This window comes from Cellulosimicrobium sp. Marseille-Q8652 (assembly GCF_965112045.1).
In genome coordinates this window covers 170263-285605 of sequence record NZ_CBCOPS010000002.1, presented here as the reverse complement: position 1 = coordinate 285605, position 115343 = coordinate 170263, and the positions used below count along the sequence as shown (strand labels likewise).

Below are 115343 nucleotides of genomic sequence, written 5' to 3'. Positions count from 1 at the left end.
GGATCTGCCTCGTTCGGCGGGACGTGTCAGGAGAGCGCGCGGTCGAGGTCGGCGAGCAGGTCCTCGACGTCCTCGATGCCGACGGAGAGGCGCACGAGGTCGTCCGGCACCTCGAGCGCCGTGCCCGCGACCGACCCGTGGGTCATGCGCCCGGGGTGCTCGACGAGCGACTCGACGCCGCCCAGCGACTCCGCGAGCGTGAACACCTGCGTGCGCCCGCACACGTCGACCGCCTTCGCCTCGGTGCCCACGCGGAACGACACCATGCCGCCGAACCCGCTCATCTGGCGGGCCGCGACCTCGTGGCCGGGGTGCGACGCGAGCCCCGGGTAGATCACCTGGGTCACCGCGGGGTGCTGCTCGAGGAACGCCGCGACGGCGGCCGCGTTGGCCTGGTGCCGGTCCATGCGCACCGCGAGCGTCTTGAGCCCGCGCAGCGTGAGCCACGCGTCGAACGGTCCCGCGACGGCGCCCGACGCGTTCTGGTGGAAGCCCACCGCCCCCGCCACGTCCGTCCCGCCCGCCGGCGACGCGAGCCCGCCCGGCAGCCGGGCCTCCGCGGCGACGACGAGCGCGCCCCCGACGACGTCCGAGTGGCCGCCGACGTACTTCGTCGTCGAGTGGACGACGACGTCTGCGCCGAGCGCGAGCGGCTGCTGCAGGTACGGGGTCGCGAACGTGTTGTCCACGACGAGCAGGGCGCCCGCGTCGTGCGCGAGCCCGGCCAGCTCACGGACGTCCGAGATCCCGAGGAGCGGGTTCGTCGGCGTCTCGACCCAGACGACCTTCGTCGCCCCGGGCCGCACCGCGGCGCGCACGGCGTCCCGCACCGCCTCGACGTCCCCTGTCATGTCGACCGGCGTGTGCTCGATCCCCCACGGGCCGAACACCCGGTGGACGAGCCGGTACGTGCCGCCGTACGCGTCGCCGGGGAACACCACGTGGTCGCCCGGGCGCAGCACGGCGCGCAGCAGCGTGTCCTCCGCGGCGAGACCCGAGGCGAAGGCGAACCCCCGCGCGACGGGCGACCCGTCCGCCGTCGGGCGCAGGCCGCCGGACTCCGCGGCCGCGAGCGCCTCCTCGAGCGCGGTGCGCGTCGGGTTCGCCGAGCGCGAGTACTCGTACCCGCCGCGCAGGCCGCCGACCCCGTCCTGCTTGTACGTCGAGACCTGGTGGATGGGCGGGACGACGGCGCCCGTCGTCGCGTCGGGGTCCTGGCCCGCGTGGATGGCGCGGGTGGAGAAGCCGGTCGTGGTCCAGTCGGGGTGCTCGCTCGAGGTGCTCACCGTCCCAGCCTACGGTCGCCCGCCCCGACGGCTCGCGGGGGCGAGGTCCGCGCGTCCGCGGTGGCGGTCCCCGACGGCGCGCGGCACGGTGGGGGGCGAGGGCGCGGTCCGCGAGCCGGTCGTGCCCGCGACCCGGACGGAGGCACGGATGAGGATCGACCTCGACGGCAGGACGGCGCTCGTCACCGGCTCGGCGCAGGGCATCGGGCTGGCGATCGCCCGGACCCTCGCAGGGTGCGGCGCGAGCGTCGTGGTGAACGGGCGGTCGCCGGAGACGTCGGAGCGCGCCGCGGACGACGTGCGCGAGCACGTGCCGGGCGCGCACGTGCTCGGCGTCGCGGCGGACCTCGCGACCGACGAGGGCACCGCGGCGATGCTCGAGGCGGTGCCGCGCGTCGACGTGCTCGTCAACAACCTCGGCATCTTCGAGAGCGCGGACCCGCTGGAGATCGACGACGACACGTGGCGCCGCTTCCTCGAGGTGAACGTCCTGGCGGGCGTGCGCCTGACGCGCGCCTACCTGCCCGGGATGATCGACCAGGGCTGGGGTCGCGTGCAGTTCATCGGGAGCGACTCGGCGGTCGTGATCCCGGCGGAGATGATCCACTACGGCGTGACGAAGACGGCCCTGCTCGGCGTCTCGCGCGGCTTCGCGAAGGCCGCGGCGGGCACGGGCGTGACGGTGAACAGCGTCCTCGCCGGGCCGACGCGCACGGGTGGGGTCGAGACGTTCGCCCGGAGCCTCGTCGGCGACGACCTGCCGTGGGACGAGGCGCAGCGCGTGTTCATGCGCGAGCACCGGCCGCAGTCCCTGCTCCAGCGCCTCATCGAGCCCGAGGAGATCGCGCACATGGTCGCGTACCTCGCGTCGCCGCTCGCGTCCGCGACGACGGGCGCGGCCGTGCGCGTGGACGGCGGCTACATCGACGCGATCGTCCCGTGAGCCGCCCGCAGCCGGCCGGAACACTCTCCGGCCGCGCCGCGTTCTACCCCGTGCCAGGACGATGCGTCGTGGGCCAGCGCCCCGGTCGTCCCGGCTCTTCAGGAGGTAAGCGATGAACTCGATCTTCGACGCGATCTTCGGCTCGTCCGGCAAGACGACGATGGTCGCCCCGGAGGACACGCTCCCCGGGCGTCAGTCCCCCGTCCTGCAGGCCCCGCGCCCGCACACGGTGCTCGGCACGTCGATCACCGGCCCCTGGCCCGAGGGCACGCGCGTGCTCTACCTCGCGATGGGCTGCTTCTGGGGCGCCGAGGAGATCTACTGGCAGGTGCCGGGCGTGGTGAGCACCGCCGTCGGGTACATGGGCGGCACGACGCCGAACCCCACCTACGAGGAGGCGTGCAGCGCCCGCACGGGCCACACCGAGACGGCGCTCGTGGCGTACGACCCGGCGAAGGTCTCCGAGGAGGAGCTCCTCAAGATCTTCTGGGAGCGCCACGACCCGACGCAGGGTTACCGCCAGGGCAACGACGTCGGCACCCAGTACCGGTCCGCGGTGTACTGGACGACGCCCGAGCAGGAGGCGGCGGTCCGCGAGACGGCCGAGCGCTACGGGAAGGTCCTCGAGGCGAAGGGCTACGACCCGATCACCACCGAGAGGCGCCCCGCGTCCGAGGCGGGCCCGTTCTACTACGCCGAGGACTACCACCAGCAGTACCTCGACAAGAACCCGAACGGCTACCGCTGCCATGCGACGACGGGCGTCCCGTTCCCCGACGCCGCGTAGTCCCGGGCGGGCAGCCGCCCCCGGTCCGCACGGACCCGGGGGCGGCTTCCACCGGCGACGTGCCAGGCCCCTGGACCCGTGACTAGATGGGGACATGACCTCCCTCGCCCTGCGCACGGCCCACGACGGCACGACCCTCCCCTCGATCGGCTTCGGCACGTACTCGCTGCGAGGGAACGGTGGGTCGGAGACGATCCTGCAGGCCATCGAGGCGGGGTACCGGCTCATCGACTCGGCGTTCGGCTACGAGAACGAGGGCGCCGTGGGGGCCGCGGTGCGGCACTCGTCGGTGCCGCGCGAGGAGGTGCTCGTGACGTCGAAGCTGCCGGGGCGGTACCACGCCTACGACGACGCCGTCCGCACCGTCGAGGAGTCGCTGCTCCGCACCGGTCTCGACCACCTCGACCTCTACCTGGTCCACTGGCCGAACCCCGGCGTCGGACGCTACGTCGAGGCGTACGAGGCGCTCGTCGCATGCCGCGAGCGCGGGCTGGTCCGTCATGTCGGCGTCTCCAACTTCCTGCCCGACCACCTGGACACGGTCATCGCGGCGACGGGGGTGACGCCCGTCGTGAACCAGGTCGAGCTGCACCCCTACTTCCCGCAGCACGACCAGCGCCACGCCGACGCCGAGCGGGGTGTCGTCACGGAGGCGTGGAGCCCGATCGGGCGGGCGGGCGAGCTCCTCTCCGACCCTGTCGTCACCGCGGTCGCGGCGGCCCACGGGGTCTCCCCGGTGCAGGCCGTCCTGCGCTGGCACGTCCAGCTGGGCGTCGTGCCGATCCCCAAGGCGTCGTCGCCCGAGCGGCAGCGTGAGAACCTCGACGTCTTCTCGTTCGAGCTGTCGACGCACGAGATGAACGCCCTCACGGGCCTCGCGCGCGTCGACGGTCGGACGAACGACCAGGACCCCGCGGTCTACGAGGAGCTCTGACCCTGGCTCTCGGGGGCGGGCCCTCGTCCGGCCGGCCCGCGGCCGTCGCGCGGCCCGAAGACCCGCAGCGCCTCGGCGTCGCTCGCGGCCGACCGCACGAAGTACTCGGCCCACTCCCGCACGTCCGGGTAGTCGCTGCCCGCGACGACGGCGGCGACCGCCGCGTCGACGTCGACCTCCGTGTGCCGCAGCGACACCTGGCCGTCGCGGAGGAGGGCCCACGCGCCGCCGGGGCGCCCGTACGGCATCCCGACGCTGCCCGGGTTCACGACGAGCCGCCGGTCCACGAGCCGCACGAACGGCATGTGCGTGTGCCCGCAGAGCACCGTGCGGACCGCGGGGTCGAGGCCGCCGAGGACGTCGGCCCAGCGCTCGAGCGACGAGTCGACGAGCACGACCTCCTCGTCGTCGCGCGGCGTCCCGTGGCAGCACACGACGCGGCCGAACCCGCGCACCTCGATCTCGACGGGGTGCGGCAGGCCCGCGAGCAGCTCGACCTGGTCGGGCCGGAGCCGCGCCGCGGCCCAGGGCACGACCGGGTCGGGCACCTCGCCCGCGCCGTCGCGCGCCCAGGAGACGAGCTCGCGGTCCGCGTTGCCGCGCACGAGCAGCACGCGGTCGGCGAGCGACGTGAGGCGGTCGAGCACCTCGACAGGCTGCGGGCCCGCGGCGTGGTCCCCGGTGACGACCACGAGGTCGGCCGCGCGCACGTCGGGCTCCGCGAGCACGGCGTCGAGCACGGGGAGCACACCGTGGACGTCGGACAGGACGGCCACGACGCCGGCCTCGACGGGGGGAGCGGTCATCGCCCCACGGTCGCACGGGACGGTCCTCTGTCGCTCGCGGTCGCGCCACGACCCGGTCGTGGCGCGCTCCGGCCGCGCCGGCATGGCACCGTGTGCACGTGACGTCTCCCCCCGGCCCGTCCGTCGTCGTGCCCGACGCCGTCCTGCCGCCCTGGGCGGTCGGCTCACCGGCGCGCCTGCTCGCCGCCGCGCTCGTGTCCCTGTCCGCGGTGCTGCTCTTCGCCGTGCACGTGCGCCCGCTCGGCTACCTCCCGCTCGTGCTGGGCATCGCGCTCGGCTGGGCCGTGGACCGCGTCCTCGGCCGCGACCTCGCCCTGATCGGCGTGGGTCTGGGCATCATCTCGACGATCTCGCTCGAGGCCGACCTGTCGGACGCGGGCATGGCGCGGTTCACCGTCGCGCTGTCGCTCGCCGTGCTCGTGCCGTGGGCGCTGTCGCGGTTCGCGTTCCACGACCGGACGATCACGTTCCCCGTCGCGACGGGCCGCCGCTGGTCGCGCGGGCAGATCGTGTACCTCGCGGTGGTCGTCGTGGCCGGCTACCTGATCCTGCCGTTCTACTTCATCGGCTCGGGGGCCTACCGGAACTGGCCGGAGGTGACGGGCGGGGCCGAGATCGCGCGGTTGTTCGTCGGCGTGAACGCCGTCGGGATCTGGGACGAGCTGTTCTTCATCTGCGTCGTCTTCGCCCTCCTGCGCAAGCACTTCGGGCTGTGGACGGCGAACCTGCTCCAGGCGGCGGTGTTCGTCTCGTTCCTGTGGGAGCTCGGCTACCGCGAGTGGGGACCGCTCCTGACCATCCCCTTCGCGCTCGTGCAGGGCTGGATCTTCTCCTGGAGCAAGTCGTTCACGTACGTCGTCGCCGTGCACCTCCTGTTCGACCTCGTGGTGTTCGCCGTGCTCGTGCACGCCCACCACCCCGAGCTCTTCGACGTGTTCGTCACCGCGCCGCGCTGACGGCCGGCGGACGCCCCTCCGACGCCCTCCTCACGCCCTGCCCACGCCGACGTCCCGTCAGGACGGTCGCGCGAGCAGGACGCGCCGGACGGCGTCCGACCGGCACGCCGCGTGCACGCCGGTCGTCGCGGGACCTGCCAGCACGAGCGTCGTCGCGACCACGACGCCCACACCGAGGGCGGCGCCCGCGACCACGTCGTGCGGGTAGTGCGCGCCCTGGACGACCCGTGCACCGGCCACGACGACGGCGAGGACGACGGGCAGCACGACCCACAGCGCGACGTCGACCGGTCGCGCGACGACCGCGTGGCGCGGTGCCCGGCCGCCGAGGAGGCGCACCGCCGGCGCGCCCGCGACGACGACGGCCGTCGCGAGGGCGAAGGCGATCGTCGTGTGGTTGCTGGGGAACGACCAGTCCCCCGCGGGCGGGCAGTGCGCGACCTCGACGAACTCCCAGCACCCCCGCGGCTGGCGCACGACGGACTTCACGAGCTCGCTCGTCCCGTAGGCGAGGACGGACCCCACGCCGGCGGCGAGCGTGGTCGCCACGGCGACGTGACCGTCGTGCCGCGCGCGCAGCGCGACGACGGCGCAGAGCGCGAGGAGCACGAGCACGCCGCCCTCGGCGACGACCCCGGTCCACGACAGGTCTCCCGTGCGCGCGGTGACCGCGACGTACAGCAGCTCGCTCGGGCCGCGCAGCAGCAGCGCCACGACCACCACGAGCGCGGCACCGGTCAGCCACGCGACCGCCCGGGTCGCTCCCCGGACCCGGGGGGCGGCGCTGCCGTCGGACGGTGCGTCTCCCTCGTGGAGGACCCTGTCGAGCGGTCTCTCGTGGGGCTGGTCGAGGAGAGGTGCGGGACAGGACGAGTCGGACACGTTCACCGGTCGAGGGTAGGCAGGTGAACAGCGGGTGAACATCAGACCTCGGTCGGACGCCACCCGTGCCGCCGCACGACCCAGGTCGCACCCGGGCGCGAGGCCGTCCTCGGTGCCGCTCCTGAGGACGACCCCGCGGAGGCGTCTACTGCGCCGGGTCGAGCGGGGGGACGTAGAACGCGGTGGTCGCGGCGACGCGCGCCGCGACGGTCTCCTCGTCGAGGCCGTCCGAGGCGGCGAGCGCGGCACCCCACGCCTCGCTGCTCGCGGTGTTGAACGCCCGGACCGCAGGGTCCGTCGCGAGGGTCTCGGGGTCGATCTGCCCCTCGACCCCGGCGACGTGCAGCGAGAGCCCGAGGAGCGCACCGTCCCACCCCACACCGACGGCTCCGGGGCCGAACTGGTCCCACATCTCGGGCGGGGCCACGGCGGTGTGCTCGAGCGTAAGCCGCGTCCCGTCGTCGACCGGCTCGAGGCGGACGTCGACGATCGAGGAGTCCTCCTCCGTCGCCGGGCCGATGCCCCACGTGAGCTGCAGGTGGCGCGGCGCGTCGCACACGCGGATCTCCCCGCCCGCGTTGCCCTCCGTCTGGTACGTGCCCCCGGCGCGCAGGTCGCCGCTGACGGGCAGGAACCAGCGCGGGATGCGCTCGGGGTTGGTCACGGCGTCCCAGACGTCGTCGACGGGCGCGGGGTACGACCGCGAGAGGGTGACGACGCGCGCCTCCCCCGCGGGGAGCGTCCCGCGCCCGACGCTGCGCCGCACGGTCTCGAGCTCGGCGATGAGGTCTTTCATCCTGCCCTCCAGGTGGTGTCGGTGTCGTGCGTGTCGTGCGTGTCCTCCGCTGTCGACGGCTCCCGCGCCCCACGGGCCGTGGAGGCGTCCTGGCGCGGGGCGGCCGCGGGGTCGGTGGCGAGCCGCCGCTCCCGAGCACCCCGTGCGAGCTCGGTGCCGAGGGCGTCGAGCCGCTGCTCCCAGAACCGCCGGAGGCCGGCCGCCCAGTCCTCGACGTCCCCGAGCGGGGCGGGGTCGAGCGTGTAGAGGCGTCGCGTCCCTTCGGCCCGCACGGTCGCGAAACCGCTCGTGCGCAGCACCCGAAGGTGCTGGGAGACGGCCGGCTGGCTGATGGAGAACTCCTCCCCCACGAGCGCGACGACCTCGCCCGCGGACCGCTCACCCTCGGCGAGGTGCTCGAGGATGCGGCGGCGGACGGGGTCTCCCAGGACGTCGAACGCTTCCACCCCTCTACTATGGAAGCGATGGCTTATATAAGTCAAGCACTATCATCGAGACCCGGTCATGACGGTGACCGGCCGCGCTGCGGTCGCACGCGAGCATCCGGTGCTGCGTCCTCGCGCGAGCGATGCGCTCCCGGACGCATCGCTCGGACGCGGCCGCACCCTTCGCCGTCGTGACGGGGCTCAGCGGCCTCGGCCCCGAGCGCGCCCGCCCCGCGTGCCGGTGCCGCCCTTCCCCGAGCCACCCTTGCCCGAGCCGCCCTTGCCCGAGCCACCCTTGCCCGAGCCGGACCTCCCGGCGCCGCCCCGACCGGACGCACCCTTGCGGGGCGCGGCCTTGCCGGAACCGCTCTTCCCCGCACCGGCACGGCCGTCCCGGCGCGCGGGTGCCTCGCGCTCGCCCGACGCCGCGGCGTCGGGCGCCGAGGACCGGCCGCGCGAGCTGTTGACGGTCCGGCCGCGGACGATGCCCACCATCTCCTCGACGAGGTCGTCGTCGCGCTCGACGAGCCAGGCGAGCGCGACGGGCGCGGCCGGCCCGCCCTCGAGCCGCCGGTGCACGACGTCCTTGCGGTGGTGCAGCCGCGCCAGCGACTGCGGGACGACGAGGACGCCCACGCCGGCGGCGACGAGGACCACGGCGTCGGCCGTGGTCGCCGGGCGCTCGACCGGCGCGACGCCGGGTGCCTCGGGGGCTCCGTCCGCCGCCCCCGGCTCCCCCGCCCACGGGACGACGTCGTCCAGGGGACGCTGCAGGACGTCGTCGGCGAGGTCGTCGAGAGCGACGGCCTCGTCGGGGTCGAGCGCGGCGAGCAGGTGGTCGCGCGAGACGACGACCACGGGCGTCTCCTCGTAGAGCGGGATCGCCGCGAGCACGTCCTTGTCGACCGGCGGGCGCAGGAGCGCGGCGTCGGCCTCGCGGTCCCGCAGCACGCGCTCGGCGTCGGCGGCCTCGGCGGCGACCAGCTCGAGCGGCACGTCGGGGTGCCGCTCGCGCCAAGTGCGCACCCACCTCGCCGGGGTCGCCCCGGGGACGTACGCGAGCCGGAAGCGGGGTCCGCCCTGCTCGTCCGCGGTCTCGTCACCGGCGGTCGCGCCCTCGTCGCCGTCGGGGGCCACGTCGATGTCGTCCTCGGGGTTCGCGCCCGTGTCGTCGTCCACCCGACCACCCTAGGTCCGACGGCGCAGCGCGACCGGACCGCGCCCGTCCCCGGCCCGCGCGCCCGGCAGGACCGTCCGACCCGCCCGGAGGACATACCCTGGGCCCATGAGCCCGAAGCACTCCGCGCAGTCGATGAAGCCCGCCACGGCGGCCAAGAAGCTCGGGGTGTACCTGCCCGCGACGCCCGAGGAGTTCCGGGCGAAGGAGATCACGCGCGCCGAGCTCGAGGAGCTCGAGAAGAACCCGCCGGAGTGGCTCGCCGACCTGCGTCGCCACGGCCCGCACCCCCGGCCCGTCGTCGCCGGTCGTCTGGGCGTCTCGATCTCCGGCCTGACGCGCGGCGGGCTGACGGAGCCCTTGACCACGGAGCAGATCGACGAGCTGCGGCAGGACCCGCCCGCGTGGCTCGCCCAGGAGCGCGAGGTCCTCAAGAAGGTGCGCGCCGAGGAGGAGCGTCTCGCCGCGCAGCAGTCCCGCAAGGCCTGAGCCGGCTCGTCACCGAGCCCGGTGAGCCCGGTCCCCGGGGGCGGGCGCTACGACGTCACGCGCTCCCGGCGGCGCGGTCCGTGTGCCCGAGCGACAGGTCGGGGGCCACGGCGTCCCGGACGCGGCGCTTGAGGTCGGGCACCTCCGGGAACCCGCCGTCGACCTTCCGGTCCCACAGCAGCACCGGCCCGTCCCCGGCGTCGAGCGTGACGCGGAACACGCCGTCGGTCCCGGGCACGAGCGCGACCTCGCCGAGCCGGGTCCGGAACGTCTGCAGGAGCTCCTGCGCGACCCACGCGGCGCGGAGCAGCCACCGGCACTGCGTGCAGTACTCGACCGCGACGCGCGCCGTCCCGCGCTGCACGACGGTGGCCGGTGCGCCCTTCGCGTCCTCGGGGTCCCCGGTGGGCAGAGGCTGCGCGGCGTCGTCCGTCATGCGGCTCAGCCTAGGGTCGCCGTGCCGTCACGTGCCCCGCTCGGCCGGGACGCGACCGGACGCAGCGGCGGCCTCGAGCGCCGCGTAGTCCTGCTCGACGACGTCCGCGTAGGCGCGCGACCAGCGCGCGATGGCCTCGTCGTACGCCTCGGAACGGCCCAGGTACCCGAGGGCGACCCGCGCTCCCGGCGACTGGCTGTGCGCGCGGGCGAGGACGCGGCCGCACAGCTCGCCGTACCGCGTGAGCTGGTGCGGAGCGAGGCGGTCGAGCTCCACGGACCCCTTCATGTCGCGGAACTGACGCCAGAAGAAGTCCGTCCGCGGCCGCCCCGTGCGCTCGGGCGCCTCGACGGCGACCCAGCCGAGGAACGGGTCGGAGTGCGCCTGCAGGATCCGCTGGGCCGCCACGACGCGCCGGCCCTGGGAGGGTACGTCCCCGACCGGCGCGAGGTCCGCCGGCAGCGCGTCCGGCATGCCGCCGTACCGGGACAGGACCGACGTCATCGCCTCCTTGACCTGCAGCACCAGCGGCTCGCCCGAGGGGCCCTCGAGCAGGAGGATGTAGCAGCGGGTCCCGACGCTGCCCACGCCGACCACGCGCAGCACGAAGTCGACGAGGGTGAACTGGCCGAGCAGGAGCCGCACGTCGGCACGCAGCGGCTCGCGGTAGCTCTCGAACAGGCCGGTCAGCTCCTCGACGCTCGCGATGTCGACGTGCTGCGTCACGGGGGGCTGGTCGACGATCCGCTGACCGCCGTCCGCCGTGCGCGCCGTGATCTTCTGGACCACCTGCTCCGACGTGCGCCGGCGCGCCTTGCGCACCGTGCGGCGCATCTCCGCGCGCCCCTCCTTGAGCAGGAAGGGTTCGATCGTGTCCGTGTCGACCTGGAACGCGAAGCGCTCGAGGGCGCTGCGCGCGAAGAGCTCGGCCAGCGCCTCGCGGTAGCCGCGCACGGACTGCCGGGCCGCGTCGCCGCACTCCGCCTCGGACATGCCCTTGTCCCGCCCGCCCACGTACATGCTCGCGGCCAGCCGCTTGACGTCCCACTCCCACGGCGCGTCGCACGCCTCGTCGAAGTCGTTGAGGTCGAACACGACCCGTCGCTCGGGCGAGGCGAACAGCCCGAAGTTGGACACGTGCGCGTCGCCGCACGCCACGACGTGCACCCCGGTCCGGGGCGCGTCGCGCAGGTCGTGCGCCATCGTGGCGGCCGTGCCGCGGTAGAACGCGAACGGGGACTCGAGCATGCGCCCGATGCGGAGCGGCACGAGCTCCTGCAGCCGGTCGCGGTTCTGCTCCTCGATGACGGCGACGGGGTCGCGCTCCGGGAGGACCAGCTGTCCCTCGGACCGGCGGGGCACGCGGTCGCGCAGCGCACGACCGGCGGCTCGTGACTCGACGAGCGTCCTCGGCACGTCCATGGATCGCCTCCTCCTGAGGACCTGGACGCACGCTAGCGCGGGAAGCCCCGCGCCGCGCTGCGGGGCTCGGCCGTGCGCGAGACTGGTCGTCGTGACGACCTCCCCCGCGGACCCGGCAGACCTCGACGACCTGCTCGCCCGGCTGCGCACCGACGACCTGGGACCTCGGCGCGAGGACTCGCCCGTCGCGGTGGACGCCGCGGACCGCCTGCTGCTCGACGAGGCGGCCCCGTGGCTCGGAGCGGTGCGGGCGGGCGAGGTGGCGGTCGTCGACGACCGGTTCGGCGCGCTCACGCTGGGCGCCGCGACCCTGGTCGCGCGCCCGGCCGACGGCGCCGTGCGGGTGCACCAGGACGCGTGCACCGCCGAGGCCGCCCTCGCGAGGAACGCGGCGTCCACCGGGAGGGAGGGCGCCTACGAGCAGCACGCGCTGGGCCCGGGCCTGCTCGCCGGGGCGCGCGTCGTCCTCCTGCGCCTCCCGCGCGGGCTCGCCGCGCTGCGCGACGTCGCGGAGCACGTCGCGCGCGAGGCCGACCCCGGCGTCATCCTGCTCGCGGGGGCTCGCGTCAAGCACATGACGCCGGCGATGAACGCCGTGCTGGGCGAGTCGTTCGCCGACGTGCGCGCGAGCCTCGCGCGCGGCAAGTCCCGCGTCCTGGTCGCCCGCGAGCCCCGGGTGCCCGCGGCGGGGACCCCCTTCACGTTTCCCGTCACCGTCGACCTGCCCGACGTGGGGCTCGCGGTCGCGGCGTACGGCGCGGCGTTCGCCGGTCCGAGCCTCGACCTCGGCACCCGGTTCCTCATCGAGCAGCTCGACCGCGAGCTCTCGAGCGCCGTGGCGGACCCGGGCGGCGCGTCCGGAGGCAGCGCGAGCGGCACGGCCGACCCGCGCGACGTCGTCGACCTGGGCTGCGGGACGGGGATCCTGGCGGCCTGGGCCGCCCGGCGCTGGCCCGCGGCGCGCGTCGTCGCGGCGGACCGCTCGGACGCGGCGGTGCGGTCCGCCGCGCTCACGGCGCGCGCCAACGGCGTCGGCGACCGCGTGCGCGTCGTCCGGGACGACGCGGGCACGTCCCTCGCGGACGCGAGCGCCGACGTCGTGCTCCTCAACCCGCCGTTCCACGAGGGCGCCGCGCTGCGGACGGACGCCGCGCACCGGATGTTCGCGACAGCGGGCCGCGTGCTGCGGCCGGGCGGCGAGCTCTGGTGCGTGGGCAACTCGCACCTGCGCTACCGCCCGGCGCTCGAGCGCGCGGTCGGCCCGACCGTCCAGGTCGGGCGGGACCGACGCTTCACGGTCACCCGCAGCACGCGCCGCTGAGCGCCGGGGACGGTTCGACGGGGCCAGCCCCGCGGACGGCGCCCCCGCTCGGTCAGCTCCCGGTCAGCTCGTCGTCACTGCACGTCGACGACGTCGACCACGAAGACGAGCGTGTCGGTGCCCCCGATGCCCGCGTCCGGGACGCCACGCTGGCCGTAGCCGTGCTCCGGCGGGATCGAGAGGAGCACGCGCGAGCCGACGTTCTGCCCGACGAGGCCCTTGTCCCAGCCGCCGATGACCGCGCCGACGCCGATGGGGAACGCGATGGTGTCGCCGCGGTCGTAGGAGTTGTCGAACACCTGGCCGCCCCACGTCTGGCCGAGGTAGTGGACGACGATGTTGCGGCCGGGGGTCACGGCCGGGCCGTCCCCCTCGGACAGCACGACGACCTGGAGGCCGTCGGGCGCTCCGGACTCCGGGAACGTCAGGGTCGGCTTGTCGCCGAAGGAGCCGGAGGCGGAGGGCAGGACGTTCTGCTCGGCGGGCTGGTCGGTCACGAGGATGCCTCTCGTCGGTGAGCTGGGGATCGCGCGCGCATGCGGCCCGACCACCTTACGCGGGGCGCACCGACCAGGCCCGGAGAGCTCGTGCGGCGGACCCTTGCGGTATCTGGCTAATAGGATTAGCCTTTCCGCTATGACCATGCGCCAGAGCACTCCTCCCGTCCACCGCCTCGCGCGGCCCGCCGGGCGTCTCGCGTACACCGACGAGGGCGCGGGCCCGCTCGTCGTGGCGGCGCCCGGCATGGGCGACCTCCGCGCGACCTACGACGACGTCGTGCCCGGCCTCGTCGCCGCCGGGTACCGGGTCGCCGTCATGGACCTGCGCGGGCACGGCGACAGCGACACCACCTTCGCCACGCACGGCGACGAGGCCACCGCGTCGGACTACCTCGCGCTCGTCGAGCACCTCGACGCCGGACCGGCGGTGCTGCTCGGGAGCTCGATGGCCGCCTCTGCCGCCGTCGTCGCCGCCGCCGACCGCCCGGACCTCGTGCGGGGCCTGGTCCTCCTCGACGGGTTCCTGCGCGAGCCGGCCTCGCCCGCGAAGCGACGCATCCTGCGGCTCGTGTACCGCGTGCTCTTCGTGCGGCCGTGGGGCGCGGCGGCCTGGGCGGCCTTCTACGGGACGCTCGTCAAGGGCCGCCGGCCCGCGCGGCTCCCGGCCCACCAGGCGGCGATCCGCGCCAACCTCGCCGAGCCCGGGCGGCTCCGCTCGTTCCGGCACCTGACCCTGCAGCTCGACCACTCGGTGGTCGAGCCGCGCGTCGCCCGCGTGCAGGCGCCCGCGCTCGCGGTCTACGGCGCGCTCGACCCCGACTACGCCGACCCGGTCGCCGAGGCGACCTGGGCCGAGGAGTCGCTGGGTGCGACGACGCTCGTCCTGCCCGAGGTGGGCCACTACCCGCAGCTCCAGGCCCCCGCCGAGGTCCTGGAGGCGACCCTCGCGTTCCTCGCCGGTCTGCCGGGCGCCGCGACCCACCGCGCGACCGACGAGCAGGGTGCGGCCCGCGGCGGCGACCGTGGCTAGGGCCGGGCTGTCGCGCGACGCCGTGGTCCGGGTCGCGCTCGAGCTCGTCGACGGCGGCGGCCCGACCGGCTTCGCCGAGCTCTCGCTCGCGAAGGTCGCGGCCCGGGCCGGCGTGGCGACGCCCAGCCTCTACAAGCACGTCGCGTCGCTCGCGGAGCTGCGGCGCGACGTCTCGGTCGTCTGCGTCGAGGACCTCACGCGCGCCATGACCGACGCGACCGTCGGCCTCTCCGGCCCCGCCGCCGTCGTCGCGCTCGCGCACGCGATCCGCGACCTCGCGCGGTCCCGCCCGGGCCGCTACGCGGCGTCGCAGGTCGCCCCGGACCCGGACGACCCCGCCGCCGCACCGCTCGCCGAGGCGGCGGCCCGCAGCGTGCGGGTCGTCGCCGCCGTGCTGCGCGGCTTCGACCTGCCCGCCGACCGCACGATCGACGCGATCCGCTCTCTGCGGGCGAGCGTGCACGGCTTCGTGACGCTCGAGCTCGGCGGCGGCTACCGCCTCCCCGACGACCTCGACACGAGCTTCGCGACCCACGTCGCGATGATCCTCGCGGGCCTCGAGACGCTCCCGCAGCGCTGACGAACCCGCAGCGCCGGTGCGCCGCCGGATGCGGTGCCCGGTCGGGTCGCTGCGGCGGCGACGGCCCGGACGCCGAACGTCCCGGCGCCGAAGCAGAGCCCGGCGAGCGAGGCGCCGGCCCGGGGTCGAGCACGGGGTCGGCGCCCCCTCCCGGGGACGGCGCCCACCCCGTGCTCGCCCGTCAGGACGCGAGGAAGCCCAGGAGGTCGTGGCGCGTGAGCACGCCCGCGGGGTCGCCGTCCTCGACGACGAGCAGCGCGTCGGCGTCGTGCAGCGCCTCCCTGATCGCGTCGACGCCCTCGCCGGCGCCGATGAGCGGGAACCGTGCCTCCATGTGCTTGTCCACGCGGTCGGCGAGCGACGCCCGGCCCGAGAAGACGGCGTCGAGCAGCTCCCGCTCGCTGACCGACCCCGCGACCTCGCCGATCTTCACGGGCGGCTCCGCACCGACGACCGGCATCTGGGAGACGCCGTACTCGCGCAGGATCTCGATCGCGTCGCGCACGGTCTCGTTGGGGTGGGTGTGCACGAGGTCGGGCAGGCGCCCGCCCTTCGCGCGCAGCACGTCGCCCGCGGTGACGCCGTCCTCCGCCGGGAGGAAGCCGTACGAGCGCATCCAGGCGTCGTCGAAGATCTTCGACATGTAGCCCCGACCGCCGTCGGGCAGGAGCACCACGATCACGGCGCGGGCCGCGGCCTCGGGGTCCTCGTCCTCGAGCCGGCGCGCGAGCCGCAGCGTCGCCTCGACCGCCATGCCGCACGAGCCGCCCACGAGCAGCCCCTCCTCGCGCGCGAGACGCCGGGTCATGGCGAAGGAGTCGGCGTCGCTCACGGCGATCACCTCGTCGGGGACCGCCGGGTCGTACGCCGTCGGCCAGAAGTCCTCCCCGACGCCCTCGACGAGGTACGGGCGCCCGTCGCCGCCCGAGTACACCGAGCCGGCCGGGTCGGCGCCGACGACGCGGACCCGGCCGCCGTCCTCCGCGCTGCGGTCCGCCGAGGCCTCGTGGAGGAACCGTCCGGTCCCGGTGATGGTGCCGCCCGTGCCGACACCGGTCACGAAGTGCGTGACCCTGCCGTCGGTGTCCGACCAGATCTCCGGCCCGGTCGACTCGTAGTGCGACAGCGGCCCGTTCTGGTTGGCGTACTGGTTGGGCTTCCACGCGCCCGGGATCTCCTGCACCAGCCGGTCGGAGACGGAGTAGTAGGAGTCGGGGTGGTCCGGCGCGACGGCCGTGGGCGTCACGACGACGCGGGCGCCGTACGCGCGCAGGACGTCGCGCTTGTCCTGGCTCACCTTGTCGGGGCACACGAACACGCAGTCGTAGCCCTTGCGCTGCGCGACGAGCGCGAGCCCGACGCCGGTGTTGCCGGACGTCGGCTCGACGATCGTGCCGCCCGGCCGCAGCTCGCCCGACGCCTCGGCGGCCTCGACCATCTTGAGCGCGATGCGGTCCTTCACGGAACCGCCGGGGTTCACGTACTCGACCTTGGCGAGGATCGTCGCCGACAGTCCTTCCGTGACGCGGGTCAGCCTGACGAGCGGGGTGCCGCCGACGAGCTCGGAGATGTGCTCTGCGTATCTCATCCCCCGATCATCGCCGATCCCCGGGTGCCGCACCGAACGCGCGGACCTGAGCCGCGGTCCGACGCCGCGCGACACCGGTCGCCCGCGCGTCGGGAATTTCCGTACGGTGTAGAACGTTGGACGTCTCGGCCAGCCCACGACCGAGAGGTGCCCCGTGACCGCGACCAGCCCCACCGCCGCTCCTGCGACCGTTCCCGCGACCGCTCCCCTGCCCCCGCTCACCGACCAGGCGTACCGCCTCGTCGCGCTCGGCGTGCCCGCGCTCGCCGGGCTCGGCGAGCGGGCGCTCGTCGCCGCGGCGGCCGAGCTCGCGGCCACCGCGCCGGCCGGCTCGCTGCTCGTCGTCGACCCGCGGCTCGCGCCGCCGTCGAGCCTCGCCCCGCTGCTGCGGCTGCCCGTGCGCGGCGGCGAGAAGGAGGGCTTCGTCGTCGTGGACATGGACGACGTCGACCGCTTCACCCCGATCGACGGGCTCGACGTGCCCGAGGGCGCCGTCTACGCCGTCACCGACCTCGACCGCGGCGACGACCTGGCGAACTGGTCCCCCGACGAGGCGCTCCCGGAGATCACTGCGCGCGGCCGCACCCCGTTGCTGCTCGCCGAGGGCATCCACTGGGCGCTCCAGGTACCGGACGTCGTCGAGCGCAACCGGTGCTACATGACGATCGGCTCGCGCCTGCGCAAGCCCGGCGGGTCGCTCGACACCCGCACGCCCGCGATCTGGATCTCGAACGGCACGGGGCGCGACGGGAGCGAGCGCCGTGGCGCGCCCAAGGTCGGCTGGTGCTGGGCGGGCAACCGGCACACGTGGCTCGGCTTCGCCTCGGCCGCCTCCCGCGGGGGTCTGCCCACCTGACCACCACCCGCTGAGTGCATGAAATAGTCGCGGTCGGAGGCTCCGACCGCGACTATTTCATGCACTCAGGGGTCAGCCGAGGAAGCCCAGCAGCGCGACGAGGACCACGGCGACACCGAGCACGACGACGAGCAGCGGGCGGCCCGACGCCTCGCGCGCGGTGAGGCGGCCCAGCCCCGCGCCGACCGCCGCCGTGATCCCGACGACGAGCGCGGCCCCGGCGACGAGCGCCCCACCGCTGCTCGCCCCCGCGTCGGCGAGCTGGTTCGCGAGGCCGCCCGCGAGGAGCGATCCCCACAGGGCGCCCGCGACGAGCCCCAGGCCGGCGAAGACGAGCGCGGCACGCCCGTCGGACGCACCCTTCGTGACCCGGGTGCCCAGCCACGCGACGGCTGCGCCGGCGGTCGGGACGCTGAGCAGGACGAGGAGCGCGGCGAACGGCAGGTACGCGGGCGGCGCCCCGGACAGCACCATGTAGAGCACCTGGACGGCGAGCATCGCCGCCGCGGCGACGGCCAGGCCGGCGACAAAGACCGGCACCCGCGGCGGAGGGGTCTCCGCCGCGGGTGCCGGTCCGCGTGAGTCTCGCGCCACCGTCAGTCGCTGCTCTGCAGGATGGCGAAGAGGCGCAGGAACTCGAGGTAGAGCCAGATCAGCGTCACGAGCAGGCCGAACGCCGCCGACCACGCGAACTTGGCCGGCACGCCGCCCTCGACGCCGCGCTTGATCGAGTCGAAGTCGACGATGAGAGACGCCGCCGCGAGACCCACGGCGACGAGGCTGATGACGATGCCGAGCGTGCCGCCGCGCAGGCCCCACCCGTCGAGCGCGCCGAACATGAGCAGCACGACGTTGACGAGGGAGAAGGCGAGGTAGCCGACCATCGCGATGAGGAGCCAGCGCGTGAACTTCGGCGTGACCCGCACCTTGCCGGAGCGGAACAGCAGGAGCGCCGCGGCGAAGGTCGCGACCGTCGCGACGACGGCCGACGGCACGACGCCGTCGTAGAAGCTCTCGTAGTAGGCGCTGATGCCGCCGAGGAAGACACCCTGGGCGACCGTGTACAGCGTGATGAGGAGCGGGCTCGGGTTGCGCTTGAACGCGTTGACGAGACCGAGCACGAGGCCGGCGATCGCGCCGATCGGCCAGAGGCCCGGTGCGAGCAGCCACGTCGCGGCGCCCACGACGACGAGCAGCGCGAGCAGGCCGCCCGTCTTCATGATGACGTCGTCGTAGGTGAGGCGCTTGGTGTCCGCGGTCGTCGCCGCGGGCGCGTCGTACATCTGGTTCAGCGTGGCCGCGTCGGCGGCCTGCGCGCCGTGCTGGCCCCACTGGGCACCCTGGGGCGGCGTGCCGTACGCGGGGTTCTGGCCCTGCGCCGGCGGCGTGCCGTAGGCGGGTCCCGCCTGGGTGGCGGCCCCTCCGCGCTGGTTCTTCGGATCACCGAAGACCGCGCTGTTGTTGAAGACGGGGTTGCTCATGAGCTCCTCCTGGTCGCGGCGTCCACTCTCGCAGCGGGCCTCGTCATCGGCGTTCCTGCCTCGAGTCGGGTGTCGCTGGCCTGACGTTCATCCTACGGAACGTGCGAGTCCCGGTCACTGTTCCCGCGGGTGATCACGCGCCGCGGCCGGTGCGCCGCGGGGACCACGCACCCTGACCGACGTACCCCGCACGGGGTACGCCGCGCGACCCGCCGGGCGCCGAACATACGCCGGAAGGTGGCTGTCCGGCGTCGGGCACCGGACCTAGGCTCGACGACGACGCCACGACGCACCCAGCGGGCCCTCGGCCCGCGCAGCACCCTGGAAGGGGCAGCCATGATCGAAGCACGCGGCCTGACCAAGCGGTACGGGCCCAAGACGGCGGTGGACGGCATCTCGTTCACCGTCCAGCCCGGGACCGTCACCGGGTTCCTCGGCCCGAACGGCGCCGGCAAGTCCACGACCATGCGCATGATCATGGGCCTGGACCGCCCCACCGCCGGGACCGTCACGGTCAACGGACGCCCGTACGCGCAGCACCGCTCCCCTCTCACCGAGGTGGGCGCGCTGCTCGACGCGAAGGCGGTCCACACCGGGCGCTCCGCCTACAACCACCTCCGCGCGATGGCCGCGACGCACGGCATCCCGACCAAGCGCATCGACGAGGTCATCGAGATGACCGGCCTGCAGTCGGTCGCGAAGAAGCGCGTCGGCGGCTTCTCGCTCGGCATGGGGCAGCGCCTCGGCATCGCCTCCGCGCTGCTCGGCGACCCGAAGACGCTGATCCTCGACGAGCCGGTCAACGGCCTCGACCCCGAGGGCGTCCTGTGGGTCCGCAACCTCGCGAAGTACCTCGCGTCGGAGGGCCGCACGGTCTTCCTCTCGAGCCACCTCATGAGCGAGGTCGCCGTGACCGCGGACCACATCGTCGTCATCGGCAAGGGCCGCATCATCGCGGACGCCCCCGTGGGCGACATCGTCAACGGGACCCAGCAGCGCAGCGTCCGTGTCCGGACGCCGCACGCCACCCAGCTCGCCGAGCTCCTCACGCGCGACGGCTCGACCGTCACGAGCGACGAGCCCAGCCTGCTCGTCGTCTCGGGCGCCGACGCCGCCGGCATCGGCGAGCTCGCCGCCGCGCAGGGCTTCGTGCTCCACGAGCTCACGCCCGTCGCGTCCACGCTCGAGGACGCGTACATGGCCCTCACGGCCGACTCCGTCGAGTACCAGACCGAGTCCGCGCAGATCCACGTCGGGCACGGCGCCGCGGGCGCCTCCCCGGCCGGCGTCGCGCAGGACGCGCCCGTCCAGACCCCCGAAGGAGCGCAGCGATGACCGCCGCAGCAGTCTCCCCCAGCCCGACGGCGACCCGCGCCACCCCCTACCGGCTCGGCCTCGGCCACGTGCTCCGCTCCGAGTGGATCAAGTTCCGCTCGCTGCGCTCCACGTGGTGGACCATCGGCACGACGATCGTCGTCATGGTGCTGTTCAGCCTGTCGATGGCCGCGTCGCTCAACTTCGCGGCGGACACGCCCGAGATGGCTGCGGAGATGGGCAACATCTCGACGGTCCAGGCGATCGTCCTCGGCTACATCTTCGCCCAGCTGTCCGTGGCCGTCCTCGGCGCGCTGGTCATCACGGGCGAGTACTCGACGGGCATGATCCGCTCGACGCTCGCCGCCGTCCCGACCCGTCTGCCCGCGCTGTGGGCCAAGGCCGGGATCATCGGCGTCGTGACGTTCGTCGTCGGGCTCCTCGGTGTCGCGCTGTCCTACCTCGCGACCGCGCCGATGCTGTCGGGCAACGACCTCGTCCCCGACCTCGGCGACCCCGTCGTCCAGCGCGTGATCCTCGCGTGCGCGGGCTACCTCGCCCTCGTGGCCCTGCTCGCGGTCGGCGTCGGGACGATCATGCGCCACTCCGCCGGCAGCATCTTCACGCTCGTCGCGTTCCTCTTCGTCCTCCCGCTCGTCGCGAGCTTCCTGTCGCAGGACTGGGTCCGCGACGTCGAGAAGTTCCTCCCGATGAACCTGGCCACCGCCATGATGACCGTCAACGAGGCCGACGCCGGGATGGTGGAGGTCCTCTCACCGGGCGCCGCCACCGCGGCGATGGCCGGCTGGGCCGTCCTGTCGCTCGGCGTCGCGGCGTTCGTGCTCAAGCGCCGGGACGCGTGACCACGCCGGACACCACCCTGCCGACGCCGGACGAGCCCACCGCTCGTCCGGCGTCGGCCGCCGCGCGCTCCGACGCCGCTCAGCCCCCGCAGCCCGTACAGCCCTCGCCCCGGCCGGACGCGCCGCGCACGCTCGCGATGCGACCCGCGCCGCAGCCGTTCACGGAGCTCGACGCCCGTCGCCTCGGGCCGGTCCGCCGCTACTTCGCCCAGCACCCGCGCGTCATGGACTGGGTCGTCGTGGGGCTCTTCGTCGTGCCGGGCCTGTTCTACGCGCTCGCGATGCCCGAGGGCGCCGGCTCGGACCTCGCGGTGCTCGCGTTCTCGCTCGCCGGGGGCGCCGCGCTGCTGTGGCGGCGCCGCCGGCCGGTGACCGTCGCTCTCGCCGTCACTGCGCTGGGCTGCGCCGCCATCGGCGTGACGGGCGACACCGCGGGGTACGAGGTCGCCGCGATGTTCGCCGTCTACGCGGTCGCGGCGGCACGGTCCCCCCGGGTCGCGTGGCCGACGCTCGCGGCCGTGGTGCTGCCGATCTCGACGGCGACCCTCCTCTGGTACCACATGAGCACCACCCCGGACGGCGAGTTCGTGCGGACGAGCGCCGCACCCGGCGAGCCCACGGTCGACCGGGTCGTGAGCGTCCTCGTCACGACGATCCTGTGCCTGGTCGCCATGGCCGTCGGCTCCAACGTGCGGGCCCGGCGCCAGCACGTGGCCGATCTCGTCGAGCGCGCCAACTCGCTCGCGCGCGACCGCGACCAGCAGGCACAGCTCGCCGTCGCCGCGGAGCGCACGCGCATCGCGCGCGAGATGCACGACGTCGTCGCGCACTCCATCACCGTCATGGTCGCGCTGGCCGACGGCGCGAAGGCGTCCGGCGCCAAGCATCCCGAGCTCGCCGGGCACGCCCTCGACGAGCTCACCGAGACCGGACGCGCCGCGCTCGCCGACATGCGCCGCGTCCTCGGCGTCCTGCGCGAGCCCGGTGCCGGGACGACGACGGCGCCGCTCGCGCCGACGCACGAACCGACCGAGCTCGAGGACATCATCGAGCGGTACCGGACCGCCGGTCTGCCGGTGCGCCTCGTCCGCCGCGGCCCTCAGCCGACGCTCGAGCCCACCCTGCGCCAGGCCGTGCACCGCATCGTGCAGGAGGCGCTGACCAACGTGATCCGGTACGCGCCGCTGTCGCCGATCGTGCTCGTGGAGGTGGTCCGCTGGGACCGCACCGGGTCGCGCGAGGGCGACTGGCTCGAGCTGCGCGTGGTCAACAGGTCCGGGCGCCGGCCCGGCGAGGGGACGGACGCGGACGACCGGGCCCTCCCGCCCTCCGTCGCGGCGCACCACCCGGCCGACGTCCCCGTGGGGACCGGGCGCGGGATCATCGGGATGCGCGAGAGGGCGGCCGTGCACGGGGGTAGCGTGACGGCCGGTCCGGTCGGTGACGGCTGGGAGGTCGTGGCGCGCCTGCGGCTCGACGGGGACCATCGATGACGGGGACGGGAGAGCCAGTGGGCCACGACGACGGGACGGCAGCAGCGAGCACGATCCGCGTGCTGCTCGTCGACGACCAGGCGCTCCTGCGCATGGGCTTCCGCATGATCCTCGCGGCCGAGGACGACATCGAGGTCGTCGGCGAGGCCGGGGACGGCGCCACCGGGGTCGCGCAGGCGTCGGCGCTGCGCCCCGACGTCGTGCTCATGGACGTCCGCATGCCGGGCACGAACGGGATCGAGGCGACGGAACGGATCGTCGCCGAGACGCCGTCGTCGCGGGTCATCATCCTCACGACGTTCGACCTCGACGAGTACGCGTTCTCGGCGCTGCGCGCCGGGGCGAGCGGGTTCCTCCTCAAGGACGCGAAGCCGGGCGAGCTCGTCGGGGCGATCCGTGCCGTCGCGAGCGGCGACGCCGCCATGTCGCCGCGCATCACCCGCCGGATGCTCGAGATGTTCTCGGGCCAGCTCCCGCAGGACGGCGCGGCGCCCTCGACGGCCGCGACGGGCCGCGACGACCCCCGCCTGTCCCACCTCACGGCCCGGGAGCTCGAGGTGTTCGAGGCGCTCGGCGAGGGTCTGACGAACGCCGAGATCGCCGAGCGGTTCGTGCTCTCGGAGGCCACGGTCAAGACGCACGTCGGCCGCGTGCTGGGCAAGCTCGGCCTGCGCGACCGCGTCCAGGCCGTCGTGCTGGCGTACGAGACGGGCGTCGCCCGGCCGTCCTGAGTCCGTGGTCGCGTCGTGGTGTTCCGACCGGCCGTGCGGGGGTGGGACGACGGCCGAGCGGGCGGTGCGACGTCGGATGCGCAGGGCGTCGAGGCCGCGCTCCTGAAGCGGACCGCCGACCGCCGGAGGTGACGGTGCGGCCGGCCCGAGCACCGACGGCGCACCGCCCGCGGACCCGACCGGACCTAGGCCTGCGCCGCGACCACCGTCTCGGGCTCCGCCCGCACGGACTCCTGGGCCTTCGCCGCCCGTCGAGCCCGGCGCTTCTCGCCGCGGCGCTCGACGAGCAGGTACAGCACCGGCACCACCACGAGCGTGAGCAGCGTCGAGCTGATCAGCCCGCCGATGACGACGAGGGCGAGCGGCTGGGAGATGAACGCGCCGCCGCCGGTGATCCCGAGCGCCATGGGGGTGAGCGCGAAGATCGTCGCGAGAGCCGTCATGACGATCGGGCGCAGGCGCTTGCGCGACCCCTCGAGCACCGCGTCGTCGAGCGAGCGCCCGCGCTCGCGGTACTGGTTGATGAGGTCGATGAGCACGATCGCGTTGGACACGACGATGCCGATGAGCATGAGCATCCCGATGAGCGACGGCACGCCGAGCGGGGTCGACGTGGCCAGCAGCAGGAGCAGCGCACCGGTCGCCGCGAACGGCACGGAGACGAGCAGGATGAGCGGCTGCACGAGCGAGCGGAACGTCGCGACCATCACCACGTAGACGATGAGGATGGCGGCGAGCAGGGCGAGGCCGAGGTCGGCGAACGCGTCCTCCTGCTGGGCCGCGACGCCACCGATCTCCACCGACGCACCGGCGGGGAGGTCGAGCTCGTCGACCGTCGTGGTGAGCGCGGCGGTGAGGGAGCCGAGGTCCTGGCCCGCCGGCGTCACGGAGACGGTCGCGCTGCGCTCGCCGTCCAGGCGGGTGATCGACGTCGGGACGGCGACCTCCTCGATCGTGGCGACCGACGTCAGCGGCACGGGACCCGCGGCGCCCGGGATGACGAGCGCCTCGAGCTCGGCGACCGTCGCCGGACCCTCGCCCTGCGACACGACGACGTCCACCGGGCCGTCGCCGAGGTCGACGCTCCCGATCGGCATCGGCGACATGACCGAGGCGACGAGCACGGAGAGCTGGGTCTCGGTGAGTCCCGCCGCGGTCGCGGCGTCGCGGTCGACGCTCACCTGGACCGTCGACTGCTCGGCGGCGAGGTTGTTGGTGACGTCGACGGCGCCGTCCGTGCCCTCGGCCGCGTCCTGGACCTGCTGCGCCGCGTCGGCGAGCGTGTCGGGGTCCGTGGTCCGCACGACGAGGTCGACGGTCGAGGAGCCCATGAGCGCCTCGCCGCCCGCGACGGTGATCTCGGTGGTGGCGTCGGTGCCGAGGTCGGCGACGGCGTCGCGGATCGTGGCCTGCGCCGCGGTGCCGTCGGCGTCGTCGGCGAGCGTGACGGCGAAGGTCGCCTGCGGCGTGGACCCTCCGCCGAAGAAGGCGGCCGCCGCGGCGTCGCCCTGGCCGACGGTCGTCTGGACGGTCTCGACCTCGTCGAGGCCGAGCAGCGCGTCCTCGACGGTACGTGCCGCCTCGTCCTGCGCGACGAGCGTGGTGCCCGGCTCGAACGTCTCGGTCACCGTGAGCGTGTCCTGGCCGGAGTCACCGAGGAAGTTCGTCTCGAGGCGCGGCACGAGCGCGAGCGTCCCGACGAGGACGAGCACGGCGACGGCGAGGGTGACGACCGGGCGGCGCAGCGACGCGCGCAGCGTCGGCATGTAGGCGCGCTGCCAGATCCCGCGGCGCTCCTTCGCCTCGGCCTCGGCGCGCGTGCGCTCGGCGACCTCGGCGGCCCGGGCGACGGACTCGTCGGACCCGTCGTGCTCCACGACGCCCTTCGGGGCCTTGATGAACCAGTACGCGAGCACCGGGACGATGGTCAGCGCGACGAACAGCGACGCGAGCATCGCGATGGCGACGGTCACGGCGAAGGGCCGGAACAGCTCGCCGACCATGCCGCCGACGAGCGCGATGGGGGCGAACACCGCGACGGTGCAGATCGTCGAGGACGTGATGGCGCCGCCGACCTCGCGGACGGCGGTGAGGATCGCCTCGCGCTTCGGCTCGCCGTAGGACAGGTGCCGCTTGATGTTCTCGATGACGACGATGGAGTCGTCGACGACGCGGCCGATCGCGACGGTCATCGCGCCGAGGGTGAGGATGTTCAGGGTGTAGCCCGTCGCGTTCATCACGATGAAGGTCACGCACAGCGACAGCGGGATGGAGATCGCGGACACGAGGGTCGAGCGCAGCGACGCGAGGAACAGGAGGATGACGACGACGGCGAAGAGCAGGCCGAGGCCGCCCTCCGTCGCGAGGCCCTCGATCGACTCCTCGATGAACGGCGCCTGGTCGAACACGACGGCGACGCGCACGCCCTGGTCGGCGAGCGCCTCGTCGAGGTCCGTGAGCGCGTCCTGGACGGCGTGCGAGATCTCGACCGTGTTGCCCGCGGGGGTCTTGGTCACGGCGATCGCGAGCGACGGCTCGCCGTCGAGCCGGGAGTACGACGTCGCGTCGGCGTCGACCTCGGCGACCTCCGCGACGTCGCCCAGCGGCACGACGCCCGCCGCGCCCTGGAGCGGGAGCGCCGCGAGCTCGTCGACCGACGTGATCTGCGCGCCGATCTGGACGGTGAGCTCGGTGTCGCCCTCGACGACGGTGCCGCCGGGGATCTGGACGCCGTTGTCGTCGAGGAGCGTGGAGACGTCGGCGGACGAGACTCCCGCCGCGGCGAGCGCCTGCGGGTCGAGGTCGACGCGCACCTCGCGGTCCGCGATGCCGGTCACCGCGACGGAGCGCACCTCGTCGATCTCCTCGAGCCGCGGCACGAGCACGGACTCGACGACGGAGCCGAGCTCCGCGGCGTCCAGCGCGGCGTCGCCCTCGCTGCCCTCCGCGCCGGCGGCCGCGAGCTGGATGACCGGGAGGTCGTCGATCGAGCCCGTGACGACCTGCGGCTCGACGTCGGCCGGGAGCTGCGACTGGATGCGCGTGACCGCGGTCTGGAGCTGCTGGCTCGCGGCGTCCATGTCGGTGCCGTAGTCGAGCTCGACGCTCGTGACGGACAGGCTCGTCGAGGCGGTCGAGCTGATGCCGGCGATCCCGTCGACCCCTTGGACGGCGGCCTCGATCGGCTCGGTGACCTGGTCCTCGACGATCTCCGGCGCCGACCCGGGGTAGACGGCGACGACGGCGGCCGCGGGGATCTGCAGCGACGGGATGAGCTCCTGCTTGAGCGATCCGAGGCTGACCACGCCGAAGATCGCTGCCGCGACCGTGACGAGGGCGACGACGGCTCGGTTCGCGAGCGACGTCCGGGCAAGTCGGGACACGGTGCCTCCAGGCAGCGAGGAAGAATCGGAGGAGAAGGACGTCGACGCCGTCGTCGGTCGTTAGCCTAACGCTAAGCATCTGCGGTCGGTCCCGGGTACGGTCACGGCGTGGGAGAGCAGCACGACGACCGCCCGGGCGAGCGGCAGAGAGAGTGGCAGAGAGAGCGGCACGGCGAGCGGCAGGGCGACCGCCCCGCGGTGCGTCCCGACGAGCACGACGAGCAGGACGACGAGCGCCGTCGGCTCGTCGGCCGTGTCGAGGAGGCCGGGAACGTGCTCAGCGAGATCTTCCTCGCGCAGCGCCTCGAGCCCATCCTCACGACCCCGCTCACGGTGCAGCAGCTGCGCGCGCTCGCGGTCCTGCAGGTCGACGGCCCGTCCGGCGCCCATCGTCTCGCCGAGGTCCTGGGCGTCACGGCGGCGACGGTCTCGGGCATCGTCGACCGTCTCGTCGCGGCCGAGATGGCCGAGCGCCGTCCCGACCCGACCGACGGGCGCGTCCGCCTCGTCGCGGCGACGCGTCGCGGGGCGGACGCGGTCCGGCGCCTCGCGGCCCGGGAGGAGCCGACGCAGCACCTGCTGGAGCGACTCGACCTCGACGACCTGCGCGCGCTCGTGCGCGGGATCGTCGCGCTGGCCGACGCCGCGCGCGAGGAGGCACGCGCGCGCCCCGGCGACGCGGACCCCTCCGCCTGACCGCGACCGCGGCCCCGGCGCGCGGGCTCGTCAGACCTCGCCGAGCGCCTCCTCCGGCGTCCCCTCGACGGCACGCGCCTTCCGGTCCCAGCGCGACCACAGGACGCGTTCCCCGAGCTCACCGGCCATGCGGTGCGCCGTCGCGAGGAACACGACGACGCCGAGGACGAGCACGCCCGCGCCGACCCAGAACGGCGCCGTCGGCGAGACGGGGTGCAGCAGACCGGCGATGACGGGCGCGGGAGCGGCGAAGCCCCAGCGCACGAGGTTGAACGCGCCGGTCGTCACGCGCCGGTCGGGGTCCCCGAGCGCGAGGGACAGGTCGGTGAGGTTGGCGTTCGCGATACCCATGCACACGCCCGCGAGGACGAGCACCACGACCGACCCGGCGGTGCCGAGGTCGAGCGCGAGGAGCACGAGCGCCGCGAGCACCCCTACGACGGCGATCCCGAGCGTCTGCACGGCACCGACGCGGTGCGCGAGGCGGTGGCCGACGACGAGGATGCCGACCGCGAGGCCGACGCCCCACGCCGTGAACACGAGGCCGAGCGGGATCACGTCGAGGCCGAGGAACACGGGCGTGTAGCCGAGCACCACGAAGAAGCAGAAGTTGTACGCCGCGGTGACCGCGGACAGGGCGAGGAAGCCGGGTCTCCGGAAGAGCCGGAACACCTGGCCCACGCGGAGCGGTGCGGGGCGCTGCGCGGGGTCCTGGAGCCTCGTGACCGAGACGAGCAGCGCGACGACCATGAAGACGCCGCACACGAGGAACGGCACGCGCCACGAGATGCCGCCGAGCAGGCCGCCGAGCAGCGGCCCGACGGCGAACCCGAGCCCCACGCACGTCTCGAACAGCGCGACGACCCACTCGCGGTCGTTCGCGAGCGAGACGAGCAGGACCATCGCGGTCGCGAAGAACATCGCGTTGCCGAGTCCCCAGAGACCGCGCAGGGCGGCGAGCTGGCCGATCGTCGTGCTGAGCGCGGCGAGCACCGCCGCGACGGCGACGAGCGAGACGCCCGCGACGAGGATCTTCTTGTACCCGAAGCGTCCGGTCGCCAGGACGGCCGGGATCATCCCGAGCGCCATGACCGCGATGTACGCGGTGAAGAGCAGCTCGATCTGCCAGGTCGAGGCCCCGATCTCCGCGCCGATGACGGGCAGGATCGGGTCCACGACGGCGATCCCCGCGATGGCGAAGAACGCGGTCAGGGCGGTCGCGTAGATGGCGGTGCGGTTCGGCTCGTCGCGTGTCGAGGCCACGTGGTGCTCGCTCTCTTTTATCTGTATCTAGCAGGTACTTTCCTGTAGGATACACCTATGACTGTTTCCCGAGGAAACGACCCGGCGGGGGACGACGCCGCACGGGACGTCGTCGCCGCGATCGAGCTCGAGGTGGCCCAGCTGCTGCGCCGGGCCGAGCGCACCTCGGCGTCGGGGGCGCCCGGGACCGCTCGGGGGGGTGCGCGCACCGGCACGCTCGACCGGTCGGGCTACCTGCTCCTGCAGACCCTCGCCACGCACGGCCCGCAGAACGTCAACGCGCTCGCCGCCCGGCTCGGCCTCGACGCCTCGACGGTGACCCGCCAGGTCGTCTCGCTCGACCGTGCGGACCGCGTCCGGCGCGTGCGCGACCCGCACGACGGCCGGGCGGTGCTCGTCGAGCCGACCGCGCAGGGCCTCGAGGAGCTCGCGCGGCACCGGGACACCCGCGCGGCCCTGTACGCCGACGTGCTGGCGCGCTGGTCACGGCTCGACCGGTCGCTGCTCGCCGAGCTCCTCGCGCGCCTCAACGCCGACCTCGACGACTTCCGCCGACGCCGCGACGCCGGCTGAGCGCGACGCCGGCTGACCAGGACGTGCACGCCGGGATCGACCGGTGCGAGCGCAGGACTGCGCGAGGGCTCGACGTGCGCGGGGCTCGACGTGCGCGCGACGCTCAGGGTGTGGGGAGCGCCCACCGGATGGCCCGCGTGACGAGCGCGCCCGCCGGACCGGCGAGAGCCGGCGGCACGAGCCGCACGGGCGGAAGGTCCTCCCTCGCCCACGGCGGCAGCGACGCGCGGGCGGCTGCGGCGAGCCCCGCGTAGACCGGCCGCACCACGGCGGGCAGCGGCGGCTCCACGAGGAGGAAGCGCGCCGCGTCGAGCGCGGCCGGCGTCACGGCCAGCTCCGGCCGGTACGCGGCGATCGACGCCTCCAGCTCGACCCAGGAGAGCGGCACGTCCTCGACCCCGAGCCGGCGGCCGACGTCGCCCGCCCGGGCCACGTACTCGTCGCACCCCGCACGGTCGAGCGGGTCCGCACCGAACAGCTGGTGCGCGACCAGGAAGCTCTCGGTCTCGGCGACGTGCACCCACCGCAGCAGGTGCGGGTCGCCGGCCGCGTACCGGCGCCCGTCCGGGGTCGTCCCGCGGACGCGGTGGTGCACCGCGCGCACGGCGTCGACGGCGCCCTGCGCGTCGGTCGCGGTACCGAAGGTCGTCGTCGCGAGGAACGTCGAGGTGCGCTGGAGACGCCCCCACGGGTCCCCGCGGTACCCCGAGTGCGCGGCGACTCCCGCCATCGCGAGGGGGTGCAGGCTCTGCAGCAGCAGCGCGCGCAGGCCACCCACGAACATCGAGGCGTCGCCGTGGACGCGCCGGACCGGCGAGCCCTCCTCGAACCACCGCGGACCGGGCGTGTGGTGGATGCGCGCTCGGGTCGCCGCTGCGTCCGGGCCGGCGACCCGCGCGAGGATCGCCTCGCCCGCGGAGCGACGGACGGGTGAAAGGGCGTCCATCATGTCCCGATCGTCCCACCGTGGCACGGGCACGCACGCCCACGGCGCGCTCGCCGCCCTATCCTGTGCTCGCGGGCGCGCCCGTGGGTGCGCCTCCGGACCCGCCGGCAGGTGGGCCCGGACGTGCTCGGAGGACGTCGTGGGAATCAGGTCGCGTGTCGCGGCGAACCGTCGGACCGTCGCCTCGGCGACCGTCGTGGCCCTCTTCGCGACGACGCTCGTCACCGTCGCCGCGCTGTCCGAGGGCGAGGCCTCGGCCGAGGTCGACCTCAACGACTCGGGCGTGTGGGTGACGAAGACGTCCACGGGCCTCGTCGGCCGGTTCAACGCCGAGTCGCAGGCCCTCGACGGCTCGCTGCTCTCCGGGAGCACGTCGTTCGACGTCCAGCAGCAGGCGGGCCGGGTGCTGGTCGAGGACCTCGCGACGTCCGCCGCGAGCCCCGTGGACGTCGCCCACCTCGTGCTCGACGGCACCGTGCGCGCCCCCGCGGGGTCCCAGGTCCGGTCGGGCGGCGGCACCGTCGCCGTCCTCGACACCGACGAGGGCACGCTCTGGGTCATGCCGTTCGACGCCGCGACCGGCCTCGACCCGGAGAAGACCGAGCCGGTCGCCACCGTCGGGGACGGCGCCACGCTCGCCGTCTCCGCCGACGGCACGGTCTTCGTGGCAGACCCGTCCGAGGGCGCGCTGCACGAGGTCCGCAGCGGCACGGACGGTGCGCCCGGGGAGCCGACGTCGTCGGCCCTCGCGGTCGCCACCGGTGCCGACGTCGAGCTGACGACCGTCGGCGACCGGCCCGTCATCCTCGACCGGTCCGCCTCCACGCTCGTGCTGCCGTCGGGCAGCGTGGTGGACGTGCCCGACGGTTCCGAGGCGCGGCTCCAGCAGCCCTCCGCGCCGTCGGACGCGGTCGTCCTCGCGACGGCCACCGGGCTCGTCACCCAGCCTCTGCGCGGTGGCGACGCCGTGGTCCGGCGGGCGAGCGGCGTCCCGGCGCCGCCCGTCCAGCTCGACGGGTGCACCTACGGCGCGTGGTCCTCCTCCGGGGAGGTCGTGCGCGACTGCGACGGGACCGGGCGGGACCTGCAGCGCTCGCTCGAGGGCGTCGACGCGCGCGCGACGCTGCAGTACCGGGTGAACCGGCACGCGATCGTGCTCAACGACCTGGCGGCAGGCACGCTCTGGATGGCCGCTGACGAGTTCGAGGTCGTCGACGACTGGGACCAGGTGAAGCCGCAGGACGCCGAGGGCGAGGAGTCCGAGAGCGAGGAGAGCGCGCCGGAGCAGGTCGACCAGGTCCTCGCCGACCGGTCGAAGCCCAACCGGCCGCCGCTGCCGAACGACGACCTCCTCGGCGTGCGCCCGGGACGCACGACGATCCTGCCCGTGCTCGCGAACGACGTCGACCCCGACGGCGACGTCATGACGGCGGCGGTCGCCGGCGCCGGCCCGGACGGCGTCCTCGTGCAGCCGGTGCTGGGCGGCGCGGCGCTCCAGGCGACGGTCCCCGCGGACGCCGCGGGACGGTCGTCGTTCACGTACCGGGTGAGCGACGGCCGGGCGGGCGGGACCGCCGAGGCCGACGTGACGCTCGAGGTCTTCGGCTGGGACGTCAACGAGCCGCCGGCGCAGACCGGTGAACCCGTGCTGAAGGTCGTGCAGGGCGGTGCGGCGACGATCAAGGTCCTCCCCTACTTCCGCGACCCCGAGGGCGACGAGCTCTTCCTGTCCTCGGCGAGCACGTCGGGCGCCGGCGACGAGGTCCGCACCCTGCCCGACGGCACCGTCGAGTACCGCGACGCCGGCGCGTCACCGGGACGCAAGATCGTCGAGCTGCTCGTGTCCGACGGTCGCGTCACCGCCGAGGGCCGCCTGCTCGTCGACTCGGTCCCCGCAGACCAGCCCCCGACCGCCGTCAACGACCACGTGGTCGTCCCGGTCGGCGAGACCGTCACGGTCTCGCCGCTGCGCAACGACTCCGACCCGGACGGCGACGCCCTGCGCCTCGTCGGGGTCGCCGAGCAGGCGCCCGCGGAGATCACGCCGAGCTTCGAGGCCGGGACGTTCGACGTCCGCTCGACCGAGGCGCGGTCCTACGACCTGACGTACGACGTGAGCGACGGCCAGTCCGTCACGACGGGCCTCGTGCGCGTGGACGTCGTCGCCCCGGCCGACGACGACGCCCCGCCCGTCGTGGTGTCCGACCGCGCCCTGCTCCCCGCCGACGGCTCGACCCTCGTCGACGTGCTCGCGAACGACAGCGACCCCGCCGGCGGCGTGCTCGTCGTCCAGTCCGTCGAGGTGCCGGACGGCTCGGGGATCTCCGTCGCCGTCCTGGCGCACCAGGTGCTGCGCGTCACCGAGGTGCGCCGCCAGGCGGAGCCCGTGACGTTCCGCTACACGGCGTCCAACGGCACCCGGACGGCGGTGGGCGAGGTGAGCGTCGTGCCCGTCCCGCCGCCGGTCGAGCTGCGCCCGCCCACGGCGCTGCCCGACGAGGTGACGGTCCAGGCGGGGGACGTCGTCGACGTCCCGGTGCTCCGCAACGACGTGCACCCCGACCAGCTCGAGCTGACGCTCCAGACGGAGCTCGAGCAGGACGTCGACCCGGCCGTCGGGGAGGCGTTCGTCTCCGAGGACCTCGTCCGGTTCCGCGCCGGCACCGAGGCCGGCACGACGTACGCGATCTACCGCGTCCGCGACGTCAACGGCCAGGAGGACTCCGCCCAGGTGACGATCCGCGTGCGCGCCGACGAGGACAACGCCGCCCCGCGCCCGCCCGAGGTGGTCGCGCGCGTGCTCAGCGGGACGACCGTCCGGATCGCGGTCCCGCTCGGCGGCGTCGACCCCGACGGCGACTGGGTGACCCTCTCGGGCGTCGCGTCACCGCCGGGCAAGGGGTCCGCCGAGCTCGTCGACGGCTACCTCGAGTACACCGCGGCGGCGACGGCCGTCGGCACCGACACGTTCACCTACGCGGTGGTCGACGCACGCGGAGCGACGGCGACCGGCACCGTGCGCGTCGGGATCTCGGTCCCGGCCGCGACGAACCAGCCGCCGGTGGCCGTCGACGACGAGGTCACGGTCCGCCCCGGGCGCACCGTCGCCGTCGACGTGCTCGACAACGACAGCGACCCCGACGGCGACCGGCTGTCGCTCGTCGCGTCGGAGGTCGAGGGCGCGCTCGAGCTGCCCGCCGAGGTCGTGGGCGACCGTGTCGTCGTCACGACCCCGTCCGACGACGGGACCTCGACCTTCTACTACGCCGTCCAGGACACCTTCGGCGCGCGGGCCTCGGCGGCCGTGACGGTCGTCGTGCGCCAGGACGCTCCCCTGCTGCCGCCCGTCGCGCACGACGACGTCGTCCCGCTCGAGGCCGTGCTCGGGCGGGAGAGCGTCGACGTCGCCGTGCTCGAGAACGACGTGGACCCCGACGGCACCGCCCAGGCCCTCACCGTCGAGGTCGCGGACGAGGACGTCGCCGTCGACGAGGACGGTGTGCTCACCGTCCCGCTGACGACCCGCGCCCAGGTGGTCACGTACTCCGCGACCGACGTCGACGGGCTCAGCACGCGCGCGTTCGTGCGCGTGCCGGGTCTGGGTACGGCGGAGGAGCCGGTCCGACGTCCCGTCCTGCGCCCCGGCATCACCCCGCTCGAGGTCCTCAGCGGCGAGCCGCTCACGATCGACGTCGCCGACTACGTCGTCGTCGCCGAGGGCCGGACCCCGCGCCTCACGGAGGAGTCGGCGGTCACCGCGTTCGAGGGGACGCGCGAGGTGACGGACGCGACGACGATCGTCTACACGTCGCGCGCCGAGTACGCCGGGGCGGCCGGGGTCACCTTCGAGGTCACGGACGGCACCGGGCCGGACGACCCCGACGGCGCGACGGCCGTCCTGACCCTGCCGATCCGGGTGCTCCCGCCGGAGAACCTGCCGCCCGTGCTCGGCACGCCGACGGTCGACGTCGCGGCGGGCGAGGAGACGTCGATCGACCTCGCCCGGTTCGCGACCGACCCGGACGAGGACCCGCTCACGTTCGCGGTCACCGGGTCGGCCCCCGGCCTCACGACGACCGTCGAGGGGTCCACCGTCACCGTCCGCGCCTCCGCCGACGTCGAGCGCGGCACGACGCTCGCGGTGCCCGTCCAGGTCCGCGACGGCGAGAACCCCGGCGTCGACGGCGAGCTCGCCGTGACCGTCGTCGCGTCGACCCGTCCGCTCGCGACGCTCGTCGACGACGTCGTCGAGGACGCGCACCAGGGGGTGGAGATCTCGGTCCCCGTGCTGCGCAACGACAAGAACCCGTTCGAGGAGGCCGGGCCGCTCGAGCTCCTCGGCGCCGCGGTCGACACGGGCGACGGGGCGGCCCAGATCGCCGGTGACGAGGTCCTCGTGACACCGGACGAGTCCTTCGTCGGCGTCCTCGTCGTGCGCTACCGCGTCCAGGACGCGACCCAGGACCCCGAGCGGCAGGTCGAGGGCAGCGTCACGGTCACCGTCCTCGGCAGGCCCGAGGCGCCGACCGCGCCGCAGGTCGAGGAGGTCCGCTCCGAGACCGTGGTGCTGTCGTGGGACCCGCCGAGCAACAACGGTGCGGAGATCACGGGGTACGCCGTGACGTCGCAGAACGGGTACGAGAAGGAGTGCGCGACGACGACCTGCACCCTCGACGGGCTGACGAACGACGTCGAGTACACGTTCACGGTCGTCGCGGAGAACGCCGTCGGCCCCTCGCCGGCGTCGCCCCCGTCACCCCCTGCTCGACCGGACGAGAAGCCGGACCCGCCGGCGGCGCCGACCCTGACCTTCGGCGACGAGTCGCTCACGGTCCGGTGGGAGAACGCCACCTACACCGACCGCTCCCCCATCCGGTGCGTCAACCTCGAGATCGTCCCCGCCCCGGACGACGGCGTGTTCCGCAAGTCGTGCGTCGCGGGTACCGAGACCGTGTGGTCGGGGCTCGACAACGGCGTGCCCTACACGGTCACCGTCCAGGCGGTCAACGAGGCCCCGGACCCGTCGGAGTGGGGCGCCGCCTCGGACCCCGAGGTCCCGGCCGGCGTCCCGGACGCCCCGGCCGCGCCGAGCGCCACGCGCACGAGCAGCGCCGTCAACGGCGGTGTGATCGGCCTGACGTGGAGCACGCCCTTCGAGAACGGTGACGCCGTCAAGGCCTACCACGTGCAGCGCTTCCGCAACGGCTCCCCCGACGGTGCCGCCGTGCCCGTCACCGGGAAGACCTCGTACTCGGCGACGGGCCTCGACAACGAGTCGTCGTACACCTTTACGGTCACCGCGGAGAACAAGGCCGGCAAGGGCGCGACGAGCGCCGCGTCGGCCGGGGTGATCCCCTACGGCAGGCCCGGCGCACCGGGAACGCCCTCGGCGGCGCTGATCCCCGGGGACACGAACGGGAAGGCGCGCGTGACCTTCGGGGCGGCGGACGCCAACGGCGACGCGGTGACGTACACGGTGCGCGCGAACGGCAGCGGTGGCAGGAGCATCCAGACGACCGCCACGACCTCCACCTTCACCGGTCTGACGAACGGGCAGCCCTACACGTTCGACGTCCAGGCGTGCAACGCCGCCGGGTGCTCCGCGTGGACCGGCCGGTCCGGTTCCGTCACGCCGTACACGACGCCCAGCACGCCCGGGGTCTCGTGGACGAAGACGTCGGCGACGGACGGCTACTTCACCGTGAGCGGGCCGAGCTCCGACGGAGGCAACGCCGCGCGCGTCGAGTGGTCGCTGTCCGGCTCGGAGAGCAGGAGCGGGACCGGGACCGGGCGCGTCGACCTCGCGGGCGGGTACTCGCGCAGCTACACCGTGCAGGCGCGCGCGTGCAACGCCGCCGGTTGCTCGGGGTACGTCTCGGCGTCCGGCGCGACCGACGCGCCGCCCCCGCCGCCGAACCCGCGGGCGTGGGTGGTCCGCGGGCCGCAGAGCAACGTCGCCGGCTGCTCCGGCTACATGTGCACGCAGTTCCGCGTGCACGCGAACGCGGACTTCCCGTCGGGTTCGCACACGTTCGAGTGCTGGAGCAACGCGAACGGCACCGACCACAACATCGTCCGCCCGGGCCGGTCCTACTCCGCGACGCTCAACGCCGGCGGCTGGGTCGACCTGCCGTGCGTGCTCGGCAACGCCTACGTCAACGGCGGGCTGGCTCAGGCCTGGGTCGTCATCGACGGGAAGCACTACGAGAGGACGACCTGGCCTGCACCCTGACGCCGGAGACCCGCCCGAGCCCGGCGCTGCCGCGATGATCCAAAGGAATCTCTGCAAAGAAAGTCTTGCAAAGATTCCTTTGGATGCGTAGCGTCGTGGGCATGAGCACGGACGACGGCGCCGCGGCATCGCCCCAGGAGCACGAGGAGTCCCTCGGGCCTGCCCAGCTGAAGGCCCTGGCCCACCCCTTGCGGATCCAGATCCTCGACCTGCTCTCCGCGCACTCCGCGCTCACCGCGAGCGGGATCGCAGAGCTCGTCGGCGAGTCCAGCGGGTCGACGAGCTACCACCTGCGCCAGCTCGCACGCCACGGCTTCATCCAGGAGGTCGCCGAGCGCGGCACGGGCCGCGAACGCTGGTGGGAGCGCCGTCCGGGCGGACTCCGGGTCGGGCTCCCCGAGGACCCGGACGACGTCGCGGCGATCGCGACGACGCTCGCGGTCGCTCTCGAGTTCGAGAAGGCCCGCGCCCGCAAGATCCAGTCGCTCCTGGAGAACTCGCAGACGCTCGACCGCGCGTGGCTCGACGTCACCCGCCTCACGACGACGGCGACCTGGCTGACCGCCGACCAGATGGCCGAGGTCGGGGAGGCGTGGGACCGGTTCTCCGAGACGCTCGAGCGCTACAGCCACCAGGAGCGGACGCCCGGGGCGCGCCCGGCCCAGATCCACTTCAACCTGTTCCCCCTCGTCGACGGCAAGGAGAACCCCTCGTGAGCGCCTACTCGCCGAGCCTGCCCCGCACCGCCGAGCTGCACGGGCTCGACCGCCTCCTCGTCCGGGTCGGCACCCGCCTGACCGACGTCGGCCGACGGCGCGCAGAGGCCCGTGCGCACCTGCTCGCGACGCGCGCGGCTCGCGCGGCGACGGACCGCGCTCGCCACGAGGTCGGCGTCCAGCACCTCGACCGGCTCCGCGACAACGCTGCGCAGGAGCACCCGCTGCTCCTGCGCTGACCACCGCCCCGTCCGCGGGCGATGGGGAGTTCTCCCCCGCCGCGACCCTGCGTGCCCGAGCGGCGGCGACGCTATGCTCGTGCAGGCCGTTCACGCCGACCGTGGCCGTCCCCGGCCTCCCGCTCCGCCGGTGCAGGCGAGCCGAGCCACCGACCGGGGGAGTTCCGTGGGTTTCCTGTCACGTCTCAACGAGAACCGTCGCGCCGTGGCGTCGGTGAGCACCGTGTCGGTGTTCTCGACCGCCGTGGTGGGGCTCGCCCTGTGGTACGACGGCGAGGCGACGGCGGACGTGGAGCTGAACGACTCGGGTGTGTGGGTGACGAAGACGTCGTCCGGGCAGCTGGGTCGGTTCAACTACGCGTCGCAGGCGATCGACGGCGTGCTGGTGGCGGGGTCGGCGTCGTTCGACGTGCAGCAGGACGAGGGTCGGGTGCTGCTGGACGACGACGGGACGAGCACGGCGTCGCCGGTCGAGGTGGCGCACCTGACGTTGGACGGGCAGGTGCGGTTGCCGGCAGGGGCGCAGGTGGCGTCGGGAGGTGCGGCGACGGCGGTGCTCGACGGTGAGGAGGGCCTGCTGTGGGTGCTGCCGTTCGACGGGGCGACGGCGTTCGACCCGGAGGAGACGGAGCCGGTCGCCGAGCTGGACGGTGAGGGTGCGCTGACGGTCTCGGGCGACGGCACGGTGTTCGTCGCGGTCCCGTCGACCGGGACGCTGTGGACCGTGGAGACGTCCGACAAGGGCGTCGTCCAGGGCGCGCCCGGCACCGCGAACCTCCCGGTGAGCCCCGGCGCCGACCTCGCGGTGACCGCCGTCGGCGACGAGCCCGTCGTCCTGGACCGCTCGGCGTCGACGCTCGTGCTCCCGGGCGGGAAGACCGTCCTCCTCGACGACGGCGAGGGCGCGCGGCTGCAGCAGCCGTCCGCCGGCTCGGCGGACGTCGTCGTCGCGACCTCGTCGGGGCTCGTCACCCAGCCGCTGGACGGCGGTGACGCGCTGACTCGCGCGGCGCAGGGATCGCCGTCGGCGCCCGTGCAGCTCGACGGCTGCACCTATGGCGCGTGGGGGTCCACGGCTCAGGTGGTCCGGGACTGCGCGGGCACCGATCGCGACCTGGACAAGCGGCTCGAGGGTGTGGACCCGCAGGCGCGCCTGGAGTACCGGGTGAACCGGCACGTCGTGGTGCTCAACGACCTGGCGGCCGGGACGCTGTGGATGGCGGCGGACGAGTACGAGAAGGTCGACGACTGGGACGTGCAGCTCCCGGAGGAGGCCGAGGGCGAGGAGTCCGACGCCGAGCTGACCAACCCGGAGCAGGTGGACCAGTTCATCGCGGACCGGTCGCAGCCGAACAAGCCGCCGCAGCCGAAGGACGACGTGTTCGGGGCCCGTCCGGGGCGCACGACCATCCTGCCCGTGCTCGCCAACGACGTCGACCCCGACGGCGACGTCATGACGGCGACGGTGGCGGGCGACGGACCGGACGGCGTGACGGTCGAACAGATCCTCGGGGGTGCCGCGCTGCAGGCGGTCGTGCCCGAGGACGCCGAGGGCACGCTCGGCTTCCGGTACACGGTCTCCGACGGTCGCGGTGGGACGGCGGAGGCCGGGGTCTCCCTGAAGATCTCCCCCTGGGACGAGAACGGGGGCCCCGAGCAGACGGGCGACCCGGTGCTCAAGGTCGCGCAGGGCGGGACCGCCACGATCAAGGTGCTGCCGTTCTTCAAGGACCCCGACGGCGACGACCTGTACCTCGCGTCGGCGGACGCGACGGTCGCCGGGGACGAGGTCCGCTCACGACCCGACGGGACGGTCGAGCTCCGTGACGGCGGCGGGTCGACCGGCCGCAAGATCGTCACGCTCGCGGTGGCCGACGGCCTGGGCGGTATCGCCGAGGGCAAGCTGCTCGTCGACGTGGTCGCGGGCCAGCAGCCGCCGATCGCCGTCAACGACCACGTCGTCGTCCCGGCCGGCCAGTCCGTCACCGTCGAGCCGCTGCGCAACGACAGCGACCCGAACTCGGACGCCCTGCGTCTGACCACCGTCTCGGAGCACGACCGGGCGCTCATCACGCCGAACCTCGACGCCGGGACCTTCGCGTTCGCGGCCGACGAGCCCGGCTCGTACGACCTCACCTACCAGGTCACCGACGGCCCGGGCGTCACGACCGGCCTCGTCCGCGTCGACGTGCTGCCGCCCGACGCCGCGAGCGGCCCGCCGATCGTCGTCGCCGACACCGCGCTCCTCCCCACCGGCGGCACGACGCTCGTCGACGTGCTCGCCAACGACACCGACCCGGCGGGCGGCGTGCTCGTCGTGCAGTCGGTCACCGTGCCCGAGGACGCGGGCGTGTCGGTCGCCGTGCTCGCCCACCAGATGCTGCGCATCACCGAGATCCGGCGCCTCGACGGCCCCGTGACCGTCGAGTACACGGTCTCCAACGGGACGCAGACGTCCACCGGACAGGTGCGCGTCGTCGCCGTGCCCGCCCCGACGAAGCTGCAGCCGCCGAACGCTGTCGCCGACGAGGTCGTGGTGCACACGGGCGACGTCGTGACGATCCCCGTCCTGAAGAACGACACGCACCCGGACGGTCTCGAGCTGTTCCTGCAGCCCGAGCTGGAGCAGGACGTCGACCCGGCGCTGGGCGAGGCGTTCGTCTCCGAGGACACCCTCCGGTTCAAGGCCGGCTCGGAGGCGGGCACCGCGCACGCGATCTACCGCGTGCGCGACGCCAACGGGCAGGAGGACTCCGCCCAGGTCACCATCCGCATCCGCGACGACGAGGACAACGAGCCGCCCCAGCCTCGCGACATCGAGGCGCGCGTCCTGTCCGGCGCGGCCGTGCGCGTCGACGTCCCTCTCCTCGGGATCGACCCCGACGGCGACTCGGTCCAGGTCACGGGGGTGGCCTCGGCACCGAGCAAGGGCACCGCACGCGTGGTCGACGGGAGCCTCGAGTACAGCGCGTCGAAGAGCTCCACCGGCCTGGACACGTTCACGTACTCGGTGCTCGACGCGCGCGGCGCGACCGCGACCGGGACCGTGCGGGTCGGCATCTCCCGCCCGGCCGAGACGAACCAGTCGCCGGTCGCCGTCGACGACGAGATCACCGTCCGGCCGGACCGGACGGTCTCGGTCGCGGCGCTGCGCAACGACACCGACCCGGACGGCGACCAGATCGCCCTCGTCCCGTCCGCCGTCGAGGACGAGCACGACCTGGGCGCCGAGGTCGTCGCCGACCGCATCGTCATCACGTCCCCGCCGGACGACGGCGCGTACACGTTCTACTACGGCATCCAGGACACCTACGGGGCGCGGGCCACCGGCGCGATCACCGTGAACGTCGCCGCCGACGCCCCGCTGCTGCCCCCCGTCGCGCGTGACGACGCGGTCCAGGTCGAGGAGATCCTCGGCGAGACCGAGGTCAGCGTCCCCGTGCTGGCCAACGACGAGGACCCCGACGGTGCCGCGACGGAGCTCGAGGTCTCGACCGACGCGCAGACCGCGACGGTGAGCGAGGACGGCGACCTCGTCGTGACGCTCACCGAGCAGCGTCAGGTGCTCACCTACGCCGTGACCGACGTCGACGGGCTCACCGCGAGGGCGTTCGTCAGGGTCCCCGGCCTGACCGACCAGGTCCCGACGCTGCGCCCGGGCACGTCCCTCGAGGTCGTCGCCGGTCAGTCGCTTGACATCGACATCACCGAGCACGTGCTGGTGGTCGAGGGCCGCACGCCGCGCCTGACGACGGAGGAGACGGTCAAGGCCACGGAGGGCTCCCGCGAGGTCACGTCGGTCACGCAGATCACCTACACGCCGAGCCCGGAGTACCACGGGCCGGCGTCGGTCACGGTCGAGGTCACCGACGGCTCGGGCCCGGACGACCCCGAGGGCAACGTCGCGCTCCTCACCCTCCCGATCACGGTCCTGCCGCCGGAGAACCTGCCGCCGGAGCTGCGCGACGCGACCCTCGAGGTCGCCGCGGGCGAGGAGGCGTCCGTCGACCTCGCGCGGTTCGCGACCGACCCCGACGGCGACGCCCTGTCGTTCAAGGCGTCGGCGCCGGGTCAGGGGATCACCGTCTCGGTGGAGGGCTCGACGCTGCGCGCCCAGGCGACGCCCGAGGTGCAGAAGGGCACCGTCGTCGAGGTCCCCGTCACGGTCTCCGACGAGAACAACCCGCCCGTGGCGACGCAGGCCCGTCTCACCGTGGTGGCGTCCACGCGGCCGCTGGCCCGCGCGAACGACGACGCGGTCGCCGACGCCCACCAGGGCAAGGAGACCGTGGTCCCGGTGCTCGACAACGACTCGAACCCGTTCCCCGACACCCCGCTCACGCTCCTCAACGCGGTGGTCGAGACCGGCCAGGGCACGGTGTCGCTCGCGGGCGACCAGGTGGCCGTCACCCCGCGCGAGGACTTCGTCGGGGTGATGGTCGTGCGCTACCGGGTCCAGGACGCGACGCAGGACCCCGACCGGGAGGTCGAGGGCCGGATCCAGATCACCGTGCTCGGCAAGCCCGAGGCACCGCCGACCCCGCAGGTCGAGGAGGTCCGCTCCAAGACGGTCGTGCTGTCCTGGGACCCGCCGAACAACAACGGCGCGGACATCACCGGCTACACCGTGCGGTCCCAGAACGGGTACGAGAAGGCGTGCGGCACCACGACCTGCACCCTGGACGGGCTGACCAACGACGTCGAGTACACGTTCACCGTGCTCGCGACGAACGCCGTCGGCGACGGCCCCGCGTCCCCGCCCTCGGCCGTCGCGCGCCCGGACGAGAAGCCCGACCCGCCCGCCGCACCCACCCTCGAGTTCGGCGACGGGTCCCTGACCGTCACGTGGAAGAACGCGACCTACACCGACCGGTCCGCGATCGAGTGCGTCAACCTGCGCATCTCCCCGGCCCCCGCCGGCGGCGCGACCGACAAGACGTGCCTGACCGAGACCACCACCACCTGGGAGGGCCTGACCAACGGCCAGGCCTACACCGTCCAGGTCCAGGCCGAGAACCGCGCACCCGACCCGTCCGAGTGGGGCGAGACCTCCGCGTCCGAGACCCCCGCGGGCAAGCCCGCCGCGCCCGCCGCGCCCACCGCGCGGCGCACGTCCATCGGCGCCACGTCGCAGATGGAGGTCTCCTGGACGGCACCCGACCCGAACGGTGCGGCGATCTCGCAGTACTCGGTCGACGTGCTCCAGGGCGGTTCCGTCGTGCGGACGGTGACCGCGGGCGGCGGTGCGACGAGCACGACCGTGGGTCTGCCCGCCGACACCACCGGGTACACGTTCCGTGTCCGGGCGCACAACAAGGCCACCGACAAGTTCGGAGACGCCGAGAGCTCCCCCGCGTCCAACGCGGTCCGTGCGTTCGCCGCGCCCGGCGCCGTCTCGGGTCTCAGCGCACGCGCCACGGGGTCGGACGGGCAGGTCGAGCTCTCCTTCGGCGCCGCGACCGGCAGCGGCGTGCGCGCCGACGAGATCCGGTACCAGTACAACGCCGGCGGCGGCTGGGCCGCCCTCGCCGCGAACAGGGTCGTCGGCGGCCTCACCGACGGCCGCGAGGCGACGATCCAGGTCCGCGCGGTCGCCGGCGTCGACGGCGCCGACGAGCCGGGACCTGCCTCGAGCGCGACAGCGACCCCGTACGGACCGATCCCCGCGCCGACGCTGACGGTGAGCGGCGGAGACCGCGCCATCACCTACAGCTGGTCGACGTCCGACAACGGTCGCCCGTACACCACGTCGGTCACCGGTGCCGTGCGCTCGAACAGCGCGTCCGGGTCCGGGACGCTGAGCGTCGGCTACTCGGAGACCCGGGAGATCTGCGTGACCGTCACCCCGACCGAGGGCGCGGCGAACCAGACCTGCCGGAGCGCGACGTCCGACAAGCGGCCCGCGCCCGTCCTCCAGGCGTACAAGGGATCGAACTACCCGTCCGTCACGTGCACCCACTCGTCCTGCGCGATCGTCGACCTGTCGATCTCCGGTGCGGAGCCCAACACGCCGTTCACGGTGTCGTGCTGGACGAGCCACAACGGCGACCACATGTTCGAGGGCACGCGCACGTACTCCGTCGACCGCAACAACCGCCCGCTGCGGACCGACGCGAACGGGAACTTCCCGCGGAGCGGGATGTGGTGCCACTACGGGCAGCCGGGTGCGCAGGTCTGGATCCGCACGAACGCGTTCGGCGACTCCCGCAGCGTGACCTGGGGCTGATCCCTCAGCGCCTCACCCGTGCCGGCGGAACCAGCGCCGGCGCGGCGGCGTGCTCGGCTGCGCGCCGGCCGGCGCGGTGTCCTCGGTGCCGGCCTCGGCCGGGGCAGGGTCCGCGTCGCCCGGGGCGGGTTCCGCGTCGGGCGGGGCGACGGGTCGCGCCGTCGCCTGGATCTGCGTGATCCGGGCGGAGTCGTCGAACGTCACGGTCACCGCACCACCCGGGACGACGAGCACCACCGCCCCGTCGTCGCCCGGCTCCACCCCCAGCCCGCGGCCGTCCGCGTAGGCGAGCACCGCCCGGCGGTGGTCGGCCACGGTCGCGGACAGCAGCCCTTCGCTGAGCGTCCGCACGACACGCGGCAGGCCGGGCGCCGGGAGCTCGAGGGTCGGGTGCTCCAGGAGGAGCCACGCCCGCGTCCCGCTGCCGTCGCCGTCGACGGGCGCGCTGTAGTGCGCGGACGGCCGGGTCGTCGCCTTGGCCGCGAGGGTGAGCCGGTGCGGCAGCCCTTCGGACAGCGAGAGCTCGGCGGTCGTGGTCTCGGCCAGGCCGGTGCCCCGGGTTTTCTCGGCCACCACGAGCACCTCGTCGGGGAAGCCGTTGACGTTCTGCCATCCCCACATCCACGTCCCCGGTCCGGGGGCGGACGTCCCCACGAGCTGCAGACGGCACTCCGTGGTGGCACCCGAGGCCGACGTGAAGGTGAACGTTCCGGCCGACAGGTCGGCGTGCCACGAGTCGTCGCCGTAGAGGTCGGCGAGGTGCAGCTGGTGCTCGTGGGACAGGAACGCGACGTCGTCGACGAGATCCTGGAGAACGGGCGGCTCGGTCATGGGTCGAACGTAACGCCGCCCGGTGCGCACGGGCGGGCAGCGACACGGGACGGCGGCGCACCACCCCGGGGCGGAGGGCGCACGCGCCGCGACCGGAGGTGCGCCCAGGCGCCCGGGGTCAGGCCACGGCGAGGGTCCGGTGACCGACGGCGCGTCCGGTCACCGGGCGACCCGGTCCGGCGCTCCTCGGACGCGCGGCCAGCCGGGCGTGCGCGGGCGTGCGCGCCCCGGCGGACGACAGGACCAGCACGGGGCCGACCGGCCGCAGCTCCTCCCCCGTCCGCGCGACGAGGTCGACGAGCCGGATCCCGAGGGCCGCGCAGACCGCCGCGAGCACCTCCGACGACGCCTCCTTGCGACCGCGCTCGACCTCCGACAGGTACGCCGTCGAGACGCGGGCGGCGGTGGAGACGTCGACGAGCGTGCGGCCCTGGGCGAGCCGCGCGCGCCGCAGGATGTCGCCCATCACCTGGCGCAGGAGCGGTTCGGCGCGCCGCGCCTCGGGCCGCGGCCCAACTGCGTCCCGCGTGGCGACCTTCCGTCCGTCCATGCCGGTCACGCTACCCGCGCCCCGGTGCGGGCGTCGCCGGGCCGGGGCGCGGATCTGCTGTCGGCGTAAGGCTCACCAGTCCTCGAGCGTGGACGCCATCTGCCAGAACCGGGTCTCGTACCGGCAGCTCAGCTCGAACGCGTGCTCCATGCGGGCGCGCTCGGCCTCGCCGGCGTCGGCGGCGAGGGCGTCGAGCCGCGCGCGCAGGTCCGCGAGCACGTCCTCGGTCCGCTCGGCGGCGTAGAACTCCCACCACCCGGCGAGCGGGTGGTCCGCTGCGATCGCCCCCGGCGTCGTCGCGCGCTCGTCGAGCCAGAAGCGTCGCGCCGACCAGATGTACGTCCACGGGCACGGGAGCAGCGCCGCGAGCAGCACGCCCAGGCTGTCGCGGCCGGCGGAGAGCATGTGGTCGACGTAGGCCTGGGCGCTCGGTGCCAGCCGCGACACCTGCACGTCCTCGTACCGGACGCCGAGGAAGTCGCACATCGCGTGGTGGGCGTGGGACTCGTCGTCGAGCAGGAACCCCGCCTTGCCGTGGAAGAACGCGGCCCACGAGCGGTCCGGCGCGAGCGCCATGCCCAGGCCGTAGCAGCGCAGGTAGGCCGTGAGGTACTGGTGGTCCTGACCCACGTAGTGGCGGACGGCGGCGGGCTCGACCCTCCCGTCGCGGAGCCCGGCGAGGAAGGGGTGGTCGTAGAACTCGGCGAACAGGTGCGCGTACCGGCGGCCGAGCCCGGCGGTGAAGCCGTCCTCGTCGTCCCGGACGAGGACGCCGGGGGCACGGGTGCCCCCCGCCGTGCTCGTGGTGGTGCCCGTCGTGGTGCGCCCGGGGGTGGTCAGGGTGGTGATGGCAGACGTCGTCATGCCCACGTTCCTCCGCTCGTGCTAGCGAGATCAGGTTCGACGGGTCCGAGCGGCCGTACCGCTCGTCTCAGTCCCTCGGCCCGCAGCTCGTCGCCCGGGCGGGACACCCCGCGTGGTTCGTCGGCACCCTAGCAGGACCCGAGCGCGCAGCACCGGACGTGTCCGACCGGTCCCGCCGCGCGTCAGCGCCCCGACGGGCCGACCATGGACGCATGTTCCGGAGCCTCTTCCCGATCCTCACGGTGGCCGACGTCGAGCGGTCCCTCGGCTTCTACCGTGACCTCCTGCGGGGCACGGTGGAGTACGCGTTCCCCGACGACGGCCCTCCGGTGTACGTGAACGTGCACGTCGGTGGCTCCCCGCTCGGCATCGGCCTCGCCGACGAGGCGGACGTCCGCGGCGGCACGACGCTGTGGGTGTACGTCGACGACTGCGACCACGCGGTCGAGCACCTCGCCGCCGGCGGCGCGACCGTCGTCGAGCCACCGGCGGACCAGCCGTGGGGCGAGCGCGTCGCGCGCGTGCAGGACCCGGACGGCAACCTCGTCGTCCTGGGCCAGGCGCCCGCGCCGGACCCCGAGCCGGAGGGGCCGACCGGGCTGTCGTGAGCCGGGCCCGCCGCGCCGCCGGGCCCGTCGCCCGCCGGGCCGACGTGCCCCCACCGGGACTCGAACCCGGAACACGCCGGGTTTAAGCCGGCCGCCTCTGCCAGTTGGGCCATGGGGGCGCGCCCCGAATCTACCGGGTGCGCCGTCCTCTGGGTGCGCCACCCTCCCCCGGTCCGCCGACCGGCCGGGTGCGTGCCGGGCCCGGGCGCGACGAGGGGCGAGCCGCGGTCACGGCTCGCCCCTCGTCGTCGGTCAGGTGCCGGCAACCCCCGGCAGGTCCGGAGACCTCTCAGGAGGCCTTGGCCGCCGGAGTCCGCTCGTCCGAGTCGATCGTCGCGTCGGAGCCACCGGCCTCCGCCGCGGCGGCCGAGCCCTGCGCGGCCTGCTTCACCGGCTCCCCGTCCTTCTTCGGCGGCACGGACGCGGCGCGGAACTCGGCGCGCGGGTCGTGCAGCGAGCCGAGCGAGACGAGCTCACGGCCCATGAGGAACTGGCCGATCCACCCGATGAAGATGCGGAGCTTGCGGTTGCCCGTCGGCATGGCGAGCACGTGGTAGCTGCGGTGCATGAGCCAGGCGAGCACGCCCCGGAGCTTGAAGACCCCGAACAGCTCCGCGACACCCTTGTACAGGCCGAGCGACGCGACGGTCCCGACGTTCTTGTGGCGGTACTCGACCGGCGGCTCGCTGTGCAGCTCGAGCGCGAGGTTGTCGGCGAGGCGCGTCGCCTCACGGATCGCGTGCTGGGCGTTCGGCGGGCAGAACTTGCCGGGGTTCAGCACGTCCGGCACCGCGGCGCAGTCGCCCGCGGCCCAGGCGTTCGGCACGACGTTCCCGTCGGCGTCCACGACCTGGAGCGTCGGCAGCACGGTCACGCGGCCCATCTTGTCGGAGGGCAGGTCGGACGAGTCCTTGATGACCGGGTTCGCCTTCACGCCCGCGGTCCACACGATCGTGTCGGAGTCGAACTCGACACCCGTCGAGGTCACCACGTGGCCGTCGACGCACGACGACAGGAAGGTGCTGAGGTGGAACTCGATGCCGCGCTTCTTCAGCTCCTCGAGCGCGTAGCCCGCCATGGGCTCGCTGAGCTCGGGCAGGATGCGCCCGGCGCCCTCGATCATGACGAAGCGGAGGTCCTTCTCCTCGATCGTGGCGTAGTTCCGCGTCGCGTAGCGGGCCATGTCCTCGATCTCGGCCATCGCCTCGATCCCCGCGAACCCGCCGCCGACGAACGTGAAGGTCAGCATCCGGCGCCGCAGCGCCTCGTCCCACGTGGACGAGGCGACGTCCATGCGGTTGAGGACGTGGTTGCGGACGGCGATGGCCTCCTCGACGTTCTTGAAGCCGATCGCGTGCTCCGCGAGACCCGGGATCGGCAGCGTGCGGGAGACCGAGCCGAGGCCGACGATCAGGTGGTCGTACGTGACCGAGTAGTCGTCGCCCTCCTCCGGGTGGATCGTCACGCGGCGGTTGCCGTGGTCGATCCCCACGACCTTGCCCTGCAGGACGTCGACGCCCTTGAGCGCACGACGGTGCGGCGCCACGACGTCACGGCCGTCGATGGAGCCCGCGGCCGCCTCGGGGAGGAAGGGCGCGTACGTCATGTACGGGCGCGGGTCGACGACGACGATCGCCGCCTCGCGGCGACCGAGCTTCTTGCGCAGACGGCGCGCGGCGTACAGACCGACGGACCCGCCGCCGAGCACGACGACGCGCGGCACCTTGCGGGGCCGCGGCGAAGCGGTCTGGGCACGGCTGACCGAGGTCAGGTCATTCTGAGGCATGGTTCCAGAGTATTACTGCTCCCGGACCACGCGAGCCCTGGCGTCCGCCAGACGGGCGTGATCCCGCGCACGCCGGGCGGGCAGAACGGGGCGGAGCGGGCGGAACGGGGCGGAATCGGGCTCGGCGGGACCCGGGCGGCCTCGGCGTGCGGAGCCGTCCGGACGGGCATACTGCTGCGGTGCCGCCCACCGCCGCCTCGACCGACCCCGGTCCCGTGGAGGCGCGGCTGCTCGCCCAGCGCCGTTTCCGCCTCGCCGAGGCCGCGATCGCGGCGCTGGCGCTCGGGGTGGTCCTCGCGCTGCTCGTCGCGCTGCCCGCGGACGCCGGCCCGACTTCCGACGCGGTCACCGACGTCGTCCTCGGCATCATGCTGACGCTCGGTCTGCAGTGGGCGGTCGCGCTGCGGCTCGGCTGGCGCGTGTACGCCCTCCCGGCCGACCGGCGCCTGCGGCGCAGGTACCCGTTCCGCGGCTGGTGGTTCACGCCGGCCACCCCGGTCCTGGCGCCGGTGCTCGTGCTGCCCTGGGCGCTCGACGGCGTCTTCGGCCTCGGCAGCACCGTCGCCGGCGACCTGTGGCTGCTGTTCCTCCTGTTCCTCATGGCCGCGCTGCTCGGCCTGCTCGCCGTCCCGGCGGTGCTCGTGCCCCTCGAGCTGCTGGTCCGCGGCGTCGTGCGCCTCGCGACCGCGCGCGGCCGCGCGGACCGGCGGGACGGCACGGGGTACCTGTGGGGAGCCGTCTGCATCGGGTCGCTCACGGCGTTCGTGCTCGTGGTCGGCGGCGGCGCGAGCTTCGGCACCGGGGGGCGCGCCGCCTGGGGCGGCGTCGTGCTCGCGCTGCTCGGCGTCCCGGCCGGCTACACCGTGGAGAACCCCGCCCTGCTGTGGGTGGGACGGGCGATGTTCGCCGCCGTCCTCGCGTACGTCGTCGTCGAGGTGGTCCGCCGCCGACGCGCGAGGCGGTGACCGGGGTCAGGCGACCGACCAGGCGATCCCGTCGAGGATGTCGTGCTCGCTCGTCACGACGTCGGTGAGCTCTCCGCCCGCCGCCGCCACGTCGTCGCGGACGCGCGCCACGACCTCCGACCAGACGAGGGCCCCCGCGCCGATGACGTCGACGCGGCCGGGGTGCATGAACCCCAGCGCGGCACGCTCGGCGCGCGTGCGGTGCAGCAGGTCGTCGCACGCGGCGAGGACCCGGTCGACGCTCAGCACCGCGCCGTCGATCCGGTCGCGGTCGTAGGCGGCGAGCCGCAGCGCGTGGGCGGTCACGGTGGTGACGGACCCGGCGAGCCCGACGAGCGTCGCCGCCCGGCCGAGCGGCACGACGCGCGCCGCGTCGTCGAGCGCGGCGCGCACGTCCGCACGTGCCGCGGCCTCCTCCGCGGCCGTCGGCGGGTCGCTGCGCAGGTGCCGCTCCGTGAGGCGCACGCAGCCGACGTCCATGGAGGACGCGGCGTCGGGCGTCGTCGTGCCGAGGACGAGCTCCGTCGACCCGCCGCCGAGGTCCACGACCACGTACGGGCCGGGGCGCAGGCCCGCGACGGTGGAGGTCGCCCCGCGGAAGGACAGAGCCGCCTCCTCGTCGCCCGACACGACCTCGGGCCGGACGCCGAGCGCGTCGAGGACGCCCTGGACGAACTCGTCGCGGTTCTCGGCGTCGCGCGTGGCCGACGTCGCGACGAACCGTGTGCGGGTCGCGCCCAGCTCGGCCACGACCGCGGCGTAGCGCCGCGCGGCGTCGAGCGTGCGCTCCAGGGCGTCGGGAGCGAGACGGCCCGTGCGGTCCACGCCCTGCCCGAGACGGACGACCTCCATGCGCCGGTCGAGGTCGGTCAGCGTGCCCGCGACGGGGTCGACGTCGGCGACGAGCAGACGGATCGAGTTCGTGCCGCAGTCGATCGCGGCGACGCGCGACGCGCCCGGGGCGGGTGCAGGGACCGGGGAGACCCGCTGCGCGGCGGGAGCGGGGGTGGAGCCGGATGTCATGCTCCCAGCCTGCCACCCCGCTCGGCCCGGACGCACGCGAGCCGGGCGAACGGCGCCGCGGCAGGGCATGATGTGCGCTGCGACGCCACACGGCGCCCACGAGGCACGGAGGAAGCATGCACGAACCCGGGGGCGTGACGCCCGCGGACCGGGCGAGGCGGACCGCGACCACCCCGGACGGCGTCGACCGCCCGGCGCTGCTCGAGTCGGCCGCCCGCGCAGCGGGCCTCGGCACGTTCCGGTGGGACCTCGTCACGGGCGCCCTGCGCTGGGACGCGACGCTCCTCGAGGCCTTCGGCTACGACGAGGAGTCCTTCGGCGGGACGATCGACGCGTTCAACGCGCGCGTGCACCCGGACGACGTCCCACCCGTGACGGCCGCGCTCGACCGGGCGATCGCCACGTGCGGCGTGTACGAGGCGGAGTTCCGCGTGCTGCGTCCGGACGGCACCACGCGCTGGCTGACCGCTCGCGGCCGGGCCCTCGCGGGACCGTCGGGCGCCGCCGAGCAGGTGATCGGCGTCACGACCGACACGACGGCGCTGCGGGCCGGCGAGGAGCGCGTGCAGCAGATCCTCGAGGACATGACGGTCGCCTACTACTGGCTCGACCACGAGTGGCGCTTCGGCTACGTCAACGCGGAGGCGGAACGGATCCTCGGCACCTCGCGCGAGCGTCTGCTCGGCGGGGTGGTGTGGGACCTCTTCCCGGCCGCCGCGGCGTCCGTCTTCGAGGACAGCTACCGCGAGGTCGCCCGCACCGGGTCGCCGGTCGTGTTCGACGCCTACTACCCCGCGCCCCTCGACGGGTGGTACGAGGTGCGGGCCGTCCCGGAGCGCGGCGGGGTCGCCGCGTACTTCACGGAGGTGACCGAGCGGCGTCGTGCGCTCGAGCTCGCCGAGGCCGCGCAGGAGCGGGCGGCGCTCCTCGCCGCCGTCGCCGCGGACCTCGCCGAGACCCTGGACCCCGTCAAGGCCCTCGAGGCGGTCCTGCCGCACCTCGTGCCCGGCGTGGCCGACTTCGCCGTCGCGAGCACGCTCGACGAGGGCCCCGCCCCGTGGAAGCAGCGGCTGCACGACGTCGCGGCGCTGCACGCCGACCCCGCGAAGCAGCCCGTCCTCGACCGGTACCGCAGGCTCCGGGTGCCCGCGCTCACCCCGACGTCGCTCATCGCGGAGACGCTCGCGGGCGCGCCGCACGCCCTGCGGTCCGGGGCGCCACGTCCCGGAGACCTCGTCGAGGAGGGCCCCGCGCACGACCTGCTCGAGAGCCTCGCGCCGCACGCCATCGTCGTCATGCCGCTGCGCGGGCGCGGGCACGTGCGAGGCCTGATCACGCTCGTCCGGGGCGCCGAGCGCGGCGACTTCTCCGAGTCGGACCTCTCGGCGCTGCGCGAGGTCATGGCGCAGATCGGGCTCGCGCTCGACAACGCCCACCTGCACGCCGTCCAGCGCGACCTGGCCGAGGAGCTCCAGCGGAGCCTCCTGGCGCCCCTGCCCGAGCCCGACCACCTGCACCTCGTCGCCCGGTACGCACCGGCGACGGCCGGCGCCCAGATCGGCGGCGACTGGTACGACGCCTTCCTCGTGCGCGACGGGAGCACGTGCCTGGTCATCGGCGACGTCACGGGGCACGACCTGCGCGCCGCCGTCGCCATGGCCCAGGTCCGCAACCTGCTGCGCGGGGGCGCGCACGCCGTCATCGAGCCGCCGGCGGCGATCCTCGCGTCCCTCGACTGGGCCATGCACGACCTGGCGGTCGGGACCATCAGCACCGGCATCCTCGCCCGGGTCGAGCAGCCCGAGGAGCTCGAGGAGCAGGACCTGCGGATGCTGCGCTGGTCGAGCGCCGGCCACCTGCCGCCGCTGCTCGTCCACCCCGACGGCACGGCCGAGCTGCTGCACCGCCGGCCGGACCTGCCGCTCGGTGTGCGCGCGCACACCGACCGGCACGACCACACCCAGCTCATCCGCCCGGGGTCGACCGTCCTGCTCTACACCGACGGCCTGGTCGAGCGCCGCGGGGAGTCGCTCGCCGTCGGCCTCGAGCGGCTGCGGGTCGCCGCCGAGGCGCTCGGGGACCTGTCGCTCGACGAGCTGTGCGACGGCCTCATCGCCGACCTGGCACCCACGCGCGAGGACGACATCGCGCTGCTCGCCCTGCGCGCGTTCACGGCCGAGGCGCCGCGACCGGCCGAGGCCGGCCCCGAGGTGCTCCCCGAGGACCTCGTGGACCCGCTCCGGCCGGGGGGCTGAGGCCGCGCGGACGGGCTCCCGCCGGGGGCCGCGGTCAGCAGGTGCAGCGGTCGGGACGCCAGACGTCGCGCACGCGCTCCAGCGCCTCGTCGCCGAGCGGGTTGACGCCCGGGCCGGCCGCGAGCGCGTGGCCGACGAGCACGTGCAGGCACTTGACGCGCGTCGGCATGCCGCCCGCCGAGATCCCGTCGATCTCCTCGACGTGACCGAGGGCCTCGCGCTGCGCGAGGTAGTGCTCGTGGGCGGACCGGTAGGCCGCCGCGAGCCCGGCGTCCTCCGTCAGGCGGTCCGACATCTCTTTCATGACGCCGTTCGCCTCGAGCGTCGACGCGGCCGCGACCGCGCCCGGGTGCGTGAGGTAGAACGTCGTCGGGAAGGGCGTGCCGTTCTCGAGCCGCGGCGCGGTCCGCACGACGAGCGGGCGCCCGCACGCGCACCGGGCCGCGATGCCCACGACGCCGCGCGGCGGGCGGCCGAGCTGCTCGGCGAGGACCTCGAGGTCGTGCGGGGTCACGACCGCGTCGGGGTCGTCGGCGGGGATGGCGAGTCGGGCGTCGGTCACGGCGGGTCCTCGGGATGGCGTCGGTCGGGGGCGTCGGCAGATGCCCGACGGCGCGCGGCCGGCTCGGGCCGCGGCGTCACGGGTGGCGACGCGTCACCCATTCTCCCCGGTCGCGGCACCCGGCTCGTCCGTCGCGGGCGGAGCGGTCCCGTCGGCCGGTCCCTCCGGGCCGTCGCCGTCCTCGGCGTCGCGCTCCCCCGGTGCCGGCTGCTGCCCTGCCACCTGGACCGACTCCCACACCGCCTGGTACCACGGCGTGCCGTCGCGGCTCTCCACGGGCCCGTCGGTGATCGCCTGTCCCGTCTGCGGGTCGATGTCGTCCGCGACGGAGTCGGGGTCGAGCACGCGCCAGGGCCGCTCCCCCGGCATGACGTAGTTGAGCCGGTCGCGCGCCTCCCGCTCGACGTACGCGCGGTCGTCCCAGCGCTCCAGCTCGGCCTCCAGCTCGGCGTGCTGCGCCTGCGCGTCGACGAGGTCGCTGCGCAGCGCGCGCAGCTCGTTCGTCTGGGTCACGTACGCGCGCACGGTCGGCAGCAGGAGCACGACCGCGAGCAGCCCGACGACCGACAGGACGAGGGCCCGGACCGTCACGACCTCCGGGAGGAGGAAGCCGTAGCGGCTGCGGCGCCGGTCCTCCGGTCCCGGGCCCGCGGGACGGCGCGCCGTCGTCCGACGCGCGGCCGGGCGTCGCGTCGACGAGCTCGTCGCGGACCCGGCGCCGGACGCGGGCGTGGTGCGCTTCGCGGACGCCGATCCGGGTCCGGACGTCGTCGAGCGCCTCGTGCCCGACGACGCGGCCGCGCCCGAGGACTTCGACGAGCCCGTCCGCGAGCCGGAGGCGGGACGCGCGGAGGCCCCGGGACGCGCGGACGCACCGGGGCGCGGAGGGCGACGCGAGGACGGCATGCCCCGATTGTGCCGCCGCCCCGGGTCCCGCCGGGCCGCAACGCGCGGAGCAGGACGAACGTGAGCGGATCGTCACGCTCTCTTCACCTGTCGGGACGGGGACGCCGAGGCCCGGCGGACCGTGACGGTCCGCCGGGCCTCGGCGTGCGGTGCGGGCGCTGCCCGCTGCGCGGGTCCGGACCGGTCAGGCCGACCAGCGGGGGAAGGCGGTGCGCCCGGCGTAGCGCGCGGCGTCGTCCAGGGCCTCCTCGATGCGCAGGAGCTGGTTGTACTTGTTGATGCGCTCGCCGCGGGCGGGCGCACCGGTCTTGATCTGGCCGGCGTTCGTCGCGACGGAGAGGTCGGCGATCGTCGTGTCCTCGGTCTCGCCCGAGCGGTGCGACGTCATCGCGGTGAAGCCGTTGCGCTGCGCGAGCTCGACGGCGTCGAGCGTCTCGGTGAGCGTGCCGATCTGGTTGAGCTTGACCAGGAGCGAGTTGGCGGCCTTGAGCTCGATGCCCTTGGCGAGGCGCTCCGGGTTGGTGACGAACAGGTCGTCGCCGACGATCTGCACACGGTCGCCGACCTCGGACACGAGCTGCGACCAGGAGTCCCACTCGTCCTCGGACAGCGGGTCCTCGATGGAGACCAGCGGGTAGTCGCGCACGAGCTGCTCGTAGTACGCGATCATCTCGGCCGGCGTCTTCGCGCCGCCCTCGAACCGGTACGCGCCGTCGGAGAAGAACTCCGTCGCCGCGACGTCGAGCGCGAGCGTCACGTCGGTGCCGGGCGTGAAGCCGGCCTTCTCGATCGCGACGAGGATGAGGTCGAGCGCCTCGCGGTTGTTCGCGAGGTTCGGCGCGAAGCCGCCCTCGTCGCCCAGGCCGGTGGCGAGGCCCTTCTCCTTGAGCACGGACTTCAGCGCGTGGTAGACCTCGGCGCCGGTGCGCAGCGCCTCGCGGAACGACGACGCGCCGATCGGGGCGACCATGAACTCCTGGATGTCGACGTTCGAGTCCGCGTGCGACCCGCCGTTGAGGATGTTCATCATCGGCACGGGCAGGACGTGCGCGTTCGGGCCGCCGACGTAGCGGTACAGGTCCAGGCCGGCGCTCTTCGCGGCAGCCTTCGCGACGGCGAGCGAGACGCCGAGGATCGCGTTCGCGCCGAGCTTGCCCTTGTTGGGCGTGCCGTCGAGGTCGATGAGCGCGGCGTCGATGAGGCGCTGGTCCTCCGCCTCGAAGCCGATGAGCTCGGGGGCGATGTCGTCGATGACGGCGTTGACCGCACCCTCGACGCCCTTGCCCAGGTAGCGGGTCTTGTCCCCGTCACGACGCTCGACGGCCTCGAACGCACCGGTCGACGCGCCCGACGGCACGCCGGCGCGGGCGAACGTCCCGTCGTCCAGGACGACCTCGACCTCGACGGTCGGGTTCCCGCGGGAGTCGAGGATCTCGCGCGCTCCAACGGCTTCGATGCTGGCCACAGGTGCTCCTTCAGGCAGGGGGCGCGCAGGCGCTCCGACCTCGGCGGACCCGGGCATGAGAACCCGGGGCACCGGTGTGCGCCCGCGACGGTGGTGGGTTTACGACCCCACCCTAGTGCCCGCGTGTGACCCGCGCCGCTCCGTCCGCCCCTCGGGCGCGTGGCGGTGACCTCCGTGTCGCGGTCCGGGACCAAGGTCCCCGCGCCCTCGGACCGGGCCGGCCGGCAGCGGTCGGCGCGGCGCTCGGGTGCGGCGGTCAGGAGGGCGGGGTCGCGGCGGAGGCGGCCGTCTCCGCCGCGGCGATCGCGGCCTCGACCCGGCGCAGCTCCGCGCGCAGCGCGCCCTCGGCGTCGATCCCGTCCGCCTCGGCGCGCGCGACGAGGGCCAGCAGGTCCCGCCCGAGGCGGTCGGACGCCGTCGGGCCGGGCGGGCCGGCCGCTTCCGCGGGAGAGGGCGCGGCCACCGCGTCGTCGCCCGGGCCCGACGGCGCCGCGAGCGCCGACGCGAGCGCCTCGCCGAGGCCGCCGCGCCGCGTGCGCGCGAGGACCTTCTGGGCGCGGGCGAGCGCGCCCTGCGTGTGGGAGATGCCCTCGAGGACCGACGTGCGCTGCTTCTCGGCCTTCTTGATGGCGTCCCACTGGGCGTGCAGGTCGGTCGTCGCGGCGGCCTCGTCGGCGAAGACGTGCGGGTGCCGGCGCACGAGCTTGGCGACGAGGTCCGCGGCGACGTCGTCGACCGTGAACGGGTCCGCCTCCTCGCTCGCGATGCGGGCGTGGAAGAGCACCTGCAGGAGCAGGTCGCCGAGCTCCTCGCGCATGCCCGCGCGGTCGCCGGTCTCGATGGCCTCGGCGAGCTCGTGCGCCTCCTCGAGCAGGTAGTGGACGAGCGAGGAGTGCGTCTGCTCGCGGTCCCACGGGCACCCACCGGGCGAGTACAGGCGGTCCATGACGTCGACGGCGGCGCGCAGCCCGTCGGTCGTGGGTGCGGCAGCGGGGTCCGGGACGGGGGCGCTCATCGCCCCATCGTAGGGAGGGCCGACCGGCCGCCGGCCACGCCGGCGTGGCCCGTCCGGGTGCCGGACGGGCCACGCCGACGCGGTCGGCGAGGCCGGTCAGCCGCAGGTCGTCCCCTCGTACGCCGCGGAGAGCGTCCGCGTCACCTGGCCGCCTCCGCCACCGACGGCGCCCGTCACGGTCACGGTGGCCGTCCCTGCCGGGACCGACGCGGTCCGGACGGCGAACGACCGGTATGCGGACCTGCCGGGGGCGACGGCGGCGGACGACCTCGTCCCGTACGGGGTCGCGAGCGACACGTCGAGCGGGACGTCGGTGCCGTTCGTCGCACGGACCGCGACGTACGCCCTGCCCGCGAGGCACCGGGCCTGCGCCTCGACGGCCACCGGGAGCTCGGGCTCGGCGCCCACGAGCTGCGCCACACCCCACCGGGCCGTCGACTGGTACCCCGTGCCCGACGGGTCGGCCCAGTTGCGGATCGCCGCGCGCGCGCCGTCGGCGGCGTCGTTGACCTGGACGTCGAAGCCGTGGAACGACCCCTCGCCGCCGTGCTCGAGGAGGCTGACCGACGCCTCGACGACGTACCCGTCCGCGGTCCGCTCGACAGCGCTCGTCACGCGTCCGCGCTGGAACGCCTCGTCGCCCGTGCCGAACGACACCGCGTTCTCCGCGCTGATGCGCACCTGCACGTCGTCGTACCGGTAGGCACCGTTCTTCGCGTTCCCCGCGTCGACGTAGATCTCCACGGAGTCCTGCACCCACGGGTCGGACCCCGAGACGTCCACCACCGGGTCGGCGACCTCGGCGAGGACGTACAGGGTCTGGCCGTGCCACAGCGTGCGGACCGTCGCGACGGCGCCGCCGCTCCCCAGCACCTCCTGGGTCGTGGTCACGGGCTCGCCCGCGGCGTCCCACGCGGCGTCGACCGCCCCGTCGACCTCCGGGGCGGTCGGCGCCTGGGCCACCTCGAGGAACGAGAGCGGTTCGAGCAGGCGCAGCGTGCCGGTCGCGCCGGTCGTGTTCCACCCGGTGGTCGCGGCGCCGTCGGTGACGCGCACGTCGAGCGCGAGCGTGCCGCCCTCCGCGGCGGCGTCGAGCGGGAGGTGCGCGACGACGTCGTACCCGCCTTCCCGCTCGGTCACGACCGCGGTCGCACCGGCCGACGTCGCGCCGTCGCGCCGGACGACGTGCTCCACGCCCTCGAGCTCGAAGGTCACGGCGTCCGTCGCGTCGGCCGGGTCCGCGGCGTCCTGGACGCTCGCGTACGCGGTGAGGTGGTCCGACGCCCAGCGGAGCTGGAACGCCGCCTCGCCGTCGGGCACGGCGAACCGGTGCAGCGGCAGCCGCAGCCACGCGGGCGCCGAGGACGCACCGTCGTCGAGCGGGACGTCGCCCGCGAAGACGTCGGCCGTGCGCAGGCGCGCGGGCAGGTCACCGTCCACCACGCCGTGGTAGGCGGGCTTGGCCTTGAGCGCGTCGTCGAAGACGAGCGGGGCGCCGCTGCTCGCACGCCAGCTCCGCCCGTCCGTGAGGCCCCACACGGTGACCGAGTACAGGTCGTCGGCGTGCTCGCGGAAGACCCGGAACGCGTCGCGGTAGTAGTACCCCTGCTCGACGAGGCCCGCCTGCGTGACCGGGGTCCCCGTCGTGACGTCGAGCTCGGTCACGGCCTGCGTGACGGGCAGGTCGGCGAACCGGTCGATCGCGCCCTCGAGCGCCGAGACCGGCATGGCGAGGCTCACGTGGAACTGGTGCCCCACGCCGTCGACGGGCACGCCGCGCGTCAGGAGGCGGTCGACGACCGCGCGGTAGCGGTCCTGCTTGCCGCCCTGCTCGGTGTTGTAGTCGTTGATGAACAGGGCGACCGGTCGCTCCCCGCGCTCGGCGGCGCCCGGGTCCGCGTAGACCCTGTTGAACGCCTCGTCGGCGTACTCGAACGCGAGGTCGAGGTACTCCTCGCCCAGGACGCGGAACCACTCGGAGCGGCGCAGGCCGTCGGGGTTCTCCCCGCCGTCCGACACGACCTCGTTGACGACGTCGAAGGCCGTGACCGGGTTGCCGCCGCCGAACGCGCCGTACTCCTGGGCGAGCCAGCCCGCGACGTCGAAGACGTGCGTGCGGAGGCGGTCGCGCAGGACCTGCTTGTCCGCCGCGGACGTCGTGAGGGGCTCGCCGTCCGGACCCTCGAAGAACCACGCGGGCGTCTGGCTGTGCCACACGAGCACGTGGCCGTAGACGCGCAGGTCGCGCTCGGCGGCGAAGTCCATGAGCGCGACGGCCTCGGGGTGGGGGCGGAAGGTGCCCTCGGCGTCGTACCAGGCCTCGGGCTTCATGTGGTTCTCCGCCGTGACCTGGTCGAAGTGGCGCAGGAGCAGCTCGGACGCGGCACCGGAGGTCTCGCGCGAGTCGACCGCGACACCGACCGGCACGTCCAGGGTCTCCTTGATGCCGGTCAGGTCCTCGACGACGGGAGGTGCGGCCGCGCGCAGGACGACGTCGTCGACCAGCAGGTCGCTCGTGTTGTCGCCGTTGTAGTCCGTCTCGAGGTAGAGGAGCGCGGAGTCGGCGTCGGCCCCCTGGAACGACGTCGTGACGTGCGTCCAGCCGCTGTTCGTGATCCCCGAGAGCTGCGCGAGGGTCGAGTACGACGTGGCGCCCCCGACCGTGCGCGCGATGCTGAGCCAGACGTCGTCGACGGGCTGGCCGTCCGCGAAGCGGACCCAGGCGCTCAGCTCGTACGTCGTGCCCGCGGCGAGGAGACCGGTCACGTCGTGGCCGATCCCGTCACCCTGGCCGTCGCGGTCCGTGACGACCGCTGCCTGCGCGCCGTCGTGCGCCGCGGTCGTGAGGCCGAGGGTCGGGGTCGTCGCGTCGCCGGCCCGCGGCACCCAGCCGTCGAGCCCGTCCTCGAAGGACGACTCGAGGAGCGCCTGCCCGGGGGGCGGGGGCGTGCCCTGCGGGAAGGTGAACGTCCAGCCGTCCGCGAGCCGCTCGGTCACCACGGTCCCGACCGCCGCGAGCGTGCCGGACCGGTCGCCGCCGCCGTCGTGCGCCAGGACGACCTCGCCCGGTTTCATGGCCGCGCGCAGGTTCGCGGTGAGCGTCGCCACGTCCTGCGTCTCCCAGTCCGCGATGGTGTTCGTCACCGCGAGCGGCTGCATCCCGAGCGCGACGGCGACGGCGGGCGTGCCGCCCCACGAGCCGTTCGGCGCGCGGAAGAACGGCACGGGGTGCGCGGCGTCGCCGAGCGCGGTGCGGATGATGCCGAGGTTCTCGACGAGGTCGGCGCGGACCTCGTCGGCGGTCCACGCGCCCATGTCGGCGTAGCCGGTCGAGTGGTTGCACAGGACATGGCCCTCGTCGACGATGCGGCGCAGGATCTCCGCGCCGCCGGGCGCCTCGACGTTCTGGCCGATGACGCAGAACACGGCGCGGAGGTCGTGCTCGGCGAGGAGGTCCAGCAGGGCGGGCGTCGTCCCCGGGTTCGGGCCGTCGTCGAACGTCAGCGCGGCGACGTCGCCGCTGCCCTGCGCGAGCCGCACGGGCGTCGTCACCGGGTTCACCGCTCCCCCGGGGACGACGTCGCCCGGGTCGACCGCCTCGCGCGTCGTCACGAGGACGTCGTCGACGAGGAACGACGGGTGCGAGCCCCCGACCGGCGCCGCCTCGACGTAGAGCGTCGCGGCCGTCAGACCGTCGGGCATCGTGTAGGCGCCGCCGATGCGGACCCAGCCGTCGGCGGTCGTCGCGACGGCGCCGCCGACCCAGGTGTAGGCGTCACCGCCGCCGCCCGTCTCCTGCACGGTGAGGTGGACCCCGGACGAGCCGGCGGTGCCGGCCGGCAGCTTGACCCACGCCTCGACGTCATAGGTGGCACCCGCCTCGAAGAGCGTCGTGACCGACGTGGCCGGTCCGTTCCAGTCCCCGGTGCGACCGCTCACGCGCAGGCTGCTCGCGCCGCCGTGCGCCTCGGCGTCCGTGAGCGCGAGCGTCACCGGACCGCGCGGGCCCCACGGCGCGGCCGTCGACTCAAAATCGTTCTCCAGAACGATGTCGATATCGTTATCGAGAACTGCGGACGTCTCCCGTGCCGCCTCGTCGACAGCCAGCGCGCCACCCGCTCCCCCGCCGACGACGAGGGCCGCAGCCACTCCCGCCGCGACGGTCCTCCAGGTCCTTCGCATCATCGCTCCCTCGCGATCGCTCAGCCGGGCCCGCGGCCCGCCGGGCGCGCCGGTGCGCCCGCCCTCACCCTAGGCGCGAGGGCACCGGCAGGACAACGGGTGAACAAATCCGCGGGGCGTCGGTGCCGCCGAGGTCCCGCGGGCGTGCCGTGGGTGTGCCACGAGTCGTGCCCGTGCCGGTCCGCACCTCGGGACCACGGACCCGTGCGTCCACGGGCCGAGAGGCCTAGCGTCGGAGGGGAGGGCCGGCACCGGCGGTCCCACGACGAGAGGACACGGACATGGGCACGCACCGCCGCTGGGCGGACCTCGGTCGAGGTCAGAAGATCGCCGTCGGCGTCATCGGGGCCGTCCAGGTCGCGCTGACCACCGCGGCGTACCGCGACCTCGCGAGGCGCCCCGCGGACGAGGTCAACGGCACGAAGCTCGCGTGGGGCATCGCCCTGCTCGTCAACTGGGTCGGCCCGATCGCGTACTTCCTCGACGGCCGCAAGCGCTGACGCGTCGCGGCCCGCCCGTCAGGCGCGGGCCGCCGTGCCCACCGTCGCCGCAGCGCTCACCTCGCCGAGGACCACCGCGTCGATGAGCTGGCGCGCCCACTCGAGCACCTCGGTGCCGCGCAGCGGGCGGCCACCGATCCGTGCCGTCGTGGGGTACGGGACGAGGAACGCGCGGATCGCGGGCTTGAGCAAGGTGCCCGGATAGAGGCGCTTGAGGCGCAGCTGCGCGGACTCGGGCAGGTCCACCGGCGCGAACCGGATGAGCTTGCCCTGCGCGGTGACGTCCGTGAGCCCCGCCCGGCGCGCGTGGTTGCGGAAGTCCGCGACGTCGAAGAGCGCCGCCGCGACGTCGGGCAGCGCGCCGTACCGGTCGACGAGCTCCGCCCGGACCTCCGCGAGCTGCGGCGCGTCGGTCGCCGCCGCGATCTTCCTGTACGCCTCGAGGCGTAGCCGCTCGGTCGCGATGTACGACTCCGGCAGGTGCGCGTCGACCGGGAGCTCGATGGACACCTCGGGCTGCTCCTCGGGACCGTCGCCACGGAAGTTCGCGACGGCCTCGCCGACCATGCGCACGTACAGGTCGAACCCGACGCCCGCGATGTGCCCGGACTGCTCGCCACCGAGCAGGTTGCCCGCGCCGCGGATCTCGAGGTCCTTCATCGCGACCTGCATGCCCGCGCCGAGGTCGGTGTGGGCCGCGATCGTGGCGAGGCGGTCGTGCGCCGTCTCCGTGAGCGGTCGCTCCGGCGGGTAGAGGAAGTAGGCGTAAGCGCGCTCCCGGCCGCGGCCCACGCGACCGCGGAGCTGGTGCAGCTGGGACAGGCCGAGCATGTCGGCGCGCTCGAGGATGAGCGTGTTCGCGTTGGAGATGTCGAGGCCGGTCTCGATGATCGTCGTGCAGACGAGGACGTCGAGCTCCTTCTCCCAGAACGCCCGGATCACCTGGTCGAGCTGGTGCTCGTTCATCTTGCCGTGCGCGACGCCCACGCGGGCCTCGGGCACCAGCTCGCGCAGGCGCGCGGCCTGCCGCTCGATGGTCTCGACCTTGTTGTGCACGTAGAAGACCTGGCCCTCGCGCAGCAGCTCGCGGCGCAGCGCGGCGGCGATCTGCTTCTCCTCGTACGCGCCGACGTACGTGAGCACGGGGTGGCGCTCCTCGGGCGGCGTCGCGAGCGTCGACATCTCGCGGATGCCGGTGACCGCCATCTCGAGCGTGCGCGGGATCGGGGTCGCGGACATCGCGAGCACGTCGACGTTGGTGCGCAGCTGCTTGAGCGTCTCCTTGTGCTCGACGCCGAACCGCTGCTCCTCGTCGATGATCACGAGGCCGAGGTCCTTGAACCGGATGCTGCCCGTGATGAGGCGGTGCGTGCCGATGACGACGTCGACCTTTCCCAGTCGCAGGCCCTCGATGGTCTCCTCCGACTCCTTGGCCGTCTGGAAGCGCGACAGCGCCTTCACGGTCACGGGGAAGCCCGCGTACCGCTCGGAGAACGTCTCGAAGTGCTGCTGCACGAGCAGCGTCGTCGGCACGAGCACCGCGACCTGCTTGCCGTCCTGGACCGCCTTGAACGCGGCGCGGATCGCGATCTCCGTCTTGCCGTAGCCGACGTCGCCGCACACGAGGCGGTCCATGGGGACCGTCTTCTCCATGTCGGCCTTGACCTCGTCGATCGTCGCGAGCTGGTCGGGCGTCTCGACGTACGCGAACGCGTCCTCGAGCTCGCGCTGCCACGGCGTGTCCGCGCCGAAGGCGTGACCCTGCGTCGCCATGCGCGCCGAGTAGAGCCGGATGAGCTCGCTCGCGATCTCGCGGACGTGCTTGCGCGCGCGCGACTTCGTCTTCGCCCAGTCCGCGCCGCCCATCTTGTTGACGCTCGGCGACTCGCCGCCGGTGTACTTCGTCACCTGGTCGAGCTGGTCCATGGGCACGAAGAGCCGGTCCCCCGGCTGCCCCCGCTTGCTGCTCGCGTACTCGATCACGAGGTACTCGCGCGTCGCGGCGTTGCCGCCCGTGCCGAGCGTGCGCTGCACGAGCTCCACGAAGCGCCCCACGCCGTGCTGCTCGTGAACCACGAAGTCGCCCGCCTTGAGCTGCAGCGGGTCGACGACGTTGCGCCGCCGCGACGGCATCTTGCGCATGTCGCGCGTGCTCGACCCGGCACGGCCCGTGAGGTCTGACTCCGAGAAGACCGCGAGCCGCAGCTCCGGGACGACGAAGCCCTTCCCCACCATCGCGGGCGTGACGAGGACGATGCCGCCCTCGGGCTCGTCGTCCAGTCGCGCCACGAGCCGCGCGGGGGTGTCCGCGGCGCCGAGCTGCTCGACCATGCGCTTCGCGGGCCCGTGGCCCTCCGTCGTGAGGACGAGGCGCCAGCCGGCGTGCTGGAGCCCGCGGATGTCGTCGAGCGCGCGGGCCACGTCGCCGCGGTAGGACTCCACGTCGCGCGCGCCGATCGTGAACGTCGGGACGCCGTGGGCGCTCTCCCCCACGTGCGGGCCCGTCGTGCCCGACGCCGCCCGGTCGCCGGGCGCACCCGGCCCGCCGACGGTGTCGGGCTCCGCGCCGGGCAGGTCGAGATCCGGGTTGTCGAGCGCGAACGACGACAGCGTCCACCAGCCGAGGCCGCGGCGCTGCGCGACGGCCCGGACGTCGGAGAACGTCGCGAACGAGGCGGAGGAGAGGTCGAGCGGAGCCTTGCCGCCGGCCACCGCGCCCGTCCACGCCGCGGCGAGGAACTCCTCGGTGGTGGCCACGAGGTCGTGCGCCCGGCGGCGCACGCGCTCGGCGTCGTCGAGGACCAGGAGCGCGTCGTCGGGCACGAGCTCCAGCACCGGCACCATGCGGTCCACGAGCACGGGCGCGAGCGACTCCATGCCCTCGACGGCGATGCCGGCGGCCAGCCTGTCGAGCATCTCCGTCGCACCCGGCAGCTCCTCGACCAGCGCCGCGGCGCGGGCCCGCACGGAGTCCGTGAGCAGGATCTCGCGGCACGGGGGCGCCCACAGGCCGTGCTCGGCGATCTCGAGGCTGCGCTGGTCCGCGACGGCGAACCAGCGGATCTCGGACACCTCGTCGCCCCAGAACTCGACGCGCAGCGGGTGGTCCTCGGTCGGCGGGAAGACGTCGAGGATGCCGCCGCGCACGGCGAACTCGCCGCGCCGCTCGACCATGTCGACGCGCGTGTACGCCGCCCCGACGAGGCGCTCGGCGACGTCGGTGAGGTCGGCGGTGTCGCCGTGGTGGAGCGCGACCGGGACGAGGTCCCCCAGCCCGTCCACGACCGGCTGCAGGAGCGCGCGGACCGGCATCACGAGCACGCGCACCGGTCCCGACGGCCCGACCTCCGCGTCCGGGTGCGCGAGGCGCCGGAACACCGCGATGCGCTTCGCCACCGTGTCCGCGCGCGGGCTCAGTCGCTCGTGCGGCAGCGTCTCCCAGCTCGGCAGGACGGCGACGAGGTCCGCGAGCTCGTCGGGCAGGTACGCGCGCACGCTCGCCGCGAGCTCGTCCGCGTCGCGTCCCGTGGCCGTCACGACGACGAGCGGGCGCGACCCCGAGGCCGCCCGGGCGAGCACGTCGTCGGCCGAGGTCGCGGGCGCGCTGCCGCCGTCCTCCCCGGGCGAGCCCGTCGCCCGCGCGCCGGCCATCGCCGCGAGCAGCGGCGGCCGCACGCCCGCCGGACCCACGACGTCCGCCTCGCCGCGGGCGCGCACGTGCTCGACCGCGGCGGCCGCGGCGGGGTCGGCGAGCAGCGTGGGCAGGATGCCGGTGAGGTTCATGCGGTGCGGGTCCTTCCGAGGACGACGTCGAGGTGACGGCGAGCCCCGCAGAGCGGTGCGCGGCTCGGAGCGGTCGAAGGGCTGGACGGCGAGGCAGCACGAACGGCCCGGACCGACGGTGCACCCGTCGGGGACGAGCGCGGAGGTCCGGGCTGGGACGTGCGTGTCGCACCGTCTCGAGGAGCCCACAGGAGCCGTGGCGGGACGACGGCATCCAGGGTACGCCGGGGCGCCCACATGCTCGCGTCCGCCGACCTCCGTCCGCCGACCCTGCGTTTCACCCTGCCGTCGGCACCGGGGGCACTCCCCCTCGGGGCCGGTCGGCCATAGGCTCGCCGTGCCGCCTCGACGCGGCACGCCGGACGACGTCGGGAGGCGCCCGTGCGACATCGGCGCTCCTGGGGAGCGGTGCTCGCCGCCCTCTGCGCGGCGTCGCTCGTCGGCGTCTACGCCCTGGCCGTGCGCACCGCGTCGGGCCAGGCGGCGGACGTCCAGGGCTTCGCGCAGCTGCAGGCCGGCGGGTACCCGGTGGCGGTCGCCGCGACGTGGACGCGAGCGGCGCTGCCCGCCGCCCTCGCGCTGCTGTGCCTCGGTCTCGGTGCGCACGCGCTGCGGACCCGCCGGTTCCGCGACGTCGTCGGCGCGCTCGCCGTCGCGGTGGTGCCGCTCGCGCTCTCGGGGTGGCTGCGCGACGGCGTCCTGTCCCGTCCCGACCTCGGCGACTTCGGGTACGCCCACAACACGATGCCCTCGGGCCACGTGAGCGCGGCGGTCGGCCTCGTCGTCGCCGCGGTCCTCCTCTGGCCGGCGAGGACCCGGCGCGGCGCGGCCCGGGTCGCGCTCGTCGTGGTCGTCCTCGCGTGCGTCGCCTCGGTCGTCGGGCACGCGCACCGGCCCAGCGACACGATCGCCTCGGTGCTGCTCGTCGGGCTCGTCACGGGCATCGTGGTCGCGGTCCTCGACGTGCCGTCGGCTCCCGCGCCGGCCACCGCTTTCACCCGTGCCCCCCAGCACGAGCACCGCTAGCCTGTACCGGCCGGGCGTGCCGGCGGACGGAGGACGACATGCAGATCCGCACGGACGGCGTGACCTGGCAGGAGATCGACGGCGAGCTGGTCCTCCTGGACCTCGAGCGCTCGGTCTACCTCACCACCAACGGCAGCGGTGCGCTGCTGACCAAGCTCCTCGTCGAGGAGCACACGCTCGACGACCTCGCCGACGCGCTCGTCGCCGAGTTCGCGATCGACCGTGACGACGCCCTCCGCGACGCCCAGGCGTTCGTCGACGAGCTCGCCGAGCACCAGCTCCTGCGCTGACCTCCGGCGCCGCGCGTCAGGAGACGGCGGCGGGAAGTCGCTCGAACCCTGCGGGCGGCCGGACCATCACGTGGTAGTCGTCGACGGTCCAGCCCTGCACCTCGACCCACGCGTGCGCAGCGACGGCCCCGTCCCTCTTGGCGACGCCGAGGACCAGCCGTGGTGAGCGCCGGCGCAGCACGTGGCCGACGACGAGCGCCTGCCGCAGGCACGTCCCGTCGACGCCGGGCGCGGACAGGACGCGGCGCGCGTCCTGGACACCCGCCCGCTCGCGCGGGCTCAGGTCGAGAGGGACCGGCTCGGCGGTCGCCGCCGACGGCCCCGGCACGGGCTCCGCGACCGCCTCCGCGAGCGGCACACCCACCCACCGCGCGACGCGCGGGAGGCGCACGGTCCGCAGACCGAGCTCGATCGAGGCGACGAGGACGGCCGTCCGGACGAGGCCGGGCCACCGCGACAGCGGCACCCGCCGCGCTCCACGGGCCAGCCGGGCGATGGCGGGCCGGGCGCTCACGCCACGGCCCGAGCGGTCCGGGGCGACGCCGCGAGCCACGCGACGTGGACGAGGAACCGGGACGCGGGCAGGGGCGACCCCAGCCACTCACGGCGCAGGCGCGCGACGTCGACGAGCTCGGGGTCCACACCGCTACCGTCCCACGAGACGGCGAAGTCCCGCTCGCGGTCCCCCCAGCGGGAGGAGTTGAAGCGCGCCTTGGTCGACCGGGCCAGCACGGCGTCGGGGAGGAGGTCCGCGCCGAGGCGGCGGAACGTGTCCGTCCGGCCCCGGAACCCGCGCGGCCCGCCGTCGGCCGCGAGGGCGGCCACGAAGGTCTCGTCGGCGAGCGGATGGTGCAGCGTCACGCCCAGCTCGGCGGCACCCGCGGCGGTGTTGTGCAGCGCGAGGACCGTGCTCCGGCGCCCGAGCAGCGCCCTCTTGGCCACGTCCCAGCGCAGCGGTCCGCGCGCGTCGACGGTCTCGCGGGCCAGGACGTCGAGCGCGCGCCGCGTGAGCCAGGGTGCGGAGTCGCGCAGGCCCGTCCCGCGGCGCACCCGGCGACGGGCGAGCGCTGCCGGCTCGAGCGCCTCCGCACCGGCCCGCACGAGCGCGCGCGACGGACGGCGCCGCGAGGAGGCGAGGAGGTGCAGGGGCGTCCCGCGGACCGGCGCGACGAACCCGTCGCCGCCCTCCCCGGTGAGGACGTGCGCCCCCGGGTCGAGGCCGTCGAACAACCTCGGTTGGCTCTGGACGGCCGCCGGCCACACGAGGCCGCGGCGCGCGAGCGAGGCGACGGAGACGTCGCCCAGGAGGCTGCGCTCGTCGCGCACCTCGATCACGACCCGCCGCGTCAGCCCGAGGTGGGCGAGGACGCGCTCCTGCCACTCGCTCTCGTCGGACTCGGGGACCCCCGGGTAGACCGCGGTGACCGGCACGGGCAGCGGGAGGCCCTCGCGGCGGGCGACCGCGGTCGCCACGGCGAGGACGAGCGACGAGTCGCGCCCGCCGGAGAACAGCACGTGGCAGCTGCCGCTGCGCAGGGCCGGCAGGACCGCCCGCTCGAGCGCCGTGCGCGCGCCGTGCTCCCGCTGCCGGGTCGGCACGCGCGACGACGTGCCGACAGGCGCGGAGAGCGCGACCTCGAGCGGCGAGAGCCGCAGGAACGGGTCGGGACGGTCGTCCACGATCACCTCTTCGTCGGGGTGGTGCTGCGCGGTGGCGTGCGGGACGGCGCCGCGCAGCACCGGTGGTCAGCTCAGGTCGCCGTCGCCGGAGCCGGGGAGCGGGATCTTGTGACCCCAGAAGTAGACCTCGTCCTCCCACTCCTGCCAGTTGTCGAGCCCGAGCGTCAGTCCACGCACGGAGCCGACCCGGGAGATCTTGGGTGCCTCGTATGCCATCGTTGTTTCCTCCTCTCGCGGTGTCGCGGTCGTCGTCACGGGCATTCCCGGACGGCCATTCACCTCGCCAGCGGCGATCGTTTCCAGCATTCGTGAGGGTAGAGGTCGGAAAGCGCCGCCGAACCCGTCCCGCGGCGTTTTCACCCGGGTGATCGACGGGGCCCTCGCGCGCCCAGCCACGCGGCGTGCAGGAGGAGCTCGGCCGCCGCCGGCGGCACAGGGCTCGCCCAGGCGGCCCGCAGCAGGTCGTGGTCGACGAGGTCTGCGTCGACGCCGGACCCGTCCCACGTCCGCGCGAAGTGCCGCTCGTCCGGCCCCCACCGCGTCTCGTTGAACCATGCCTTGGACGTCCGGGCGAGCACGGCGTCGGGCAGGAGGTCGGCGGCGAGCCGGCGCAGCACGTCCGTGCGGCCGGCGAAGCCCCAGGCGCCGCCGTCGGCGGCGAGCGCGCCGACGAACCGGGGGTCGAGCAACGGGTGGACGTAAGTGACGCCGCGCTCGCGCGCGAGGACGTCCAGGTTGGTGAGCACGACGTGCGTCGCGCGCGACCCGAGCAGCCGGCGCACGGCGCGGTCCCACCGCAGGGGCGACGTGTCGTCGGCGGCGAGCCGCGAGGCGGCCTCGCGCGCGGCGCCGTCCCGCAGCCACCCGGGCACGACGTCGCGGTACCGGCCCGGCGGGAGCGTCCAGCCCGGTCGCAGGGCGCGCGCGGCCTCGCGGAGCAGGCGCCGGGTCGGGAGCGCGGGGGTCGCGAGGCGGCGGCGCAGGAGGTGCAGGGGCGTCCCGCGGCGCCGGTTGAGGACGTCGTCACCGCCCTCGCCGGTCAGCAGACGACCGCCGGCCGCCTGGGCCAGACGGACGCCGTCGACCTGCGCGACGGCGGGGAACACCAGGCCGTGCCGCTCGAGCCCGGCCCGCGCGGCGTCGCCGAGGAGGCGCATCTCGTCGGTCACGCGCACGACGACGCGCTCGCGGAGCCCGAGGTGGGCCAGGACGAGGTCCTGCCACTCCGTCTCGTCGGCGCCCTCGACGCCCGGGAAGGTCAGGGTCAGCGGGACGGGGAGCGGCAGCCCGTCCCGCCGCGCGACGTGGGTCGCGACCGCGAGGACGAGCGACGAGTCGCGCCCGCCCGAGAACCCGACGAAGGTCGGGCCGGACGCGAGCGACTCGCGGACGACCCGCTCCAGGACGCGGCGCGCCCCTCCGGTCCGGGGAACCGGAGGGGAGGGGCGGCGTCCGAAGACCCACCCCGCGGCGACCTCGAGGTCGTCGATGCGGAGCAGGTCCACGGGAACCGGCGACGGTGCCGGCCGCGGCGTCCTGCCGGCGGGAGCTCCCGGCAGGGCCATGTCAGGACAGCGGGTCGCCGGGACCGCAGCCGTCCTTCCAGTCACCGCTCAGGTCCTGGCCGAGGCCGGGCTCCTGGTTCGGCATGGCGTTGTCGCTCCCGTAGCCGTACTTGCAGTTCTGCGGGTAGCCGAGGGTCAAGCCCCTGACCGTTCCCACGGAGGTGATCGACGGCGGTGCGTACGACATGAGCCACCGACCTTTCTTTCGGGTCGCCCGGAGGCGAAGGACTGTCGGACGCGGACGCGGCCGACCCGATGAAGATACCGACCACGACGGCGCGGAAGGAGCCTTCGACGAACATTCCACCCGGCCGTCGGCAAAGTTCACCCGGACGCGTTGGACGCCCGTCCAGGTCCGTGCATTGCGGAGGTCAGCGCGACGGCGCGGAAATACTCCCTCCGGGCGCGCTCGTCCGGGACGTCCGCCTGGAGCGGCCGCCGCTCGTCGAGCCCCGCGTCGTGCCGTCGGCCGGCCCGTCGCGCGGCGAGGTGGTGGTGGAGCAGGACGCCCGCGCTGTCGAGCACGCCCCGCCGCGCCGCGGAGTACTCGTTGCCCCCGAGCGACGGGTCCCCGGGCAGCCCCGGGAAGGTGCGGCGGGCGTCGCGCAGGCGGGTGAGCCGGACCCACGTCGGCGCGGGTCCGCGGGGCACCTGGTGCGGCGCGAGCCCGAGGACGCGGTCCGCGCGCTCGAGGACCGACCGGACGCCGAGCCAGGCGCCTGCCGCGCGCGAACGACGCTCGAGCTCCGCGACGTCGACCTGACCGTGCTCGAGGGCGAACCGCACGTCCGCGAGCCACATGAGGCGGTTGGCGCCGGACTGCGCGGCGTGGAACGCCAGGTGCAGCACCGTGTCGGCGGGGTCGAGGGTCGGCAGCGGGAGGCCCCCGACGTCGACGTCCCGACGCCGGTCGAGCATGGCGTCGACGTCGAGCGGGAACGCGCGCCGCAGCTCCGCCGGGACGGCGACGTGCCAGTGCAGGTCCACCGGTGTCCCCGCGGGAGTCATCATCGCCAGCTCGGCGCGGCCGGTGCGCCGGATCTCCGGCCAGTTGCGGTCGAGGAGCACGACCCCCCGCCGCTGGAGGGCCTCGACCGCGTCCTCGAAGCGGTGCGGCGCGACGACGAGGTCGACGTCGTAGTACTCGCGCATGTTGACGACCGGCCAGATCGCCCCGGCGAGCACCGGCCCCTTCACGACGACCCACGGCACGGACGCCTCGTCGAGGACGGCCCCGGCGCCGCGGACGTCCGCGAGCGCCCGCAGGTGGCGCATGAGCTGGTCGTGCTTGGCCCGCTCGAGAGCCTCTCGCCAGCCGTCCGGCTCGTCGGACCACGCGCGCGTCACGCGCTCGACGGCGGGCGTCACCCGGTGCAGGCGCCCGGCCGCGACCACGTCGTCGGGCGAGGTGCTGCGCAGCCCTGACGGGCATGCGGTCCCGGCGTCGCCGCGGACGGCGTCGAGCAGCAGCCGTGCGAGCGGCCGCAACGCCGTGTCGTCCTGCACCGTCACCGCCGTCCAGCCCTTCTCGGTCCGCCCGCACCGGTCGCACGTGGTCGCACCGGTCGCGCCGGCGCGAGCGACAGTACCGCGCGGCGCCCGGCATCCGGGGCCCGTTCGCCAGGTTTCACCCGACGCCGCGCTCCTGCGGGCGCCGGGACGCTGAGACACTGACGAGGCGGTCGGCACGACCGTGCGAGACGAGGAGGATGTGCCATGGCCGGCGACGGCGAGACGTTCGTCGACCCGCTCGACCTGCGGGTGCGCGAGCGCAACCAGCGACGCTCGTTCCGGCGCGGCGCCACGCTCGTCGCGCGCAGCACGTCGCTGGTCTGGCAGTCGGGTCGCTGGCTGTTCCTCGCGCTCGCCGCCCTCCAGCTCGTCGGCGCCCTCCTGCTCGCCGGGCAGGTCGTCGTGGTCGAGCGCTTCCTCACCGCGGTCGTCGACCTGTCGGCGGGCGGCGGCATGCAGGTCCTCGTCGGCCCGGTCGCGGCGCTGGCCGCGCTCATGGGCGCGGCAGCGCTCGTCGGCGGCGTGCAGGGATCGATCCGCCGGTTCCTCGCCGACTCGGTCGCACGGCGAACCTGGCAGCAGGTCCTCGCGGTCGCGACGCGCGTGAGCCTGCGGCAGTTCGAGTCCCCCGCGTTCTTCGACTCGTTGCAGCGCGTCAGCGCGAACGCCGCGAGCCGACCGTTCCAGGTCACGCAGGCCCTGCTCGGCGCGTTCGGCAGCGCGGCGGTCACCGTGACCGTCGGCGCGACGCTCGCGGCGATCCATCCCGCGCTGCTCGGGCTGCTCGTCCTCGGCGGTCTGCCCCTGCTGCTGACGAACCGGCGCGAGAGCCGGCTCGAGTTCGACTTCTCGGTCCGCCAGACCTACCCGGCGCGCGAGCGCGGCTACCTGTCGATCATCCTCACCGGCCGCAACGAGGCGAAGGAGATCCGCGCCTTCGGGCTCGGCCGCACGCTCCGGGAGCGGTTCGACGCGCTGTACGGCCGGTACCAGGGGGACCTCGCCGCGCACCTGAGGCGCCGCACGGCGCTGAGCGTCGTCGGGAACCTCGCCTCGGCCCTCGTCCTGGCGTCGACGCTGTTCTTCGTCGTGTGGCTCATCGCGCAGGGTGAGATGACCGTGGCGCAGGCCGGCGCGGCCATCGTCGCGATCCGCATGCTGCAAGGGCAGGTCGCGACGCTCCTCGGTTCCGTGCAGTCCATCTTCGAGGCGGGGCTCTTCCTCGACGACGTCGACGCCTTCATGGAGCTCGGACCGTCGGCCGACGCCCTGGAGGCGGGCGACCCGGCTCCCGCGACGTTCGGCGAGATCAGCGCGCAGGGCGTGGGCTTCACCTACCCCGGCAGCGAGGTGCCCGCGCTGCGCGGCGTCGACGTGACGATCCGGCGCGGCGAGGTCGTCGCGCTCGTCGGCGAGAACGGGTCGGGCAAGACGACGCTCGCGAAGATCCTCGCGGGGCTCTACGACGCGGACGACGGCGCCGTGCGCTGGGACGGCCGCGACACGCGGACCCTCGACCGCGCGTCGGTGCGCGAGCGCGTGGCGCCGATCTTCCAGGACTTCGTCCGGTACGCGTTCTCGGCGCGCGACAACGTCGAGGTCGGGGACGTGGAGGCGCCCGGCGACGACGGCCGCGTCCGGGCCGCCGCGAGCCGTGCGGGCGCCGACGGCTTCCTGTCCGCGCTCCCCCACGGGTACGACACGATGCTGTCGCGGCTCTTCCGGGACGGCCGGGACCTGTCGGGCGGGCAGTGGCAGCGCGTCGCCATCGCCCGGGCGTTCTACCGCGACGCGCCGCTCATCATCCTCGACGAGCCGACGGCGTCCCTCGACCCCCGGGGCGAGCACGACCTCTTCGAGTCCCTGCGGGACGTGCTCGCGGGTCGCACCGCCGTGTTCATCTCCCACCGGTTCTCGTCGGTGCGGTCCGCGGACCGCATCTACGTGCTCGACGAGGGCCGCGTCGCGGAGCACGGCTCGCACGACGAGCTCATGGCGCACGGCGGCCTGTACGCCGACCTGTTCACGCTCCAGGCGGACGCCTACCTCGACCCCGGCCGCTCGACCCCCTGACCTGCAGGCTCCCGGCCCGCAGCCGACCGGTCGCGGCCGCGGCACCTCGCCGGGGCCCTCGGCTCAGGCGCCGATCTCCGTGAGGAGCCGCTCGGCGAGGTCGGGTGCGAACGGCGGTCCCCAGGGGACGCGCGCGCGGTAGACGGGCACGCTCCGCGCGATCTGCGCGACCTGCGCGAAGTGGCGGTCGACCACGGCCCTGTCCCGCCAGCCCAGCAGCCGCGCGTAGGTGATGAGCGCGAACACGGCCACCGTCGGCTCGATCCGCTCGACGTCGAGCGACGTGTGCTCGCGGTCCGGCCAGGGCACGACGATCGCCGCGAGCGGGAGCGCGTCGTCGGCGCCGGCGCCCAGGCGCAGGACCTGCCGCTCGTCCGCGCTCACGCGCACCGCGGGGTCCTGGCCGCCGAACCGGCCGACGAGCTCGTCCGCGCCCTTGCGCAGGCGCAGCTCGCTCGCGCCGAGGCGGACGGACGGGACGCCGTCGAGGTCGACGCGCAGCACGTCGTCCGTGATCACGGAGCCGCCGGCCGCGCACAGCAGCGTCGCCATGGTCGACTTCCCCATGCCCGACGCGCCGACGAACGCGACCGCCCGCCCACCGACGTCGACCGCGCTGCCGTGCAGGACGGCGACACCGCGCAGGTAGAGCTGGAAGGACAGCACGGCCCCGGTGACGAGGATCGCCGCGACGCCGGGGTCGGCGCCGTCGCGCAGGTGGACGTGGACCGTCGCGAGGTCGGCCGACACCCGGACGTCGCACGTGCGGTGGAACCGCAGCAGGAAGCCGCCCGCCCCGAGCTCGTAGAAGGTGTAGAACGCCCGGTCGCCGTCGGCGTAGTCGAGGAGCACGCGGGCCCCGGTCGGCTCGGACGCGTCGCGCGCGCCCTCGCCCCACAGGACCGTGACGTCGACGGGCTCGGCGGGGTCGGCCGGGCGGTCCTGGTGCAGGGGCAGCTCCGACGCCACGTGCAGCCCGTACAGCCGGACGTGCTCCCGCTCGGCGTCGCCCGCCCCGGCTCTCAGCACCACGGCGTCAGGCTAGCCGCAGGGTCTGCCCCCACGGCCCCGGCCGCGGGAAGTTCACCCGGGCGACGAGCCACCCCGGTCACGGGTAGAGCGCCGCGTACCGCTCGGCGACGCGCTCCCAGGAGTACGCCTGGGCCTCGGCCCGACCGGCGTCACCGAGGCCGCGGGCGAGCTCTCGGTCGCCGACGACGCGCTCCACGGCCCGCGCGAGCGCCTCCACGTCGTGGGGGTCCACCAGGAGCCCGGTGCGGCCGTCGTCGACGAACTCCGGCGGACCTCCGCGCGACGTGACGACCACGGGGACCCCCGCGCGCCAGCCCTCGAGCACGACGATCCCGAACGCCTCGACGCGGCTCGGCACGACGAGAGCGAGGGCCCCCGAGACGGCCGTGACCACCTCGGGCCGCGAGAGCCGGCCCGGCAGCACGACGCGTCCGTCGAGCCCCTCGCGCACGACGAGGTCGCGCAGGTCGTCGAGCTCGGGGCCGTCGCCCCCGACGACGAGCCGGACGTCGTCGGGGACGTCGGCGCGGGCGAACGCGCGCAGCAGCAGGTCGAAGCCCTTGGTGCGGACCGCGCGGCCGACCGCGAGGACGTAGCGCCCGGGCAGCCACGGCGGCCGGGGACCGCCCGGCTCGTCCAGGTCGATGCCGTTGGGCACCACCGTCCCCGCGCCCGGTGCGAGACCGAACCTGTTCTCCAGGTCGGCGAGCGCGTAGCCCGAGCACGCCGTGACCGCCCGCGCGTCGGCCAGCGAGCGGCGGAGCGCGGCGCGCAGGAGCGCGGAGGTCCCGAAGACGTCGTGCGCGTCCATGAACGTCTCGCCGTGCCCCGTGACGACGAGCGGGGTGCGGGTGCGGCGCGCCAGCGCGTGCGCCCACGGCCCCTGCGGCCCGTAGCAGTGCACGTGCAGGACGTCGGGCAGGTCCGCGCGCCAGGCCGCGCGCCAGGCGCGCCACGCCGCGGGCGAGGTCCGCGCGAACGAGGCGAGCGACGGCACGGTCCGGGCGGGCAGCGGTGCCGGCAGGTACCGGACCGGGACACCGCCGTCGAGCACCGTCGGCACGTCGTCGTCGCCCTGGTCGACCGACCACACCGCGACGCGGTGCCCCCCGGCGCGCAGCCGCCGGGCGACGTGGAGCACGTGCTCCTCGACGCCGCCGGCACGGGGGAGGAACGAGCTGGTGACGAGGGCGACCGAGGTCACGGGACCTCCTTCCAGGGCGACGGGCTCCTGGCAGGGTAGGCGCTCGGCCGGGCCGTCCAGGGGTGAAATCGTCGGTCCGGCGGCTCCCGGGCGGGTGAAGAGTGCGGCGGCGTGCGGGACCGGGGGCGCGCCGCCCCGACAATGAGGGTCCGCCGACGAGGGTCGGACGACGAGGGGCCACGAGGTCCGGACGAGGGTCCACGGGCCGGGTCCCGGGGCGAGGACGGAGGTGCGGGGTGCCGCGACTGACGCTGGCGACCATCGCCGTGGGCGTGCCGATGGGACAGCAGGTCTACGAGCGCGAGGTGTCGCGGCGTGCGCGGACCGCGCTGGGACCGGACGTGCAGGTCACCCGCTCCGTGACGCGGTCGCTGCGCTCGCCGCTGCCCGGTACGGCCCGCCTGCCCCACTGGGTGCTGCGCGAGGCTCCCGCCGGGGTCCGCCGCGCGGTCGGGGCGCTCATGTACCCGGGTGCCGACGTCGTGCACCGGATGGGGCTGTCGCTCCCGCCCGCCCGCGTCCCCGAGATCGTCACCGTGCACGACACCGTCGCGTGGCGGTTCCCGGACGAGTCGTCGCCGGAGCCCTTCGCGGCGCAGGAGACCCGACGGGCCCGGGCGGTGGTCTCCGTGTCGCAGTTCGCCGCCGACGACGTCGCCGAACGGCTCGGGCTGGACCACGTGCACGTGGTCCACAACGGCGTGGACGACCGCTTCTTCGGCGCCGCACCGCTGCCGGCGGCGACGCTGCGGCGGCTCGGGGTCGACGGGCCGTACGTCCTGCACGCCGGCGGGTCGTCGCTGCGCAAGAACCTCGACGGGCTCGCCGCCGCCTGGCCCCTCGTCCGCGCCGCGCACCCCGACGTGACGCTGGTGCTCAGCGGGCCGCCCTCCGAGCGCCGCGACCACCTGTTCGGACCGCTCGACGGCGCAGCGCGCGTCGGGCTCGTCCCCGACGACCTCGTGCCCGGCCTCGTCGCGGGCGCGCGCGCCGTGGTGGTGCCGTCGCTGTACGAGGGGTTCGGCCTGCCGGCCCTGGAGGCGATGGCCGCTGACGTCCCCGTCGTCGCGGCCGCCCGGTCGTCGCTCCCCGAGGTCTGCGGCGACGCCGGGATCCTCGTCGAGCCGGACGGCGCCGCGCTGGCCGAGGGCATGGTGCACGCCCTCGACGGCGGCGCCGAGGTCTCGCGACGCGTCGGGCTCGGCCGCGAGCGCGCCGGCCGGTTCACGTGGGAGGCGAGCGCACGGGCCCACGCCGTGCTCTGGCGCGACGTGCTCGACGGGCGCCGGTGACGGGCTCCGGGCCGCGGGTGATCACGGTGATTCACCCTCGCGGCCCGTACCAGGACCCCGCGACGGGGCCTAGGGTTGCGGCGTGAGCACCCCGACCCCTGCGATCACGGTCACCGGCCTCGGGAAGACCTATCGCATCGCCACGTCCGGCGAACGTCCGAACCGGGCGTCGGAGGCCCTGCTCCAGCGTCTTCGCCGGCCGCTCGACCGCACCCGGTACGAGGAGTTCCGAGCGCTCGAGGACCTGTCCTTCGAGGTGCCCTGGGGCGAGGCCGTCGGCATCGTCGGCCGCAACGGCGCGGGCAAGTCGACGCTGCTGAAGATCCTCACGCGCATCACCGCCCCGACCCGGGGGCGCATCGAGCTCGCCGGTCGGATCGGGAGCCTCCTGGAGGTCGGCACCGGCTTCCACCCGGAGCTGACGGGCCGGGAGAACATCTTCCTCAACGGCGCGCTCCTGGGGATGACGCGGCAGGAGATCCGCCGCCGGTTCGACGAGATCGTCGACTTCTCCGGCGTCGCGCAGTTCCTCGAGACCCCGGTCAAGCGCTACTCCTCGGGGATGTACGTGCGGCTGGCGTTCGCCGTCGCGGCGCACCTGGAGACCGAGATCCTCGCGATCGACGAGGTCCTGGCGGTGGGCGACGCCGAGTTCCAGGCGAAGTCGCTGCAGAAGATGCGCGACGTCGCGAAGGACGGTCGCACGGTCCTGTTCGTGAGCCACCAGGTGCAGACCGTCACCGCGCTCTGCAGCTCGGCGCTCTACCTGGACCGCGGACGGCTCGCCTACCAGGGCGACGTGCCGGGCGCGCTCGACCTCTACCGGCGCAGCTTCGCGAAGTTCGCGCTCGAGCAGAAGGACCCGTCGCGGCGCCCCGGGACGGGCGAGATCCGCGCGACCTCGGTCGAGATGGGCGAGGACCAGATCGAGCCCCAGGCCGACAAGGACGTCGTGATCCGGGTCGGCGCGTCCCCGGGCTCGATCGGGCAGTACTTCGTCTCGTGCCACGTGAACAACATCGACGGGAGCGTCGTCGCGCAGTGCGACTCGCGCGTCGTCGGAGGCTGGTACGACCCCACCCGGGAGAACACGGTGACGCTCACGCTGCGGTCGCCGTGGCTCAAGCCGGGTCGCTACACCGTCGACGTCTTCGTGTGCAAGAACGGGATCCTCGACGCGTGGGAGGGCGCCGCGGCGTTCGAGGTCCTCCCGCACAACCCGTATCCCGAGCTCGCGGGCGACGAGGCGCTCACCAAGGGCCTCGTGCTCGGCGACTTCTCGTACAAGGCGGAGTGAGATGAGCCAGACGATCGTCATCACCCCGCCGCGCAAGTTCGCGCTGCCGGCCGTGCGCGAGCTGTGGGAGGCGCGCGAGGTCCTGTATCGCTTCGGGATGCGCGACATCGTGCTGCGCTACCGGCAGACCGTGATCGGCGTGCTGTGGGTCGTGCTCCAGCCGCTCGCCGCCGCCGGCATCTTCTCGATCGTCTTCGGGCAGGTGGCCGACCTGCCGAGCCAGGGCGTGCCGTACTTCCTCTTCAGCTACATGAGCATGCTCGCCTGGAACCTGTTCAACGGCGTGCTGACCCGCGCGGCCCCGTCCCTCGTCGGGAACCAGGCGCTGGTGTCGAAGGTGTTCTTCCCCCGCATGCTGGTGCCGCTCTCGACGTCGCTGTCGGTGCTCCTCGACTTCGCGGTCGCGTTCGCCCTGGGCGTCGTCCTGCTCTTCGTGAACGGCGTGAACCCCGGGTGGCCGATCCTCCTCCTCCCGGTGTGGGTGATCCTGCTCGTGCTGCTCGCGTCCGGTCTCGGCCTGGCCGCGTCGGCGCTCATGGTGAAGTACCGCGACGTCGGGTACGTCCTGCCGTGGCTCACGCAGATCCTGCTGTACGCCTCGCCCGTCGCCTACTCGCTCGAGGCCGTCCCGGCGAACCTCGAGTGGCTCTTCCAGGCCAACCCGCTCACCTGGTACCTGGAGCTCTTCCGGTGGTCCCTGCTGGGCCTGCCCGCTCCCGACGCGTGGCAGATCGCCGGGGCCGTGGGCGCCGCCGTCGTCGTGTTTCTCGGCGGCGCGCTGTGGTTCCAGCGGTTCGAGCGCGAGTTCGCAGACTTCATCTGAGCGACGCACCCGTGCCCCGCGCCTCGACACCCGTCGTCCTCGTCAACAACAGCCGCGAGACGTTCACGCCCACCGTGAGCGGCGCCATCGCCACGTGCCTGTGGGAGGTGACCCGCGAGGCGGCCGCCACGGGTGTCGCCCCGTTCGTCCTCACGCGCCCCTCCCCCGCGCCGACGTACGACTGGCCACGCATCCGGACCGTCCGCCCGCGCTCGCCCCTGCGTCCCGGGGGCGACCGGACCGACCGCGCCGTGCGCCGCCTCACGGCCTGGGCGCACCGCGACCAGGGCGCGTACGCGCACGCGGTCGCGCGTGCCCTGCGCGGCGTCCCGCCGGGGACGGTCGTCGTGTGCAACAACGACCCCGAGGTCGCGGTGCACCTGCGCGACGCCCTTCCCGGAGCCCGGGTCGCGCACTGGTTCCACAACCTCGAGGTCGCGCGCGACCCGTGGCGACGGCGCTACGCGCGCGGAGGGATCGCGTCCGTCGCGGTGAGCGACTACCTCGCCCGCGCCGTCGAGCACCTCTACGGGCTGACGCCACGGACCGTGTCGACGGCGTGGAACGGCGTGGACGTCACCCGCTTCGCGCCGTCCCCGCAGCCCGCGGACCGCGCTCCCGTGGTCGGCTTCCTCGGCCGCCTCGCCGTCGAGAAGGGCCCGGACGTCCTGCTGCGCGCGCTGCTCGAGCTGCGCGGGCGCGGGCGCGACTTCGGGGTGCAGGTCCTCGGCGACACCAACTGGGGCTTCGACGACGGCGGCCCGTACGGCCGGGAGGTCCGCGGCCTGCTCGACGCGCTGCGGGCGCGCGGCGTCGACGTCGTCCACCCCGGGCACGTCGAGCGGTCCGAGGTCCCGCGCAGGCTGCGCGACGCCGACCTGCACGTCGTCCCGTCGCGATGGGACGAGCCGTTCGGTCTCACGACCCTCGAGGGCATGGCCAGCGGGCTCGCGACCGTGGGGACCGCCACGGGCGGCACGCCGGAGATCCTCGGCGAGGCCGGGATCCTCGTCGCGCGAGACTCGCCGCGGGCGCTCGCGCACGCGCTCGACCGCCTGGTCCTCGACCGGCAGGAGCGTGAGCGACGCGGTGCGGCGGCTCGCGCGCGCGCCGAGGAGCTCACCTGGGACCGTACGTGGGCGCGGCTCCAGGAGTCGTGGTCATGACGACGCCGCGGGTCACGACCGTGCTGCCCGCGGACGAGCCCTACTCCCCGACCGCCGGAGCGGTGTCGGCGGTGGCCCGAGCGCTCACGCAGCACCTCGTCGCCGCGGGCGTCGAGGTGGAGGTGCTGGCCCCGCGCGCGGGAGGACCCACCCACACCGACGGGGTCGTGCGCGAGCTGTGGTCCGCCGGGCGGCGCCCGACGGCGGTCCGCGCCGCTGCCAGGCTGCGGCGCCTGATGACCGGCGAGAGCGACGCCTGGGCGTCGTACCGGCGCGAGGTCGTGCGCCGTGCGTCGGGCGACGTCGCCGTGGTGCACAACGACGCCGGTCTCGCGGCGGCGCTCCTCCGGTCCGGTCGGCCGACCGTGCTGTGGCTGCACAACCTGCTCCCGGCCTCGTCGGGCGACGACGTCCGCGCGTGCGTCGCCGCGGGCGGCGCGATCGTGTGCGTCTCCGAGCACGTCCGGTCCTGGACCGCCCGCGAGCACGGCGTGCCCCTCGCCGGGATGACGGTCGTCCACAACGCGCTCGACGGCGACGCGTTCCGGCCCCCCGCCGACTGGCGCCCCGGGCCCGTCCTGCGCGCGGTCATCCACGGCAGGATCGACCCCAACAAGGGGCAGCTCCTCGCCGCGCGCGCGGTCGCGCTCGCCCGGGAGGACGGCGTCCCGGTGGAGCTCACCGTCGTCGGCGACGTCAAGACGTTCGGCATGGCGAGCGACGACGTCACGGCGTACGTCGGCCTCCTGGAGGAGGCCTTGACGGCGGCGGGCGCCCGACGGATCGGTCACGTCCCCCCGGCCGAGGTGCCCGCCCTCCTGGCGGCGTCGGACGTCGGCCTCGCGCTCCCGACCGTGCCCGAGCCCTTCTCGCTCGCCGCGCTCGAGTGCATGGCCTCCGGCTGCGCCGTGGTCGCGGTGCCCCTGGGGGGCCTCGCCGAGGTGGTCGGGCGGGCCGCGCTGCTGTGCGAGCCGACGGAGGCGTCCGTCGCCGCCGCCCTGCGCGAGCTCGCGGCGGACCACGAGGAGCTCCGGGCGCGGCGGGCGGCCGCCGTGCAGCAGGCCGGGCGCTTCACGTGGGAGCGCAGCACGGCGCAGGCGCTGGCGGTCATCGACGCTCTCGCCGCGCGCTGAGGACTCGCCGAGGGATCAGGGACGGAACCAGTCCCCGGAGCCGTCGCCGACGGGGGACTCGACGAGGCGGAGCCAGTCGAGGTTGCCCCGTCGAAGGGGTCGGGAGAGGACCGTGAGGCGAGGGTGGCGGGCGCGCCACTCCCACTGCCGCAGCAACCGGTCCCAGTCACGACCGGAGTGGTGGCCCGACTGGCGGGACTTGCGCAGCATCTGCTCGCGGGTACGGACCCACGACAGGTGCAGGACCGCCTCGTCGGGCTCCACCACGGCGTCCACGACGGCGTCGTGGGGGTGGTCCGGGTCCGTGTTGGTGGGGGCGAGGTCCACCCGGTACGTCCGCGCCTCCGTCTGGCGGCAGTGCACCAGGTCGGTCCCGGCGCGGACGGCCACGGGACCGGGGTAGGAGGCCCGGGCACCCCCGCGCCGGCCGGACAGCTCGAGCAGCCGGCCGTCGGTCGTGCGCTGGTAGACGTGCCGCAACGGGTAGTCCAGGGCGTGCGCCCCGGCGGCCTCGGCGGCGTCGATCATGGCGCGCAGCCGCCCTGGCGCGAGGACGACCTCGTCGGAGTCGAGCTGGAGCACCCAGTCCGCACCCCTGCTCGCCTCCGCGAGCGCCGCGCGGCGCTGCTCGGTGTCGAGGTCGAGCGCGAACCGCCCGGGGTCCGACCACGAGCCGGGGAGCAGCTCGATCTTCCCCGCCGGGTCGGCCCGGCGCAGACGCTCGACCGTCTCCTGGACCGGCATGGGGTGGCCGGCCCACGAGAGCCCGTCCGCGTCGAGGCTCACGACGACCCGGTCGACGAGGTCGTAGTACGACGCGAGGCTCTCCGTCGCCCACGCCGGGTCGCCCGCCATCACGTAGGCGCTGATCCTCACCGGCCGGCCCCGCGGGAGGGACCGGCGTCGCCCCGCACCTCCAGCACGGCAGCGGCGCCGAGCCCGCTCGCCGCGCCGACCAGGGTGGTCGCCGACCGGAGCAGCCCGTTGCCCACGCCGCGCACGACCGACCCCTCGCGCGTGCGCAGGCGTCCGACGGCCCGGCCGGCGTAGCGCAGCTCGCCGCCCGCCTGCCGCAGGCTGGTGCGGAGGTTGCGACGGAACTTCACGTCGCGGACCCCGACGGTGCGCGCCAGCAGGACGACGTGGTTGCGCTGGGCGTAGTACGTGTACCGCAGGTCGAACCGGCGCCCCTTGGCGTACGGTCCCGCGACGTGCTCGACGACCGCGGCGGGCGTGTAGACGACGCGCCAGCCCGCGAGACGCAGGCGGAGCACCGGTTCGGTCTCCTCCCGCAGGCACGTGCCGGGGTAGTGGTCGGCGATGCCGCCGACGGCGTCGAGCGCGGCCCGGCGCATCGACATGTTCGCGCCGAGGAGGTGGTCGACGTCCACGTCGTGCCCCGGGTCGGCGGCGAAGAACCCGGTGAGCGAACCGTCGTCGAGCAGGAGGCCCACCCGGTCGGCGCCCTCCGCGTCCTCGCCGGGCTGGCCGTTCAGCGCCCGGCCGCCCACCGCGCCGACCTCAGGGTCCGCGTAGCGCGCGACGATCTGCTCCAGCCAGTCCTCGGCCGCGTAGGCGTCGTCGTCGACGAACGCGACGACGTCGGACGTCACCTCGGCGACGCCGATCGCCCGCGAGGTGGCGGTCGAGCCGGCGCCTCGCTCGTTGCGCAGGTAGAGGACGCCGGGGAACTGCGCCACCACGTCCCGCGTCGCCGTGCCGGGAGAGGAGTCGACGACCACGACGCGGTCCGGCTGGAGCGTCTGCGCGGCGAGGTGCTCCAGGCAGGTGCGGACGTGGTCGGGCCGGTTGTACGTCGCGACCACGACGGCGGCGGTGGTCCCGGCTGGATCTGGCATGGGCCCATTATTCGGGTCCCTGCCCCTGCCACCTACGGAGCCGGGCAATGTTCACCCGCTGACGAGGTCCCCCGGCGCAGCGACGGGCGGTTGACTGGCCCCGTGAACGTCCACGGCACACCACCGGTCCGGCAGGAGGTCCACGTCCTCACGCCCGGTGACCACTACTCGCCCCGGACCGGCTCGGCCGTGCCCACGGTCGTGCACGGCCTCGCCACCGCGGCGGCACCTGGCTCTTATATACATCCCCGAGCCCACGAGACGGGCCCCCATCCCGGACGCCGCCTTCTGCCTGGAAAAAAAAAACTATCTTTCTTTGGCTCTTTTTCCCTTTTACGCCCACCCCCGCCCCTCGTGGCGGTACGTGGACGCCGGGCTGGGACGGCTCGGCCTGCCGAGGCCCGCGACCCGGCGCCCCCTCCGCGCGACGCTCGCCGACCAGGGCGCCTGGGCGCCGTCGGTGGTCGTGGCGCACAACGCGCCGCAGCTCGTCCCCCTCGTCGACCGGCGGCACACCCCGGTCCTCTACGCGCACAACGACCTCCTGCGCAGCTACGGGAGGGCGGAGACCCGGCGGACGCTCGACCGTGCCGCCGCGATCGTCGGCGTGAGCACGTTCCTCGCGGAGCGCGTCCAGGACCAGGTCGGTCCGCGGCTCGCGGACCGCGTCGTGGTCGTGCGCAACGGCGTCGACGTCGAGCTCTTCCGTCCCGCCGCCGGACCGCGGACCGACGACGACCTGCACCTGGTGTTCGTCGGCCGGATGATCCCGGAGAAGGGTGCCCACGTCCTCGTGGAGGCGCTGGCACGGCTCGACCGCCACGACGTCCGCGCGACGATCGTGGGCTCGCACGGCTTCGACCCGCGTGCGGCCCTGAGCCCCTACGAGCAGCGGCTGCGCGCCGAGGCCGCGGTGCTCGACGGTCGCGTCGTGTTCCTGCCGTCCCAGGAACGCCCGCGGATCGCGCGCCTCCTCGGGACGGCGGACGTCGTGGCGGTCCCGTCGGACTGGCCGGAACCCAGCGGCCTGACCGTGCTCGAGGGCATGGCGTCGGGCGCCGCCGTGGTGGCGAGCGACGTCGGCGGGATCCCGGAGCTGGCCGGCGAGGCGGCGATCCTCGTGCGGCCCGGGGACGCGGCCGGGCTCGCCGAGGCGATCGAGCACCTCGCGGTCGACCGCGCGGCGCTCGCCCGGGCGCGCGCGGTCGCACGGTCGCACGCCGAGGCGAGCTCCTGGCAGCGGGCCCGCGCCGAGCTCGACGCGGTGCTGCGGGAGGTCCCGTGACCCGCCGGGACGGGGTCGGGAGGACGAGCCGCGACCGCGTGGTGCGCCGCCGTCACCTCGACGAGCCGGTCGTCCCCCGGCCGGACGGCCGGGCGGCGCGCGCCGCCGAGGCGGTGGCGAGCGTCCTCCTCTCGCCCGTGCTGCCCGCGTTCCGCGCCGCGTCGACGGCAGGCCGTGTCGCCCTCACCTACGACGACGGGCCCCACCCCGAGCACACCCCGCGGATCCTCGACGTGCTCGCGCGGCACGAGGTCCGCGCGACGTTCTTCGTGCTCGCCGGCCCGGCGCGCAGGTACCCGGCGATCGTCCGGCGCATCGTGGCCGACGGCCACGAGCTCGCCCTGCACGGTGCCGACCACGGGCGCCTCACGCGCCTTTCGACCCGCGCCGCCCTCGCGTCGGTCCTCGGCGCCCGGAGCGCCGTCCAGGACGTGGCGCAGGTCCCGCTGCAGCTCTTCCGCCCGCCGTACGGGGCGAGCACGCTCCGCGTCAACGCGGCGCTGCGCGCCCGCGGGCTCGACGTCGTGCTGTGGACCGCGGAGGCGCTGGACTGGGTGCACGGGGAGGAGGAGGACGTCGCGGGGAACGCGCTGCGGACCGTGCGCCCGGGCGCGTTCCTCCTGCTGCACGACGACCGCGCCGACCCGGAGCTCGCCACGGACCCCGCGGAGCTGCCGCGCTTCGACCGGGCGGACGTGCTCCGCCGGATCCTCGACGGCCTCGCCGAGGCGAGCCTGCGCCCCGGGACGGTCGGCGAGCTCCGCGCCGGCGGCGTGCTCCGCAGCTACGGACCCGACCTGGTCCGCTGACCGCAGCCCGGCACCGACCCGTCACGCCGTCGCACGCCGAGGGACCCGTCGCTCAGCCGGGCACGTCGCCCTCGCGGAGCGTGTCCCTCCGGACGCGGTCCACGGCGTCGCGGAGGTCGGCGACGTCGTCCGTCGTGAGGACGGGGACCTCGACCCCGAACCCCCCGCGAGAGCGACCCCTCCGCTCGCCGAGCGACGACGCCGCGTCCGCCCGCCCGCGTCGCGTGACGAGCCGCGCCGCGCGCCGCGCGGTGGTGCGGGCCCGTGACGCCACCCCGGCCACCTCGCCGCTCGGAGCACCCGCCGCGCTGCTGCCCACCGTGCCCGCCTCGCTGTCCGCCGGGGACGACGCCGGGGCCCCGTCCCCGGCGGGGGCGTCGCCGAGCCCGGCCTCCCGCAGGGTGGCGTAGCGCGCGTCGAGCACGCGCGACCCCGTTCCCCAGCCGTACATCTGGCGGTAGACGCCCCGCAGCGTGGACCTGCTCCGCACGTGGACGACCGCGTCCGGCGCGAGCACCATCTCGACGCCGGCCAGCTGGGCACGCCAGCACAGGTCGACGTCCTCTCCGGCACGCAGGTCCTCGCAGAAGCCACCCAGCGCGACGAACCACTCGCGCCGGACCGCCAGGTTGCCGGCCCCGGCGCACCACAGTCCCGGCATGATCGGGTTGCGCATGAGCCCGTCGTCCTGCTGCTGCCAGGACTGACCGCCGCCGAGCCGCGACCGGTCCAGCCGCCCGGCGACGAGCCGGTCGGCGGCGACGCGTCCGACCAGGGCGTCGAGCCAGCCCTCGGCGACCACGTCGTCGGCGTCGCAGAAGGCGACGACCGGCGCGCGCGCGGCGGCGACCCCGACGTTGCGCGCACCGCCCGGTCCGCGACCGGACCGGGCGTCGACGAGCCGCACGACGGGCCAGAGCCGCGCGGCGGCGGCCGCCACCTCGCGCGTCGCGTCGCGCGAGCCGTTGTCGGCGAGGACCACCTCGCCGTCGGCGGCGGCGACCTGCGGGCACACCGCCGCGAGCTGCTCCCCGAGCGTCGCCGCCGCGTCCCGGGCCGGGATGACGACCGAGACGCGCGGAGCGGGCGTCACCACGGCGGTCCGCCCTCCCTCAGCCCAGCTTCGCGCGGATCGACTCGGTCAGCTCACCGACGTCCTGGATGGAACCCATCTCCGCGTCGGTGAACTGCACCCCGAACCGGCTCTCGAGCGAGAACAGGACGTTGAGGTGGGCGAGCGAGTCCCAGCCGTCGACGTCCCCGGCCGTCGTCGACGGCGCCACCTCGAGGTCCGGTTGCGCGAACACCTCGCGGAGCACCTCGACCACGCCTGCCTCGACCTCGTCCATCACGCCTCCTCGATCGTCAGTTCCGGTACCGCCACCGCGCCGCCGCCGGTCGCACCGTCCGGGCCCGTCCACGCGACGAACGGCGAGCCGACCCAGGGGGCCGTGACGTCGAGCTCCCACCACTGCGACGACGCCGCCGCGCCGGGCGGCGGCTGCGCCGGCCGGAACCCCGCGTCGGGCAGGATGTCGCGCGCGGGCGCGTTGCGCTCGGTCGGGACCAGCTCGCCCAGGATGCGGGCACGGCCCTGCTCGGCGGCCCAGCGGTGCAGCGCGTCGAGCGCCGCACGCTCGGCGGTCCGGCCCAGGACACGGCACGACAGCACGAACGTGTCGATCACGAGGTCGTCCCCGGAGGGCACTGCGACGAGCACGCCCACGAGACCGTGGTCGTCGAACCGGTCCGTCACCCGCAGGCCCCAGACCACGGCGCCGGGACGGGCGGCGAGCTCGAGGACGTCGGCGGTCTGGTGCCGCCGCCCGGTGAGGTTGAGCTGGTTGGTCTTCCCGATGAGCTGGACGACGCGCGAGAGGTTCACCTCGTCGAGCGGCTCGACGCGGGCCGTCATGCGCAGGCTCGTGAGGAAGTCCTCCCGGGTCGCGGCGGAGCCCTCGAGGTCCGCGGCCTCGCGCCGGGCGCGGTACAGCTCCGTGCGCCGCGCGTCGTCGGCGGTCAGGCCAGCCGACTGCAGGCCCGGGAACGTCGCGACGGCCCGTACGTACCCGCTGGGCTGCGCCGGGAGCTCGACGACCCCCACCTGGGGCAGGAGCTGGCGGACGATCTCGCGCTCGGCCGGGTTGTCGTCGACGAGGACCAGCGCGTCCAGCCCCACGTCGAGCTGCTGCGCGATCCGTCGCAACGCCTCGGGCTTGGTGTCCCACGACGCCTCGAAGGCGACGAGGTCGTCCAGGCCGAGCCGCATCTCCGGATGCCGCTCGAACGGCAGGCGCGCGTCGGCCGGGTTGTTCTTCGAGCACACGGCGAGGAGGAGGCCCCGCTGACGCAGCGACCCGACGAACGTCTGGAGCTCGACGAACGCCTCCCCCGCGGGACCGTCCCCCAGCACGATCCCGCCGACGCCGTCCTCGCCGACGACCCCGCCCCACAGCGTGTTGTCGAGGTCGAGGACGAGCACCTTGCGTGCCAGGCCGAGCGCCCCGGCCAGCACGTCGAGCACGCGGCGGGCGAGATGGGGCACGGCGCCCGGCCCGACCGCCTGCTTCGCCGCGAACCAGTAGCGCGGGTCCGCCCACACGTCGGTGCCGACCTCCGCGGCGACCGCCTCGGCGTCGACCACGTACGCCCCGGGGTCCCCCGCGAGCGCCAGCTCGTCGTTGACCTGGCGCAGGAGCCGACGCCGCGCGCCGGGCGTGCGCAGGGCGACGTCACCGAGCGCGTCCGCGGACGGCGGCACGAAGGACGTCTGGAGCACCAGCGCGCGGCTGCGCGACCGGACCAGCTCCCAGTGCGCGCGCCACCGGTCGACCTCGCGGCGCACGTCCTCCTCGGGAGACGCGGAGAGGTCCGGCAGGCGGGCCTCGCGCTGGTCGACCGCGAGGAGCACGACGTCGGGGCGGTACGCGTAGGTGCCCGACGCCGGGTCCGCGATCTCCTGCTCGTAGGCGTGGTACGGCGCCTCGTGGACGTCGAGCGCGATCCCGTGGGCGAGCGCGGCCACGCGCAGCGCGGACGCGAGCGGACCGCTCGTGTGGGAAGCGAGCAGGGCGAGCCGGACCGATCGCCGCGCCCACGGCGCGGAGCCGTCCTCGCCGCGCGGCAGCCGTGCGGCGAGCCGGTCCGCCGCCACCCAGGCACGCGCGTCCGACGGGTCCTCCGCGACGCGGCCCAGGACCGCCGCGCACCCGGCGGCGTCGCCGTCGTCGGCGCGCCGGCGCGCCTCCGCGAGAAGGTCGGAGCTCATGTCGCCGACCTCGCACGCACGATCCGCGGCGGCTGCGCGAGCACGGTCGCGCCGGCCGGCACGTGGGTCATGACGACGGCGTTCGGGCCGATCTTCGCGTCGTCGCCGACGCGCACGGCACCGACGACGACGCAGCCCGCCCCGAGGGAGACCCGGGCACCGATGACCGGCGCCTGGCGGAGGAAGGCCTGCGTCTCGTCGCTGCCCGCGCCGATCGTGACGCCCTGCCGCACGACGCAGTCGTCCCCGAGCGTGGCGTGCGGGTGGACGACGATCCCGTGCTGGTGCGCGATGCGCACCCTCCGGCCGAGGCGCACCGTCGCGGGCAGCTGGATGCCGAGCACGTTGCGGACCACGAGGTAGGCGAGCTCCGCGACCGGGCGCAGGACCGTGCGGAGCGGCCGCGGACAGCCGGGTCCCGCCGCGAACGCGCCGAGCCGCTGCGTCGCCACCGCGTAGAAGCCGGGGGTCCAGAGCCCCTCGCTGTTGACGCGGTGGTCCTCCCGGACCAGCCGGACGAGCTCGCCGAACGTCCGGGGCGCGCCCGCTGGTGAGTCGGGGACCGCTCCGACGGCCTCACGTGCCACCTCGACCACAGCGTTCCCTCCGTCGACCGACCCCCCGACCGGGCTCCGGCACGGCCCCGTCTAGGGTGAAGGTAGCCGGTGGGAGCAAGCAGCGGCGAGGCTCCGAGGGGCTGAGATCGGCGCAGGGGCCGCATTTCACCCGCCGGTCGCCCCGCTCGCCGCGTCTGGGCGGGGATTCACCCGCGCTGCCCCTTCTGGGGCCGTGCGCGGCGTCGATACGATCCACGGAGATCGTAGGCAGCCCGATCGACGACGGACTCTGGGGGTGGACGGGCGTGGCCGGCACGCAGCAGGAGGCACCGCGCGTCGCCGTCGTCCCGGGCGACGGGTCGGGGCGTGCGCGCTGGATGGACGTCCTGCGCGGGTCGGCGATCCTGCTCGTCGTCCTGAGCCACGCGTCGGCGGTCCTCGGTGGCGTCGTCCGGGCGCCGGCGTGGGTGGAGACGGTCGACCTCTTCTTCGCCCCGTACCGGATGCCCGCGCTGATGGTGCTGTCCGGGATGCTCCTGCCCCGGGCCTTCGCGAAGCCGCTCCCGGCCTACTACCTGGGCAAGGCACGCACCCTGCTGTGGCCGTACGTGGTGTGGGTGCTCGTGCTCGCGGCCGTCGGTGGCGCCCCCGGGCCGCTGCTCGACCCGCGCACGTGGTACGCGACGAGCTACCTGTGGTTCGTCTTCTACCTCCTCGTGTACTTCACGGTCGCCCCGTTGCTGCGCCGGGCCCCGAGCTGGGTCGTCGCCGCCGTCGCCGTGAGCCTCGTCGTGGTCTCGGCGCCGCTCGGCGCCGCCGCCGACGGACGGACGAAGACGCTGCTGTACCTCGGGGCCTTCTTCGTCCTCGGCTACCTCCTCACGCGGCTCCCGGCGGTGCTCGACGTCGTCACGTCGAGACGCTGGCGACCCGTCGCGGCCGTGCTCGCTCTCGTGCCGGGCGTCGCCGCCGTCTGGACCGGCCGCTTCGAGCACGAGGGCCTGTGGGCGCTCCTGTCGTGCGTCGGGGTCCTCGGCGCGACGGCGCTGACGACCGCGGTCCTCGGTGAGCGCACGCGGGGGATCGAGACCCTCGGGCGGAACAGCGTCGTCCTGTACGTCACGCACTTCCCCCTCTTCCTCGTCGTCGCCGCTCTCCTCGAGCGGGCCGGCGTGGGTGCCCTGCCCGGACCCGCAGCGGTGCTCGTCGTCCTCGGGGGGTGGGCGCTGGCTGTCGCGGTCGGGGTCGTCTTCGTCCGGGCGCGCCGGCACCCCGCCGTCGGCTGGCTGTTCGAGTGGCCGGCCACCGCCGTCCCGCGCCGCTGGGCTCCGGCCCGTCCCTCCACCGCCCTCGCGGTGGCATCCCCCGTCGTCCCTGCCGAGAGAGCGTGAGATGAGCACCGACCCCGCCGACATCCCCGTCGTGATCCTCTGCGGCGGCATGGGCACCCGGCTGCGCGAGGCGAGCGAGCGGCTGCCCAAGCCGCTCGTCGACATCGGCGGCCGGCCCATCCTGTGGCACGTGATGAAGACGTACTCGCACTACGGCTTCCGGAAGTTCGTGCTCCTGCTCGGCTACAAGTCCGAGCTCATCAAGCAGTACTTCCTCAACTACCGCACGCTCACCGCCGACTTCACGCTCGACCTCGGTGCCGGCGAGCCGGCGGTGTTCCACACGAACGAGGTCGAGGACTGGTGCGTGACGTTCGCCGAGACGGGCCTCACGACCGCCACGGCCGCGCGCATCCATCGCGCCGCGAAGTATCTCGACGCCCCGCGGTTCGCGGTGACGTACGGCGACGGCATCGGTGACGTCCGCATCGACCAGCTGCTCGCGCAGCACGAGCGCTCCGGCAACGTCGGGACGGTCACCGGGGTGCACCCGAGCAGCCGCTACGGCGAGATGCACGTCGCGGGGGACGTCGTGACGGAGTTCAACGAGAAGCCGACCCTGGCGACCGGCTGGGTCAACGGTGGCTTCTTCCTCTTCGAGCGCTCGTTCATCGACGACTACCTCGTCGACGACCCGGACGAGATGCTCGAGCACCGGCCGCTGCAGAAGCTCGCGCGCGACGGGGAGCTCGGCGTGTACGAGCACACCGGGTTCTGGATGGGCATGGACACGTTCCGTGACTGGACCGAGCTCAACCGCCGTTGGGACACCGACGACGCACCGTGGAAGCTGTGGAGCTGACGTGAGACTCGAACCGACCGTGATCGACGGTGTGACGATCGTCGAGCTGGACCTCCTGTCCGACGAGCGCGGGTTCTTCGCCCGGACCTTCGACGCCGAGGTCTTCGCGGCAGCCGGGCTGCCCTCGGCGGTCGCGCAGGCGAACGTGTCCTACAACCGCCGTGCCGGAACGGTGCGGGGACTTCATCGGCAGGCGCCCCCGCACAGCGAGGGCAAGCTCGTCCGCTGCGTCGCCGGTGCCATCGCCGACGTCGCGGTCGACGTCCGGCCCGGCTCGCCGACGTTCGGCGCGCACGTTCTCGTCGAGCTCTCGGCGGCGAACCGCCGGGCGCTGTTCGTCCCGCCCTACGTGGCGCACGGATACCAGACGCTCACCGACGACGCCGAGGTCACGTACCAGGTGTCCGGTCCGTACGCCCCGGACGGCGAGGACGGGTACCGCCACGACGACCCCGCGTTCGGCATCTCGTGGCCGCTCCCCGTGCGCCTCGTCTCCCCCAAGGACGCCGCCTGGCCCCTGCTCGCCGACCGAGAGAGAACCGCCACGTGACCATCACCACCGACCTGCGCCTGGCCGCTCGAGCCGCCGAGGGCAGGCCGATCCGCGTCGGCGTGCTCGGTCCCGGGTTCATGGGCAAGGCGCTGATCCTGCAGATCATGACCGCGGCGAGCGGCATGACCGTCACCGCGGTGCAGTGTCGTGACCTCGCCAAGGGACGGGCCGCGCTGGAGTGGGCGGGCGTGACCGACGTCGACGTCGTCGACTCCGCGAGCGCCGTCGACCGGAGCGCTCGCGCCGGGCGCGTGGCCCTCACCCAGGACGTCGAGGCGCTGACCGCGGCCGACGAGGTCGACGTGGTCGTCGACGTCACCGGTGCCGTCGAGTTCGGGGCGGTCGCCGCCCTGAGCGCCTTCGAGCACGGCAAGCACCTCGTCCTCATGAACGCGGAGCTCGACGCGACGCTGGGCTGGGAGCTCGCGGGTCGCGCCGCGTCCGCCGGCGTCGTCTACACGGGGTGCGACGGCGACCAGCCCGGAGTGCAGCTGAACCTCTACCGGTTCGTGCGGCGCATCGGCCTGACGCCCCTGGTCTGCGGCAACGTCAAGGGCCTGCAGGACCGGTTCCGCAACCCGACGACCCAGCAGGGCTTCGCGGCGCGCTGGGGCCAGGACCCCCGCATGGTGTCGAGCTTCGCCGACGGGACGAAGGTCAACGTCGAGCAGGCGCTCGTGGCCAACGCGACCGGGATGTCGGTGCACCGCCGGGGTCTGCTGGGCCGCGACCACGACGGCCACATCGACGAGCTGACGAGCCTGTACGACGTGGACGAGCTCCGCGCGCTCGGCGGGGCGGTGGACTACGTCGTCGGGGCGCGCCCGGGACCGGGTGTCTACGTGCTGGGCGCGATGGACGACCCCCGCCAGCAGCACTACCTGGAGCTCTACAAGCTCGGTACGGGCCCGCTCTACTCGTTCTACACGCCCTACCACCTGTGCCACTTCGAGGTCCCGGACACGATCGCGCGGGCCGTCCTGCTGGGCGAGACCACCCTGCACCCCGCCGGTCCCCCGACGGTCGAGGTCGTGACGGTCGCGAAGACGGACCTCCCGGCCGGGACGGTGCTCGACGGCCTCGGGGGGTACCACTACTTCGGCGAGTGCGAGCGGGCCGACGTCACGGCGCGCGACGAGCTGCTGCCCGTCGGCCTCGCGGAGGGCTGCACGCTCGTCCGGCCGGTCGCACGGGACGCCGTGATCTCGTACCGGGACGTCACCCTCCCGCCGGGTCGTCTGGCCGACGCCCTGCGGGTGGCGCAGGCGCAGCGGCCCGCCGCGACGCTCGCCGCCTGAGCGGGGCGTCCGTCAGCGACCGGTGACGGCGCGACGGACGTCGCCCGCGACCCCGCGCCACCGCGGGGCCACCCAGCTGGACGTCACCGCCGCCAGCGAGCGTGCGGTCTCCCCCGCAGGCAGGCGCGACGACGTCACCGCGGTCCACAGCTGGGCCGCGAGCCGCGCGTGCGGGAAGTCGAACCGGACGTCCTTGCCGGGAGCGTGGAACTGCACCTGGCGCGCCCCTTGCGCCGAGTACTGCGTCGCGTGGCGACGCTGGAGGAAGAGCTGCTCGGGCACCAGGGCGAACCGGCCGCGGCAGGCCATCTCGGTGAGGAGCACGACGTCGTTCCCGATGGTCGGCCGCAGGCCCCGCGTGGTCCGGAGCGCCTCGGCCCGGTAGAGGCCGAACACGAGGTGCGCGGCCTGCGCGCGCAGGAACTCCGCGATCCGCTCGTGCGGCGTCGACCGGTCCCCGCGCAGACCGGCGTCGTCGAGGTCCTCGGTGATCCGCCCGTCGCCGTCGATGATCTGCGTGCGCGGGTAGGCGAGCACGACGCCGTCGCCGCCGTCCTCGAGCGCCGCGACGCAGGTCTCGAGGAACCGGGGCCGCAGGACGTCGTCCGCCGCGGCGAGCTTGACCGTGCCGCCCCGGGCGCGGCGCATCGCGTCGTTGAAGTTCCACAGCCCGCCCCGGTTCACGTCGTGGCGGACGTACCGGATGCGCGGGTCGTCGGCCGCGTGCGACCGGCAGATCTCCTGCGTGCCGTCCGTCGACGCGTTGTCGCTCAGCACGATCTCCAGGTCGCCGAACGTCTGCTCGCGCACCGAGAGCAACGTCTCCTCGAGATACCTCTCGCCGTTGTAGACCGGCAGGCAGACGCTGACCGGCGGCGTCGCGCTCATGCGCCGACGGGGTCGAGCACCTCGAGCCCCGGCAGGGCGACAACGAGCCGACCACCCCACCCCTCCACGTAGGCCAGCTGGTGCACGATCTCGTCGCGGAGGTTCCAGGGGAGGATCAGCACGTAGTCCGGCCGCGCGTCGGCGAGGGCCTCCTCGGCGAGCACGGGGATCCGCGTCCCGGGCAGGAACGTCCCCTGCTTGACGGGGTTCCGGTCGACGCAGAAGGCGAGGAGGTCCGGGCGGACCCCGCAGTAGTTGAGCAGGGTGTTGCCCTTCGCCGCCGCGCCGTACGCGGCCACGGTCCGTCCCTCGGCCGAGCGGTCGAGGAGGAAGCGCACGAGGTCGTCGCGGACCTTCGTCACGCGGGACGCGAACCCCGCGTAGCCCGACACCTCGTGCAGACCCGCCTCCCGCTCCTGCGCGAGCACGCGCTCGACCGCCGCCGACGGCGGGCCCGCGCTCTCCGCGGGGCGGGCCCACGTCCGGAACGAGCCGCCGTGCGTCGGCAGCTCCTCCACGTCCACGACCTCGAGCCCGGCCACCGCGAGCACGCGCTGCATGGTCAGCAGCGTGTAGTACTGGAAGTGCTCGTGGTAGATCGTGTCGAACTCGTTGCCCGCGATGAGGCGCGGCAGGTGCGGGATCTCGATCGCCAGCCAGCCGTCGTCCGCGACGAGCGCCCGCAGCCCGCGGACGAAGTCCCGGACGTCCGGGACGTGGCCGATCACGTTGTTCGCGACGACCAGGTCGGCCTTGCCGTGGCGCTCGGCGAGCAGCTCACCCGTGCCGCGCCCGAGGAACTCGACCTCCGTCGGGACCCCGCGAGCCACCGCCGCCGCGGCGACGTTCGCCGCCGGCTCGACACCCAGGCAGCGGATCCCGCGGTCGACGACGTGCTGGAGCAGGTAGCCGTCGTTGCTGGCGATCTCGACCACGAACGACGACGCGTCGAGGCCCAGGCGTCCGACGGCACCCTCGACGAACGTCTCGGCGTGCCGGACCCACGAGTCGGAGAACGACGAGAAGTACGCGTAGTCCGTGAAGATGTCCTCGGCGGGCACGTACGTCGGCAGCTGCACGAGCAGGCACCGGTCGCACACGCGGACGTGCAGCGGGTAGAAGGTCTCGGGCTCGTCGACCCGCTCGGCGGGGACGAAGCTCTGCACCGGCGGGCTCATCCCGAGGTCGACGAACGTCGTGACGAGCTCGGCGTCGCAGAGACGGCAGTGTCGCACGGTCATGCCGGCACCGCCGTCGGGTCGGTGAGGCGCAGGGTGCCGACGTCGAGCCGGCCCGTCGCGGCGAGCTCCTCGATGCGCCGGAGCCGGACGAACCGCGGCCCCTCGAAGTCCTCGACGGCGAGACCGCGCTCGCCGGCGTCCGCCCAGATCTCCCGGATGCCGTCGGGCACCGTCCACCGCGGCTCGAACGCCGGCAGGACCTCGCGGACCTTCGTGAAGTCCACGCGGTAGTCGCGCTTGTCGGGACCGGCCCCCGCGGCGAACGACACGGGCGCCCCGGTGATCTCGCTGACCTGCTCCGCGATGGTGCGGACCTGGACGACGTCCTCGTCGCGACCCACGTTGAACGCCTGGTCGTGGACGACGTCGGCCGGCGCCTCGAGCACCGCGAGGAACGCCCGGGCGATGTCCTCGACGTGGACGAGCGGCCGCCACGGCGACCCGTCGGACTGGAGCCGGACCTCCCCACGGGTGAAGGCGGTGCCCGTGAGGTTGTTGACGACGATGTCGGCCCGCAGTCGCGGCGACGACCCGTACGCGGTCGCGTTGCGCAGGTAGCTCGGCGCGAACGTGTCGTCCGCGAGCGCGGAGATGCCGTGCTCCGCCATGACCTTGCTCTCGCCGTACGGCGTGACGGGGTGGAACGCGCCGTCCTCGGCCACCGGCGCGTCGCCGCCGGCGCCGTACAGCGAGCACGAGGAGGAGAAGAGGAAGCGCGGGACGCCCGCCGCCTTCGCGGTGCGCGCCATGTGCACGGCGCCGTGCGCGTTCACGGCGTACGTCGCGTCGGGGTTGAGGTGCCCGAGCGGGTCGTTGGAGATCGCCGCGAGGTGCACGACCGCGTCGAACCCCTCGAGGTCCTGCGGCGTGACGTCGCGGATGTCCCCCGTGCGCTGCTCGTACCCGGCGACGGGCGGCCCGAAGTCGCACCCGTCGTACCAGCCCACGTCGAGCCCCACCACCTCGTGGCCGGCGGCCCTGAAGAACGGCACGAGCACCGCTCCGACGTATCCGCGATCCCCGTCGACGAGCACGCGCACGGCACTCCCCCTCCTCGTACTGCCAAGACGGGTCCGAACTTACTCACCCTGGAGCGCGGCGGAAGCCCCCGAGCGGGTGGAATTCGCGCGAACGTGCCCGAAAGCGGCCGACCGCCACGGATCGACCGGGTGATATCGGCTCCCAGACCTTCGATCCACGGGCGAGCAGGTCCACAATCGCGCATATGGACGGGACGAGCCGCGCGGCCGCGGAGGAGTTCCCCGAGGTCGTCGTCGTGGCGTACGGCGCACCGGAGCTGCTGCGGCGCGCGCTCGCCCCCCTGTCCGGGCGCATGCCCGTGACGGTCGTGGACAACTCCTCGATGCGCGAGATCGAGGTCGTCTCGCGCCGCGCGTGCTGCGCGTACCACGACCCGGGGTGCAACGGCGGGTTCGCGTCCGGCGTCAACTACGCGCTCGACCATCGGCAGGCTCCCGGCCGCGACGTGTTGCTGCTCAACCCGGACGCCGTCGTGCTGCCCGAGGACGTCTCGACCCTGCAGCGCGCGCTGAGCGAGCGGCCGGGCGCGGCGAGCGTCACCGCGGCGCAGCACGACGCCGCCGGACGGCCCTCGCAGGTGAGCTGGCCGTTCCCGACGCCGGCCCGGTTCGCGGCGGACGCCGTTCGCCTGGCCCACCGTCTTCGCGCGCCTGCTCGCTACGTCGTCGGCTCGGTGCTCCTCCTGCGTGCCCGGGCCCTCGAGGAGGTGGGCCGCTTCGACGAGCGCTTCTTCCTGTACTTCGAGGAGACCGACTGGGAGTACCGGGCCCATCTCGCCGGATGGACGAACGAGGTGGTCGAGGAGGCGACGGCGCTCCACGTCGGAGCCGGGACGAGCACGGACGACGCCCGGCACGAGCTCCAGGTCAACTCGTCGTTGGAGAAGTACGTCCGCAAGCACTTCGGGTCCCGCGGCTGGCAGGCGTCTCGAGCGGCCGTCGTGGTCGGCTCGTGCGCGCGTGCCGCCGTGCACCGGGGTGCGAGCCGCCGGGTCGCGCTGCGCCGAGCGGCGCTCTACGCACGCGGACCGGTCAGGGCCGCCCGGGCCGCCGGCGCGGAGGACCGCGCACGGCACGGGAGCCGCGGAAGTCGCCCCTCGGAGAGCGACCGCGCGGGTGATCTTGGTCCGGAGACGGCCGACGGCGCCGAGTCGTGGTGAACAATCGCAGCGTGAAGGTCCTCCGCGTCTCCCACAGCGCCGTCGTGACGGCGTGGCGCGAGCGTGAGCGCGAGCTCCGGCGTGCCGGCGTGGACGTCCGTCTCCTCTCGGCGCGCGCGTGGGACGAGGGCGGCACGCGCGTGCGTCTCGAGCCCCGGCCGGGCGAGCGCGTCGTCGGCGCCGCGACGCTGGGCACCCACCCCGCCCTGTTCGTCTATGACCCGCGCCCGCTGTGGCGTGCCCTCGGCGAGCGGTGGGACGTCCTCGACGTCCACGAGGAGCCGTTCGCGCTCGCGACGGCGGAGATCCTGGCCCTCCGACGGCTGCGCCGGGTCGTCGACACGGTGCGCGGTCGCGAGGTCCCGCCGCTCGCGCCGTTCGTGCTGTACTCCGCGCAGAACCTCGACAAGCGCTACCCGTGGCCGTTCCGCTGGTTCGAGGCCCTCGCCCTGCGGCACGCCGCCGCCGTCTCCGTGTGCAACGACGAGGCCGGTCGCATCGTGCGGCGCAAGGGCGCGCGGGGCGTCGTGGAGACCATCCCCCTGGGGATCGACCCCGACGTCTTCTCCCCCGCCCCGGGGACGCCCGTGGGGGCGGACGGGGCGGCACGCCGGCGCCGTGCGGTCGTCGGCTACGTGGGGCGGCTCGCGGCGCACAAGGGGGTGGGCGTCCTGCTCGACGCGGTCGCCGCGGACGACAGCCTCGAGCTGCACGTCGCCGGCGCCGGGCCGCAGGGCGAGGAGCTGCGTGCGCGGGCCGAGCCGCTGGGCGACCGCGTGCGCTTCGTCGGGACGCTCGCCGACGCGGCGCTCGCCGACTTCTACCGCTCGCTCGACGTCCTCGCGGTGCCCTCCCGGGAGACCGACGGGTGGGTCGAGCAGTTCGGCCGGGTCGCGGTCGAGGCGATGGCGTGCGGCGTGCCCGTCGTCGCGACCCGGACGGGCGCGCTGCCCGACGTCGTCGCGGACGCCGGTCTCCTCGTCCCCGCCGACGACGCCGAGGCCCTGCGCGCCGCGCTCGTGCGCGTGACGTCGGACGCGGGTCTCGCCAAGTCCCTGCGCGCGGCGGGTCTGGGCCGCGCCGCACGGTGCGCGTGGTCCGAGGTCGCCCGGCGGTACCTCGACGTGTACGCGGCCGTCACGAGCGGGCCGCGCGCCCCCGTGCCGGCCTCGGTGGCCGACGCTCCCGTGGGTGCCGTGGACGCCGACGCCCCCGCGGACGTCGACTCCTCGCGGGACGCCGACGCCTCGCAGGACGGGGAGGTGCCGGAGGTCGTGCTCGTCGCGTACGGCTCCCCCGCGCTCGTCCGCGCGGCGCTCGAGCCGCTCGTCGGGAAGCTGCCCCTGACGGTCGTCGACAACTCCTCCCTCCCCGAGATCCGCGAGATCGTCGAGCTCGCCGGTGGGCGGTACCTCGACCCGGGGCGCAACGGCGGCTTCGCCGCGGGGGTCAACCACGCGCTCGCGCACCGGCAGGCGCCGGACCGCGACGTCCTGCTCCTCAACCCGGACGCGGTCGTGAGCACGGAGGACGTGCTGCACCTCCAGCGGACCCTGCACGCCCGGCCCCGGACGGCGAGCGTGGGGCCGGTCCAGGTCGACGGCGACGGCCACCCGGCGCGCGTCGTCTGGCCGTACCCGTCCCCGCTGGCGGCGTGGGTCGAGGCCGTCGGGCTCGGCCGGCTGCGCCGTGCACCGGCCGACAGGAGCTTCGTCGTCGGCTCCGTGCTCCTCCTGTCCGCCGACGCGCTCGCGGACGTCGGGCCGTTCGACGAGAGGTTCTTCCTCTACGCCGAGGAGACGGACTGGGCGTACCGCGCGAACCGGGCGGGCTGGCGGCACGTCGTCGACCACGACGTGGTCGCCGTGCACCTCGGTGGCGCCACGAGCTCCGACGCGGCCCGGCGCGACACCCACTTCTACGCCTCCCAGGAGCACTTCCAGCGCAAGCACTTCGGCGCGCTCGGCTGGTCGGTCGCGCGTGCCGGCGCCGTCGCGGGTGCCGCCGCACGGTCCGTCGCGGCGCGCGGCGACGCACGCCGCGCCGCCCGGTCGCGCCTCCGGCTCTACCTGGCCGGTCCGGCGTCCGCCGAGCGCCGGCTGCTCCCGTCGGGGGCGCCGTGATCCGGCGCTCTGCCGCATGGCTCGTCGGGACCGTCGGCGTCACGGCCGTCCTCGCCCTGGTCGGCTTCCTCGTCCCCGCGTCCGCGACCTACGCCGTCGCGGCGGCCGCGGCGGTGCTGGTCGTCGGGATGACGGTCTACGAACCTGTCGCGCTGCCGATCCTCGCGATGCCGGCGCTCGTCGTCGTCCAGCGCGTCGGCGGCGGGGGCGCCGACCTGTCGATGAGCGACTTCGCGCTCTTCGCCGCGTTCTGGGCCGCCCTGGTGCTCGGGCCGCGGCCGTTCTCGCCGCCCCTGCGCGCGCTCCTGTGGCTCACCGCCGTCTACCAGGTCGCCACGCTGTTCACCGTGGTGGCGAACCCCTACCTGGCGAACACGGTCGAGTGGTTCCACGCGTGGTTGTCGACGGCCGGCGCGCTCGTCATGGGCTGGGCGGTCGGACGGGCGGGACGCGCCCGGGTCGGCCTGACGCTCTTCATGATCCCGTGCCTGGTCATCGCGGTCCTCACGTGCGCCGGAGCCGTCCAGCAGCTCGCGGCCGGGAACACCGGTCCGGTCTACCTCACCTGGCCGTTCCCCATGCACAAGAACCTCATCGGCTGCCTGCTCGGGACGTCGGCGCTCGTCGCCTACGCGCGCCCGTGGTGGGTCGGGTGGCCGCGCTGGTTCGCCTACGCGTCGTTCTGGCTGTGCACCCTCGCCGTGGTCGCGTCCCAGGCGCGGCAGGCGCTCGTCGGGCTCGCCATCGGCATCATGCTCATCACGCTGCGCGCCGACCCCGACCGCAAGCGCTCCAAGCTCATCCTGCTCGCGGCGATCCCCGCGGTGTACTTCGTCTGGCTGGCCGTGCAGGAGCAGCTCTCCTCGGACAACGAGTTCAACTCCGCCAACCAGCGGCTCACCTGGTACCAGCAGGCGCTGGAGGTCTGGCGGACCAGCCCGTGGTTCGGCGTCGGGCTGCGGTGGTGGACCGCGGGACGCACGGACTACGTCTTCCAGCCACCCAACGCCGAGCTGGAGGTCCTGTCGTCCGCGGGGGTCGTCGGCCTGCTGGGGTTCCTCGTCCTGTTCGGCGGGACCCTCGTCGTCCTGTGGCGGCTCAACCCGCGCTTCGGCACCCTCGCGTTCGCGGCGATCCTCGCGCGCTTCGTCCAGGGGCAGTTCGACCTCTTCTGGACGTCGATCGTCGTCTCCGTGCCGTTCGTCGTGGTGGGGGTCTGCCTCGGCGCCGAGGCGTACGCCCGCTCGCGCGAGGAGTTCCGGGAGGGCCTGGTCGCGCTCGACCCGGACCGCGACCTGCCGTCGGTCCGCGAGATGGAGGCGACGCGTCGATGAGGGTCGTCCAGATCGCGCCGGAGATCGCGCCCGGCTCCGGCGTCGGAGGCGTCGCGTACGCGCTCGAGCAGGCGTGGCGGCGACGAGGGGTCGAGACCGGCCGCTTCACGATGGACGACGCAGCGGGCGCCTGGCTGCCGCGGCCCGAGGGCGGGGTCCGCGGCAAGGCGGTCCTGGCGGTCCGGGTCGTGTGGTTCACGACCGTCGGCACCTGGCGGGCGCGGGCGGCGTCGCGCCGGGACGGCCGGGGCAGCGTCGTCGTCACGCACAACGACGTCCTCTTCGGCGACGTCTACGTCAACCACGGCATCCTCAGCGAGGCCATGCGCGCGCGGGGTGGCTACGCCTGGCGGATGGTGCGCAACCCCCTGCACCTGTTCACGGCGGCGCGCGACCGGCTGCGCTACACGACCCGGGTCCACGACGTGGTCGCCAGCCTGACCCGGGCCGAGGAGGCCACCCTGCGCCGCACCTACGGCCGGGTCCGGCCGCGCACGGTCGTCATCCCGAACGGGGTCGACACCCGGCGCTTCCGCCCGGCCGCCGACCACGAGCGGCAGGACGCCCGGGACACCCTGGGCATCCCCGCGGACGCGCTCGTCGCCCTGTTCGTCGGCCACGAGTTCGACCGCAAGGGCCTCCGGTTCCTCGTGGCGGCCGCGCGCTCCCGTGCCGACGTCCACGTCGCCGTCGTCGGCGGGAGCCCCGAGATGCTGGCGGAGCTCCGGCGCGAGGCGGCCGAGCTGACGGCGTCCGGCCGGCTGCACCTCGCCGGCACCGTGGACGACCCGACGCCGTGGTTCCGCGCCGCCGACCTCCTCGCCCTGCCGAGCGCGTACGAGGCGAACGCCCTCGTCGTGCTGGAGGCCCTGGCCTGCGGGCTCCCGGTGGTCGCGACCCCGGTGGGCTACGTCCCCGACATCGTCGTCGACGGAGAGAACGGGTTCGTGGTCGGCACCGACGCCGCCTCGGTGGGCGACGCGCTCGACCGGTACGCGGCACGGCCGGCGGCCGACCGCGCGCGCCTGTCCGCCGCCGCCCGCGCGACGGCGGAGGCCCACGACTGGGACGTCGTCGCGGCGCGGTACCTGGACCTGTTCGACGAGATCCTGCGCGGACGTCACGGAGAAGAGGCTCGATGAGGGTCCTGCACGCGGTCCGCTCGGACGGGTTCGCCGGCGTGGAGCGGCACGTCGCCCGCCTCGCGCGCGCCCAGTCGTCGGAGGGCGACGACGTGGTCGTGGTCGGCGGGGCGCCCGGCCCGGTCCGTCGCGACCTCGCGCCCGAGCCGGTGCACCACGTGCCCGCGGCGACGACGCGCGACGTGCTCGCGGCCCTCGTGCGCCTCGGGCCCGGCGCCGACGTCGTCCACGTGCACATGACGGCGGCCGAGGTCGCGGCGGCCGTGGCGACCGTGCTGCGGCCGCGCGTCGGTCCCGTGGTGACGACCCGGCACTTCGCCCGACGTCGCGGTGCGGGTCGGCTCGGTCCCGTCGTGGCGGCTCTCGCGCGCCGCCCGCTCGCGGCCCAGATCGCGATCAGCCGGTACGTCGCCGAGGCGGTCGACGGCCCGACGGTGGTCGTCCGCCCCGGCGTCGCGGACGGTCCCGGCACGCCCCGTGCCGCGCGCGAGCGCGACCGGGTCGTCCTCGTCGCGCAACGGCTCGAGCCGGAGAAGCGGACGGACGTCGCCGTCCGCGCGTTCCACGCCTCCGGGCTCGCGACGGCGGGATGGCGCCTCGACGTCGCGGGCGACGGCGCGCTGCGCCCCGGGCTCGAGGCGCTCACCGCCGAGCTCGGCCTCGACGGGTCGGTGCGGTTCCTGGGGCGCCGCGACGACGTCCCCGACCTCATGGCGTCCGCCGCGATGCTGCTCGCGCCCTGCCCGGTCGAAGGGCTGGGGCTCAGCGTGCTCGAGGCGATGGCCGCAGGGCTTCCGGTCGTGGCCGCCGACGCGGGCGGCCACACCGAGCTGCTCGGGGGCCTCGACGCGGACCAGCTCTACCCGCCGACGGACGCCGTGACGGCGGGGCGGTCGCTCGCCGCGCTCGCGGACGACCCGGCCCGTCGGGACGACGTCGCCGCCGGGGAGCAGGAGCGCCAGCGCGCGCTCTACACGCCCGCCGCGCAGGTCGCCGCGACGCGCGAGGTCTACCTCCGGGTCCTGGAGGGCGCATGACGGACCTCGTCGTGATGTCGCTCGAGGCGTGGGACGCCGTCTGGCGGCGCAACCAGTACCTGGTGGCCGAGCTGCTCCGGGCGGACCGCTCCCTCCGGGTGCTGTTCGTCGAGCCCGCCGCCGACCCCCTGCACACCCTGAGCCGCCGCGCGGTGCCGCGCGGCGGGCGCGGCCTCCGACCGGGCCCGTCCCTGCCCGGGGTCCCCGACGGCCGGCTCTGGCTGTTCCAGCCGACGAAGGTCCTGCCCCGCCGGGTCGACCCGCGCGCGGACCGGCGCCTCGCGCGGGCGACGACGCGCGCGGCCCGCCGTCTCGGCATGGCGCGACCGGTGCTGTGGATCAACGACCCCTCGGCGGCGACGCTGCTCGCCTCGACGGGGTGGCCGTCCCTGTACGACGTCACGGACGACTGGCTGGCCGCCGACAGGAACCCCGAGGAGCACCGGCGCCTGGTGGAGGACGAGGAGCTCCTGCTGTCCCGGTGCGCCGAGGTCGTGGTGTGCTCGCCCGGGCTCGAGCGCACGAAGGGTGCCCGGCGGGACGTCACGCTGGTGACCAACGGCGTCGACGTCGATCGGTACCGGACCCCGCAGCCGCGGCCCGGCGACCTCCCGGCGGGGCGCGTCGCGCTCTACGTCGGCACGGTCCACCCCGACCGCTTCGACCTGCCGCTCCTGCTGCGCACGGCGCGGGCGGCGGCGGGAGCCGGGACCGTCGTCCTGGTCGGCCCCGTCGTCGACGTCGCGCAGGAGTCCCTGCAGGCCCTGGACGAGGCCGGGGTGGTGGTCCTCGGCGCCCGGCCGTGGTCGGACGTCCCGGCGTACCTCCAGCACGCCGACGTGCTGCTCGTCCCGCACGTGGTCGACGCCTTCACGGACAGCCTCGACCCCATCAAGGCCTACGAGTACCGCACGGTGGGCCGACGCGTCGTCTCGACGCCCGTCGCCGGGTTCCGGGACGTCGAGGACGACCGCGTCGTGGTGGCCGAGGGCAGCACGTTCGCGCACGCGGTCCGCGACGCCCTCGGCCTGCCCGCGCCGGCCTCGGGCACGTCCGTGGCGGTGCCGACCTGGCGCGGGCAGGCCGCGCTCATGGCCGACGTGGTCGACCGGACCGCGCGGCACGTCGCCACACCCCGGTGACGACGGCGGCCGTCCGCGCGACGGCGAAGCGGTCGGCGACGGCCACGCGCGCACGCTCGGCGCGCTCCTCGGCGGCCGCCGGGTCGTCCAGGACACCGACGACCGCCGCGGCCAGCGCGGCCACGTCGCCCGGCGGCACGAGCGTGCCCAGCGCCCCGGGTCCGCGCCCCACGATCTCGGGGACGCCGCCCGCGTCCGTCGCGACGACGGGCACGCCGCGGGCCATCGCCTCCGCGACGACCTGGCCGAACGGCTCCGGCACCGGCGAGGCGTGCACGACGACGGCCATGCGGTCGAGCTGCGGCGTGGGGTCGGGCACGGCGCCGAACCAGGTGAAGCGCGGCGCGACGCCCAGCCGTGCGGCCTCGGCGCGGACCTCGGCCGCGTACGCGTCCTCGCCGAACGTCGCCGCGCCCACGACGACGAACGTCGTGCCCGGGTGCGACCGGAGGATCGCGGGAGCGGCGCGGACGAGCTCGCGCTGACCCTTCGTCGGACCGATGCGGCCCACCATCCCCACGACGGGAGGGGCGGACGGAGCGACACGTCGCGTCGCGAGGACCTGCCCCGGAGCGAGCCCCGGGTAGGCGACGACCGCCGTGCGCGGCAGGGTCGCCGCCGTCGCCCGCGAGTTGGCGATCACGGCGCGCGGCAGCCGGGCCGCGAGCCGGACGAACGTCACGAGCGGCCGGGGCAGGTAGTCGTCCGCGATGCGGTCGTGCACGTACCAGACGAGCGGCCGTCGGGCGAGGGCCGCGGGCACGAGAGCGAGGAGGTCCGCCTTGAGCGACGTCGTGTGGACGACGTCGGGCGCCGACCGGCGCACGAGGCGAGCGAGGTCCCGCTCGAAGCGCAGCGTGCGCACGACGGACCGCACGAGCCCGCCCGCCGGTCGGGCCACGGCGTCGCGCGACGCACCGGCGACCGCCGGGTCGAGCGGCAGGACCGTCGTCGGGACGCCGCGCTCCTGCAGCGCCGCGACGAGCGGCCCGTCCTCGAAGAGGACGCAGCGCACGTCGACGGTCGCGTCGAGCGCCTCGCAGAGCCGGACGAGCGCGAGCTCGGCGCCGCTGTGCTTCGCGGTGTGGTCGAGGACGAGCACACGCACGGGGCGCTCGCCCGGGCTCACCAGCGGAACGGGCGACGGCGGATGTTCGGCGCGTCCTCCTCGACGTCCTCCCCGTCGATGCTCTCCGCCTCCGACGGCGGGACCTTCGCCCACTGCGGCTCGAGCCGGCGTCCGGCCTCCCGCGCGCCGTCCTTGCGGGTGCGCGTGGCGGCACGCGTCGACGGCGCCTCGTTCTCGGCCGGGGTCGCGGCCGTCGTGTCCGGCGCGCCCTCGGCCGGCGCGTCCGGCGCGGCCTCGGCCGGGGCAGCGGCCACGTCGGCGGCGGAGCCTTCGTCCGTGCCCTCGGAGCTCGAGGTCGTGACGAGCGGGGCGTCGCTCCCGTACGACGACGCGTACGTCATGCGCCGGTCGCCCTTGACGCCGGCCAGCGCCATGCCCGAGAGCGGGACGTTGTTGATCCGCAGCCGCTCCGCGGCCTCCTGGAGCACGACGCGGTCCGTCTTCTCGACGGAGGCGATGAGCACCACGCCGTTCGCGTACCCGCCGAGGATGGTCGCGTCGGCGGCGGCCAGGACCGGCGGCGCGTCCACGACGACGATCGCGGCCTTCTCGCGCAGCCCGTCGACGAGCGCCCGCACGCGCGCGGTCGCGAGGAAGTCGGCCGGGTCCATCTCGTCGTCGTGCACGGGCATCAGGCGCAGGTTCGGGATCCGGGTGGGCCGCAGCTCCCTCGGCGACCCGTCCCATCCCTCGGGCGCCGGCAGGAGGTCGGCCAGCTGGGGCCTGCGCAGGTCCCCGCACATCACGATCGTGGGCCGGCCGCTGAGGGCGAACGAGGCGGCCAGGTTCGCGGTGATGAACGCGCGGGGGGCGTGCGGGTCCGCAGCCGTGACGACGGCGACGGAGTGCGGGGCGTCGCCGAGCGAGACGCGCACCGCGGTGCGGAGCTCGCGGACGGACTCGGTGAACGGGGAGGCGTGCCTGCTCGACACCGGGAGGTTGCCGGTCCGGCGGAACTCCTTGTCGGCACCCCGCACGTCGAAGAGCTCGGCGAGCACGGGCGTGCCGGCGAGGGTCGCGGCCTCGGCCGTCGTCCGGACGCGCAGGTCGAGGCCGCGGCGCGCGAACGCCAGGCCGACCCCGGCGACGAGCCCGGCGAGCAGCGCGATCGCCAGCACCAGGGGGGTCGGCATCCCGAGCGGCACCGCCGACGTGGCCGGGTCAACGAGCACGCCGGGGGTCACGATCGACCCGAAGGTGCTGTGGAGGGCCGAGATGGCCTGGTACTGCCCGACGATCGTGTCCCGCTCCGCCTGGGCCAGCGGGTCGTCCGGGTTCGCGGCCAGGTTGCTCTGGATCTGGTCGAGCTGGGCCCGGAGCGCCTCGCGACGCTCGTCGAGCTCGGCGACCTGCGTGTCGAGGATCGTCGGCAGGTACGCGATGTAGGCCTGCGCCACGGCGTTCGCGCGCCGGACGGCACCCGCCTCGTCGCCCGCCCGCGCGATGACCGACATCGTCAGGAGCTCGGCGTTGTAGAAGCCCTCGACCGACCCGGCGAGGACGCGGGGCTCGGTGCCGTCGTCGAGCGCCGCGGCGGCGGGCTCGAGGACCGCCGGGTTCCGGATCATCTCCGGGTCCGTGTCCACGGTGACCGACGACGCCTCCTGGTTGGCCCCCGGGACCGACTCCGCCGCGACGATCTGCACGGTCGCGGTCGCCTCGAACACCGGGTCCTGGCGCTCCACGTAGACCATCGCCGCGGCCATCACGACGAGCACGGCGACGAGGACGAAGTACTTGCCCGCCCACACCGTGCGCAGGAACTCCCGGATCGTCATCGCTCGGCCCTCTCCGTGAGGGTCGGGGTCGCGGTCGCGGAGCCCGTGACCGCGTCGCGCTGGACGGCGACGACGCGACGAAGTCGCTCGACGAAACGCTCCCGCCCGAAGCCCGCCACATGCTGCCTCACGGCGTCATCATCCCACGCACGCGCGACGGCGTCCTCGACGGCCGTCGCCACGGCGGCGACGTCCGGCGCGTCGAAGAACACCCCCGTGACGCCCTCGGCGACCGTGTCGAGGTAGCCGCCGTCACGGAGCACGACGCTCGGGCGGCCGAAGGCGCCCGCCTCGAGCGGCGAGAGCCCGTAGTCCTCGTGCGACGCCGCGACGAGCGCGGCCGTGCTCCGGTAGAGCCACCGCAGCGTCGCGTCGTCGACGCGGCCGAGGAGGCGCACCCGTCCCGCCGGCGCCCCGCCGCGCGACGACGTCCTCGCGGCGAGCGCCTCGAGCCGCGCCCGGTCCGGTCCGTCGCCCACGACGACGAGCTCGCGGCCCGTCGCCTGGGCTGCCTGCACGACGACGTCGACGTTCTTGTACGGGAGCAGCCGCGCGACGCACAGGAGGAACCCGGGCTCGACGCCGGGCACCGGGCTCTCCGGCCCGGCCGGGAGCATGGCGGGCGGCGGCGCCAGGATCTCGGCGTCGATCCCGTAGGCGTCCCGGACCGCGCGCTGCGTCACGGTGGAGTTCGCGAGGTAGACGTCGGCCCGGGCCGCCGCGGCCGCGTCCCAGCGGCGCAGGTGCGGCGCGAGGAGTCCGAGCGCCGCCGCGGTCGCGCCGCGGCGGAGCCGCTGGACCGCACCCCCGTCGTCCGTCCCGAGGTAGCGGTCGCGCTGGTAGAGCCAGCGCGCGGGCGCGTGGCAGTAGACGACGGTGCGTGCCGCGCCGCGGTAACCGTGCGCCCAGCCGGTGGACGAGGCGACGAGGACCTCCGCGTCGACCACGCGCTGGCGGTCGACGGCGGGTGCGAGCAGCGGGAGGGCCAGGCGGTGGTTCCGGCGCAGCGCCCCGACCCGGTCGAGGGCCGAACGACGCAGCTCGACGTCGGCGAACTCCGGGAACGTCCCGGCAGGGTCGTAGAGCGTCGTGTACATCGGCGAGCCGGGGAACGCGTCGGCGAGCAGCAGCGCGACCCGCTCGGCACCGCCACGCTGGGTCGCGTAGTCGTGCGCGAGGGCGACACCCTCCGTCATGGGACCTCCCCGCCCTGGCCGTGCTCGGCTCGACCAGCCTAGGTCGGGCCCGCCGGGACAAGGGGGGCGAATCGGGACATCACCCGGGTGAAACGGGCGCCGGTACCCCTCAGACCTTCGTGTGGAACCTGCCCTGCGCCGCGAGCAGCCCTTCGGTGAGGACCATCTCGACCGCGTCGGCCGCGTCGTCCAGGAGGAACGGCAGCTCCTTGGTCTCTGCGCCGGAGAAGTTCTTCAGCACGAAGTCGGCGGTGTCCATGCGCCCCGGCGGGCGTCCGACGCCCCCGCGCACCCGCACGTAGTCCTTCGTGCCGAGCGCCTTGGTGATGTCGCGCAGGCCGTTGTGACCGCCCTCGCCCCCGCCGGTCTTCAGCTTGACCGTGCCGAACGGGATGTCCACCTCGTCGTGCACGACGAGCACGTGGTCCGGATCGACGCCGTAGTAGGCCGCGAGGCCGGACACCGGGCCGCCGGACACGTTCATGTAGGTGGACGGCTTGGCGAGGATCACGCGCGGCCCGGGCCTGCCCCCGGGCAGCGTCCCGATGCGGCCCTCGGCGACCGCCGCCTGGGCGCGGGGGTGGCGCGCGAAGCGGACGCCCGCCCGCCCGGCGAGCACGTCGAGGACCATGTGGCCCAGGTTGTGCCGGTTGGCCGCGTAGCGGTCCCCGGGGTTGCCGAGCCCGACGACGAGCCAGGGCTGGTCGGTCATGTCTCCTCGTCCTTCGTGCAGGGTGGGCGGCGCGTCGTCCGCGGGCGCGCGAACGCCCGGCACCGTCACGGTACCGGGCGTCCGTCGAGAGGTGCGGCCGCGGCCGCGCCGTCGAGGGCCGTCGAGGGCCGTCGAGGACCGTCGAGGTCCGTCGACGTCCTGACGGCTCAGGTCACTCCGACTCGGTGCTCTCGGCAGCGGCCTCGGACACGGCGGCCTGGGCGGAGGCCTCGGCCTCGGACGCCTCGAGGTCCGCGGAGTTGTCCTGCGGCACGGAGATGTAGACGACCGCGAGGTCGCCCTCCGAGGCCAGCGTGACGCCCTGCGGGAGCTTCACGTCGCGCGCGAAGACGGTCTCGCCCGCGGCCAGGCCCTCGATCGAGACCTCGACCGACTCCGGGATGTGCGTGGCCTCGGCCTCGACCGACAGCTCCTGCAGGTCGACGAGGTGGATCGTGCCCGGGGCCGACTCGCCCGTGACCTGGACGGGGATGTCGACGGACACCTTCTCGCCCTTCTTCACGAGGAGCAGGTCGACGTGCTCGATGACGTTGCGGACCGGGTCGCGCTGGACGTCCTTGGTGATGGCGAGCTGCGCCTTGCCCTCGAGCTCGATCGAGAAGAGAGCGTTCGAGTGCTTGAGCGCGAGCATCGTCTCGTGGCCCGGCAGGGTCACGTGGAGCGGGTCGCTGCCGTGCCCGTAGAGGACGGCAGGGATCTTGCCGGCACGGCGGACGCGGCGCGCGGCGCCCTTGCCGAACTCGGTGCGGGACTCGGCGGCGAGCTTGATCTCGGACACGTGGATCACTCCTGGAAGAACGTTGCGGGCCGGCCACCAGTGGGGAGCGGTCGGCTGTCCGGACGGTGAGAGGGCCCCCCGGACGGGCGGCTGCGTCGGCGCGGGACACGTGACGGGCGCGCGAACGACGACCGCCCAGTCGATTACGGAGATCCAACAGGCCTGGCCGACTCTCCGGTTCGCGCTGCACCCCCAGGGTGCTGCGCGCTCGCCGGCCGTCAGACGTCCCTCGCCGAGGCAACCTGACTACTGTACCCGGGTCTCCGGGCTCGACGAAACCCGCTCCGGCCGCGGCGCGACCGTCCTCAGCCCGACGTCACCGCCACCGTCGTGGCGACCGTGGCCCCCACGACCGTCGCCGCGACGACCTCGTCCAGGTACGCCTTGAGCGCCGCGCTCCCCCAGCTGCCCGCGGCGACCTCCCGCGCCCGTCGGTCGACGGCGGCGCGCCGGCGCATGGTCCAGCGCTCGTCCCCGTCCACCACGGCGCCGGCACCGCGCGACCCGCCGGCGGCCATCGCCTGGGCCGCCTGCCCGCTCGCGGCGAGGATGCCGACGAGGGCCGCGGTGCGCGCGTCGGGCTGCTCGCCGTCGACGAGGACCCGCTGTAGCAGCACGCGGACCTCGTCCTCGCGCCGCGTGTCCGCCGCGGGCCACCGGGTCGTGGGGAAGACGCCGAGGAACCGGCCGGCCTCGCGCCGGAGGACGCCCCGCCCGGCGAGCGCGGCGACGGCCCGTTCCGCGGGTCGGCGCTTCGCGAGGTGGGGCACCAGGGTCTTGGGCTTCGCCCCCTCCTTGGACCGCACGACGTCGAGCGCCTCGTCGAGCAGGTCGTTGCCGGTCGGTGTCGCGTCCCGGACCACGATCCGCCCGACGCGGCCGCCCTCGCCGTCGCCCGCGAGGTCCGCACGCCCGAGCAGGGCGAGCTCGACGAGGAGCGCGCCGGCGGCGACCTGCTCGCGGGAGGAGGTGTCCACGACGGTCTTGCCCGTCTCGTCGTCCAGCGTCAGCAGGAGGTAGTCCTCGAGGATCAGCATGTCTCCACGGTAGGAGCGCCCTCGTGGCGCCGGCAGGTGCCGAATGTCACGCGTGGGCCGTGACGCGCTCCCGGATCACGGTTCCCGGAGGACGACGACGGCCTGGTCGCCCGTGACGTGGAGAGTGGCCGGGTCGCACCCGTCCTGCGTGACGCGGACCGTCCAGGGCGGCGCGACGTCGGACGACACCAGCTCCCCGGAGACGACGTCGGGGCACGAGGCACCGAGCAGGCTCGTCGGGTCGGGCTCGACGGTGTCGAGGAAGGTGAGCGTCACCGCCCTGCCGGCGTGCTGCTCGGTCGCGACGCCGCGCACCGACGCGACGAGACCGAGCAGGCAGACGGCCGCGACGACGGCCGCGACGGCGCTCCCCCAGCGCAGCGTCGTGAAGCGGCGCCAGGTGAGGGCGTACAGCCCGGCGCTCTCGATCCGGTACGTGACCCACCCGAGGATCGTCAGGTCCCGCTCGACGACGAGGCGTCGGCTCTCGAACGCTCGCGCCTGCACCGGGACCAGATCCGGGTCCGCGAGGGTGCTCACGACGTTCCGCTGGTCGGCCACGGCACGCTCCCGGCGGGCCTGCAGTCCGGCGACGTCCGTCGCCCACAGGCCGAGGAAGGTCGCGGGTTCGGCGGCGATCTCCGCGCGCATGCTCGCGTACTGCGGCTCGGTGGCGACTGCGCGGAGCGTCACGATCCTGGGCGCGAGGACACGCGCGGCGAGCGCGACGACGGAGCCCAGCGAGGCGAGGACACCGGCGCCCCAGAGCAGCGCCGGCCAGGTGACGGCCCCGGCGTCGGACACGACGCCGGCGACGGGGAACGCGGCCGCGAGGAACGCGACGAGCGCGATCGTCGAGGTGGCGAACCACTTCGCCACGTCGCGCAGCCGCGCGGTCGAGGCGTCGTAGGAGGAGATGCGCGCCACGGTGAGGGCGGTCTCCACCGGCCGGGCGTCCGGCGGGCTCGGTGCCTCGCGCGGCGCCCGCGCCCACCGCACGTCAGTCCTCCGCGGGTGTGGCGAGGTCGTCGAGGTCCTCCGCGCCGCGCACGTCGCCCTGCGCCGGTTGGCGGTCGGGGCCCGCTCCGCCGAGCGGGACGACCCACCGCTTCCCGTCCCACTGCAGCAGCCGTCCGCGGATCCACCGGTACTCGTCCACGTAGCTGCCCGGTTCGTCGGTCATCGCCACTCCTCAGGTGTCGTCGGACCCGGACACCTCACGGTCGACCCGACGCACCTGCGTCGCAAGGATGAAATCCGCCCCGTCAGTCGGCGAGCTCCCACCGCACGGTGACGCTCGCGCGGACCTCCTGGGTCCCCGGCTCGACGACGAGGGCGTCCCCGGCCGCCTTCGCGGCCATCAGGCGCGGCACGGGCGCCGGGCCCCCCACGTCCTCGCGGATCTCCACGACCGGCCCGAGCGACCGACCGGCGAGCCGCGCGTACTGCTCGGCGCGGGCGCGCGCGTCGGCGAACGCGTCCTCGCGCGCGGCCGCGGCGAGCGGACCGGGGTCGCCGACGGCGAGGCTCGTCGAGTCGAGGCGGGCGACCGGCCCGGCCGCGTCGAGCGCGGCGCGCACGACCTCGCCGGAGGCCGCGACGTCCCGCACGGTCGCGCGGAGCGTGAGGCGCGCCGTCGTGCGCGGGCCGTCGTCGCGCTGCTCGGTCCACGTGGACGTCTGCGAGGTCCGCACGTCCGTCGCCGCGACGCCCGCCGCGAGGAGGGCGTCGCGTGCGGCGGCGAGGCCGGCGTTGGCGCGGTCCAACGCCTCCTGGACCCCGGTCGCCGAGGCCTCGGTCCCGAGCTCCACGACGGCGACGTCGGGCGCCGCGGTCGCCGCTCCCTGCCCCGTGGTCGTCACGCCGGAGGTGCCCACGTCCGTCTCCCGTCCGCGCCCCGCGAGGGCGCTCAGCTGTTGCCGTCGAAGAGCGAGGTCACGGACCCGTCGTCGAACACCTCACGGATCGCGCGCGCGACGAGCGGCGCGATGGACAGGACCGTGAGCTGCGGGAACCGCTTCTCGGCGACGATCGGCAGGGTGTCGGTGATGACGACCTCGCTCGCGCCGCTCTCCGAGAGGCGCTGCGCGGCCGGGTCGGACAGCACGCCGTGCGTCGCGGCGACGATGACCGACTTGGCCCCCGCGGCGAGGACCACGCGCACCGCCTCGGCGATGGTGCCGCCCGTGTCGATGAGGTCGTCGACGAGCACGCAGTCGCGCCCCTCGACCTCGCCGACCACGCGGTTGGCGACCGCCTGGTTCGGGCGCGTGATGTCACGCGTCTTGTGCACGAACGCGAGCGGCCCACCACCGAGCTTCGCCGCCCACTGCTCGGCGACGCGGATGCGGCCGGCGTCCGGCGAGACCACGGTGACGTTCGACGTGTCGACGCGCGTGCGCACGTAGTCGGTGAGGATCGGCATGGCCCACAGGTGGTCGACGGGGCCGTCGAAGAACCCCTGCGTCTGCGCGGCGTGCAGGTCGACGCTCATGAGGCGGTCGGCGCCCGCCGCCGTGAAGAGGTCGGACATGAGGCGGGCCGAGATCGGCTCGCGGCCGCGGTGCTTCTTGTCCTGGCGGGCGTACCCGTAGAAGGGCTGCACGACCGTGATCGTGCGGGCCGAGGCGCGCTTCGCGGCGTCGACCATGAGCAGCTGCTCCATGATCCACTGGTTGATCGGCGCGGTGTGGCTCTGGAGGATGAAGACGTCCGCGCCGCGGACCGACTCCCCGAACCGGACGTAGATCTCCCCGTTGGCGAAGTCGTACGCCGTGGTGGGCAGCAGGTCGATGCCCAGCTCCCGCGCGACGTCGTTGGCCAGCTCGGGGTGCGCGCGTCCCGAGGCGAGGACGAGGGACTTGTCCCCGTTTCCGGCGATCGTGCTGCTCATGCGGTGCGTTCCTTCGGTGTCCGGTGGGGTCGGTCGGGGTTCTGGGACGGACCGTGGTGCGGCAGGGTCTGCCGCGTCAGTCCGTGGGGCGCGCGCTGCGCAGCGCGTCGAGCGTGCTCTCGAGGTCGGGCCCGGGGGCGGGCGGCGTCGGGCGGTCCGCGGTCGCCGCCGCCGAGTGGTCCGCGAGCTGCGCCTGCGCCTGCGCGCCGACCGGCGGCGCCTCGGGGTCGGTGGAGCGCGCGGCGGCCGCCGCCTCGGCGGCCGCGGTGCCCGGCCGGCGTCGCGCGACCCAGCCGTCGATGTTGCGCTGCTGCCCGCCGCTGACGCCGAGCGCACCGGCCGGCACGTCCCGGCGGATGACGGACCCCGCCGCGGTGTACGCGCCGTCGCCGACCGTCACGGGCGCGACGAACATGTTGTCCGCGCCGGTGCGCGCGTGCGAGCCGATGACGGTGCGGTGCTTGTGCACGCCGTCGTAGTTGACGGTCACCGACGCGGCGCCGATGTTCGTGTGCGCGCCGATCGTCGCGTCGCCCACGTAGGACAGGTGCGGGATCTTCGAGCCCTCGCCGATCTCGGCGTTCTTCGTCTCGACGAACGTGCCGATCTTGCCCTGCGCGCCGAGCACCGTCCCGGGGCGCAGGTAGGCGAACGGCCCGACGCTCGTGCCCGCGCCCAGGACCGCGAGGCTGCCGTGCGTCCGGGTCACCGTCGCGCCCGGGCCGACCTCGGTGTCCGTGAGCGTCGTGTCGGGCCCCACCGTGGCGCCCTCGCCGACGACCGTCGCGCCGTGCAGCTGCGTGCCCGGCAGCAGGGTCACGTCGCGCGCGAGCTCGACGTCGACGTCGACCCACGTCGTGGCCGGGTCGACCACCGTCACGCCCTCGCGCATCCAGTCCTCGAGGATGCGGCGGTTCAGCTCGGCGCGGAGCACCGAGAGCTGGACGCGGTCGTTGACGCCCTCGACCACCGCCGGGTCGTCGGAGAGCAGGGCGCGCACGGCACCGCCGTCCGCACGCGCGGCGGCGACGACGTCCGTGAGGTAGACCTCGCCCTGCGCGTTGTCGCGCCCGAGGGCGCCGAGGCCGCGCCGCAGCACGGCCGCGTCGAACACGTAGATCGACGCGTTGACCTCGCGGATCTCGAGCTCGTCGGCCGACGCGTCCTTGTGCTCGACGACCCGCTCGACGTCGCCGGAGGCGTCGCGCACGACCCGCCCGTAGCCGGTCGCGTCGGCGAGCTCCGTCGTGAGCATCGTCACGGCGTTGCCGTCCGCGACGTGCGCCGCGAGGAGCTGGGCGAGCGTCCCGCCGTCGAGCAGCGGGGTGTCGCCCGCCGTGACGACGACCGGGCCCTCGAGCCCGTCGCCGAGCCCGCGGCCCTCCTCGCCGTCGGGGACGCCGTGGACGAGGGCCAGCGCGTGCGCCTTCGCGTCGAGCGCGGCGAGCGCGCACTGCACCGCGCGGCCCGTCCCGGGGATCTCGTCCTGGTCGACGACCACGAGGCCCGGGTCGACGCCGAGCGCGTGCTCGGCGACCCGGTCGCGCTCGTGCCGCACGACGACCGCCAGCAGCCCGGGGTCGAGCGAGCGGGCCGCGACGAGCACGTGACCGAGCAGGCTCCGGCCCGCGATCGTGTGCAGCATCTTCGGGGTGGACGACTTCATCCGCGTGCCCTCGCCGGCGGCGAGGACGATCACGGCAGCGGGGACGACGGTCGCGCCGGTGCCCTGCTGAGCTTCCATGGATGTACCCCTCGGGATCGGTGGCTCGAGCTCCGCCCCCAGGACTCGAACCTGGACCAAGGGCACCAAAAACCCTTGTGCTGCCGATTACACCAAGGCGGAACGGACCGTGACGCCGTGCCGGTCCGGTACCGGTCCGGGCATCGCGCCCGGGGCTGCGGCGGCGGGTAGGTCCGGGAACAGTCTGCCAGGTCGCCGGTCGTGCCCGACGCCGCACGGCATGATGGACCCCGTGGCCGAGTCCAGACGCACCCCCCGTTCCCGCATGACCGCGAGCCAGCGACGGGAGCAGCTGCTCAGCGTCAGCCGCGGGCTCTTCGCGGAGAAGGGCTTCGAGGGGACGAGCGTCGAGGAGATCGCGGCCCGGG

Annotated in this window: 98 protein-coding genes, 2 tRNA genes and 1 riboswitch (1 of these 101 running past the window's edge); of the genes, 44 read left to right on the top strand and 56 right to left on the bottom strand. The window is 74.8% G+C overall.

Annotated features, from left to right (window positions below; translation table 11 throughout):
- Positions 1-26 precede the first annotated feature (26 nt).
- Positions 27-1286, bottom strand: coding sequence for a cystathionine gamma-synthase (locus tag ACWPWV_RS11285; protein ID WP_454043085.1), 1260 nt, complete (start codon positions 1284-1286; stop codon positions 27-29).
- A 148-nt stretch (positions 1287-1434) separates the two neighbouring features.
- Between ACWPWV_RS11285 and ACWPWV_RS11280 the strand changes: the two genes are divergently transcribed.
- From ACWPWV_RS11280 to ACWPWV_RS11270, 3 genes are all read left to right on the top strand, one after another.
- Positions 1435-2229: an SDR family NAD(P)-dependent oxidoreductase gene (locus ACWPWV_RS11280; protein ID WP_454043084.1), complete on the top strand. Its 795-nt coding sequence runs from the start codon at positions 1435-1437 to the stop codon at positions 2227-2229.
- Positions 2230-2341: 112 nt separating this feature from the next.
- Positions 2342-3016 (top strand): peptide-methionine (S)-S-oxide reductase MsrA, encoded by a 675-nt coding sequence (gene msrA, locus ACWPWV_RS11275; RefSeq protein ID WP_454043083.1) that lies wholly within the window; start codon positions 2342-2344, stop codon positions 3014-3016.
- A 94-nt stretch (positions 3017-3110) separates the two neighbouring features.
- Positions 3111-3950: an aldo/keto reductase gene (locus tag ACWPWV_RS11270; protein ID WP_454043082.1), complete on the top strand. Its 840-nt coding sequence runs from the start codon at positions 3111-3113 to the stop codon at positions 3948-3950.
- Here ACWPWV_RS11270 and ACWPWV_RS11265 read toward each other — a convergent pair.
- The gene (locus tag ACWPWV_RS11265) at positions 3935-4756 is read right to left on the bottom strand and encodes a metallophosphoesterase family protein (protein WP_454043081.1); all 822 of its coding nucleotides are present in this window, start codon (positions 4754-4756) and stop codon (positions 3935-3937) included. The two genes, ACWPWV_RS11270 and ACWPWV_RS11265, sit on opposite strands and share 16 nt — an antisense overlap.
- Positions 4757-4884: 128 nt before the next feature.
- On the opposite strand from ACWPWV_RS11265, the gene ACWPWV_RS11260 reads away from it, so the two are divergent.
- Entirely contained in the window at positions 4885-5712 is an 828-nt protein-coding gene (locus tag ACWPWV_RS11260; protein ID WP_454044521.1) for a CPBP family glutamic-type intramembrane protease, read from the top strand.
- A 57-nt stretch (positions 5713-5769) separates the two neighbouring features.
- On the opposite strand, the gene ACWPWV_RS11255 is transcribed toward ACWPWV_RS11260, so the two are convergent.
- From ACWPWV_RS11255 to ACWPWV_RS11240, 4 genes are all read right to left on the bottom strand, one after another.
- Complete coding sequence (locus ACWPWV_RS11255; protein ID WP_454043080.1) at positions 5770-6600, bottom strand: phosphatase PAP2 family protein; 831 nt, start codon at positions 6598-6600, stop codon at positions 5770-5772.
- Between the two features lie 139 nt (positions 6601-6739).
- A complete protein-coding gene (locus ACWPWV_RS11250; RefSeq protein ID WP_454043079.1) occupies positions 6740-7390 on the bottom strand; it encodes an SRPBCC family protein in 651 nt (216 codons plus the stop codon).
- Positions 7387-7836, bottom strand: coding sequence for an ArsR/SmtB family transcription factor (locus ACWPWV_RS11245; protein ID WP_454043078.1), 450 nt, complete (start codon positions 7834-7836; stop codon positions 7387-7389). The genes ACWPWV_RS11250 and ACWPWV_RS11245 overlap by 4 nt, the downstream gene beginning before the upstream one ends.
- A 180-nt stretch (positions 7837-8016) precedes the next feature.
- Positions 8017-8994, bottom strand: a complete 978-nt coding sequence (locus ACWPWV_RS11240; protein WP_454043077.1) for a LysR substrate-binding domain-containing protein — start codon at positions 8992-8994, stop codon at positions 8017-8019.
- A 106-nt stretch (positions 8995-9100) separates the two neighbouring features.
- Between ACWPWV_RS11240 and ACWPWV_RS11235 the strand changes: the two genes are divergently transcribed.
- Positions 9101-9481 carry a DUF5997 family protein gene (locus ACWPWV_RS11235; RefSeq protein WP_454043076.1) on the top strand — a complete coding sequence of 127 codons (381 nt, stop codon included), beginning with the start codon at positions 9101-9103 and terminating at the stop codon, positions 9479-9481.
- Between the two features lie 55 nt (positions 9482-9536).
- Here the strand turns inward: ACWPWV_RS11235 and ACWPWV_RS11230 are convergent, their stop codons facing one another.
- Positions 9537-9917 carry a SelT/SelW/SelH family protein gene (locus ACWPWV_RS11230; protein WP_454043075.1) on the bottom strand — a complete coding sequence of 127 codons (381 nt, stop codon included), beginning with the start codon at positions 9915-9917 and terminating at the stop codon, positions 9537-9539.
- Between the two features lie 27 nt (positions 9918-9944).
- Complete coding sequence (locus ACWPWV_RS11225; RefSeq protein WP_454043074.1) at positions 9945-11339, bottom strand: DUF2252 domain-containing protein; 1395 nt, start codon at positions 11337-11339, stop codon at positions 9945-9947.
- 91 nt (positions 11340-11430) lie between these two features.
- Here ACWPWV_RS11225 and ACWPWV_RS11220 point away from each other — a divergent pair, with 91 nt between their 5' ends.
- The gene (locus tag ACWPWV_RS11220; RefSeq protein WP_454043073.1) at positions 11431-12660 is read left to right on the top strand and encodes a class I SAM-dependent methyltransferase; all 1230 of its coding nucleotides are present in this window, start codon (positions 11431-11433) and stop codon (positions 12658-12660) included.
- Positions 12661-12734: 74 nt separating this feature from the next.
- On the opposite strand, the gene ACWPWV_RS11215 is transcribed toward ACWPWV_RS11220, so the two are convergent.
- A complete protein-coding gene (locus ACWPWV_RS11215) occupies positions 12735-13157 on the bottom strand; it encodes an FKBP-type peptidyl-prolyl cis-trans isomerase (RefSeq protein ID WP_454043072.1) in 423 nt (140 codons plus the stop codon).
- 139 nt (positions 13158-13296) lie between these two features.
- On the opposite strand from ACWPWV_RS11215, the gene ACWPWV_RS11210 reads away from it, so the two are divergent.
- On the top strand, positions 13297-14190 hold the full coding sequence (locus tag ACWPWV_RS11210) for an alpha/beta fold hydrolase (protein ID WP_454043071.1): 894 nt from the start codon (positions 13297-13299) through the stop codon (positions 14188-14190).
- Positions 14183-14770, top strand: a complete 588-nt coding sequence (locus ACWPWV_RS11205) for a TetR/AcrR family transcriptional regulator (protein ID WP_454043070.1) — start codon at positions 14183-14185, stop codon at positions 14768-14770. The genes ACWPWV_RS11210 and ACWPWV_RS11205 overlap by 8 nt, the downstream gene beginning before the upstream one ends.
- A 181-nt stretch (positions 14771-14951) precedes the next feature.
- Here ACWPWV_RS11205 and ACWPWV_RS11200 read toward each other — a convergent pair whose 3' ends face one another.
- Positions 14952-16358, bottom strand: a complete 1407-nt coding sequence (locus ACWPWV_RS11200; protein WP_454043069.1) for a cystathionine beta-synthase — start codon at positions 16356-16358, stop codon at positions 14952-14954.
- Positions 16359-16512: 154 nt separating this feature from the next.
- Between ACWPWV_RS11200 and ACWPWV_RS11195 the strand changes: the two genes are divergently transcribed.
- A complete protein-coding gene (locus ACWPWV_RS11195) occupies positions 16513-17214 on the top strand; it encodes a DUF5701 family protein (RefSeq protein ID WP_454043068.1) in 702 nt (233 codons plus the stop codon).
- 72 nt (positions 17215-17286) lie between these two features.
- On the opposite strand, the gene ACWPWV_RS11190 is transcribed toward ACWPWV_RS11195, so the two are convergent.
- Together ACWPWV_RS11190 and ACWPWV_RS11185 are read right to left on the bottom strand one after the other, a co-directional pair.
- Entirely contained in the window at positions 17287-17754 is a 468-nt protein-coding gene (locus ACWPWV_RS11190) for a hypothetical protein (protein ID WP_454043067.1), read from the bottom strand.
- Positions 17755-17810: 56 nt separating this feature from the next.
- On the bottom strand, positions 17811-18695 hold the full coding sequence (locus tag ACWPWV_RS11185; protein ID WP_454043066.1) for a Bax inhibitor-1/YccA family protein: 885 nt from the start codon (positions 18693-18695) through the stop codon (positions 17811-17813).
- 336 nt (positions 18696-19031) lie between these two features.
- On the opposite strand from ACWPWV_RS11185, the gene ACWPWV_RS11180 reads away from it, so the two are divergent.
- Genes ACWPWV_RS11180 through ACWPWV_RS11165 form a run of 4 tightly spaced genes read left to right on the top strand, consistent with a single transcriptional unit; the run spans position 19032 to position 23096 of the window.
- A complete protein-coding gene (locus tag ACWPWV_RS11180) occupies positions 19032-20030 on the top strand; it encodes an ABC transporter ATP-binding protein (protein ID WP_454043065.1) in 999 nt (332 codons plus the stop codon).
- On the top strand, positions 20027-20872 hold the full coding sequence (locus ACWPWV_RS11175; RefSeq protein WP_454043064.1) for an ABC transporter permease subunit: 846 nt from the start codon (positions 20027-20029) through the stop codon (positions 20870-20872). The genes ACWPWV_RS11180 and ACWPWV_RS11175 overlap by 4 nt, the downstream gene beginning before the upstream one ends.
- A complete protein-coding gene (locus ACWPWV_RS11170; RefSeq protein ID WP_454043063.1) occupies positions 20869-22365 on the top strand; it encodes a sensor histidine kinase in 1497 nt (498 codons plus the stop codon). Before ACWPWV_RS11175 ends, ACWPWV_RS11170 begins: the two co-directional genes overlap by 4 nt.
- Positions 22362-23096: a response regulator gene (locus ACWPWV_RS11165; RefSeq protein ID WP_454043062.1), complete on the top strand. Its 735-nt coding sequence runs from the start codon at positions 22362-22364 to the stop codon at positions 23094-23096. Before ACWPWV_RS11170 ends, ACWPWV_RS11165 begins: the two co-directional genes overlap by 4 nt.
- Before the next feature lie 185 nt (positions 23097-23281).
- Here ACWPWV_RS11165 and ACWPWV_RS11160 read toward each other — a convergent pair whose 3' ends face one another.
- Positions 23282-26479 (bottom strand): efflux RND transporter permease subunit, encoded by a 3198-nt coding sequence (locus ACWPWV_RS11160; protein WP_454043061.1) that lies wholly within the window; start codon positions 26477-26479, stop codon positions 23282-23284.
- A gap of 108 nt (positions 26480-26587) precedes the next feature.
- Between ACWPWV_RS11160 and ACWPWV_RS11155 the strand changes: the two genes are divergently transcribed.
- Complete coding sequence (locus ACWPWV_RS11155) at positions 26588-27175, top strand: MarR family winged helix-turn-helix transcriptional regulator (RefSeq protein ID WP_454043060.1); 588 nt, start codon at positions 26588-26590, stop codon at positions 27173-27175.
- 30 nt (positions 27176-27205) lie between these two features.
- Here ACWPWV_RS11155 and ACWPWV_RS11150 read toward each other — a convergent pair whose 3' ends face one another.
- Complete coding sequence (locus ACWPWV_RS11150; RefSeq protein ID WP_454043059.1) at positions 27206-28438, bottom strand: MFS transporter; 1233 nt, start codon at positions 28436-28438, stop codon at positions 27206-27208.
- A 57-nt stretch (positions 28439-28495) separates the two neighbouring features.
- Between ACWPWV_RS11150 and ACWPWV_RS11145 the strand changes: the two genes are divergently transcribed.
- Positions 28496-29011 (top strand): MarR family winged helix-turn-helix transcriptional regulator, encoded by a 516-nt coding sequence (locus ACWPWV_RS11145; protein WP_454043058.1) that lies wholly within the window; start codon positions 28496-28498, stop codon positions 29009-29011.
- A gap of 103 nt (positions 29012-29114) precedes the next feature.
- On the opposite strand, the gene ACWPWV_RS11140 is transcribed toward ACWPWV_RS11145, so the two are convergent.
- Positions 29115-29960 carry an oxygenase MpaB family protein gene (locus tag ACWPWV_RS11140; protein WP_454043057.1) on the bottom strand — a complete coding sequence of 282 codons (846 nt, stop codon included), beginning with the start codon at positions 29958-29960 and terminating at the stop codon, positions 29115-29117.
- Positions 29961-30096: 136 nt separating this feature from the next.
- Here ACWPWV_RS11140 and ACWPWV_RS11135 point away from each other — a divergent pair, with 136 nt between their 5' ends.
- The 4 genes from ACWPWV_RS11135 (at position 30097) to ACWPWV_RS11120 (ending at position 43370) form a co-directional block, all read left to right on the top strand.
- On the top strand, positions 30097-36189 hold the full coding sequence (locus ACWPWV_RS11135; RefSeq protein WP_454043056.1) for an Ig-like domain-containing protein: 6093 nt from the start codon (positions 30097-30099) through the stop codon (positions 36187-36189).
- A 101-nt stretch (positions 36190-36290) separates the two neighbouring features.
- Positions 36291-36905 (top strand): ArsR/SmtB family transcription factor, encoded by a 615-nt coding sequence (locus ACWPWV_RS11130; protein WP_454043055.1) that lies wholly within the window; start codon positions 36291-36293, stop codon positions 36903-36905.
- Entirely contained in the window at positions 36902-37144 is a 243-nt protein-coding gene (locus ACWPWV_RS11125) for a hypothetical protein (protein ID WP_454043054.1), read from the top strand. Before ACWPWV_RS11130 ends, ACWPWV_RS11125 begins: the two co-directional genes overlap by 4 nt.
- A gap of 166 nt (positions 37145-37310) precedes the next feature.
- Positions 37311-43370, top strand: a complete 6060-nt coding sequence (locus ACWPWV_RS11120) for an Ig-like domain-containing protein (RefSeq protein WP_454043053.1) — start codon at positions 37311-37313, stop codon at positions 43368-43370.
- Between the two features lie 12 nt (positions 43371-43382).
- Here the strand turns inward: ACWPWV_RS11120 and ACWPWV_RS11115 are convergent, their stop codons facing one another.
- The 3 genes from ACWPWV_RS11115 to ACWPWV_RS11105 form a co-directional block, all read right to left on the bottom strand.
- Complete coding sequence (locus tag ACWPWV_RS11115; RefSeq protein WP_454043052.1) at positions 43383-44201, bottom strand: DUF6882 domain-containing protein; 819 nt, start codon at positions 44199-44201, stop codon at positions 43383-43385.
- A gap of 118 nt (positions 44202-44319) precedes the next feature.
- Positions 44320-44751 carry a helix-turn-helix domain-containing protein gene (locus tag ACWPWV_RS11110; protein ID WP_454043051.1) on the bottom strand — a complete coding sequence of 144 codons (432 nt, stop codon included), beginning with the start codon at positions 44749-44751 and terminating at the stop codon, positions 44320-44322.
- 72 nt (positions 44752-44823) lie between these two features.
- A complete protein-coding gene (locus ACWPWV_RS11105; RefSeq protein WP_454043050.1) occupies positions 44824-45615 on the bottom strand; it encodes a TenA family protein in 792 nt (263 codons plus the stop codon).
- Positions 45606-45736: riboswitch (TPP riboswitch) on the bottom strand. Its footprint overlaps the gene before it by 10 nt.
- A gap of 91 nt (positions 45737-45827) precedes the next feature.
- Between ACWPWV_RS11105 and ACWPWV_RS11100 the strand changes: the two genes are divergently transcribed.
- Positions 45828-46223 carry a VOC family protein gene (locus ACWPWV_RS11100; RefSeq protein WP_454043049.1) on the top strand — a complete coding sequence of 132 codons (396 nt, stop codon included), beginning with the start codon at positions 45828-45830 and terminating at the stop codon, positions 46221-46223.
- A gap of 45 nt (positions 46224-46268) precedes the next feature.
- Here the strand turns inward: ACWPWV_RS11100 and ACWPWV_RS11095 are convergent.
- Both ACWPWV_RS11095 and ACWPWV_RS11090 read right to left on the bottom strand, forming a co-directional pair.
- Positions 46269-46342: transfer RNA gene (locus tag ACWPWV_RS11095), tRNA-Leu, on the bottom strand.
- 170 nt (positions 46343-46512) lie between these two features.
- On the bottom strand, positions 46513-48009 hold the full coding sequence (locus ACWPWV_RS11090) for an NAD(P)/FAD-dependent oxidoreductase (protein WP_454043048.1): 1497 nt from the start codon (positions 48007-48009) through the stop codon (positions 46513-46515).
- Between the two features lie 179 nt (positions 48010-48188).
- Between ACWPWV_RS11090 and ACWPWV_RS11085 the strand changes: the two genes are divergently transcribed.
- Positions 48189-48974, top strand: a complete 786-nt coding sequence (locus ACWPWV_RS11085; protein WP_454043047.1) for a hypothetical protein — start codon at positions 48189-48191, stop codon at positions 48972-48974.
- Positions 48975-48980: 6 nt separating this feature from the next.
- On the opposite strand, the gene ACWPWV_RS11080 is transcribed toward ACWPWV_RS11085, so the two are convergent.
- Positions 48981-49997, bottom strand: a complete 1017-nt coding sequence (locus tag ACWPWV_RS11080; RefSeq protein WP_454043046.1) for a Ppx/GppA phosphatase family protein — start codon at positions 49995-49997, stop codon at positions 48981-48983.
- 116 nt (positions 49998-50113) lie between these two features.
- On the opposite strand from ACWPWV_RS11080, the gene ACWPWV_RS11075 reads away from it, so the two are divergent.
- Positions 50114-52252: a SpoIIE family protein phosphatase gene (locus ACWPWV_RS11075; RefSeq protein WP_454043045.1), complete on the top strand. Its 2139-nt coding sequence runs from the start codon at positions 50114-50116 to the stop codon at positions 52250-52252.
- A gap of 34 nt (positions 52253-52286) precedes the next feature.
- On the opposite strand, the gene ACWPWV_RS11070 is transcribed toward ACWPWV_RS11075, so the two are convergent.
- From ACWPWV_RS11070 to ACWPWV_RS11050, 5 genes are all read right to left on the bottom strand, one after another.
- Positions 52287-52814, bottom strand: a complete 528-nt coding sequence (locus tag ACWPWV_RS11070) for a DUF501 domain-containing protein (RefSeq protein WP_454043044.1) — start codon at positions 52812-52814, stop codon at positions 52287-52289.
- Positions 52815-52907: 93 nt separating this feature from the next.
- The gene (locus tag ACWPWV_RS11065; protein ID WP_454043043.1) at positions 52908-53720 is read right to left on the bottom strand and encodes an FtsB family cell division protein; all 813 of its coding nucleotides are present in this window, start codon (positions 53718-53720) and stop codon (positions 52908-52910) included.
- Between the two features lie 184 nt (positions 53721-53904).
- On the bottom strand, positions 53905-55185 hold the full coding sequence (gene eno / locus ACWPWV_RS11060) for a phosphopyruvate hydratase (RefSeq protein WP_454043042.1): 1281 nt from the start codon (positions 55183-55185) through the stop codon (positions 53905-53907).
- A gap of 256 nt (positions 55186-55441) precedes the next feature.
- Complete coding sequence (locus tag ACWPWV_RS11055) at positions 55442-56200, bottom strand: MazG family protein (RefSeq protein ID WP_454043041.1); 759 nt, start codon at positions 56198-56200, stop codon at positions 55442-55444.
- Between the two features lie 96 nt (positions 56201-56296).
- On the bottom strand, positions 56297-60382 hold the full coding sequence (locus tag ACWPWV_RS11050; RefSeq protein WP_454043040.1) for an endo-1,4-beta-xylanase: 4086 nt from the start codon (positions 60380-60382) through the stop codon (positions 56297-56299).
- Positions 60383-60663: 281 nt separating this feature from the next.
- On the opposite strand from ACWPWV_RS11050, the gene ACWPWV_RS11045 reads away from it, so the two are divergent.
- Positions 60664-60882, top strand: a complete 219-nt coding sequence (locus tag ACWPWV_RS11045; RefSeq protein WP_454043039.1) for a PLD nuclease N-terminal domain-containing protein — start codon at positions 60664-60666, stop codon at positions 60880-60882.
- 18 nt (positions 60883-60900) lie between these two features.
- Here ACWPWV_RS11045 and mfd read toward each other — a convergent pair whose 3' ends face one another.
- Entirely contained in the window at positions 60901-64665 is a 3765-nt protein-coding gene (gene mfd / locus ACWPWV_RS11040; protein WP_454043038.1) for a transcription-repair coupling factor, read from the bottom strand.
- Between the two features lie 381 nt (positions 64666-65046).
- On the opposite strand from mfd, the gene ACWPWV_RS11035 reads away from it, so the two are divergent.
- Together ACWPWV_RS11035 and ACWPWV_RS11030 are read left to right on the top strand one after the other, a co-directional pair.
- On the top strand, positions 65047-65691 hold the full coding sequence (locus ACWPWV_RS11035; protein ID WP_454043037.1) for a phosphatase PAP2 family protein: 645 nt from the start codon (positions 65047-65049) through the stop codon (positions 65689-65691).
- Positions 65692-65729: 38 nt separating this feature from the next.
- A complete protein-coding gene (locus ACWPWV_RS11030; protein ID WP_454043036.1) occupies positions 65730-65981 on the top strand; it encodes a PqqD family protein in 252 nt (83 codons plus the stop codon).
- Positions 65982-65997: 16 nt separating this feature from the next.
- Here the strand turns inward: ACWPWV_RS11030 and ACWPWV_RS11025 are convergent, their stop codons facing one another.
- The 6 genes from ACWPWV_RS11025 to ACWPWV_RS11000 all read right to left on the bottom strand — a co-directional run bounded on the left by ACWPWV_RS11025 (position 65998) and on the right by ACWPWV_RS11000 (position 70738).
- Positions 65998-66495 carry a lasso peptide biosynthesis B2 protein gene (locus ACWPWV_RS11025; protein ID WP_454043035.1) on the bottom strand — a complete coding sequence of 166 codons (498 nt, stop codon included), beginning with the start codon at positions 66493-66495 and terminating at the stop codon, positions 65998-66000.
- The gene (locus tag ACWPWV_RS11020; RefSeq protein WP_454043034.1) at positions 66492-67721 is read right to left on the bottom strand and encodes an asparagine synthase-related protein; all 1230 of its coding nucleotides are present in this window, start codon (positions 67719-67721) and stop codon (positions 66492-66494) included. Before ACWPWV_RS11020 ends, ACWPWV_RS11025 begins: the two co-directional genes overlap by 4 nt.
- Positions 67722-67727: 6 nt before the next feature.
- Positions 67728-67877, bottom strand: coding sequence for a lasso RiPP family leader peptide-containing protein (locus ACWPWV_RS11015; RefSeq protein ID WP_454043033.1), 150 nt, complete (start codon positions 67875-67877; stop codon positions 67728-67730).
- 140 nt (positions 67878-68017) lie between these two features.
- Positions 68018-69166 carry an asparagine synthase-related protein gene (locus tag ACWPWV_RS11010; protein WP_454043032.1) on the bottom strand — a complete coding sequence of 383 codons (1149 nt, stop codon included), beginning with the start codon at positions 69164-69166 and terminating at the stop codon, positions 68018-68020.
- Positions 69167-69227: 61 nt separating this feature from the next.
- Complete coding sequence (locus ACWPWV_RS11005) at positions 69228-69413, bottom strand: hypothetical protein (RefSeq protein WP_454043031.1); 186 nt, start codon at positions 69411-69413, stop codon at positions 69228-69230.
- 137 nt (positions 69414-69550) lie between these two features.
- Complete coding sequence (locus ACWPWV_RS11000) at positions 69551-70738, bottom strand: nucleotidyltransferase family protein (RefSeq protein WP_454043030.1); 1188 nt, start codon at positions 70736-70738, stop codon at positions 69551-69553.
- Positions 70739-70942: 204 nt separating this feature from the next.
- Here ACWPWV_RS11000 and ACWPWV_RS10995 point away from each other — a divergent pair, with 204 nt between their 5' ends.
- Complete coding sequence (locus tag ACWPWV_RS10995; protein WP_454043029.1) at positions 70943-72811, top strand: ABC transporter ATP-binding protein; 1869 nt, start codon at positions 70943-70945, stop codon at positions 72809-72811.
- A 63-nt stretch (positions 72812-72874) separates the two neighbouring features.
- Here the strand turns inward: ACWPWV_RS10995 and ACWPWV_RS10990 are convergent, their stop codons facing one another.
- Both ACWPWV_RS10990 and ACWPWV_RS10985 read right to left on the bottom strand, forming a co-directional pair.
- The gene (locus ACWPWV_RS10990; protein WP_454043028.1) at positions 72875-73843 is read right to left on the bottom strand and encodes a hypothetical protein; all 969 of its coding nucleotides are present in this window, start codon (positions 73841-73843) and stop codon (positions 72875-72877) included.
- Positions 73844-73919: 76 nt separating this feature from the next.
- Positions 73920-75047, bottom strand: coding sequence for a glycosyltransferase family 4 protein (locus ACWPWV_RS10985; RefSeq protein WP_454043027.1), 1128 nt, complete (start codon positions 75045-75047; stop codon positions 73920-73922).
- A 236-nt stretch (positions 75048-75283) separates the two neighbouring features.
- On the opposite strand from ACWPWV_RS10985, the gene ACWPWV_RS10980 reads away from it, so the two are divergent.
- The 5 genes from ACWPWV_RS10980 (at position 75284) to ACWPWV_RS10960 (ending at position 80758) form a co-directional block, all read left to right on the top strand.
- On the top strand, positions 75284-76339 hold the full coding sequence (locus ACWPWV_RS10980; RefSeq protein WP_454043026.1) for a glycosyltransferase family 4 protein: 1056 nt from the start codon (positions 75284-75286) through the stop codon (positions 76337-76339).
- An 82-nt stretch (positions 76340-76421) separates the two neighbouring features.
- Positions 76422-77636, top strand: coding sequence for an ABC transporter ATP-binding protein (locus ACWPWV_RS10975; protein WP_454043025.1), 1215 nt, complete (start codon positions 76422-76424; stop codon positions 77634-77636).
- 1 nt (position 77637) lies between these two features.
- A complete protein-coding gene (locus ACWPWV_RS10970; protein ID WP_454043024.1) occupies positions 77638-78459 on the top strand; it encodes an ABC transporter permease in 822 nt (273 codons plus the stop codon).
- An 11-nt stretch (positions 78460-78470) separates the two neighbouring features.
- The gene (locus ACWPWV_RS10965; protein ID WP_454043023.1) at positions 78471-79625 is read left to right on the top strand and encodes a glycosyltransferase family 4 protein; all 1155 of its coding nucleotides are present in this window, start codon (positions 78471-78473) and stop codon (positions 79623-79625) included.
- A complete protein-coding gene (locus ACWPWV_RS10960) occupies positions 79622-80758 on the top strand; it encodes a glycosyltransferase family 4 protein (protein ID WP_454043022.1) in 1137 nt (378 codons plus the stop codon). Before ACWPWV_RS10965 ends, ACWPWV_RS10960 begins: the two co-directional genes overlap by 4 nt.
- 15 nt (positions 80759-80773) lie before the next feature.
- Here ACWPWV_RS10960 and ACWPWV_RS10955 read toward each other — a convergent pair whose 3' ends face one another.
- Together ACWPWV_RS10955 and ACWPWV_RS10950 are read right to left on the bottom strand one after the other, a co-directional pair.
- The gene (locus ACWPWV_RS10955; RefSeq protein ID WP_454043021.1) at positions 80774-81634 is read right to left on the bottom strand and encodes a hypothetical protein; all 861 of its coding nucleotides are present in this window, start codon (positions 81632-81634) and stop codon (positions 80774-80776) included.
- Positions 81631-82617, bottom strand: a complete 987-nt coding sequence (locus ACWPWV_RS10950) for a glycosyltransferase family 2 protein (RefSeq protein ID WP_454043020.1) — start codon at positions 82615-82617, stop codon at positions 81631-81633. Before ACWPWV_RS10950 ends, ACWPWV_RS10955 begins: the two co-directional genes overlap by 4 nt.
- Positions 82618-82933: 316 nt before the next feature.
- Between ACWPWV_RS10950 and ACWPWV_RS10945 the strand changes: the two genes are divergently transcribed.
- Both ACWPWV_RS10945 and ACWPWV_RS10940 read left to right on the top strand, forming a co-directional pair.
- Positions 82934-83902: a glycosyltransferase family 4 protein gene (locus ACWPWV_RS10945; RefSeq protein ID WP_454043019.1), complete on the top strand. Its 969-nt coding sequence runs from the start codon at positions 82934-82936 to the stop codon at positions 83900-83902.
- Positions 83899-84711: a polysaccharide deacetylase family protein gene (locus ACWPWV_RS10940; protein WP_454043018.1), complete on the top strand. Its 813-nt coding sequence runs from the start codon at positions 83899-83901 to the stop codon at positions 84709-84711. The genes ACWPWV_RS10945 and ACWPWV_RS10940 overlap by 4 nt, the downstream gene beginning before the upstream one ends.
- A 52-nt stretch (positions 84712-84763) precedes the next feature.
- On the opposite strand, the gene ACWPWV_RS10935 is transcribed toward ACWPWV_RS10940, so the two are convergent.
- Genes ACWPWV_RS10935 through ACWPWV_RS10920 form a run of 4 tightly spaced genes read right to left on the bottom strand, consistent with a single transcriptional unit; the run spans position 84764 to position 88566 of the window.
- Positions 84764-85807 (bottom strand): glycosyltransferase, encoded by a 1044-nt coding sequence (locus ACWPWV_RS10935; protein ID WP_454043017.1) that lies wholly within the window; start codon positions 85805-85807, stop codon positions 84764-84766.
- Between the two features lie 16 nt (positions 85808-85823).
- A complete protein-coding gene (locus tag ACWPWV_RS10930; protein WP_454043016.1) occupies positions 85824-86060 on the bottom strand; it encodes an acyl carrier protein in 237 nt (78 codons plus the stop codon).
- Complete coding sequence (locus ACWPWV_RS10925) at positions 86060-87979, bottom strand: HAD-IIIC family phosphatase (RefSeq protein ID WP_454043015.1); 1920 nt, start codon at positions 87977-87979, stop codon at positions 86060-86062. The genes ACWPWV_RS10930 and ACWPWV_RS10925 overlap by 1 nt, the downstream gene beginning before the upstream one ends.
- Entirely contained in the window at positions 87976-88566 is a 591-nt protein-coding gene (locus ACWPWV_RS10920; protein ID WP_454043014.1) for a serine O-acetyltransferase, read from the bottom strand. The genes ACWPWV_RS10925 and ACWPWV_RS10920 overlap by 4 nt, the downstream gene beginning before the upstream one ends.
- Positions 88567-88841: 275 nt before the next feature.
- Here ACWPWV_RS10920 and ACWPWV_RS10915 point away from each other — a divergent pair, with 275 nt between their 5' ends.
- Genes ACWPWV_RS10915 through ACWPWV_RS10900 form a run of 4 tightly spaced genes read left to right on the top strand, consistent with a single transcriptional unit; the run spans position 88842 to position 92580 of the window.
- A complete protein-coding gene (locus ACWPWV_RS10915) occupies positions 88842-89927 on the top strand; it encodes an acyltransferase family protein (protein WP_454043013.1) in 1086 nt (361 codons plus the stop codon).
- 1 nt (position 89928) lies between these two features.
- On the top strand, positions 89929-90729 hold the full coding sequence (locus ACWPWV_RS10910) for a glucose-1-phosphate cytidylyltransferase (protein ID WP_454043012.1): 801 nt from the start codon (positions 89929-89931) through the stop codon (positions 90727-90729).
- A 1-nt stretch (position 90730) separates the two neighbouring features.
- Complete coding sequence (rfbC, locus tag ACWPWV_RS10905) at positions 90731-91279, top strand: dTDP-4-dehydrorhamnose 3,5-epimerase (RefSeq protein ID WP_454043011.1); 549 nt, start codon at positions 90731-90733, stop codon at positions 91277-91279.
- A complete protein-coding gene (locus tag ACWPWV_RS10900) occupies positions 91276-92580 on the top strand; it encodes an NAD(P)H-dependent oxidoreductase (RefSeq protein WP_454043010.1) in 1305 nt (434 codons plus the stop codon). Before rfbC ends, ACWPWV_RS10900 begins: the two co-directional genes overlap by 4 nt.
- Before the next feature lie 12 nt (positions 92581-92592).
- Here ACWPWV_RS10900 and ACWPWV_RS10895 read toward each other — a convergent pair whose 3' ends face one another.
- Genes ACWPWV_RS10895 through ACWPWV_RS10885 form a run of 3 tightly spaced genes read right to left on the bottom strand, consistent with a single transcriptional unit; the run spans position 92593 to position 95749 of the window.
- On the bottom strand, positions 92593-93468 hold the full coding sequence (locus tag ACWPWV_RS10895) for a glycosyltransferase family 2 protein (RefSeq protein ID WP_454043009.1): 876 nt from the start codon (positions 93466-93468) through the stop codon (positions 92593-92595).
- Positions 93465-94709: a class I SAM-dependent methyltransferase gene (locus tag ACWPWV_RS10890; protein ID WP_454043008.1), complete on the bottom strand. Its 1245-nt coding sequence runs from the start codon at positions 94707-94709 to the stop codon at positions 93465-93467. Before ACWPWV_RS10890 ends, ACWPWV_RS10895 begins: the two co-directional genes overlap by 4 nt.
- Complete coding sequence (locus ACWPWV_RS10885) at positions 94706-95749, bottom strand: NAD-dependent epimerase/dehydratase family protein (RefSeq protein ID WP_454043007.1); 1044 nt, start codon at positions 95747-95749, stop codon at positions 94706-94708. The genes ACWPWV_RS10890 and ACWPWV_RS10885 overlap by 4 nt, the downstream gene beginning before the upstream one ends.
- 185 nt (positions 95750-95934) lie before the next feature.
- On the opposite strand from ACWPWV_RS10885, the gene ACWPWV_RS10880 reads away from it, so the two are divergent.
- From ACWPWV_RS10880 to ACWPWV_RS10855, 6 genes are read left to right on the top strand one after another with little or no spacing between them, the layout of a single operon-like run.
- Entirely contained in the window at positions 95935-96909 is a 975-nt protein-coding gene (locus tag ACWPWV_RS10880) for a hypothetical protein (RefSeq protein ID WP_454043006.1), read from the top strand.
- An 11-nt stretch (positions 96910-96920) separates the two neighbouring features.
- Complete coding sequence (locus tag ACWPWV_RS10875) at positions 96921-99032, top strand: glycosyltransferase (protein WP_454043005.1); 2112 nt, start codon at positions 96921-96923, stop codon at positions 99030-99032.
- A complete protein-coding gene (locus ACWPWV_RS10870; protein WP_454043004.1) occupies positions 99029-100366 on the top strand; it encodes an O-antigen ligase family protein in 1338 nt (445 codons plus the stop codon). Before ACWPWV_RS10875 ends, ACWPWV_RS10870 begins: the two co-directional genes overlap by 4 nt.
- Positions 100363-101508 carry a glycosyltransferase family 4 protein gene (locus ACWPWV_RS10865; RefSeq protein ID WP_454043003.1) on the top strand — a complete coding sequence of 382 codons (1146 nt, stop codon included), beginning with the start codon at positions 100363-100365 and terminating at the stop codon, positions 101506-101508. The genes ACWPWV_RS10870 and ACWPWV_RS10865 overlap by 4 nt, the downstream gene beginning before the upstream one ends.
- Positions 101505-102545: a glycosyltransferase family 4 protein gene (locus ACWPWV_RS10860; protein ID WP_454043002.1), complete on the top strand. Its 1041-nt coding sequence runs from the start codon at positions 101505-101507 to the stop codon at positions 102543-102545. Before ACWPWV_RS10865 ends, ACWPWV_RS10860 begins: the two co-directional genes overlap by 4 nt.
- Positions 102542-103687, top strand: a complete 1146-nt coding sequence (locus tag ACWPWV_RS10855) for a glycosyltransferase (RefSeq protein ID WP_454043001.1) — start codon at positions 102542-102544, stop codon at positions 103685-103687. The genes ACWPWV_RS10860 and ACWPWV_RS10855 overlap by 4 nt, the downstream gene beginning before the upstream one ends.
- On the opposite strand, the gene ACWPWV_RS10850 is transcribed toward ACWPWV_RS10855, so the two are convergent.
- The 12 genes from ACWPWV_RS10850 to ACWPWV_RS10795 form a co-directional block, all read right to left on the bottom strand.
- Complete coding sequence (locus ACWPWV_RS10850; protein WP_454043000.1) at positions 103635-104795, bottom strand: glycosyltransferase; 1161 nt, start codon at positions 104793-104795, stop codon at positions 103635-103637. The genes ACWPWV_RS10855 and ACWPWV_RS10850 overlap by 53 nt on opposite strands.
- A gap of 17 nt (positions 104796-104812) precedes the next feature.
- Positions 104813-106594: a Wzz/FepE/Etk N-terminal domain-containing protein gene (locus tag ACWPWV_RS10845; protein ID WP_454042999.1), complete on the bottom strand. Its 1782-nt coding sequence runs from the start codon at positions 106592-106594 to the stop codon at positions 104813-104815.
- Positions 106591-107790: a glycosyltransferase gene (locus ACWPWV_RS10840; protein ID WP_454042998.1), complete on the bottom strand. Its 1200-nt coding sequence runs from the start codon at positions 107788-107790 to the stop codon at positions 106591-106593. Before ACWPWV_RS10840 ends, ACWPWV_RS10845 begins: the two co-directional genes overlap by 4 nt.
- Before the next feature lie 109 nt (positions 107791-107899).
- Complete coding sequence (gene pth / locus ACWPWV_RS10835; RefSeq protein WP_454042997.1) at positions 107900-108502, bottom strand: aminoacyl-tRNA hydrolase; 603 nt, start codon at positions 108500-108502, stop codon at positions 107900-107902.
- A gap of 172 nt (positions 108503-108674) precedes the next feature.
- Complete coding sequence (locus ACWPWV_RS10830; protein ID WP_454042996.1) at positions 108675-109301, bottom strand: 50S ribosomal protein L25/general stress protein Ctc; 627 nt, start codon at positions 109299-109301, stop codon at positions 108675-108677.
- Between the two features lie 305 nt (positions 109302-109606).
- Positions 109607-110338, bottom strand: a complete 732-nt coding sequence (locus ACWPWV_RS10825; RefSeq protein WP_454042995.1) for a GOLPH3/VPS74 family protein — start codon at positions 110336-110338, stop codon at positions 109607-109609.
- Positions 110339-110413: 75 nt separating this feature from the next.
- On the bottom strand, positions 110414-111283 hold the full coding sequence (locus tag ACWPWV_RS10820) for a hypothetical protein (RefSeq protein WP_454042994.1): 870 nt from the start codon (positions 111281-111283) through the stop codon (positions 110414-110416).
- A gap of 55 nt (positions 111284-111338) precedes the next feature.
- On the bottom strand, positions 111339-111521 hold the full coding sequence (locus tag ACWPWV_RS10815; protein ID WP_454042993.1) for a hypothetical protein: 183 nt from the start codon (positions 111519-111521) through the stop codon (positions 111339-111341).
- A gap of 82 nt (positions 111522-111603) precedes the next feature.
- Entirely contained in the window at positions 111604-112215 is a 612-nt protein-coding gene (locus ACWPWV_RS10810; RefSeq protein ID WP_454042992.1) for an SIMPL domain-containing protein, read from the bottom strand.
- Between the two features lie 32 nt (positions 112216-112247).
- Positions 112248-113231, bottom strand: coding sequence for a ribose-phosphate diphosphokinase (locus ACWPWV_RS10805; RefSeq protein ID WP_454042991.1), 984 nt, complete (start codon positions 113229-113231; stop codon positions 112248-112250).
- Between the two features lie 76 nt (positions 113232-113307).
- On the bottom strand, positions 113308-114975 hold the full coding sequence (gene glmU, locus ACWPWV_RS10800) for a bifunctional UDP-N-acetylglucosamine diphosphorylase/glucosamine-1-phosphate N-acetyltransferase GlmU (protein ID WP_454042990.1): 1668 nt from the start codon (positions 114973-114975) through the stop codon (positions 113308-113310).
- Between the two features lie 30 nt (positions 114976-115005).
- Positions 115006-115077, bottom strand: a tRNA-Gln gene (locus ACWPWV_RS10795).
- Positions 115078-115240: 163 nt separating this feature from the next.
- Here ACWPWV_RS10795 and ACWPWV_RS10790 point away from each other — a divergent pair.
- Positions 115241-115343: the 5' portion of a TetR/AcrR family transcriptional regulator gene (locus ACWPWV_RS10790; protein ID WP_454042989.1), read on the top strand. 497 nt of this gene lie beyond the right edge of the window; only the first 103 of its 600 coding nucleotides appear in the window; its start codon is at positions 115241-115243; its stop codon lies off the right edge, out of view.

Excerpts from the sequence above, each read along its gene's own strand:
- ACWPWV_RS10925 (WP_454043015.1), bottom strand. The coding sequence starts at position 87,979 with ATGAGCTCCGACCTTCTCGCGGAGGCGCGCCGGCGCGCCGACGACGGC.
- ACWPWV_RS11045 (WP_454043039.1), top strand. The coding sequence starts at position 60,664 with ATGGGCACGCACCGCCGCTGGGCGGACCTCGGTCGAGGTCAGAAGATC.
- ACWPWV_RS11265 (WP_454043081.1), bottom strand. The coding sequence starts at position 4,756 with ATGACCGCTCCCCCCGTCGAGGCCGGCGTCGTGGCCGTCCTGTCCGAC.
- ACWPWV_RS11065 (WP_454043043.1), bottom strand. The coding sequence starts at position 53,720 with ATGCCGTCCTCGCGTCGCCCTCCGCGCCCCGGTGCGTCCGCGCGTCCC.
- ACWPWV_RS11280 (WP_454043084.1), top strand. The coding sequence starts at position 1,435 with ATGAGGATCGACCTCGACGGCAGGACGGCGCTCGTCACCGGCTCGGCG.
- msrA (WP_454043083.1), top strand. The coding sequence starts at position 2,342 with ATGAACTCGATCTTCGACGCGATCTTCGGCTCGTCCGGCAAGACGACG.
- ACWPWV_RS11175 (WP_454043064.1), top strand. The coding sequence starts at position 20,027 with ATGACCGCCGCAGCAGTCTCCCCCAGCCCGACGGCGACCCGCGCCACC.
- ACWPWV_RS11015 (WP_454043033.1), bottom strand. The coding sequence starts at position 67,877 with ATGGCATACGAGGCACCCAAGATCTCCCGGGTCGGCTCCGTGCGTGGA.
- pth (WP_454042997.1), bottom strand. The coding sequence starts at position 108,502 with ATGACCGACCAGCCCTGGCTCGTCGTCGGGCTCGGCAACCCCGGGGAC.
- ACWPWV_RS11005 (WP_454043031.1), bottom strand. The coding sequence starts at position 69,413 with ATGTCGTACGCACCGCCGTCGATCACCTCCGTGGGAACGGTCAGGGGC.
- ACWPWV_RS11130 (WP_454043055.1), top strand. The coding sequence starts at position 36,291 with ATGAGCACGGACGACGGCGCCGCGGCATCGCCCCAGGAGCACGAGGAG.
- ACWPWV_RS11050 (WP_454043040.1), bottom strand. The coding sequence starts at position 60,382 with ATGCGAAGGACCTGGAGGACCGTCGCGGCGGGAGTGGCTGCGGCCCTC.
- ACWPWV_RS10825 (WP_454042995.1), bottom strand. The coding sequence starts at position 110,338 with ATGCTGATCCTCGAGGACTACCTCCTGCTGACGCTGGACGACGAGACG.
- ACWPWV_RS11100 (WP_454043049.1), top strand. The coding sequence starts at position 45,828 with ATGTTCCGGAGCCTCTTCCCGATCCTCACGGTGGCCGACGTCGAGCGG.
- ACWPWV_RS11200 (WP_454043069.1), bottom strand. The coding sequence starts at position 16,358 with ATGAGATACGCAGAGCACATCTCCGAGCTCGTCGGCGGCACCCCGCTC.
- ACWPWV_RS11250 (WP_454043079.1), bottom strand. The coding sequence starts at position 7,390 with ATGAAAGACCTCATCGCCGAGCTCGAGACCGTGCGGCGCAGCGTCGGG.
- ACWPWV_RS10840 (WP_454042998.1), bottom strand. The coding sequence starts at position 107,790 with ATGACGGAGGGTGTCGCCCTCGCGCACGACTACGCGACCCAGCGTGGC.
- ACWPWV_RS11180 (WP_454043065.1), top strand. The coding sequence starts at position 19,032 with ATGATCGAAGCACGCGGCCTGACCAAGCGGTACGGGCCCAAGACGGCG.
- glmU (WP_454042990.1), bottom strand. The coding sequence starts at position 114,975 with ATGGAAGCTCAGCAGGGCACCGGCGCGACCGTCGTCCCCGCTGCCGTG.
- ACWPWV_RS10960 (WP_454043022.1), top strand. The coding sequence starts at position 79,622 with ATGACGACGCCGCGGGTCACGACCGTGCTGCCCGCGGACGAGCCCTAC.
- ACWPWV_RS10845 (WP_454042999.1), bottom strand. The coding sequence starts at position 106,594 with ATGACGATCCGGGAGTTCCTGCGCACGGTGTGGGCGGGCAAGTACTTC.
- ACWPWV_RS10910 (WP_454043012.1), top strand. The coding sequence starts at position 89,929 with ATGAGCACCGACCCCGCCGACATCCCCGTCGTGATCCTCTGCGGCGGC.
- ACWPWV_RS10880 (WP_454043006.1), top strand. The coding sequence starts at position 95,935 with ATGGACGGGACGAGCCGCGCGGCCGCGGAGGAGTTCCCCGAGGTCGTC.
- ACWPWV_RS11105 (WP_454043050.1), bottom strand. The coding sequence starts at position 45,615 with ATGACGACGTCTGCCATCACCACCCTGACCACCCCCGGGCGCACCACG.
- ACWPWV_RS10815 (WP_454042993.1), bottom strand. The coding sequence starts at position 111,521 with ATGACCGACGAACCGGGCAGCTACGTGGACGAGTACCGGTGGATCCGC.
- ACWPWV_RS10895 (WP_454043009.1), bottom strand. The coding sequence starts at position 93,468 with ATGAGCGCGACGCCGCCGGTCAGCGTCTGCCTGCCGGTCTACAACGGC.
- ACWPWV_RS10855 (WP_454043001.1), top strand. The coding sequence starts at position 102,542 with ATGACGGACCTCGTCGTGATGTCGCTCGAGGCGTGGGACGCCGTCTGG.
- ACWPWV_RS10930 (WP_454043016.1), bottom strand. The coding sequence starts at position 86,060 with ATGGACGAGGTCGAGGCAGGCGTGGTCGAGGTGCTCCGCGAGGTGTTC.
- ACWPWV_RS11235 (WP_454043076.1), top strand. The coding sequence starts at position 9,101 with ATGAGCCCGAAGCACTCCGCGCAGTCGATGAAGCCCGCCACGGCGGCC.
- ACWPWV_RS11090 (WP_454043048.1), bottom strand. The coding sequence starts at position 48,009 with ATGCCTCAGAATGACCTGACCTCGGTCAGCCGTGCCCAGACCGCTTCG.
- ACWPWV_RS10970 (WP_454043024.1), top strand. The coding sequence starts at position 77,638 with ATGAGCCAGACGATCGTCATCACCCCGCCGCGCAAGTTCGCGCTGCCG.
- ACWPWV_RS11075 (WP_454043045.1), top strand. The coding sequence starts at position 50,114 with ATGCACGAACCCGGGGGCGTGACGCCCGCGGACCGGGCGAGGCGGACC.
- ACWPWV_RS11165 (WP_454043062.1), top strand. The coding sequence starts at position 22,362 with ATGACGGGGACGGGAGAGCCAGTGGGCCACGACGACGGGACGGCAGCA.
- ACWPWV_RS11185 (WP_454043066.1), bottom strand. The coding sequence starts at position 18,695 with ATGAGCAACCCCGTCTTCAACAACAGCGCGGTCTTCGGTGATCCGAAG.
- ACWPWV_RS10860 (WP_454043002.1), top strand. The coding sequence starts at position 101,505 with ATGAGGGTCCTGCACGCGGTCCGCTCGGACGGGTTCGCCGGCGTGGAG.
- ACWPWV_RS10950 (WP_454043020.1), bottom strand. The coding sequence starts at position 82,617 with ATGCCAGATCCAGCCGGGACCACCGCCGCCGTCGTGGTCGCGACGTAC.
- ACWPWV_RS11055 (WP_454043041.1), bottom strand. The coding sequence starts at position 56,200 with ATGAGCGCCCCCGTCCCGGACCCCGCTGCCGCACCCACGACCGACGGG.
- mfd (WP_454043038.1), bottom strand. The coding sequence starts at position 64,665 with ATGAACCTCACCGGCATCCTGCCCACGCTGCTCGCCGACCCCGCCGCG.
- ACWPWV_RS11080 (WP_454043046.1), bottom strand. The coding sequence starts at position 49,997 with ATGACATCCGGCTCCACCCCCGCTCCCGCCGCGCAGCGGGTCTCCCCG.
- ACWPWV_RS11115 (WP_454043052.1), bottom strand. The coding sequence starts at position 44,201 with ATGACCGAGCCGCCCGTTCTCCAGGATCTCGTCGACGACGTCGCGTTC.
- ACWPWV_RS11270 (WP_454043082.1), top strand. The coding sequence starts at position 3,111 with ATGACCTCCCTCGCCCTGCGCACGGCCCACGACGGCACGACCCTCCCC.
- ACWPWV_RS10865 (WP_454043003.1), top strand. The coding sequence starts at position 100,363 with ATGAGGGTCGTCCAGATCGCGCCGGAGATCGCGCCCGGCTCCGGCGTC.
- ACWPWV_RS10805 (WP_454042991.1), bottom strand. The coding sequence starts at position 113,231 with ATGAGCAGCACGATCGCCGGAAACGGGGACAAGTCCCTCGTCCTCGCC.
- ACWPWV_RS11140 (WP_454043057.1), bottom strand. The coding sequence starts at position 29,960 with ATGATGGACGCCCTTTCACCCGTCCGTCGCTCCGCGGGCGAGGCGATC.
- ACWPWV_RS11145 (WP_454043058.1), top strand. The coding sequence starts at position 28,496 with ATGACTGTTTCCCGAGGAAACGACCCGGCGGGGGACGACGCCGCACGG.
- ACWPWV_RS11210 (WP_454043071.1), top strand. The coding sequence starts at position 13,297 with ATGACCATGCGCCAGAGCACTCCTCCCGTCCACCGCCTCGCGCGGCCC.
- ACWPWV_RS10890 (WP_454043008.1), bottom strand. The coding sequence starts at position 94,709 with ATGACCGTGCGACACTGCCGTCTCTGCGACGCCGAGCTCGTCACGACG.
- ACWPWV_RS11110 (WP_454043051.1), bottom strand. The coding sequence starts at position 44,751 with ATGGACGGACGGAAGGTCGCCACGCGGGACGCAGTTGGGCCGCGGCCC.
- ACWPWV_RS11225 (WP_454043074.1), bottom strand. The coding sequence starts at position 11,339 with ATGGACGTGCCGAGGACGCTCGTCGAGTCACGAGCCGCCGGTCGTGCG.
- ACWPWV_RS11030 (WP_454043036.1), top strand. The coding sequence starts at position 65,730 with ATGCAGATCCGCACGGACGGCGTGACCTGGCAGGAGATCGACGGCGAG.
- ACWPWV_RS11230 (WP_454043075.1), bottom strand. The coding sequence starts at position 9,917 with ATGACGGACGACGCCGCGCAGCCTCTGCCCACCGGGGACCCCGAGGAC.
- ACWPWV_RS10995 (WP_454043029.1), top strand. The coding sequence starts at position 70,943 with ATGGCCGGCGACGGCGAGACGTTCGTCGACCCGCTCGACCTGCGGGTG.